The sequence below is a fragment of the Stenotrophomonas sp. GL_111 genome (genome assembly GCF_057835245.1).
In genome coordinates, this window is sequence record NZ_CM174421.1 from 3,715,003 (window position 1) to 3,827,723 (window position 112,721).

Below are 112,721 nucleotides of genomic sequence, written 5' to 3' on the forward strand. Positions count from 1 at the left end.
ACCGCCGGCACCCCGATCAACAGCGCTGCCATCAGCACCACGCGCGGCCGCGGCGGCAGCGATTGCCGCTGCAGGTACCAGGCCATCATCATCGGCAGGCTCAGCTTGAGCAGCTCGGAAGGCTGCAGGTAGAACACGCCCAGGTTCAACCAGCGCTGCCCGTATTTGCCGGTGCCGATCACATACACCGCCAGCAGCGGCAGCAGCGACACCGCGTAGATCCAGGGCGACCAGGCGCGCAGCTGCAGCACCGGCAATCGCGACAGTCCCCACATCGCGCCGAGCCCGGCGGCATAGCGCACGGCCTGCGCCTGCACCGGCCCGTCTACGCTGTGCAGCACTGCCAGGCTGGCCAGCATCAACAGCGACAACGCCACCAGCAGCGGCAGGTCCAGCGTGCGCAGGAAGAAGTGGAAGACGGCGCGTGCGCGCTGCAGTAGATCGACCATGCGGACGACTCCTGTGGATTACGCGACGCACAGCAGACGGCGACACGACGGGCGGAAGGCAAGCGCAGGACCGTAGCACGCACCACCGCCGCGGACCTGAGCCTACCCCTACCGGGCGGGTATCGACGGTGCGCCGATACGCCGCTTTTTCTCAGCCGTAGCCACCATGCACGGGTTGATGCGTGCGCGCGGCCATCACCAGGCCGAACCCGGCCAGCAGGGACACCGCCGAGGTGCCGCCGTAACTGATCAGCGGCATCGGCACGCCCACCACCGGCAGCAGGCCGGAGATCATCCCGCCGTTGACCAGCACGTAGACGAAGAACGCCAGGCCGGTGGCGCCGGCCAGCAGGCGCGAATAGGAGTCACGCGACTGCGAGGCGATCCACAGGCAACGTCCGATCACCACCAGGTACAACGCCAGCACCACGGCCACGCCGATCCAGCCGAATTCCTCGCTGAGCACCGAGAACGCAAAGTCGGTGGTCTGCTCGGGAATGAAGTTCAGATGCGACTGCGAGCCCTGACCCCAGCCCTTGCCATCGAACCCGCCCGAGCCGATCGCGATCTTGGACTGGATGATGTTCCAGCCCGCGCCGAGCGCGTCCATTTCCGGGTCCAGGAACATCATGATGCGGTCCTTCTGGTACGGCCGCAGCAACCAGATCCAGGCCACCGGTGCGGCCGCGGCCACGCCGCCCACCGCCACGCCCACCCACCACCACGGCAGGCCGGCCAGCAGCAGCACGAACGCGCCGCTGGCGGCAATCAGCACACCGGTGCCGAAGTCCGGTTGCAGCATCACCAGGCCGGTCGGCACGCCGATGATCACCGCGCTGACCATCACCGTGGAGAAGCGCGGCGGCAGCGGCATGCGGTGCAGGTACCAGGCCACCATCATCGGCAGGCTGACCTTGAGCAGCTCGGCCGGCTGCAGGTAGAACAGTTTCAGATCCAGCCACTGCCGGCCGTACTTGCCGGTGCCGAGCACGAACACGGCCAGCAGCGGAATCATCGAGATCGCATAGATCAGCGGCGTGGCCGAGCGGATGCGCAGGATCGACAGCCGCGAAATGCACCACATCGCGGCCAGGCCCACCGCGAAACGCGCGCCCTGGGCGAACACCAGGCCGTCGCCGCCGGCACTCTTGAGCACCGCCAGGCCGATCAGCATCAGCGCGCCCAGTGCCAGGCACAGCACCCAGTCCAGGGTGCTGCAGAAGCGCACGACCATGTCGGTCGCCCAGCGCAGGAAGTCCTTCATCGGGTGCGCTCCGGGGCGGTCGGCGGGGCGGTCGCGTGGGGGACCGGCGCACCGGGCACGGGGGCCGGCGCGGGTACCGGAGCCGGCACGCCGACCATCACCGGCAGCAATTCCAGCGCCGCCGCGGCGGCGTCACCGGCGGCACGCGCGCCCTGGTCGCCGCCGTCGAAACCGGTGATGCCGATCGCGGTGGTGCCGCGCTCGCTGTCCAGCGGTTCCAGCCCATCGGGCATCTTGCCCAGCAGCCAGGCATCGAACAGCTTGCGCGCGATCGGCGCCGCCGCCGAGCCGCCGTAGCCACCGCCTTCGACCGCGATCGCCAGTGCGATCACCGGGTTCTCGGCCGGCGCGAAACCGACGAACAGCGAGCGGTGGCGCAGGTGCATCGGCAGGCTCTTGGGGTTCACCGCAGCGGTACCGCGGCGGCTGATCACCTGCGCGGTGCCGGTCTTGCCGGCAATCGTGTACGGCGCGCCGGCGGCGGCGCGTGCACCGCTGCCACCGGGCCGCATGGTGCCCATCATGCCCTCGCGCACCGCCTGCAGATTGCCCGGGTTGGGGCTGATCGGCTTGCTCGGACCAGGCGCCACCGCGGTCCAGTCGGCATCGAAACCGGCGCGCTCCTGCATCACCAGGTGCGGGGTGCGCAGCTGGCCATCGCCGATGCCGCCCACGCCATGCACCAGCTGCAGCGGGGTGACCTTCCAGTCGCCCTGGCCGATGCTGACGTTGACGGTGTCGCCGGGATACCAGCGTTCCTTGCGCGATTTGTACTTGTGCTGCGGTGAGGGCAGGATGCCGCCGATCTCGCCGGTCAAGTCGATGCCGGTGGGGGCGCCGAAGCCGTAGCCGCCCATGTACTGGTCAAAGCGCTCGATGCCCATGTCCAGCGCCAGCTTGTAGTAGTACGTGTTGACCGACTGGGTGATCGACTTGCGCAGGTCGGTCCAGCCGTGGCCGCCACGGTTGGCATCGCCCCAGCCACGCGAGGTGCCCGGCAGGTAGAACATGCCGGTGGAGAGGATCTTGTCCTCGGGCTTGCGGGTACCGCTGTCCAGCCCGGCCAGGCCGATCAGCGGCTTGATCGTCGAGCCCGGGGCCACGCCGCCCAGCACCAGCCGGTTGAACTGTGGCCGCGAGGGGTTGTCGTTGAGCGCCTTGAAGTCGGCGTGCGAGATACCGTTGACGAACAGGTTGGGGTCGTAGGACGGCAGGCTGACCATGGCCAGCACCTCGCCGGTACGCGGGTCCATCGCCACCGCCGCGCCCTCGAACTCGCCGAACGCGGCGACCATGGCGCGCTGCAGGTCCGCATCGATGGACAGGCGCAGATCGCTGCCGGACTGCGCGGCCACCCGGCCGATGGTGCGGATCGCGCGGCCCTGCACGTTGGTCTCGACCTGCTCGTAACCGACCTTGCCGCGCAGCTGCTGCTCGTAATAGCGCTCCAACCCGGACTTGCCGATATGGGTCAGCGCGGCATTGCCTTCGCCGAGCATCTCCAGGTCCTTGTCATCCACCCGGCCGACGTAGCCGATGATGTGCGCGAACAGATCGCCATACGGGTAGCGGCGGGTCAGATACGGCTCCAGCTCCACGCCCGGATAGCGCCAGCGGTCGACCGCGAAACGCGCCATCTCTTCATCGCTGACGCGCAGCTTCAGGGTCACCGGCAGGAAGTTGCGGCGGGCCTTGCGCGACTTGTTGAAGGTCTCGATGTCTTCCGGGCTCAGGTCCAGGATCTTCGCCAGCCCGGCCAGGGTAGCGTCCATGTCCTTGACCTTGTCCGGGGTGATGTCCAGCCGGAACGCAGGCACGTTCTCGGCCAGCAGGCGCCCGTTGCGGTCGTAGATCATGCCGCGCCCGGGCACGACCGGGCGCGGTTTGATCCGGTTGGCTTCCGAGCGGGTGGCGTAGACGTCGTGGTCGAGCACCTGCAGCTTGAAGTACCAGCCGCCCAGGCCGATCAGGCAGACCAGCACGCCCAGGAAGCCGAGCGCGGCACGGCGCCGGAACTGCTCGGCTTCGGCGTGTGGATTCTTGGCCGGGCGGCGCATGTGCATGTCAGCGACCGCGACGCCCGAAGCGGACCGCGTCGAGCAGCACGAACACCAGCGGCCACAGCCCCATGCCCAGCAGCGGTGCCCACCAGTACGACCACGGCAGGGTCGGTTCGCCCACCACGATGTGCACCACGGCGCTGACGATGCGGTCGTTGAACAACAGTCCGCCGATCGCCAGCATCTGCTGGGACATCGGGAAGAAGCGGATGCGCGCACGGAAGCGCTGCAGGATGAAGGTCAGCATGACCAGCCGCAGCGACTGCTCGCCGAGCACGCCGCCGTACAGCAGGTCGGCGACCAGGCCGCTGCAGAAGGCGATGCCCAGCCCGACCCGGTCCGGCGCTTCGATCACCCAGTAGGCCAGCACCAGCGCCAGCCAGTACGGGCGCAGCGGCTGCAGCAGCAGCGGCAACGGCAGCAGGCCGAGCAGCAAGGCCAGCACCACGCTGACCGGCAGCACCCACGGTTTGTCACGCAGGCGGCTCATCGTTGTTCCTCCGGAGGCACCGCGCCGGTTTCAGGGGCGGCGACGGCCGGCACCGCCGCGGCGGTCGGGGATGGCTGGGGTTGCCGGCCAGCGGCCGGTACTACCGTCGGTGCCGGTGGGGATGGCTGGGGTTGCCGGCCAGCGGCCGGCACTACCGGGATCTCGGTTGGGGTCGCGGGGCCGCCGGCCTCGTCCTGCAGGCGCAGGTTCGGCGGGATCCGGATCGCCGCGCCCGGCTTCAGCAGGAGTACGTCGCGGCCGCGGTCGAGCTGCGCGGCCGGCTTCAACTCGCCGACCAGGAAGGCATGGGTGTCATCGGGGCGCAGCGCGGTGATCTTGCCAACCGGGAAACCGGCCGGGAAACGCCCGCCCAGGCCCGAGGTGACGATCTCATCGCCCACTTCCACCCCCGCGCTGAGCGGAATGTCGCGCAGCTCCAGGGTGTCGCCGCGGCCATACACGATCAGCCGCACGCCGTTGCGCGCCACGGTGACCGGCACCGCGTGGTCCGGATCGGTCAGCAGCAGCACGGTGGCATTGCTGCCGGTGGTGGCGATCACCTGGCCCATCAGGCCGCCGGCATCGATCACCGCCTGGCCCATGTGCACCCCGTCGCGGCTGCCCGCGGCCAGCACCAGACGCTGCCGGATCGGGTCCAGATCGATATCCAGGATCGGGGCCAGCTGCACGTCCAGGCCACTGCGTTCGGCCACGTTGAGCAGCTCGCGCAGCTGGGCGTTGTCCAGTGCGGCGGTCTGCAGGCGGGTCAGGCGCGCGTTGGCGATCAGCAGCTGGTTGCGCAGCTGGCGGTTCTCATCGACCAGCTGGCCGTGGCTGGCCGCGTTGTCCTTGACCTGGCTGCCGAGCTTGCCCGGCAACCCCGCCAGGGCCCACACCGGCTGCACCAGCACGTTGGCCTGCGCGCGCAGGCGCGACAGCCAGCCGGCCTGGTCGTCGAGCACGATCAGGGTGATGGCCAGGGCCAGGTAGGCGAGCAGCCGCAGTGGGCTGGCAGCGTCACCCTGGCGGGAGGCTACGGGAGGACCGGCGTAAGGCGGCACGACAGGCTTCGACTGAAAGGGGTGGGACGGAAAGCGGCACGGATGGCGCCTTCGGCGGGCAACCGCGCAGCGGGGATGCGACAACGCCCCGGCGATGCGATGTGGCGCGTGCAGGGCACGCTGTCCTCATCACGCCGCAGGGGCGCGTCCACGGCACGCGGCCGGTACGACTTACTCCGGCGCAAAGAACTCGTTGCCGTGCATGTCCACCAGCTCCAGCGCGCGACCACCACCACGGGCCACACAGGTCAGCGGATCGTCGGCCACCTGCACGTGCAGGCCGGTTTCTTCGGAGATCAGGCGATCCATGTCGCGCAGCAGCGCGCCACCGCCGGTCAGCACGATACCGCGCTCGGCGACGTCGGCGCACAGTTCCGGCGGGGTCTGCTCCAGCGCCAGCTTGACCGCGCTGACGATGCCCGACAGCGGCTCGTGCAGGGCTTCCAGCACCTCGTTGGAGTTGATCTTGATCATCTTCGGCACGCCCTCGGCGAGGTTGCGCCCGGAGATTTCCATCTCGATCACCTGGGCCTGCGGGTAGGCACAGCCCAGCTCCACCTTGATCCGCTCGGCGGTGGCTTCACCGATCAGCATGCCGTGGTTGCGACGCACGTAGTTGGTGATCGACTCGTCGAAGCGGTCGCCGCCGATCCGGACCGAGGCCGAATAGACGATGCCGTTCAGCGAGATCACCGCCACTTCGGTGGTGCCGCCGCCGATGTCGATGACCATCGAACCGCGCGCCTCGGTCACCGGCATGCCGGCGCCGATCGCGGCGGCCATGGGCTCTTCGATCAGGAACACGTCACGCGCACCGGCCTCCTCGGCCGATTCCTTGATGGCGCGGCGCTCGACCTGGGTCGAGCCGGCCGGCACGCAGACCAGCACGCGCGGGCTCGGGCGCAGGAAACGCGACTTGTGGACCTTCTTGATGAAGTGCTTGAGCATCGCCTCGGTGTAGGTGAAGTCGGCGATGACGCCGTCCTTCATCGGGCGGATGGTGGTGATATGGCCCGGGGTACGGCCCAGCATCTGCTTGGCCTCGGCGCCTACGGCAGCCACGGAACGGGTACCACCGATGGCACGGTCCTGGCGCACGGCCACGACCGACGGCTCGTTCAGCACGATGCCCTGACCGCGCACGTAGATGAGGGTGTTGGCCGTGCCCAGGTCGATGGACAGGTCATTGGAGAACATGCCACGCAGTTTCTTGAACATCTGGGTGTTGATCCTGAGGGGTGTCGCGCCCAACGCGGGATGGCGAAAAAATGGGCAGAATTCGAGACCGACAAGCCTAGCAATCCCCCTGTGCGCGAGCAAGGACAAATCTGGCCGAAAGCCAGCCTTCACGGCCATTCAGGCGCAATCGGTCCACCCGGGTTCTGGCCCAAACCGCCCTCACCCGTTAACCTTTGCGCCGCAGGGCGCTCACGGGCGCCGTTTCGTTGCCCGCCCGACGGGCCTCAAACTCCTTTCCGCATAGGCCTTAATCGATGTCCGCTTTGATCTGTGGTTCTCTTGCCTTCGACACCATCATGGTGTTCCCGGACCAGTTCAAGAATCACATCCTGCCGGACAAGGTGCACATCCTGAACGTGTCGTTCCTGGTGCCGCGCATGCGTCGTGAATTCGGCGGTTGCGCGGGCAACATCGCCTACAACCTGCACCTGCTGGGCGGCGCGCCGATCCCGATGGGCACGGTGGGTTCGGATTTCGGCCCGTACCGCGAGTATTTCCAGGGCCTGGGCATCGACCTGACCCGGGTCAAGGTGATCGATGAGCTGTTCACGCCACAGGCCTTCATCACCACCGACCACGACAACAACCAGATCACCGCCTTCCACCCGGGCGCGATGATGCGGTCCTACGAGAACCACGTGAAGGACGTGCCGGGCGTGACCCTGGGCCTGGTCGGCCCGGACGGGCGCGAGGGCATGATCCAGAACGCCCAGGAGTTCTTCGACGCCGGCGTTCCGTTCATCTTCGACCCGGGCCAGGCCATGCCGCTGTTCAACGGCCCGGAGCTGCGCACCTTCATCGAGCAGGCCGACTACGTGGTCGTGAACGACTACGAGTCCAACCTGCTGCAGGAGCGCACCGGCTGGGACGAGAAGGCGATCGTGAGCCGGGTCAAGGCCTACATCACCACCCGCGGCCCCAAGGGCGCGGTGATCCACACCCCGGAAAAGACCTTTGACATCCCGCCGGCGCACGAGCGCCGCGTGGTCGACCCGACCGGCTGCGGCGACGCGTTCCGCGCCGGCCTGATCTACGGCATCGAGAAGGGCTACGACTGGCTGACCATCGGCCGCATGGGCAACCTGATGGGCGCGCTGAAGGTCGAGCACCCGGGCACCCAGAACCAGCGCTTCACCTTTGATGAGTTCAATGAGCAGTTCAAGCAGCAATTCGGTTACGCGCTGAGCGTTTGATCGCGTTGCGATCAAACGCTGCCCACGATTGGCCATGGCCAATCGTGGGGCCCAGTTGCATGCCACCTTATCCCCGCGCCGTCGGCGCGCCCCCTTGAACATCAAGGGGGCTTTTCACCCGTCGGGATCACGGTGCTGTTGGGATCACGGGTAGTGCCGGCCGCTGGCCGGGAACCACGGCAACCACGGCAGCCGCAACCCTGGGCGGCCCGCCTGGTTCAGGGCTTGGGCTTCTCCGGCAAGCGGTAGAGCTCTTTTTCGTAGGCCAGCGTGCCCCACATGGCGTGGGCATGCGCGCGCCGCGCCAGTTCCGGGCGCAACGGCTGCGGCTGCAGCTGATCGGTGGCCGGGTCGTAGCGGAAGCCCTGCGCCGGCTTGTCCGGCTGCAGGATGGCGACATCGTTGCCTTCCATCCAGGCCAGATTGCGGTCGTACTGCATCAGCGCACGCCCCGGCTGCAGCCGGCGCGCGTCGGTCAGGTCCTGCCCGACCAGGGGCGTGGGATCGGCAATGCCCAGCAGCGACAACAGCGTCGGCGGCAGGTCGATCTGGCTGACGATGCGGGCATCCCGGCGCGGCGTGATACCGCCCCCGAGGATCAGCCCGGGGATATGGAAGTTGCCGATGGGCACCATGTTTTTGCCGAACACCCGCGAATCGTGGTCGGCCACCACCAGAAACACGGTGTCCTCCCAGTACGGTGACGCCATCGCCTTGCGGAAGAACTCGCCCAGCGCGTAGTCGGCGTACTTGGCGGCATTGTCGCGGGTCTGCTTGGGCTGCTCGTACAGGTCGATGCGACCGTCCGGGAACTCGAACGGATCGTGGTTGCTGGAGGTGAACACCAGGCCGAAGAACGGCGTGTCCTGCGCCTTCAACTGGCGGAACTGCTGGTCGGCCCTGTCGAACAGATCTTCGTCCGAGGCGCCCCAGGAACCGACGAATTTCGGCTTGCGGTAGTCCTTGCGGTCCACGATGCGGGTGAAGCCATTGGCGAGGAAAAACTCGCGCATGTTGTCGAAGTGGCTTTCACCGCCGTAGTAGAAGCCGGTGTCGTAGCCATGCCGGCCCAGCACGTCGGCCAGGGTAAAGAACCGCTGGCGGCTGGCGGGCAGCTTGACCACCGATTCGGCCGGGGTCGGCGGGAACCCGGTCAGTACCGCCTCGATCCCGCGCACCGAACGCGTGCCGGTCGCGTACAGGCGCTCGAATGCCCACCCCTGCTCGCTCAAACGGTCGTAGTTCGGCGACAGCGGCCGCCCGCCGAGGCTGCCGATGAACTGCGCACCCAGGCTTTCTTCCAGCACGATCACCAGGTTGCGCGGCTTGCCCTGATACAGCGGCGGGCGCAGCGCCAGGCTCGGCAACGCGTCGGAGACATACGCCGATGCCGGCAGGCCACTGGTGGCGCGCAGCGTGCTGACCACCTCGGCCAACGGCAGGTCGCCATAGACCCGCGCGGTCTCGCTGCGGGTGGCCAGTTGGCGCGCGGCAAAGCCGACGGTGTACAGCGAATTCAGCGGCAACGCGTTGATGGTCGGGTCGGTCGAAAACGCCACCATCGCCGGATTCAACGGCCGATGCCCGAGGCTGGAACGCACGCCCAGGGCGGCCAGCAGCAGCACCACAAACGCCAACGGCAGCCGCCACAGCCAGCCCGCCTCGACCACGGTCGTCAGGCCGCTGCCCACCCAGCGACGCGAGCCGCGCAGCAACGCCCAGAACAGCACGATCACCGCCGCCACTTCGATCACCACGGCCAGCAGATGCCCGCGCAGCAGCGTCATCCCGACCTCTTTGGGATAGATCAGATATTCCAGGAACAAGCGGTTCGGGCGCAGGCCGTACTCGGCCATGAAGCTTGGCGTGGCCAGTTCCATGAACACCAACAGCACGCTCGCCGCGATCAGCCACCCCCGCAACAGCTGCCGCCACGCGCGGCCCCAGCGGCCCTCCAGCGGCAACAGCAGTGCCAGCACCGCGGGGATGCCGTAGAGCAGGCACAGGGTGGACACGTCGACCCGCACGCCCTGCGCGAACACCGTGGCCCAGCCGTCGGCCGCACTGACCCGTGCGGCATGCCACAGCGCCAGCCCCAGCCGCGACAACGACAGGGCGAGCAGGCCAAACAGGAAGAAGGCGGCAATCGGACACAGACGCCGGTACAGCGACACCCCTACAGCTCGGAGCATGGAAGAAATCCAGAAATGGGACAGCCAAGATCCACTACCCATCCCTGGCAGCGGGCCACACCAGACAACGTGTTACCCGGCACAACCGCCAGCGCGGCGGATACACCGCCGGTTCCGAACAATACAGGGATTTGTGCCGGCGCTGATGCCTCAGCGCCGGTAGTGCTCCAGCACCGCGGCACAATCGGCCAGGTGCCAGCAGGCCATGCCCGGCCACGGGTTGTCCGGGGCGTTGACCAGCAGCGTGCGGGTGCCCGCCGCGCGGCCGCATTCGAGGTCGAAGCGGTAATCGCCGACCATCACCACCTGCGCCGGGTCCACCCGCCAGCGGTGGACGAAATGCAGCAACCCGGCCGGCGAGGGCTTCGGCTCGGCTTCGTCGCGGCCGATGATGTCGTGCTCGGCAAACACATCGCCCAGCCCGATCGCCTCCAGGGTGACCTGGGCCAGGCGGTGCACGTTGCGGGTCAGGATGCCCAGCTTGCAGCCGGCACCGTGCAGCGCGCGTACCAGCGCCACCGCGCCCGTTGCAGGCCGGGAGTCAGCGGCCAGCGCGCGTTCGTGGGCCAGCAGCCAGGCGTGCTTGGCGGTGGCTTCTGCTGCAGGCAGCCCGGCCAGGTGGGTGAGGATGTCGTCCTGCACCGGGATCGCCAGTTCGCGCTTGATCCGCTCGAAATCATGCGCCGCCACGGTCAGGGTGCCGTCCATGTCGAACACCCAGTGGCGGATCGCCGACAGCGGCAGGGCCACCGCCGACTGGCCGGCCATGGTCACTCCCACCACTTGGGCATGCGGCTGGCGTCCACGCCGCCGGTCTCGAACACCGCCGTGCGGGTGCCGCCGGCCTTGACCGGGAACTCGATACTGATCACCTTGGCCTTGCGCGCCAGTTTCCACAGCGCCTTCTGGTCGGTGATGAACATCGCGATGGCTTCGTCGGTATCCGGACGCCAGGCGGCCATCGCGATCGGCTTGCCGTCGTCAACGGTGACCTTGACCTGGCACTTCGGGCAGCGGAAATCGCCTGCCTGCAGCACCAGGTAGGCATGCCGCTTCCACTCGGGGTGGTCGCGGAAGACCAGCTGCACCGGCTTGGCGCCGCTGCCGTCCACGTCCACGCGCTCCTTGCTGTAGATCTGCGCGGACACCTGCATGCCCTTGCTGCCCACCGGAATCTGGTTGTACTGCCACAGCCCCTGCATACGGCGCAGTTCGCGCGCGGTGTCGGCCTTGGTTTTGACCTCGGCGTAGCCCGGTTCGATCCGTGCGGCCACGTCGGTGCCCTTGTACTGGTCCAGCAGCGAGCCGCCATGGATACGCGCGCGCTCCCAGTCCTGCGCGGCCACGGCCATGTCGTACTGCTTGGCCACGCCTTCGGCCTTCTGCTCCAGCTGCGCCTTGGCCGCCGCTGCCGCCTCTTCCTGCGCCTTGCGCTCGGCCTCGGGGTTGCTGCAGGCAGCCAGCGCGAGGGCGCAGGCGGCCACCAGGATCAGTCGTTTCATTGCGTGCTCCGTGTCTTGGGAAATACGCCGGTGGCGTTACCGGTCTACTTTATCGTCTGCTGCGGTGAAGAGCAGCCGGGCATGGCCCGGCTCTACCTGGGGACCAGGAATGTGGGTAGTGCCGAGCCATGCTCGGCAACCACGCGTCGCGCGGAACAGGCCCGGCACCCGCGCAAAAGAAAACGGCGGGTTTCCCCGCCGTTTTCGTTCCACACAGCATCGGCGGTTACTTGCCGGCGCTTGCCTTGTCCAGCATGTCCTGCACCGAGGCGGTGGTGATCGGGTGGTAGCCGGGCTTGGCCTTCTCGAAGGCAGCCTTGGCCAGCACCAGGCCTTCCGGGGTCTTCACCAGTTCGGCGTAGATCGGCAGGATCAGCTTGCGACGGCCGACGCGCTCGATGAACTCCGCCGCCGCTGCATTGGCGTCGGTGTAGCCGCTGCGGATCGCCAGCGGGTACCAGCGCATCGCGATCTCGCCATTGGCGGTGCCGGTGAAGTGGTAGGCCTTGTCCAGCGCAGCCAGCTTGTCCAGCGGCAGGGTCTTGCCCAGGCCGTCGATGAAGTGCACCCATTCCTGGGTGACCCATTCGCCGGTGATCTGCGAATTGGGCAGTTTGTCGCTGCCCTGCCAGGCGATACGCGCGGTATCGACGATGGAGAAGTTGCGCGAACGGGCCTTGGCCGCGAAGGCCGGAATGCCCGGCTCGTCCAGCCATGCCTTCAGCTCGGCATCGGTGACCGCCGTGGGGTTCTTCGGCAGCAGATTCTTCTTCAGGTACGCCACGAACTGGTCGGTGTTCGCGCTCTGGAAGGCATGGTCATCGAACCAGCCGCGCAGGAACGGATCGAAAGTCTCCCGGCCGAAACGCTGTTCCAGGAACTGCAGGAACCACGCGCCCTTGACGTAGGCGACCTGGCTCAGGGCATCGTCGGGGTCACGCTCGGTCAGCGGCGGCAGCGCCAGGGCCTGGTCGGCCGGGCTCTTGTCCTTGATCTCGGCGAGCAGATCGTTCTGGTCGATCTCACGCTCCATCTCGGCCATTTCCTGGCCATACAGCGCCTCGGTGATGCGGCCCTGCACGTAGGTGGTGAAGCCCTCGTTGAGCCAGATGTCCTTCCAGCTGGCGTTGGTCACCAGGTTGCCCGACCAGCTGTGCGCCAGTTCGTGGGCGACTAGCGAGACCAGCGACTTGTCACCGACGATCACGGTCGGGGTGGCGAAGGTCAGGCGCGGGTTTTCCATGCCACCGAACGGGAACGACGGCGGCAGCACCAGCATGTCGTAGCGGCCCCAGCGGTACTCGCCGTACAGCTTCTCGGCGGCGCCGATCATCTTCTCGGTGTCTTCGAATTCCTTGGTCGCCTTGCCGACCATGGTCGGTTCGGCCCAGACGCCGGAGCGGCCGGAGATCGGCTCGAACACCAGGTCGCCGGCGGCGATCGCCAGCAGGTAGGACGGAATCGGCTGCGGCATCTTGAAGGTGTAGTCACCGTCACGTGCGGCCTTGGGATCGTTGTCGGCGCTCATCAGCACCATCACGTCCGGGCGCGAAACCACGTGCGCGCTGTAGGTGAAACGCACGCTCGGGGTGTCCTGCAGCGGCACCCAGGAACGGGCGTGGATGGCCTGCGACTGGCTGAACATGAAGGGCAGCTTCTTGCCCTCCGTCATCGACGGCTCCAGCCACTGCAGGCCCGAGGCGGTCGGTGCGGTGTGGTAGGTGATCTGCACCTTGGCCGGCTGCTGCGGGGCATCGATGCTCAGCTTGCTGCCAAACACCTTGTCCACCGGAGCCAGCACGAACGGCAGCGGCGAGGCCTTGCCATCGGCGCCGATCGCCTCGACCTTCTCCACGCTCAGCTCGCGGGTGTCGAGCACCAGCTGCTTGGCCGCCTTGTCCTTCCACTCCAGGGTGTACAGGGCGGTGCCGCCGATCTGCTTGCTGTCGAAATCCAGCTTCAGATCCAGCGCCAGGTCCTTGATGACCACCTTGTCCGGCTCGGCGTAGGAGCTTTCGTCATGGCTGCGGCTGTCGGCTTTCATGGCGGTGCTGGCCGGTGCGGTAGCGGTGGGCGCGGCGGCCGGGGCCGCAGGTTCTTTGGAGCAGCCGGCAGCCAGCGCCACGGCCAGGGGAATCAACAACAACGAAGATCGCATGAGCGGGACCGATCAGGGTGAAACGACCAGTTTACCCCCTGTCCGGACCCGGCGTAGCGGCACTGCAACATGCCGCGCATTCAGTCGTTCCGGCGCGGCCGGTTCAGATCTTGTACCCGGAGTGGATCGACACGATCCCGCCGGTCAGGTTCTTGTAGTGGCACCGCGCGAAGCCGGCCTCGGTCATCATCGCCTTCAACGGCTCCTGCGCCGGATGCTTGCGGATGCTCTCGGCCAGGTACTGGTAGCTGTCCCCGTCACGGGCGAACAGCTGGCCCAGCTTGGGCAGGATCTTGAACGAGTGGAAATCGTAGATCGGCTTGAACCAGTCCGCGGTGACCTCGGAGAACTCCAGCACGCGCGCCTGGCCGCCCACCTTGAGCACGCGGTACATCTCGCGCAGGCCGGCATCCTTGTCGGTGACGTTGCGCAGGCCGAAGGCGATCGTGACCAGGTCGAAGCTGGCGTCCGGGAACGGCAGCGCCTCGGCGTTGCACTGCACGTACTCCAGGCCCGAGACCAGGCCACGGTTCATCAGGCGGTCGCGGCCGACCGAGAGCATGCCGGCGTTGATGTCGCCCAGCACCACTTCACCGTCCGGACCGACCCGCTCCTTGATCAGCGCGGCGATATCGCCGGTGCCGCCGGCCAGGTCGAGGACGCGGTCACCCGGCTTCACCTGCGCGGTGGCCACGTAGTAGCGCTTCCACGCCCGGTGGATGCCCAGGCTCATCAGGTCGTTCATCAGGTCGTAGCTGCGCGCGACCGAGGTGAACACTTCGCCCACCAGCTTCTGCTTGTCCTTGGCGGCGACATCGCGGAAGCCGAAATGGGTGGTGCCACTCTTGTAGGGGGATTCGCTCATGGGGCGATTATCGCAGCATCGGCGCCGCTGCGGCAGGCCAGGACTGCGACCGGGCGACGCAGCCGGCCCGCGCCGACGGGTGCCGGCGCCGCGGGCGGCCACTATCATGGCGGTCCAGACGTCCACGGAATGCCCATGATCACCACCCCCGACTACGCCGCCCTGCTTGAAACCGCCATCGCCGAAGCCCGCCAGGGCCTGGCCGAGGGCGGCATCCCGATCGGCGCGGCGCTGTACCACAACGATGGCCGCCTGCTCGGCTGCGGCCACAACCGCCGGGTGCAGGAAGGCGACCCGTCCGTGCATGGCGAAACCGATGCGTTCCGCAAGGCCGGCCGCCAGCGCCGCTACCAGGACACCATCATGGTCACCACCCTGGCCCCGTGCTGGTACTGCAGCGGGCTGGTCCGCCAGTTCAACATCGGCACCGTGGTGGTGGGCGAGTCGGTGACGTTCCAGGGCGGCATTGAATGGCTGCGCGAGAACGGCGTGAAGGTGATCGACATGCAGAGCCAGGCCTGCATCGACCTGCTCGGCGGCTTCATCTCGGCCCACCCCGAGGTCTGGAACGAAGACATCGGCGAGTAAGCCACCCTGCGCGGCGCGTTTGCATCATCAAACGCGGCGCACCCGACGCAGCGCCGCGGCATGCGCGCGCTGCGTTCTGAACGCTTCAGTTGCAGACAGCAATGTGAAAGCGTTGTGCTGTCGACGTCTACGCCCGTTAAAGGGCATGGATCACGCGTGGTACTGCACCCCACGCACACGCGGCGCTAACAACGGCGTGCACGCATCTGCCTATGGTTGATGCACAGGGGCCAACAACGTCGAGGTGACGTCATGCACGGCCAGACACGCCGCACCATCGTCGATCCCGCACTGGAAAATGCCTGGAAACAGCTGCAGGCGCAGTACGCGGAATTCCACAACGCCGCACCGTTCTGGAGCGCCTACCAGACCCTGCAGGATGAACTCACACAGGCCCATCCCCACCGGCGCATTGCGCTGTGCAACCAGCTCGCACAACTGGCCGAACGCCTCGGCGTGGTCGAGCACGCGCAGTTGTTGAACGTGCCGCGACCTGAACCCGTCAGGCACGCCCGCCACACCGGCTCTACGCTGCCATGACACTGCATGCACCGCACTTTAAGCACGCTGCGCACATCCCCTCCCCTCATATCGAAGCAACCATGCCTTCCGCCCCGATTTCCATCCCTGCCGTGATCGACGTTGATGCCGAGATCAGCCATTGGCGGCAGCGCCACGCCGAGGGCAATCTCGGACAGGGTTCGTTCGGCCATTACGTGCCGTGGATCAAGTTCGCCTGCGATTCGCTGATCACCCAGCCGCGTGCCAGCGACGAGCAGCGCGATGAGCTGTTCCAGACCCACTACGCGCTGCAGATCATGCCGCGCTTGAGCGAAGAGCAGGCGCGTGTTTTCGTCGACCAGTGCTGGGAACACGTCTACCTGGCCGGCCACCAGGACCAGGCCTCGCGGCCGCGGCTGGTCGCGCACGTCTGAGCGTGTGGCGCGCTGCACGGCGCGTACACGGGGCCGCGCCAATGATGCCTGCCACCCTGGCCATCATTGCCCTGCCCCATGAAGATTCGACGCCTGTTCAACCTGGTCGCCAAGAAGGCGTCCTATGCCGCTGGTACGCCCTGGACGTTCCTGGCCGCGGTGGCCATCGTGATCGTCTGGGGCCTGAGCGGCCCGGTGTTCAAGTTCAACGACACCTGGCAGCTGGTGATCAACACCGGCACCACGATCATCACCTTCCTGATGGTGTTCCTGATCCAGCACAGCCAGAACGCGGACACGGCTGCGATCCAGATCAAGCTCGATGAGCTGATCCGGGTCACCGCCGAGGCCAGCAACGAACTGCTGGACCTGGAAGAGCTGGACGAAGAACGCCTGGAGGAAATCCGCCGCGAATACGAGCGCATGGCGCGCGAGGCCGGTGATGCGCTGGAGCGCGCCCGCGCCTGCCACGGTGACGGAAGCGCCCCGGGCACATGACGTGCCCGAGGCGGTATCGGGATCCGGGCACAGCGTCGCCGCCGCGCCCACGCGTGATCACCCGCGCTCGTGCCAACCGCCGCCCAGCACCTTGTACAGCGCGACCTGGTTGGACTGCTGGGCCAGCTGGGTGCTGACCAGCGACTTGCGCGCGGTATAGGCGGTGCGACGCGCGTCGAGCAGGGTCAGGAAGCTGTCCAGGCCGGCATCGTAGCGGGCCTGCGACAACGTCTGCGCCTGTTCGGCCGCGGCCACCAGTGCCTGCTGCGAGGCCAGCTGTGCATCCAGGCTGTCGTTGAGCGCCAGTGCATCGGCGGACTCGCGGAAGCCGGACTGGATCGCCTTTTCGTACCTGGCCAGCGCGATGTCACGGTCGGCGGTGGCCATGCCCAGGTTCGCGCGCAGCTTGCCGCCCTGGAAGATCGGCAGGTTGAGCTTCGGCACGAAGCTCCACACACGGGTGCCGCTGTCGAACAGGTTCGACAGTTCCGACGACGCCGATCCCACGCTGCCGGTCAGGCTGATCGAGGGGAAGAACGCCGCACGCGCCGCGCCGATGTTGGCATTGGCCGACAACAGCACATGCTCGGCGGCCATCACGTCCGGGCGCCGCAGCAGCACATCGCCCGGCACGCCGCCCGGCAGCGGCCGCAGCGCGGCCACGTCGGTGACTTCGGCAGCCGGCAGCAGCGCCGCATCCACCGGGCCACCGGCCAACAACACCAGCGCGTTGCGGTCCTGTGCAACCTGCCCGGCGAAGCGCGCCGCATCGGTGCGCGCGGTTTCCACCAGGGTGCGGGTCTGGCTCAGTTCCAGCGAGGAGGCGCCGCCGAGCTGTTGGCGGGCCTCGGTCAGGCGCAGCGAGTCCTCATAGGTCGCCAGCGTGGCCTGCGCGATCCGCAGCTGCTCCTGGTCCGCGCCCAGCGTCAGCCAGGCATTGGCCACTTCGGCCACCAGGCTCAACTGCGCGCTGCGCCGGTTGGCGGCCTCGGCAAAGTACTGCTGCAGCGCGGCCTGGCTGAGGTTGCGCACGCGTCCGAACAGGTCCAGCTCGAACTCGACCACGCCCAGATTCGCACTGAACTGCTCGGTCACCGGCGCATCGCCACCGCTGCGGGTCATCTGACCCTGCGCGGCAATCGATGGCACGCGGTCGGCGCGCTGGATGCGGTACTGCGCACGGGCGCGTTCAACATTGAGCACGGCCACGCGCAGGTCGCGGTTGTTCTCCAGCGACTGTTCGATCACCGACTGCAGGCGCGGGTCGGTGAAGAAATCGCGCCAGCCGATGTCCGCCACCTCCACGGTGGCGGCATCGGTGCGGGCGGTGGTCGCCGGCCACTGCGCCGGGATCGCCGGGGCGACCTCGGTGCTGCGCGGCACCAGCGTGGCACAGCCGGACAGGGCCAGGCTGATGGCCAGCGCGAGGCTGGCGGTCAAGGGCTTATGCATCGGAGCCTCCGGCGTTCTTGCCGTACTTCTTGCGATTGAACACGCGTTGCACCACCACGAAGAACAGCGGGATGAAGAACAACCCGAGCAACGTGCCCACCACCATGCCGCCGAGCACGCCGGTACCAATCGCACGCTGCGCACCGGAACCGGCGCCGGAGGCGATGGCCAGCGGCAACACACCCAGGCCGAACGCCAGCGAGGTCATGATGATCGGACGCAGGCGGTCGCGGACGGCATGCATGGTGGCCTCGATCAGGCCCACGCCCTTCTCCAGGTTTTCCTTGGCGAACTCCACGATCAGGATCGCGTTCTTGCTGGTCAGACCCACCGTGGTCAGCATCGCCACCTGGAAGTAGATGTCGCGCTCCATGCCCCGCATGGTGTTGGCCAGCACCGCGCCGAGGATGCCCAACGGGGCCACCAGCAGCACCGAGGTCGGCACGCTCCAGCTTTCATACAGCGCAGCAAGGCACAGGAACACGATCAGCAGCGACAGCGTGTACAGCAGCGGCGTCTGCGAACCGGCCTGGCGTTCCTGGTAGGACAGCGCGGTCCATTCGATCTCGTAGCCGGGCGGCAGATCCTTGGCCAGGCGTTCGATTTCAATCATGGCGTCGCCCGAGGCCACGCCCGGGGCGGGCTCACCCTGGATTTCCATCGCCGACACGCCGTTGTAGCGCTCCAGGCGCGGCGAGCCGTAGTCCCAATGCTTGGAGGCAAAGGCACTGAACGGCACCATCTCGCCCTTGGCGTTCTTCACCGACCAGACATTGAAATCGTCCGGGTTCATGCGGAAGTCGGCGTCGGACTGCACGTACACGCGCTTGACGCGGCCACGGTCGATGAAGTCATCGATGTAGCTGCTGCCCCACGCGGTGGCCAGGGTGTTGTTGATCGAGGCGACCGACAGACCCAGCGCGTTGGCCTTTTCCACGTCCACGTCGATGCGCAGCTGCGGGGTATCTTCCTGCCCGTTGGGACGCACATTGGCCAGCAGCTTGCTCTGCCCGGCGCCGCCGAGCAGCTGGTTGCGCGCATTGAGCAGGGCGTCGTGGCCCTGGCCGCTGTTGTCCTTCAGGAAGAAGGTGAAGCCCGAACCGATGCCCAGCTCCGGCATGGCCGGCGGCGGGAAGGCGAAGATGAAGGCGTCCTTGATCTGGCCCAGGGCCCCCATCGCACGGCCGGTGATCGGGCCCACGCCCTGGTCGGCGCTACGCTCCTTCCAGTCCTTGAGCTTGATGAAGGCCATACCGGCGTTCTGGCCCATACCGGCAAAGCTGAAGCCCTGCACCGCGAACACCGATTCGACCGCTTCGGTTTCATTGTTGAGGAAGTGGTCTTCCAGCTTGCCCATCGCTTCGAGCGTGCGCTCCTGGGTAGCGCCGACCGGGGTCTGCACCAGCGCCATCAGGATGCCCTGGTCTTCATTGGGCAGGAACGAACTGGGCAGGCGCATGAACAGCAGGCCCATCACCACCGCCAATGCGGCGAAGATCGACATGAAACGCCACGGCCGGGCCAGGATGCCCTTGACGCCGCGCTGGTAGGTTTCGCTGGAACGGTCGAAGCCACGGTTGAAACCGTTGAAGAAACGGCCCGACCAGCCCTTGTGCGCCACGTGGTGCTCGCCCTTCTTGAGCGGCTTGAGCATGGTGGCGCACAGCGCCGGGGTCAGCACGATGGCGACCAGCACCGACAAGGCCATCGCCGAGACGATCGTCGCCGAGAACTGCCGGTAGATCACGCCGGTGGAGCCGCTCATGAAGGCCATCGGCACGAACACCGCCGACAGCACCAGGCCGATACCCACCAGCGCACCGGTGATCTGCCCCATCGACTTGCGGGTGGCTTCCAGTGGCGAGAGCCCTTCCTCGGACATGATGCGTTCGACATTCTCCACCACCACGATGGCGTCATCCACCAGCAGGCCGATCGCCAGCACCATGGCGAACATGGTGAGCATGTTGATCGAGAAGCCCAGCGCGGCCAGGATGCCGAAGGTGCCCAGCAGCACCACCGGTACCGCGATCGTGGGGATCAAGGTGGCGCGGAAGTTCTGCAGGAACAGGTACATCACCACGAACACCAGCACGATCGCTTCGATCAGCGTCTTGATCACGCCCTTGATCGAGACCTGCACGAACGGGGTGGTGTCATACGGCACCACCGATTCCAGCCCGGCCGGGAAGTTCGGCTTCATTTCGTCCAGCGCCGCGCGTACGCCGTTGGCGGTGGCCAGCGCGTTGGCGCCGGTGGCCAGGGTGATGGCGATACCCGTGGAGGGCTTGCCGTTGTAGCGGGTGACGAAGTCGTAGCTTTCCGCACCCAGCTCCACGCGGGCGACATCGCCCAGGCGCAGCTCGCTGCCGTCGGTGCCACCGCGGACGAGGATGTTGCGGAACTGTTCCGGGGTCTGCAGGCGGCTCTGCGCGTTGATGGTGGCGTTGAGCTGCTGGCCCTTGATCGACGGCGCACCGCCGAGCTGGCCGATGGCGACCTGCGCGTTCTGCGCGGTCACCGCCGCGGTCACTTCATCCACCGACAGCTTGTAGGTGTGCAGCTTGTTGGGGTCCAGCCAGATGCGCATGGCGTACTTGCCACCGAACACCTGGATGTTGCCCACGCCCGGCACGCGGCTCAGCGTGTCCACGACATTGGAGCCGACGAAGTCGGAGATGTCGTTGGCATCCATGCTGTTGTTGTTGGAGACAAAGCCGATCACCTGCAGGAAGCCGCTGCTCGACTTGGCCACGTTGATGCCCTGGCGCTGCACTTCCTGCGGCAGCAGCGGGGTGGCCAGCTGCAGCTTGTTCTGCACCTGCACCTGGGCGATGTCCGGATTGGTCCCGCTCTCGAAGGTGAGGGTGATGGTGGCCTGGCCATTGGCCGAGCTGTTGGAGGAGAAATAGATCAGGCCATCGATGCCCTTCATGTTCTGCTCGATGATCTGGGTCACCGAGTCCTCCACCACCTTGGCCGACGCACCCGGGTAGGTGGCGCTGATTTCGACCGCGGGCGGTGCCACTTCCGGGTACATCGAGACGGGGAGCTTCACCACGGCCAGCGCACCGGCAAGCATGATGATGATCGCGATCACCCACGCAAAGATGGGGCGATCAATGAAATAACGAGCCATTGGATTCTCCGCTTACTGCTTGTCGGCCGGGGCCGCCGGCGCGGCCGGCTTGGCCGGCGCGGCGCCCATCTCGGTGGCCTGCACGGGCATGCCCGGCTGGATCTTCTGCAGGCCTTCGACGATGACCTTGTCGCCGGCCTTCAAGCCGTCCTCGACCAGCCACTTGTTGCCGACCGCACGACTGACCTTGACCGGGCGCACTTCCACCTTGTTGTCCTTGCCGACCACCATGGCGCTGGTATCGCCCTTGGGATCGCGCGCGATGCCCTGCATCGGCACCAGGATGCCGTTCTCGCGCACGCCGCTGCCGACCTGCGCGCGCACGTACATGCCGGGCATCAGGATCTGGTCGGGGTTGTCGACCTTGACCCGCAGCGCGTAGCTGCCGGTGGTGGGATCGACGCTGACTTCGGAGAACTCCAGCGTGCCCTTGTGGCTGAACTCGGTGCCGTCGTCGAGCAGGATGGTGACCGGCAGGGTCTGGTTGTCCTGCAGGCGGCCGGCGGCCAGCTCGCGGCGCATCTGCAGCAGTTCGCTGGCCGACTGGGTCAGATCGACATAGATCGGGTTGAGCTGCTGCACGGTGGCCAGCGCATCGGCCTGGCCGGCACTGACCAGCGCGCCCTGGGTGACCGAGGACTTGCCGATACGGCCACTGATCGGGGCGGTGATGCGGGCATAGCCGAGGGTGACGTTGGCGGCATCCAGCGCGGCCTTGGCAGCACCGACATCGGCGTCGGCCTGCTTCTGCGCGGCCACCGCGTTCTCCAGGTCCTGCTTGCTGACCGCGTCGACCTTGGCCAGTTCGGTGATGCGCCTGGCGCTCAGGCGCGCGGCGTTGGCGGTGGCTTCGGCGCGGGCCAACTGGGCGCGGGCGCTGTTGGCCTGGGCGCGGTAGCTGGCGTCGTCGAGCTGATACAGCGGCTGCCCGGCGGTGACCAGGCCACCTTCGGTGAACACGCGCTTGGCGACGATGCCACTGACCTGCGGGCGCACTTCGGCGACCAGGAAGGCATTGGTGCGGCCGGGCAGTTCGCGGGTCAGGCCCACCTGCTCGGCCTTCAGGGTGGCCACGGTGACCTGGCCGGGCCCGCCCTGCGGACCCTCCTGCTCACCACCGCCACAGGCGGACACAGTCAGGGCAATCGCCAGGGACAGCGCGAGGAGACGGTACGGGGTTCGGGACATGGTGGGAGGGCTCGCAGCAGACAAAGAAGGGGCGTCCGCCCGGGTGTTTCTCGCTGAAAGTGCGAGAAAAACACGCAAAAGGACGACAAAAGACAGCAAAACAGAGGCCAAGAGGCAAACCGCGCGCAGCGGCGGCCCACCCCCAGGATCCGTGGGGCGCAAATATACATACATGCATGTTTGTTTGTAAAGCGGTACAATTCAGGTCGGTTTCATCCAGCAACTGCACAACGCAATGGCCAGAAAGACCAAAGAAGAGGCGCAGGCCACCCGCGAGGGCATCCTCGACGCGGCCCAGGCCTGTTTCCATGAATTCGGGGTTGCCGGCACCAGCCTGGCGATGATCGGCGCCCGTGCCGGCTATACCCGCGGGGCGGTGTACTGGCATTTCAAGAACAAGACCGAAGTGCTCACGGCGATGATCGAGCGCGAGCGCGTGCCGTTCATCGAGCGGCTGCGCCGGGCCACGTCCTCCAAGCGCACCACCCCGGTACTGGACCTGCGCTCGGCACTGCTGGTATCGCTGCAGGAGCTGGCCGAGGACGAAGGGCTGCGCAAACTGATGGAAATCATGCTGCGCAACGACCTGTCGGCCGAGAGCCAGGCCATGCAGAAGCTGCAGCGCGAAGCCTCGCGCGAGGAGCTGGCGATCATCGCCGGGGCCTTCCAGCGCGCGCGCGAACTGGGCCAGCTGCGCGACAACGTGGATGTGGATACGGTGTCGCGGATCGTCAGCACCAGCCTGACCGGCGTGCTGTACAGCTCGATGCTGGAGCCGGACCTGTTCGACCTCACGCGCGACAGCGCCGAAACCCTGGATGCCATCTTCAGCGCGTTCGTGCTGCCTGGTGTATTCACCCCGGGCGCGGCGCCGACGGCATTGCCGACGGACGACGAGGTTTAAGCGCGCGGTGCGGCCTCTGCGCCGCTGCGCCGGGTAGAGCCATGCCATGCATGGCTGCTCTTCGTTCCGAAATCATGAACCCCTGACGCAGGTCTTGGTTCCGGCATTGCGCGTGGTGCGGCATCTGCGCGGCTGCGCCGCGATAGCCACGCATGGCGTGGCTCTACCTGTGTGCGTATGGCGACACAACAAAAAAAGGCGGCAGCACCTGCGTGCCACCGCCTTCCTACCACCCGATCGTTGCCGCGCGTTACAGGATGTAACGGCTCAAATCCGGATCCTTCACCAGCTCGCCCAGGTGCGCATCTACGTACGCCTGGTCGATGCTGATCGTTTCACCATCACGGTCCGGTGCCTCGTAGCTGAGGGTATCCAGCAACCGCTCCAGCACCGTGTGCAGACGACGCGCACCAATGTTCTCCTGGCGCTCGTTGACCTGGAAGGCGATCTCCGCCAGACGGTCCACGGCGTCGTCGGTGAACTTCATCGACACGCCCTCCGTCTGCAGCAACGCCTCGTACTGCTTGGTCAGCGCCGCCTTCGGCTCGGTCAGGATCCGCACGAAATCATTCTTGCTCAGCGCCCCCAGCTCCACCCGGATCGGGAAGCGACCCTGCAGCTCTGGAATCAGGTCGCTGGGCTTGGCCAGATGGAACGCGCCGGAAGCAATGAACAGAATATGGTCGGTCTTGATCGTGCCGTACTTGGTCGACACGTTCGAGCCTTCCACCAACGGCAGCAGATCACGCTGTACGCCTTCGCGCGACACATCGCCGCCGCCTACGTTGTCACCGCGCTTGGCCACCTTGTCGATCTCGTCGATGAACACGATGCCATGCTGTTCGCAGGCCTCGATCGCCGCGGTGCGGATATCTTCCTCGTTGACCAGCTTGCCGGCTTCTTCTTCCACCAGCAGCGGACGTGCCGCCTTGATCGTCAGCGTGCGCTTGTGCGCCTTCGCGCCGCCGCCGAGGTTGGCGAACATCGACTTCAGCTGCTGGCCCATTTCTTCCATGCCCGGCGGGGTCATGATGTCCATGCTGACGTTGGCGGTCAGGTCCAGCTCGATCTCACGCTCGTCCAGCTCGCCGTTGCGCAGCATGCGGCGGAACTTGATCCGGGTTTCATTGTCCTGCGACGACGGCTCGTTGCGTGCGGCCTCCGGATCGAAACCGATGCCGCCGCTGCGGCGCGGCAACAGCGCATCCAGGATGCGGTCTTCGGCGCGTTCCTCGGCCTGGTTGCGCACGCGCACCTTGGCCTGCTCGCGGTACAGCTTCACCGCCGTATCGGCCAGGTCACGGATGATCTGTTCCACGTCCTTGCCGACGTAGCCGACCTCGGTGAACCGGGTCGCTTCAACCTTCACGAACGGTGCGTTGGCCAGCGTGGCCAGACGGCGCGCGATCTCGGTCTTGCCGACACCGGTCGGGCCGATCATCAGGATGTTCTTGGGCATCACTTCGTTGCGCAGCTCGGCCGGCAGCTGCATGCGCCGCCAGCGGTTGCGCAACGCGATCGCCACCGCGCGCTTGGCGTCATGCTGGCCGACGATGTGGCGGTCCAGCTCCTGCACGATCTCGCGCGGGGTCATGGTGGCGGAGGAGACTTCGATCTTGTGCGGCATGGGTGTGCTCACGAGTGAATGTGGTGTGTCGCGGTTGCCGGCCAGCGGCCGGCACTACGCCATGTTTCAGGTTGCAAAGCCCCCTGAACCCGGTAGTGCCGGCCGTTGGCCGGCAACCACGCATCTGCGTCAGGGTTCATGGGGTTGCCGGCCAGCGGCCGGCACTACAGAGCTGTAGCGCCGTGCGCTACAGCTCTTCAACCACCACGTTGCGATTGGTATAGATGCAGATGTCGCCGGCGATGTTGATCGACTCCATGGCGATGGTGCGAGCGTCCAGTTCGGTGTGTGCCATCAGCGCGCGCGCTGCCGACAACGCATACGAACCACCGGAGCCGATCGCGATGATGCCGTCCTCCGGCTCGATCACATCGCCGGTCCCGCTGATGATCAGCGAGGTGTCCTTGTCGGCTACCGCAAGCAGCGCCTCGAGCTTGCCCAGGCGGCGCTCGGTGCGCCAATCCTTGGCCAGCTCCACCGCGGCGCGCTGCAGCTGGCCGTGCTTTTCGAGTTTGGCTTCAAACAGTTCGAACAGGGTGAAGGCGTCGGCGGCGGCACCGGCAAAACCGGCCAGCACCTGGCCCTCACGGCCCAACCGGCGCACCTTGCGGGCATTGCCCTTCATCACCGTGTGGCCGAGCGTGACCTGGCCATCGCCGGCAACGGCGACATGCCCGTTGCGCCGCACCGAGATGATGGTGGTGGCGTGGAATACGTTGGGATTCTGACTGGGGTCCATGGAGCCTCCGGGGTGACAAGAACTGAGGTGGGGTCGTTGCCGAAGGCTTCAACCCACCCCGCCCTGCGGCCGGGTGACGCAGCGGATCGATTCAGCTTTCGTTGCTGCTCTTGCGCCGTTTGGCGCGCGGGTGCGCGGCGTCGTAGACCTTGGCCAGGTGCTGAAAATCCAGGTGGGTGTAGATCTGGGTGGTGGCGATATCGGCATGGCCGAGCAGTTCCTGCACGCCGCGCAGGTCCCCGGAAGATTCCAGGATGTGGCTGGCGAAACTGTGCCGCAGCATGTGCGGGTGCACATGTTTGAACAGGCCCTGGCGCTGGGCCAGCTGACGGATGCGGATCTGGATCGCCCGCTGGGTGATCGGGCCACCCTTGCGCCCGGGAAACACCGGCTGCGCGTCGCCGCCGCCACTCTCGGCACGCCAGCCCAGCAGCGCGGTGCGCGCATGCGAGCCGAACGGCACGCGGCGCTCGCGGTTGCCCTTGCCCAGTACGTTGACCAGGCCGGTAGCGAAATCCAGGTCGCGCCAGATCAGCGCGCACAGCTCGCTCAAACGCAGCCCGGAGGAATAGAACAGTTCCAGCAGCGCGCGATCGCGCAGCCCCAGCGGCGCGTCGGTGGGCAGCTCCACCAGCTGCACCGCTTCGTCGGCATCAAGGACCTGCGGCAGCTTGCGCGGTGCCTTGGGCGCCTTCAATCCCGCAGCGGGGCTCGTCGCGATGCGCTGGTGCTTGAGCAACCAGGCGTAGAAACTGCGGCAGGCCGACAGGCGCCGCTGCAGCGATGTCGGCGAGAGCCCGCGACGGTGCTCGGCGGCGATGAACTGGCGCAGCTGATCGCTGGCCAACGCATCCAGCGCGATGCCCTGCGGCTCGGCCCAGGCGGTGAGTGCGTCGAGGTCGCGGCGGTACGCATCCAGGGTGTGCACCGACATCCGGCGCTCCACCTGCAGGTAGGCGAGAAATTCCTGTACGGCGCTCATGGCATCAACGGTGGTGCCCGGCTCAGGCGGCGCCGAAGCGCTTCAATGCCACCACCAACGACTCGCCCATCATGCGCAGGAACAACGTGCCCATGCCCGGATAGAAACGGTTGCCGTCGTGGCTGCCCACCGCGATCAGGCCCACGCCGGGCAGCGGCAGCAAGGCGCTGGACTGCACCTGCTCGACCTGCTCGGCATACAGCACGGTGTTCTTTTCCGGCTGCAGGCGCCCACAGATCGGCTCGCCATCCTTGAGACAGTCGCGGAACGAGGCCAGCTGCGGGCTGCCCTCTTCGATCACCTGCAGCCACGGCGCCTGCTCCAGCCCCGCCACCGGGTGAAGCATCACCAGGCGCACCAGGTCACCGGCGAAATCTTCCTCGAGCGAGGCGGCCATCGCGCGCAGCGTATCGGCGGCGTTGTCCTGCTTCATCAATGCCAGGGTCAGCTGATGCGTGCGCACGGCCAGGCGCTCGTTGACCTGCGCATTGGTGGCCAGATCACCCAGCCGCCGCGACAGTTCGCGGTTCTTGTCGCGCAGCACTTCCAGCTGGTAGCTGGCCAGCGATGCGGTCGGGCCGTCATCGCGCGGCACCACCAGCGTCAGCGCCAGGTCGGGAAACTGTTTGAGGAAGCCCGGATGCCGACGCAGCCAGGCGGCCACTTCATGCGCACCGATCTTTTCAGCGGTTTCGTTCATGCGTTCCACTCCCCTTCAAAGACGAAGGCTGCCGGGCCGGACATCACCACCTGGGCATCGTCGGCTGGCCAGCGCAGGCGCAGCGTACCGCCGGGCAGGGCCAGCGTGGCGTCGCGTTCAAGACGGCCGCGCTGCATCATCACCACCGCCGCCGCACAGGCCCCACTACCGCAGGCCAGGGTCTCGCCGACGCCGCGTTCAAACACGCGCAGGCGCGCATGGGTCGGGTCGATCACCTGCACGAAGCCGACATTGACCGACTGCGGGAAGGTGGCGTGCTGCTGCAGCAGGCTACCCAGCCGCTCGACCGGGGCCGCATCGATCAGGCCGACTTCGATCACCGCGTGCGGGTTGCCCATCGACACCGCGCCAAAGCGCACCGTGTCGCCCTGCAGCGGCAGCAGGTATTCCGCGCGGGCGCGGGCGAAGCCGAGCAGCGGCACCTGGTCCGGCTCGAACCGCGGTACGCCCATCGCGACGGCGTATTCGTCCGTGCCAAGGCGTTCGATGGCATGCGTGGCCAGCGGGCTGTCGATGCTGAAGGTATCGCCCTGCGCGGCGCCATCGCGGACCAGCCAGGCGGCCACGCAGCGCGCGCCGTTGCCGCACTGCTCGGACTGCGAACCATCGGCGTTCCAGATCCGGTAGGCGGCGATGGAACCTTCCGCGCGCGGCGGCTCGATGGTCAGGATCTGGTCACAGCCGACGCCGGTGTGGCGATCGGCAAGCTGGGCGGCCAACGCCGCAGTGGGCGGCGGCGAGCCGTCGCGCAGGTCCAGCACCACGAAGTCATTGCCGGCGCCGTGCATCTTGCTGAAGCGCAGCGCCGGGGAAGCGGCCTTATTCATTCCCGTCATTGGCCTTCAACGGGTCGACCGGATCGGGCACCACCGGCGGATCGTTGGTGGCATCGGTCGCGGCGGGCGTAGCGGTGGCGTCGGCCGCCGGTTCGACCACTTCTTCGACCGGCACCGGCTTCTGCGGCAGCACCAGCGGGCCCTTGTTGCCACAGGCCGCGAGGAAAAGCAGCGAGGCCGCTGCCAACGGAATCAGGATTCGGTTGCGATGGGGGATGCTCATATCCCGAGTATAGCCGTGGCGCGCGTAAGCGCATGCGCGCTGACTCAGGGGGCTCGTTACCCCATCATTCAGGGAGTTTCTTTCGGTGGCAGCGGCCGGCTCCACAGCCACATCGCCACCACGGCCATGCAGCCGATCGACAGCCATTTCACCCAGGCGATGGGGACGCACCACAGCATGATCCCGGCGCACACGGCCATGGTCGCGGTGGCCATCCCTTTGGCGTAGCGACTGACCGCACCGTGCGCCTGCCAGTTGCTGATCGCCGGGCCGAAGCGCGGGTGCTGCAGCAGCCAGCTGTGCAGCCGCTCGGAGCCGCGCGAAGCGGCCCAGGCCGAAATCAGGATGAACACCGTGGTGGGCAGGCCCGGCACGAAGATGCCGACGATGCCGGTACCCAGGCTGGCATAGGCCAGCAACCACCACGCCCAGCGGAAACGCACCGTCGCCCGCCCGGCCGGGGCATCGGTGACGTCGGGGCGTTCGGGCAGGGTCATGCCGTCAGCATAGCGAGCCCGGGCAGTCGCCGCGATGGCAACCGCCCGGCCCGCCCGGCCTCATTTCACCGCGGGCGTCACGCCAAGCTGGTCGAGCACGAAGGCATAGGCTTCGGCCAGCTCGTGGTAGCGCTGGAAGCGCCCGGACTTGCCGCCGTGGCCGGCCTCCATGTTGGTGCGGAACACCAGCGGATGGGTGCCGGTATTGTCATCGCGCAGCTTGGCCACCCACTTGGCGGGTTCCCAGTACTGCACCTGCGAATCCCACAGGCCGGTCCCGACGAACAGGGCCGGATAGGCCTGCTTTTTCACGTTGTCATAGGGCGAGTAGCTGAGCATGTAGTCGTAGTACTCGCGCTGCTCCGGGTTGCCCCACTCGTCATATTCATTGGTGGTCAGCGGGATGCTGGCGTCGAGCATGGTGGTGACCACGTCCACGAACGGCACCTGGGCAACCATCACCCGGTAATCCTGCGGCGCCTGGTTGGCCACCGCGCCCATCAGCAACCCGCCGGCGCTGCCACCGGAGGCAGCGACGCGATCCTTGGACGCATAGCCCAGGCGAACCAGTTCGCGGGTGACATCGACAAAGTCGTTGAAGGTGTTCTGCTTCTTCAGCAGCTTGCCGTCTTCATACCAGGCGCGGCCCATTTCCTCGCCACCGCGGATATGCGCGATGGCGTAGACCATGCCGCGATCCAGCAGGCTGACCACGGTGGAACTGAAGCCCGGGTCCATCGACATGCCGTAGCTGCCGTAGGCGTACTGGTAGAGCGCGGCGCTGCCGTCCTTCTTGAACCCGTTGCGGTAGACCAGCGAGACCGGCACCTTGACGCCATCGCGTGCGGTCACCCAGACCCGCTCGGTGGTGTACTGCGACGGGTCATAGCCCAGCACCGGCTGCTGCTTGAGCTGGCGACGCTCACCGGTGACGGTGTTCAGTTCGTAGGTGGTGGTGGGCGTGGTCAGCGAGGTGTAGCCGTAGCGCAGCCACGGGGTGTCATGCTCGGGATTGGCCGACAGGCCCATCGAGTACGCCGGTTCATCGGCCTTGACGTAGTCCTGGCGGCCGTCGGCGAACAGCAGGCGGATGCGCTCCAGGCCGTTGGACCGCTCGGCGATGGCGCTGAAGCCGTCGAACAGCTCCACCCCTTCGATCAGCACCGCGTCATCGTGCGCGACCCAGTCGGTCCACTGGCTGCGGGCGTGGGCATCGCTGGGCGCGGTGACGATCTTGAAGTTCTTCGCGCCGGCATCATTGGTGCGGATCACCCAGCGACCGTTGAAGTGGTCCGCGTCGTATTCCACGTCGCGCGCACGCGCTGCCAGCACCGTGAAGGCCTGCGGGTCGGCGGCCGGTGCATAGCGCGTTTCCGAGCTGACGGTGCTGTGCAGTTCGATGGTCAGGAAGCGGTCGTCGCGGGTCCGGCCGACGCCCATGTAGAAGCTGTCGTCCTTCTCTTCGTAGACCAGCACGTCGCTGCTGGCCGGGGTGCCCAGCACGTGCTTCTTCACGCGCACGGTGAGCAGGGTTTCGGGGTCGTTCTCGACGTAGAACAGGGTGCGGTTGTCATCGGCCCAGACCACGTTCGGCGATACGTTCTCGACGCGGTCCGGCAGCACCTCACCGGTGCGCAGGTCCTTGAAGCGGATCACGTACTGGCGGCGGCCGACATCGTCTTCGGCCCAGGCCAGCAGCTGGTTGTCCGGGCTGACATCGGCATCGCCGACGTCGAAGTAGTTCTTGCCTGCGGCCATCTGGTTGATGTCCAGCAGGATTTCTTCGGGCGCCTCCATGCTGCCCTTGCGGCGCGCCTGGATGGGGTAGTCCTTGCCGGTTTCAAAGCGGGTGTAATACCAGTAGCCGCGCTCGCGCGCCGGCACGCTGGCATCGTCCTGCTTGATCCGCGCGACGATCTCCTTGTACAGGCTGTCCTCGAGCGGCTTGAGCGGCGCCATCACCTGGTCGGTATAGGCGTTTTCCGCATTCAGGTAGGCCAGCATCTTCGCGTCTTCGCGCTTGTCATCACGCAGCCAGTAGTAGTCGTCGCTGCGGGTGGCGCCGAACGGGGCCTTCACGACATGCGGATGCTTCTCGGCGTCGGGCGGGGTCAGCGCGGGGGCGGCATGCAGGGAAGAGGTCATCAGGCTGGCAACCAATAAACAGAGGGCGGGTTTCACGAGATAAGGCTCCTGGCGGGGGAATGCAATGGCGTCCGTGTTCAGCCCAGTCTGCGGCGGGGATCCAGGTGGCAGCAAGCCTGCCGTTGGTCACTGCGCCTATCATGCGATGGATGAGCCCCCCTACCCCCACGGCCGGCTACAGCCGCCGCAGCCAGGAAATCGAACCCTTCCATGTGATGTCGCTGCTGGCCCGCGCGCAGGCGCTGGAACAGGCCGGCCACGACGTCATCCACCTGGAGATCGGCGAGCCGGACTTCACCACCGCCGCGCCGATCGTGCGCGCCGGCCAGGCCGCGCTGGCCGCCGGCCACACCCGCTACACCGCCGCACGCGGGCTGCCGGCGCTGCGCGAGGCGATCGCCGGTTTCTACCAGCAGCGCTACCAGCTGCAGATCGACCCGGAGCGGATCGTGGTCACCCCCGGCGGTTCCGGCGCGCTGCTGCTGGCCAGCAGCCTGCTGGTGGACCCGGGCAAGCACTGGCTGCTGGCCGACCCGGGCTATCCGTGCAACCGGCATTTCCTGCGCCTGGTCGAGGGCGCCGCGCAACTGGTGCCGGTCGGCCCGCAGACGGCTTATCAGCTCACGCCGGAACACGTGGCGCAGCGCTGGAACGGGGACAGCGTCGGCGCGCTGGTCGCCTCGCCGGCCAACCCCACCGGCACCGTGCTGTCGGCCGCGCAGCTGGCGGCGCTGTCGCAGTCGTTGAAAGCACGCGGCGGGCACCTGGTGGTGGATGAGATCTACCACGGCCTCACCTATGGGCTGGACGCGGCCAGCGTGCTGGAGGTGGATGACGAGGCGTTCGTGTTGAACAGCTTCTCCAAGTACTTCGGCATGACCGGCTGGCGGCTGGGCTGGCTGGTGGCGCCACCGCAGGCGGTCCCCGACCTGGAGAAGCTGGCCCAGAACCTGTACATCAGCGCCTCCAGCATCGCCCAGCACGCCGCGCTGGCCTGCTTCGAACCGGACACCCTGGCCATCTTCGAGCAGCGCCGCGCGGCCTTCCGCGAACGCCGCGACTACCTGTTGCCCGCGCTGCGGGCGCTGGGCTTCCGGATCGAGGTGGAGCCGCAGGGCGCGTTCTACCTGTATGCCGATGTCAGCGACTTCACCGACGACGCGCAGGCGTTCTGCGCACACTTCCTGGAAACCGAGCACGTGGCGTTCACCCCGGGCCTGGACTTCGGCCACTACCGGGCCCACCAGCATGTGCGCCTGGCCTACACGCAGGACGTGCCACGGCTGGAAGAGGCGGTGGCGCGGATCACGCGGGGCCTGGCGCGTTGGGCGCGGTGAACCGGTAGCGCCCACGGGTCGGTACGGGCACAAAAAAACGCCGCGCATTGCTGCGCGGCGTCCAAAAGGGGTAGGGCCAACTTGACGCCCCACCACCCGGAGGTGGGTCCGGAGGCGCTGCCTGCGGTGGTCCCCTATCCATAGCACGTTGCCCGGCCGCCGTGGCGATCGGGCAACGTCGGCCCTTACTTGGCCAGCTGCTCCCAGAGGAAGCTGTAGGCCAATGCCGACATGTGCGCGGCCTGGGCGTTGTTCGCCGCCCCGCCGTGGCCACCCTCGATGTTCTCGTAGTAGGTGACGTCCTTGCCGGCCTCGATCATCTTGGCCGCCATCTTGCGCGCATGGCCCGGGTGGACGCGGTCATCGCGGGTGGAGGTGGTGAACAGCACCGGCGGATAGGTCTTCTTCGCGTCGAACAGGTGGTACGGCGAGAAGGTCTTGATGTAGTCCCAATCGGCCGTATCCGGGTTGCCGTACTCGGCCATCCACGAGGCACCCGCCAGCAGGTGGCTGTAGCGCTTCATGTCCAGCAGCGGCACCTGCACCACCACCGCCCCGAACAGCTCCGGGTACTGGGTGAGCATGTTGCCAGTGAGCAGGCCACCGTTGCTGCCGCCCTGCACGCCCAGGTGCCTGGCCGAGGTGATCTTGCGGCTGACCAGGTCGCGGGCGACCGCGGCCATGTCCTCGTAGGCCTTGTGGCGGTTCTGCTTCAGCGCGGCCTGGTGCCAGCGCGGGCCGTACTCGCCACCACCGCGGATGTTGGCCACCACGTACACGCCGCCCTTCTCCAGCCAGGCGCGGCCCATGCCACCGGAGTAGCTCGGGGTCAGCGAGATCTCGAAGCCGCCGTAGCCATACAGCAGGGTCGGGTTGGAACCGTCCAGCTTCATGTCCTTAGCGTGCACCACGAAGTACGGCACGCGGGTGCCGTCCTTGCTGGTGGCGAAGTGCTGCTCGATCACCTTGCCCTCGGCGTTGAAGAACGCCGGCATGGTCTTGAGCACTTCCGGCTGCTTGCCGATCTCGGCCAGGGCCAGGGTGGTCGGGGTGAGGTAGTCGGTGACGGTCATCCACACCGCATCGCTGTCGTCGGCGTCGACTGCGCCCACGGCAACGGTGCCGAACGACGGTGCGCCGGTGAAGTCGCTCTTCTTCCAGCCACTGGCGCTCGGGGTCAGTACGCTCAGGCGGCTCTTGACGTCGTCGAGCACGTTGAGCACCAGGTGGCTGCGGGTCCAGCTGGTCCCGGCCAGCGAGGTGGTCTCGGTCGGGGCGAACAGCACCTCGAAATCACGCTTGCCGGCGATGAAGTCGTCCAGCTGGGTGACCAGCAGCGAGCCGGCGGTGTAGGTCTTGCCGCCCACGGTCCACGGCTCACGCAGTTCCAGGGTCAGCCACTGCTTGTGCAGGCCCTTCTCGGCGGAGTTCGGGGCGTCGATCTTGGTCAGTTTGCCGTCGTCGCCACGCAGGTAGATTTCATTGTTGTAGAAGGCCAGCGTGCGGCTGACCAGGTTGCGCTCGTAGCCGGGCGTGTCGTCGTGCATGGCCGCGATGTACATGTCATCCGGCTTGCCTTCGTACACCACGCTGGCCGAGGACATCGGCGTGCCACGCTTCCACAGCTTGGCCACGCGCGGGTAGCCGGAGGTGGTCATGCTGCCGCTGCCGAAATCGGTGTAGACGAACACGGTGTCGCGGTCGATCCAGTTCAGCCCGCCCTTGGACTCCGGACGGAAGAAGCCGTCCTTGATCCAGCTCTTGCTGGCCAGGTCGAACTCACGGGTGACGTCGGCATCGGCACCGCCGCGCGACAGCGCGATCAGGCAGCGCGAATAGTCCGGGCGCAGGCAGTCGGCGCCGTGCCAGACCCAGTTCTCGCCTTCGGCCTTGTTCAACGCGTCCAGGTCGAGCACGGTTTCCCACTTCGGCGCGGCCTTGCGGTACTCGGCCAGGGTGGTACGGCGCCACAGGCCACGCTCGTGCTGCTTGTCCTTCCAGAAGTTGTAGTAGTAGTCACCGATCTTCTGCACGCCGGGGATCTTGGCATCCGAATCGAGCACCTCGCGGATGCTGGCTTCCATCTGTTTGAACGCCGGGGTCTGCGCCAGGCGGCCTTCGGATTTGGCGTTCTGCTGCTTGACCCAGTCGAGCGACTTTTCGCCACTGACGTCTTCCAGCCAGGCGTATTTGTCGTCAGGCGTCTCAGCGGCCATGGCCGTTCCTGCCGCGGCGGCGGACAACAGGCCTGCCATCAGGCAGGCGGAAGCGATTCGGGACATTGCAGCTCCAAGCGTTCATATGCCTTGGGAAGCTATCACACGGGCTGTCCCGCGCTCCCGTGTCGAAGGTCAGGGCGCGCCGGGCGTGGCTGGGCCCGCAGCCGCCGCCGGGCCTGTGGGCCACGCCGACGCCGTACCGGGCGGCGCAGCAGGGCAGCGGGCAGGCGGAACCGGTACAGGCTCCACCAGGCCAGCCATGGCATGCCGACCAGCCACAGCGGCAGCCAGCCCAACCACACGCTGCTGCCCCGCGCGGCCGGCCACACCAGCACCAGTGCCAGCCCGGCCAGGGCCAGTTGGCGAACCCAGCGCAGCACCTGCGGATCGGGGGCGGGCACCGCACGGACGGCGCGGCGTGAAGAGGCGGGACGACGCGAAGACGACAAGGGCATGGCACGACTCCGTGCGAAAGTGATGCGTCACCTTGCCGCGCCGTCATCTCACAGGCTGCGACCTGTGCCGGCGCGATCGACGGCCGGCCGGGGCAACGCCGCCATTGACGTTCTCCGCTGTCCCACCCACCATGCCCGTGCCAGCCACTGGAGCCTTCTGCCGCATGTCTCTGAACCGCCCGCTTCGCGCTGTCCTGTTGGTATCAACGCTGTCGTTGCTGTCCGCCTGTGCCTTCCGCCACGAGGCCAAGCCGACCCCTGCGCCGGTGGCCACGGATGCCGTCGGTGCACCGATCGACCTGCAGCGCTTCATGGGCACCTGGTATGTGATCGGGCGCGTGCCCAATCCGATCGAGCGCGGCCATGTGGCCAGCGTCAACGAATTCAGCCTGCGTGGCGACCAGAAGGTGTCCATCACCTATCGCTACCGCAATGGCTTCTCCGAGCCGCTGCAGCAACTGACCGTGCGTGCCTCGGTGGATCAGGAGAGCGGCAACCACAACTGGCGTACCTGGTTCTACAAGATCGTGCCGACCCACACCCGCGTGCTGGAAGTGGCGCCGGACTACTCGTGGGCGATGCTGGGCTACCCGGGCCGCGAGATGGCCTGGATCTTCGCGCGCAAGCCGGACATGGACAAGGACCTGTACAAGGACCTGGCCACGCGCCTGCGCGACGACTACGGGGTCAACACCGACAAGCTCAAGCGCGTGCCACAGCACCCCGAGCAGGTGGACCGGTTGGGCTATGAGGTTCCGAACGTCCGCTGATGCGCGGACGTTGATGCTCAGGCCGCCTGACGTGGCCGCACGTTGCTTTCGATCTCCTGCCGGGTCGGCAGCGTCTTGAGATCGTATTCGGCCTGCAAGGCCAACCAGGACGCCGGATCCCCACCGAAGTGCCGGGCCAGGCGCGCGGCGGTATCGGCGGTCACGCCGCGGGTTTCATGCACGATCGCGTGCAACCGCGTTGCCGGCACATCCAGCGCGCGGGCCAGCGCATTGATGCTCAACTGCAGGGGCAGCAGGAACTCCTCACGCAGGATCTCACCCGGATGCACGGCCCGCAGTTTGTTGGTTGGACGGCTCATGTGCGTGGCACCTCAGTGGTAATCAACGATCTCGACGTGGCAGGGACCCGCGGCGGTCCAGGCAAAGCACAGCCGCCATTGCGCGTTGATGCGGATGCTGTACTGCCCTCGCCGATTGCCACCCAATGCCTCAAGCCGATTGCCTGGCGGGCTGCGCAGGAACGCCAACGTCTGCGCTGCATCCAGCATCTGCAACTTGCGCTCAGCCACGGCTTGAACGGCACGGAAGTGCCTGGGACAGCGGCCATCGAACAGGGCGGAGGTATGGCGGCAACGGAAGGACTGGATCATTCCGCACAGCGTATTACGTCAAGCGGAATATAGCACAGACGCCGGTCACGCTCTGCACGCCTGCCTGCCGGGCGATGCCTGGCGTACCGACCAACGGTCGGTACCTACCGGTTATTTGCGGCTGTAGTGCGCCACCAGCCGGTCGCCGAGCATCTGCAGCAGCTGCACCAGTACCAGCAGCAGGACCACGGTGACCAGGGCCACGTCGGTGTGCGAGCGCTGGTAGCCATCGCGGAAGGCCAGGTCGCCCAGGCCACCGGAGCCGATCGCACCGCCCATCGCGGTGAACCCGATCAGGGCGATGACAGTAACCGTGGCACCGGCGATCAGGCCCGGGCGGGCTTCGGGCAGCAGCACCTTGGTGACCAGCTGCCAGGTGGTGGCACCCATCGACTGGGTGGCCTCGATCACGCCACGGTCGACTTCGCGCAGCGCCGTTTCCACCAGCCGCGCATAGAACGGTGCCGCGCCGATCACCAGCGGCACGATCGCGCCGCGCACGCCCAGCGAGGTGCCCATCATCCACAAGGTGACCGGGATCAGCACGATCATCAGAATGATGAAAGGTACCGAGCGCAGCAGGTTGACCAGCAGCGCCAGCGCGCCGTACAGCACCGGCTTGCGATGCAGCTGCGGCGAGCCGGTGAGGAACAGCAGCACGCCGAGCGGCAGGCCGATGGCCAGCGTCAGCGGCAACGAGCCGCCGAGCATCAGCAGGGTGTCCAGCGTGGCCTGGCCGATATCGGCCCACTTGCCCGCGTCGAGATGGCGGAAAAAGCCGCCGGCGGTAGCCAGGATCATCGACGCAGCTCCTCAAGGTGGACACCGGCGGCGACGAAACCGGCCTGCGCGGCCTGCACGTCACCGCCGACCAGCGACACGGTCAGCTGGCCGTACGGGGTGTCCTTGATCCGGTCGATGCGGCCGGACAGGATGTTGTAGTCCACGCCGGTTTCGCGCGCGATGCGCCCCAGCAGCGGTTCGTAGGTGTCGGCACCGAGGAAGGTCAGGCGCACGATGCGCCCGGCAACGGCCTCGAAATCCTTGTGCAGCTCGCCCTCGTCGACCTGCTCGGACTCGCTCACAAACCGGCGCGTGGTCGGGTGCTGCGGGTGCAGGAACACCTCGGTGACCGGCCCGGTCTCGACCAGATGGCCGGCATCGAGCACCGCGACGCGGTCGCAGACGCGGCGGATGACGTCCATTTCATGGGTGATCAGCACGATGGTCAGGCCCAGCTCGCGGTTGATCTTGCCGAGCAGCTTGAGCACCGAGGCCGTGGTCTGCGGGTCCAGCGCGCTGGTGGCCTCATCGCACAGCAGGATCTGCGGGCGCGTGGCCAGCGCACGGGCGATGCCGACGCGCTGCTTCTGGCCGCCGGACAGCTGTGCGGGGTACTTGTTGGCGTGCGCCTCCAGGCCCACGGTATGCAGCAGTTCGTCCACCCGCGCGTCGATCTCCGCGCGCGCGATACCGGCCAGTTCCAGCGGGAAGGCGACATTGGCCGCCACCGTCCGTGCGGACAGCAGGTTGAAGTGCTGGAAGATCATGCCGATCCGCCGGCGCAGCGTGCGCAGGCCGTCGGCGTCCAAGGCGGTGACGTCCTCACCACTGATCAACAACCGCCCGCCGGTGGGCTCCTCGAGCCGGTTGATCAACCGGATCAGGGTCGATTTGCCCGCGCCGGAATGGCCGATGATGCCGAATACCTCGCCGGCCTCGATGGTCAGGTCCAGCGGCTGCAGCGCGGCAATCGCGCGGCCGCCGACGGCATAGGATTTGTGCAGGCGCTGGAACTCGATCACTTCGCGGTCAACCGGGGCATCGACGGGAGGGGGCGTGCAGCCTACCAGCGCGGGACGGCCCTCGCCCGCGTGGCGTCGCGGAATCATATTCCGTTTGGTTATCAAACACCGTGATCGGGCCCGGATGGCGGCCCGACGGGGCTCAGGGGTGGTCCAGCGGCGACGGCGGCTGGACCTGGCGGACCCGCTCGCGGTGCAGCAGGTACAGGCCCGAGGCGACGATGATGGCCGCGCCCAGCCAGGTCACCTGGTCGGGCAGCGCGCCCCAGAACAGCAGGTCCCAGCCGATCACCCAGACCAGCCCGGTGTACTCCAGCGGGGCGATCAGCGAGGCCTCGCCCAGCTGGAAGGCCCGGGTCAGGGCCACCTGCCCGCCCGCCCCGGCCAGGCCCATGCCGGCAATCAGCGCGGCGTGGCTGGCCTGCAGCGGCTGCCAGTCCGGAATGGCCAGCAGCCCGGCACCCACCGCCATGATCACCAGGAACCAGACCACCATCGACTGCGGGGTATCGGTGCGGGTGAGCATGCTGACCGTGATCGCGGCCACCGCGTAGGCGGTGGCGGCCAGCAGCACCATCAGCCCGGGCACGGAGATGAAGCCGCCCACGCCCGGGCGCAGCACCACCAGCACCCCGACCAGGCCGATCCCGATGGCGATCCAACGGCGCGGGCCGACGTGCTCGCCCAGCAGCGGCACCGACAAGGCGGCGATCAGCAGCGGGGCGACGAAGTAGATGGTGTAGGCGGTGGACAGCGGCAAGGTGCGCAGCGCGAACACGAAGCAGCCGATCATCGCCATGCCCAGCACGCCGCGCAGCAGGTGCAGGCCCCAGCGCTTGGGCACCAGCGAGCGCGGCCCGGCGGTGGCCAGCACCCAGACCAGCACGAACGGCAGCGAGGCCGCGCCGCGCAGGAAGGTGACCTGCAGCGTGGGATAGCTGGCCGAAAGCTGCTTCATCCCCGCATCCATCAGCGAGAAGCAGGCCACTGCCATCAGCATCCAGGCGACGGCACGGGAGGGGGAGCGTTGCAGATTCATCCGCCCATTATCGCCGTGATGACCCGGCCGTCCATGCCGGGTTGGTTAGAATGGCACTTTCACCCGCTGGAGTTCCCCCATGCCCTCTTTTGACGTCGTATCCGAAGTCAACACCCACGAACTGACCAACGCGGTCGACCAGGCCAACCGCGAACTGTCCACCCGCTTCGACTTCAAGGGCGTGGAGGCCAAGTTCGTCCTGGAAGACAGCGTGATCAGCCAGTCGGCACCGAGCGATTTCCAGCTGCAGCAGATGACCGACATCCTGCGTGCGCGCCTGATCGCACGCAACATCGATGTGCGCTGCCTGGAGTTCGGTGATATCGAAACCAACCTGGCCGGCGCGCGCCAGAAGGTTACCGTCAAGCAGGGCATCGAACAGAAGATCGCCAAGCAGATCGCCGCCAAGCTCAAGGAAGGCAAGCTCAAGGTCGACAGCCAGATCAATGGCGACAAGCTGCGCGTCAACGGCAAGAAGCGCGATGACCTGCAGGACGCGATCGCCGTGTTGAAGGCCAGCAACTTCGAGTTGCCGCTGCAGTTCGACAACTTCCGCGATTGATCGGCGCCGCGGCCGGGTAGTGCCGGCCGCTGGCCGGCAACCCCCGTACCGCTACCCGCGCAGGTGCTTGTACAACGTCGTCCGAGAGATACCCAACTGCCGCGCGGCCGCGGCGACATTGCCGTCGTTGGCGGCCACCGCCGCGTGCATGGCACGGGTGCCTTGATCGCGCAATGAAGGCGCGGCAGGTTCGGGCAGCGCCCTCACCCCGCTGCTCGACCGCGCACGCACCGGCGCACGCAGATACCGCACCTGCACGGCACTGTCCTGCGTGATCCGTACCCGGAATGCCGGGCCGGCCTGCAGCAAGCGCCGACGCTGCGTCGCACTGGCCGCAGCAAACAGTTCCTCCACCCGCAGCACCGGCAATGGCCCCCGTCGCGGCAGCCCCAGCAGGCGGCGCGCAACGCGGTTGGCCGCACGTACCCGGCCCTCCTCGTCGATGGCCAGCAGGCCCTGCAACGGCGAATCCAACCAGCGCGCGTCGTGCTGCACGGCCAGCAGGTGGCAGGACCGCTCCTCGAACAGCAGCCGGTTCTCGGTGGACAGTGCGGCCTGGCGGAAATAGCCGTGCAGCAGTTCGGCATCGCGCTCACCGATACCGGTGATGTCCAACGCGCCCAACACCTCGCCCTCCAGCCCATGCAGCGGCACGCTCAGGCAGAACACGGTGGCGAAGCGGTCCAGATAGTGTTCGTTGCCACGCACCAGCGCCGGTGCGTCCTCGGCCAGGCTGCAGGCCGGGGCGGTGGTGCCGATGTCGATCTCGCGCAGGCGACGCCCCACCTGGATGGGACGCAGCAGCGGCTGGTCAGCCAGCCCATGCTCGCGCTGGGCCACGATCATGCCGTCTGCGTTGACGCAGAACAGCGTCCACTGGCGCCCACCGAACGCGGACCAGAGCTGGTCCAGCTCTTCGCGCACGCACCGTGCCAGGCGCCGGTCGGCCGGATCTTCCAGGCGCTGCCGGTGCAGGCTCAGCGGCGGATAGTTCGGCGCCTGTCGCGGCTGTACGCCCGCCAGCCGCGAGCGTTCCCAGGAGCGCAGTACCGAGGGGGCGAGCAGGCTGTCGGCCAACCCGGCGCCTTCGGCGAAACGCTGGCGCGCCGCGGCCAAAACCTGCTGCTGTTCCAGATGCATCCCGGCCATCGGTCCACCTCCAACACGGACCGACAGCCTACACCCGGGATGCTGACTGACGGGGCCGTCGCGGGCGCATGCCGCCGCGACGGATTGTTTCATTGGCCGATGCGCAGGATCGGCTTGAGGGTGACGCCGCGGGTACTGTCTTCGGCGGCCTGGTTGATCTGTTCCAGGGGATAGAACTTCACCAGCCTGTCGAACGGGAAGCGGCCCTGCTGGTACAGCTGCACCAGTTGCGGAATGAACACCTTGGGCACGCTGTCGCCCTCGACGATGCCGCGGATGCTGCGCCCGCCAAGCAACAGGTTGTTGACATCGAACTCGGCCTTGGTGCCCAGCTTCGGTGCACCGACCACACCGATCACGCCCAGCCCACCCAGCGCCTCGATACCCTGCGCCAGCACCTCCGGACGCCCGGTGGATTCAAGCGCGAAGCTGACACCGCCACCGGTGATCGCACGTACCGCCTCGACGACGTCCACGTCACGGCTGTTGATCACATGGGTGGCGCCCAGCTCGGTGGCCAGTTCCAGCCGCGAGGCCACCACATCGATGGCGATGATGGTGGTGGCACCGGCCACGCGCGCGGCCATCACCGCGCTGAGGCCCACCGCACCGGCGCCGAAGCTGGCGAAGCTGCTGCCGGCGGTGACCTTGAGCGAATTGATCACCGCCCCGGCGCCGGTCTGGATGCCACAGCCGAGCGGGCCGAGCAGTTCCAGCGGGGCATCGTCGGGCACCTTGATCGCATTGTTCTCGCGGCTCAGCGCGTAGCTGGCGAACGAGGACTGGGCGAAGAAGTGATCGTGCAGCGGGTTGCCGTCCGGGTCCTGGATCGCGGTGGAGCCGTCCAGTGCGCCGCCACCGAAGTTCAGCCCGAAGAAGTCCCGGCAGTAGCCGCTGTGGCCACCGCTGCAGGGATTGCAGTGGCCGCAGGCACCGTAGGTGAGCACGACGTGGTCGCCCACCTTGAGGTCTTTCACCCCGGGCCCGATCGCTTCGATCACGCCGGCACCCTCATGGCCCAGCACCGCCGGCAGCGGCACCGGGTAGTACTGGTCGCGCACGATCAGGTCGGTATGGCACAGCCCGGTGGCGATCACCCGCACCAATACCTCGTCTTCGCGCGGCCCACGGATGCGCGCCTGCTCGATGGTGAAGGGCTGTTCCTTTTCGCGTACCACCGCCACGGTGATGTCACGCAGTTCTGCCATTGCTGTCATCTCGGTGTCCTCGTTCAGATCGGGTAGGCGGGCGCTTCGCCCTTGACGGTCAGCCACTGCCACTGGGTGAACTCATCGATGTTGGAGGGCCCGCCGATGCTGGTGCCGTTGCCGGACGCACCGACGCCGCCGAACGGATTGATCACCTCATCGTTCACGGTCTGGTCGTTGATGTGCAGCAGGCCGGTGCGCAGCTGTTCGCCGAGTTTCAGCGCGCGGCCGACGTTGCTCGATACGATCGCCATCGACAGCCCGTACTCGCTGTCATTGGCCAGCGCGACGGCCTCCTCGTCGGTATCGAAGGCCACCACCACCGCAACCGGGGCGAAGATCTCTTCATGGAAGGCCGGGTTGTTGCGGTCGACGCCGCTGAGCACGGTCGGCGCGAAGAACAGGCCCTCGTAACTGCCGCCGGCATCCAGCGAGGCACCGGCTGCCTGCGCGGCGGCCACCACGCGTGCGGCGTGGTCGCGCTGCTGGGCGTTGATCAGCGGACCGATCGCAACGTCGGCAGTGGCCGGGTCACCGACCTTCAGCGATTTCGCCTTGGCGATCAGTTTTTCCAGGAAACGCGCATGGATGCTTCGCTGCACCAGCACCCGGCCGGTGGCCATGCAGATCTGGCCCTGGTGCAGGTACACGCCCCAGGCGGTGTTGGCGATGGCCAGGTCGATATCGGCATCGTCGAGCACGATCAGCGAGTTCTTGCCGCCCAGTTCCAGCGAGACCTTCTTCAGGTGCTTGCCGGCCGCTTCACCGACCTTGCGCCCGGCGGCGGTGGAACCGGTGAACTGGATCATGGCGATGTTGGGATCGCTGGTCAGCGCCGCACCGGCCGCACCGTCACCGGGCAGCACGTGCAGCACCCCGTCCGGCAGCCCGGCCAGCTCGAACAGGCGGGCAATCACGAAGCCACCGCACACGGCGGTGCGCGGGTCGGGCTTGAGCACCACCGCATTGCCCAGCGCCAGCGCCGGGGCGACTGCGCGCATGGCCAGGTACAGCGGGAAATTGAACGGGGCGATTACCCCGACCACCCCCAACGGGCGGCGCCGCGCCAGGTTCAGGCGGCCCGGTTCGGAGGGCAGCACTTCACCGATGCTGCGCGAGGGCAGCGCCGCCGCTTCATGCAGCGCCTTGGTGTTCACCTTGGCTTCGAAACCGGCCTTGAGCCGGGTCGAGCCGCTCTCGCGGACCAGCCATTCCACGATCTCATCGTTGTACTGCTCGGCCAGCTGCGCGGCACGCCGCAGCACCTGCGCACGGGTTTCGTAGGGTGCGCTGGCCCACTCGCGCTGTGCCTGCGCGGCGCGCGCGGCGCCGGCGGCGATGCCGGCCGGGTCGGTCATCGCGATCTGGCCCAGGGTGTTGCCGGTGGCCGGTTCGATCACGTCCTGCGTGCCTGCGCCGGTCTGCCACTGGCCATCGAACAGTTTGCCGGACCACAGTGCGGTCGGCAGGAATGCGGGGGTTGCACTCATCTTGAACTCCTATGGACGAAACACGGCCCGGGAAGCGGCGGCGTTCAACGCCTGCCCACGCCACAAAGCCTGCGCCCGCATTGGATACCTGCGCCTGCACAGTGGCTATTGGCCACCGGTTGCGATCGCGCAAGCCCTTGCCGGACAAGGCATTTCCAGCATGCCCGATGTCCAGTTAATGGACAGTGGCGGCGTTGCACACCCCGCAACAGGCCCCCCCCGTACAATTGCCTGCCCAGCCCGCGACAACGCCCGCCATGACCGATTCCACCTTCTTCGACAGCAACGCCCCGGACGGCACCGACTTCATCGCCGAAACCCGTACCTGGCTGGAGCAGATCGTGATCGGGTTGAACCTGTGCCCGTTCGCCAAGGCGGTGTACGTCAAGGACCAGGTGCGCTTCGTGCTCAGCGATGCGACCACGCCCGAAGCACTGGTCGAGGAGCTGGCCGAGGAGCTGGTGCTGCTGCGCGATACCCCGGCCGAGCAGATCGACACCACGCTGATCGTGCACCCGCACGTGCTCACCGATTTCCTGGAGTACAACGATTTCCTCGACAACGCCGATGCCGCGATCGAGGCGCTGGACCTGCAGGGCATCCTGCAGGTGGCCAGTTTCCATCCGCAGTACCAGTTCGCCGGGGTGGCCGCCGATGACGTCAGCAACTACACCAACCGTGCGCCCTACCCGACCCTGCACCTGCTGCGCGAAGACAGCGTCGAGCGCGCGGTGGCTGCATTCCCGGACCCGGACGTGATCGTGGAGCGCAACATCGACACCCTGGACAAGCTGGGCGTGGAGGGCTGGACCCGCCTGCTGGGGCGCAAGGACACCCCGCGGTGCCACTGACCCCGGCCATCACCGAATGGGCAGTGCAACCGCTGCGTGATCGCGTGGTGGTGGTCACCGGCGGTGCGCAGGGCGTCGGCCGCGGTATCGCGCAGGCGGTGCTGGGTGCGGGCGGCAGCGTGGTGATCGCCGACCTCGATGCCGACGCCGGCAAGGCCTGCCTGCGCGAATGGGCGTTGCCCGAACGCGCCGCCTTCCAGCGCGCCGACGTGGCCAGCGAACGCAGTGTGCAGGCGCTGGTCAAGGCGACGCTGAAGCGCTTCGGTCGCATCGATGGGCTGGTCAACAATGCCGGTATCGCCAGCGCGCACGGCACGCCGCTGGCGCAGATGACGCTGGCCGAATGGCAGCGGCGCCTGTCCAGCCTGCACGGTGCATTCCTGTGCAGCAAACACGCACTACCCGCCCTGCGCGCACACGGCGGTGCCATCGTCAACATCGCCTCCACCCGCGCCGGGCAGTCCCAGGCCGACAGTGAAGCCTATGCCGCCGCCAAGGGCGGGCTGCTGGCGTTCACCCACGCACTGGCGATCAGCGAAGGGCCGCAGGTGCGGGTCAACAGCATCAGCCCTGGCTGGATCACCACCGATGCCTGGCAGGCGCCTGCGCGACGTCGCGCGCCCAAACTCTCGCGCCGCGACCACACCCAGCACCCGGTCGGCCGCGTGGGCCAGCCCGAAGACATCGGTGCGTTGGCGGTGTTCCTGCTGTCGGCGCTGTCCGGCTTCATCACCGGCCAGGAGCATGTGGTGGATGGCGGCATGACCCGGAAGATGATCTACACCGATTAGGTGGGTGCCGACCGTTGGTCGGCACACCTTCAGTTACCCGGCCATGCCGCTATGCCGCAGCAGCGCGTCCACGTTCGGCGCGCGCCCACGGAACGCGGCGAAGTTCTCCGCCGCACTGCGGCTGCCACCACGCGACAGCACTTCATCGCGGAAGCGTCGGCCGGTCTCGGCCACCTCCCCGGGGGCTTCCTCAAAGGCCGCATACGCATCGGCGCTGAGCACTTCGGCCCACTTGTAGCTGTAGTAGCCGGCCGCGTAACCGCCGGCAAAGATGTGGCTGAACTGGTGCGGGAGGCGGTTCCACTGCGGCGGCCGGTTGACCGCCACTTCATCGCGCACGCGTTCGAGCAGCTGCAGCACGTTGTCCTGCACCGGGTCGAAGCTGCTGTGCAGCTGCATGTCGAACAGGGCGAATTCCAGCTGGCGCACGGTGAACATGCCACTCTGGAAATTGCGCGCGGCCAGCATCCGCTCGAACAGCGCCTGGGGCAACGGCTCGCCCGTGTCCACGTGCGCGGTCATGGTCTGTACGCGCTCCCATTCCCAGCAGAAGTTCTCCATGAACTGGCTGGGCAGCTCCACCGCATCCCACTCCACGCCGTTGATGCCGGCCACGCCGAGCTCGCCGATGCGGGTCAGCAGCTGGTGCAGGCCATGGCCCATTTCATGGAACAAGGTGGTCACTTCGTTGTGGCTGAACGTCGCCGGGCGGCCATCGGCGCCCTTGCCGAAATTGCAGACCAAGTACACCAGCGGGGTCTGCACGCCGGCCGCGGTGTCACGGCGGTTGCGGCAGTCATCCATCCAGGCACCGCCGCGCTTGCCTTCGCGCGCACACAGATCCAGGTAGAACTGGCCGACCAGCTGGCCCTGCGCATCCACCAGGCGGAAGAAGCGGACGTCCGGGTGCCATACCGGCGCGCTGTCCGGCTGCACCTGCAGGCCATACAGGCTGTGGATGACGCTAAACAAGCCGTCCAGCACCTTCGGTTCGGTGAAATACTGCTTCACTTCCTGCTCGGAGTAGCTGTATCGCGCCTGCTTGAGCTGTTCGCTGGCGTAGGCCAGGTCCCAGGCCTCCAGCGCCGGCAGGCCCAGTTCATCCGCCGCGAAGGCGTCCAGTTCAGCGCGGTCGCGCTGGGCATAGGGTTTGGCGCGTGCGGCGAGATCGCGCAGGAAATCCAGCACCTGCGGCGCGTCGTCGGCCATCTTGGTGGCAATCGAGTATTCGGCGTAGTTGGCAAAGCCCAGCAGCGTGGCCAGCTCGCTGCGCAGCGCCAGGATGCGGTCGATGTTGGCGCTGTTGTCCAGCGCGGCATCGCCGAACTCCGAGGCGCGCATTGCATTGGCACGGTACAACGCCTCGCGCAGCGGGCGATGCGCGGCGTAGGTCTGCACCGGCAGATAGCACGGCATCTGCAGGGTCAGCTTCCAGCCCGGCAGCCCGTCCTTTTCCGCGGCCGAGCGCGCGGCGGCAATGACATCGTCGGGCAGCCCGGCAAGCTCTGCGCGGTCCTGGACCTGCAGCGACCAGGCATCGGTGGCATCGAGCACGTTCTGCGAGAACGTCGCCGACAGCGTCGAGAGTTCTTCGCGGATCGCGCTGTAGCGCGCCTTGCCCGCGTCATCCAGCTCGGCACCGCCAAGGCGGAAATCACGCAGCGCGTTGTCCAGCACCTTGCGCCGTGCCGCGTCGTATTGCGCGGCCTCGGCGCTGGCGGCCAGCGCGCGGTATTGCTCGAACAAGGCCAGGTTCTGGCCCAGCGCGCTGCCGAAGCGGGTCACCTTGGGCAGGTTGGCGTTGTAGGCCTCACGCAGCGCCGGCGTGTTCACCACGCCCTGCAGGTGGCCGACCTGGCCCCAGGCCCGCCACAGGCGTTCGGTGGCGTCATCCAGCGGCACCACGAAGCTGGTCCAGCTGACCGGGCTGACGGTCTCGGCGGCCTTCACCGCCGCTTCGGCTTCGGCCAGCAGGGTGTCGATGGCCGGGCCGATGTGCTCGGGCACGATCGCATCGAAGCGCGGCAGGGCGGAAAAGTCGAGCAGGGGGTTGGTGGGGGTCACGGGCATCTCCAGACAACGGGCCGCAGCGGCGGCGATCCCCCACGATATGGCATTGGCCCGGCCCGCACACAAGGCCCCATCCGCCCGGATGCCACATGTTCACGCGCGCCTGACGCGGTGCCGCCGAGGCTGGAGGCCCGCCCGCAGGCCAGCGGTCATGGACGATGCCACCCACCCCCTGCCCGCCTTTGCCCTGATCGGTACCGCCCACCCGGCCGAGCTGGACTGGATCGCGGCACTGGGCGAGCCCGACGAGCAGCCGCGCCATCGGAGTGCGCTGCAACAGCTGGTCGGACCCCAGCGCGGGCAGCTGCACGACGACCAGCTCTGGTACCCGTATGAAGTGATCGAGCGTGGCGCGGCGCGCTGCGAAGCCGGGCATGAGCGCGAATTCGTACTGTGCACCTTGCTGTTGCTGCTTGCCGTCCACGCCGGGCGTCGCCTCGGCGTGGACCTGGCCGTGCAGTTCGACGACCTGGCCGCCACCTACGAAACCCTGCCGCCGGTGCTGCGCGACACCGTGCTGGATGCCTACCAGGCCGTCACCGCCTGAGCGGTGTGCCTGCTTGCGGCGTTGAAATCAGTACAGCGTTTCCAGCGATACACAGGGCAGCGCGGGCAAGCCCTGCCCGGCCACGGCCGCGGCGATCAGCGCATCGGACTGCGCCACGTCGATGCCCTGGCGCGGGTACCAGTCCGGGTTGTAGTAGCTGTGCGCATAGCGCTCGCCGCTGTCGCACAGAATGGTCACGATCGAACCGGTGCGGCCGGCCTGGCGCATCAGCTCGGCGGCCTGCAGCACGCCGATGAAGTTGGTGCCGGTGGAACCGCCGACGCGACGCCCCAGCTGGCGGCTGACATGGCGCATCGCCGCCAGGCTGAGTGCATCGGGCACCTTGACCATCGCATCAACGCTGGTCGGGATGAAACTCGATTCCACCCGCGGCCGGCCGATGCCTTCCACCCGCGAACCGCCGCTGCAGGTGAGCTCGCGCCACGGCTGCCCGGCCAGCGCCGCGCAGTAGCCGTCGTAGAACACCGACACTTCCGGGTCCGCACACAGGATGCGGGTGTCGTGGCGGCGATAGCTGACATAGCGACCCAGCGTGGCTGCGGTGCCGCCGGTTCCCGGGCTGCACACGATCCACTCCGGCACCGGATGCGGCTCTTCGGCCATCTGCTTGAAGATCGACTCGGCGATGTTGTTATTGGCGCGCCAGTCGGTGGCCCGCTCGGCATAAGTGAACTGGTCCATGAAGTGGCCGCCGGTTTCACGGGCCAGTGCTTCGGAATCGCAGTTCAGGTCGCAGGCGCGCTCGACCAGGTGACAGCGGCCGCCATGGAACTCGATCGCGGCGATCTTCTCCGGCGAGGTGGTGGCCGGCATCACCGCGATGAACGGCAGCCCCAGCAGTCGTGCGAAATAGGCCTCGGATACCGCGGTGGAGCCGCTGGACGCCTCGATCACCGGGCGCCCCTCGCGCAGCCAGCCGTTGGTCAGCGCGTACAGGAACAGCGAGCGCGCCAGGCGGTGCTTGAGGCTGCCGGTGGGATGGCTGGACTCGTCCTTGAAGTACAGGTCGATGCCGGCATGCCCGGGCAGATCCATCGGGATCAGGTGGGTATCGGCCGAACGGTTGAAATCGGCTTCGATCTTGCGGATGGCGGCGGCCACCCATTCACGTTGGGACATGGATGAACACTTGAAGGAAGGCTGAGCGGATTCTACTGCGTCTGCCCGGCGGGCACCGGCGCGGCCATGTTCCGCGCGGGGCAATGCTATGGTGTGGGCCGATCCCGGACCCACACCCGCCACGATTTTGCGCCGCATTCTGCTGCCCCTGCTGTTGTGCCTGACCCTGATCGCCAGTGCGGTCGGGTCGGCGTGGGCCACCACGGCGATGGCGATGCCGGCACACGTGGCCATCGGCAGTGCCGAACCGCGCGGCTGTGATGACGTGGTTCCGGGCCTGCACGCCGACCGCGACAGCGGGCATCCCGCGCCCAGCGCCGGGTGCGGCGATGGCAAGCACTGCGAGTGCCCCCAGCACGGCACCGCCGTGACCCCGGCGCTGCTGCCGTTGCTGGCCGGTGTTGCCCGGATCGATGCAGCACTGCCGGCGCAGGCCGCGGTGGCCAGCACGGTGCCGGATCGTCTGATCCGCCCCCCCATCGCCTGAGCCCACGCCGGCGACGCACCACCCGACGGCGCTGCGTACGTAAACGCTGCACGCCGCGATGTCAGCCACTGCCCCTGCCCGGATCCGATCCCGCCCCGCGCCTGATCGTTCCGGACGGCATGCCGTCGTCCGCGCGCCTGCAGCCCTGCGCCGCCCAACGTCTTCCCATTCATTTCCAAGGATTTCCATGCGCCTCTACACCGTACTGGCCGTTACCACCCTGCTTGCCTGCGCGCCCACCGTGATGGCGCAGCACACGCACGCCGCACACGATCCGCATGCCGGCCACAACGCACCGGCTGCTGCAGTAGCGCCGGCAAGCAAGCACGCAGCCGCGTTCAAGCAGCTCGACAAGAACGGCGATGGCTTCATCGTGCGCAGCGAGCTGCCCAGCACGCACCCGCTGCTGCCGCACTTCGCCATGAGTGATCGCAACCGCGACGGCAAGCTCGATGCGAAGGAATTCGATGCCGGCATGAGCATGCTGTGACCCTACTGTCCGCGCACGGCACACACGGCCGTGCGCGGCATTCTGCAAGGAACCCCGCTTCATGAAACGCTTTATGAGAATCACTGTTTCCGCCGCATGGCTGCTCAGCACCACCCTGCTGGTCAGTGCCTGCAATGCCGCTGACGGCGCCAGCGTGGCCGCCACTCCGTCACCGCCTGCAACGCCTGCGACACCTGCGACGACATCCCTGCCCCTGGTCACGGTGTACAAGAGCCCGGATTGCGGCTGCTGCGGCGTCTGGGTCGAGCACGTCCGCAAGGCCGGCTTCCCGGTGCGCGTGAACGATACCGACGACATGGCTGCGATCAAGCAGCGCCTCGGCATCCCTGCCGAGATGCAGTCCTGCCATACCGCCGAGGTCGACGGTTACGTGGTCGAAGGGCATGTGCCGGTCGCCGATATCCAGCGTCTGCTGGCTGAACGCCCGCAGGGACGTGGTCTGGTGCTGCCCGGCATGCCGATCGGCTCGCCCGGCATGGAATCGCCGGATGGCTACACCCAACCCTTCACGGTGGGCCTGCTGGAAGCAGGGGGTGAGGTTCGCGGGTTCTCCGAACACCCCTGATACCCACCGCCCTGCCGGCACACCGCCGGCAGGGCGTGGCCATTCAGATCTTGAAGTCGTCGTAGGCGATGCGCGCCTCGTCCACGCCCAACCGCTGCAACAGCTGGCGTGTCGCCGCCAACATCGCCGGCGGGCCGCACAGATAGAACTCACACGCAGCCAGATCCGGATGCTGCTGCAACAGGCGTGCGTGCATCACCTCGTGCACATGGCCACCGACCTCGCCCGCCGCAGTCCCCGCGCCACCGGCCGGGTCCGACCACACCGGGTGCCAGCTGAAGTTCGGGTGGCGCTGCGCCAGCGCCTGCATCTGCGGGTCGTACGGACAGTCGCGCGCGTTCCTGGCGCCATACCAGTAGTGGATACGCTCCTGCCCGCCTTCGCCCAGGCGCTGGTGGATCATTGCGCGCAACGGGGCCATGCCCGCACCAGCGCCCACGAAGACCTTCTCACGCTGCACCCCGCTCAGCGCGAAGTCGCCGAACGGCCCGCTGAAGCGCACGCGATCGCCTTCGCGCAGGGTGTAGAGATAGGTCGACCCCTTGCCGGGGGGATGCCGCTTCTGTTCGTGCCAGCCGGGACTGAAGCGCGCCAGCAACTGCAGGCGCCCCTGCGCATCGTTCACCGGCAGCGACAGCGAGTACGAACGACGCACCGCGCTGCGGTTCTGCAGTTTCGCCGGCAACGCCAGCGCATCCCAATCCTGCCGATGCGCATCGGGATGCCACAGGGTGCTGCGTGCCAGCTCGTACGCGGGGACATGCAGCTGCAGGTAGCAGCCGGGCTGGAACTGCGCATCGGCCGGATGATCCGGACGCAGGTGGATCTCACGCAGGAAGGGGGTCACCGCCTCCACCTTCTCCACCGTCGCGGTGTACTCGGTCCACAGGCTGGCACCACCGGCCACTTCGATCTCCAGATCCTCATCCACCGACACATTGCAGGCCAGGCGGCATCCCACCTTGACCTTGGCCGCCGGCAGATGCGCGCGATCCGCCGCCGTGGCCTGTGCTGCAGTACCGCGCACGCGTACCTCGCACAACCCACAGCTCTGGCCACCCCCGCAGTTGGACGGCAGCTGGATGCCCTCGCGCGACAGCGCCAGATACACGCTGTCCCCGCTGGCGGCAGCTACCGTACGCAGCAGCGCACCGCCCGGGGCAAACACCGCCACCTGGCGCCGACGCCGCCAGCGCCGCGGAATGAACTCACGCAGATGGAAGCTTGCCACCAGCAACCAGATGCCGGTCAGCGACAGCCACAGTCCACCGATGCCCATACCCACCACGATCGGATTGTTGAAATTGGCGCGGTGGGTGTAATCCATGATGTGCAGCATCCAGAACACATCGAACAGGCGCCAGGTGGCGTTGCGATGCTCCAGTACCTCACCGCTCTGCGCCGAGACGTACACCGTCGTATCGACGTCATCAGCGAAGTCCACCCGCCAGACCGGATCAGGATGGGCGCGTGTTTCCAGCGTGCTGTCCAGATGCACCGGCGTGGCCGCCAATCCGGTCCCGCGATACGACGCCTGCGCCAGGCGTAGTGCCCAACGTGGGTCGATCTCGATGCGCCGGCCGGTATAGGCATCGATCACCTCGCTGCCTTCGGGCGACAGCAGTCGATATACCGGCCGCTCCAGCAACCAGCCGGTATCCAGCGTGGCCGCCGGGTTGCGGGCCGCGCGCAGGGCGTCGCCCGGTGCCAACGTCGCCGCGGGCCATGCGGGTGCGGCGGGCGCAGGGGCGCGCTGCGCGCTGCCCTTGATTTTCTGCGGGTCCAGCAGGCTCATCATCAGGCCACTGCCCAGCCAGAGCAGGAACTGCAGGCCGACGATCAACCCCACCCATTTGTGCAGCCTGCGCATCCACGGGGTCATGACGACCTCCGCGTGCGGAAGCTGTAGAACAGCAGCCAGGCGCCACTCAGCGCGAACCCAAGGCCCGCGATCGCGGCAACCCGCAGCAGGAGATTGTTGACGTCGGTGCGGTTCTCGTAATCCATGATGTGGAACATCCACAGGAAATCGAACCAGCGCCACAGGCTGTGTCGGCGGGCCAGCAGATCGCCGCTGTCCGGCGACAGGTACAGCGTGGTGTCGCCGCGGTCGGCGAAACGCACCGCCCACATCGGCACCGGCCGGGTCTTTACTTCCGACGGGGCCTGGGTAATCCATTCCACCGCGCTGACCTTGCCATCGCCCTGGTACAGCGACTGGGCCAGCGCAATGGCCTGGTCGCGGTCCAACGGCGGCAGCCGGTCACCACTGCGGGCATCCACCCGGAAGCTGCCGGTGCTGTCGCGCACCAGGAACATCTCGCGTCCCAGCACCTGCTTGAGCTGGAACGCGCGCAGCGCCGGGTAGCGCGCCACCAGCTCGGCAGGGCCAACACGCGCGCCCTCCCGTTGCAGTACCTCGCCATGCGCATGGGCCAGATGGTCGCCGTGGATCACCTCCAGCGGCACCACCGTCATGTACACGCCGCTGAGCATCCACAGCAACGCCTGCACGCCTACGATCAGACCGATCCATTTGTGGGCACGCCGTGCCCAGAATGCGGGTTTCATTGTCTTCATCCTCTCTCGGGAATGCCGTCCCGCCGGCGGACCGGCGGGACGCACTCAATCACCAGCGATAGCCGATGCGCGCATACCAGCGACGACCCAGCAGGTCATAGGTCATCGTGTCGGTGTTGGCATCGGTATAGCTCTGGATGAAGGGGGCCCGTTTGTTGAAGACGTTGTCCAGGCCCAGCGTCAGGTCAAGCGCCTTGGTCGCGGCGTACTTGGCCTGCAGGTTGTGATACACCACGCTCGGTGCGTGATCGCCGATGGCGCCACGCGCGGCGTTGATGTCGTCGGCCCGGCCGATGTACTGCGCCGACCAGCTTCCCGACCACGCATCGCGGGCGACATTCAACGCGCCCAGCGCGCGCCACTTGGCATAGCTGCCACGACCCCCGGTGATCTTTCCTGCGTACTCGATCACCGCCGCCCCGGCATACGGACGCACGTCGTAGCGATGCAGGTAGGACGCATCGGCACTGACGCTGGCCGTCAGGCCGGCTACGCTGAACTCATACAGCGCGCCGAGATCGACGCCGGATGCGCGTTCGTCGGCCGCGTTGACCGGTTGCGAGGACAGGAAATCGACCTCGCCGGTGCGCGGATTGCGGGTGAAGTTGCTGGCATCGCAGAACGGATGCGCCAGGCCGGGCGTGTTGTAGCAGATCGCCAGTTTGGTCGATCCGGCAACGCGCTGGATCGCGTTCTTGATGCGGATGTTGTAGTAGTCCGCGGTCAGGGTCAGCCCGGTCAGGAACTGCGGCGTCCACACCACGCCGGCGGTGATCGAGGTTGCATCTTCCGGGCTCAGCTGCGCGTTGCCGCCGGACGTGGTCAGGATGGTGTTGCCCGGCTGCACGTAGTTGGCCGGCACGCCCGCCGCCTGGCAGTTGCCCCGCACCACCGAATCGCCCGGCAGGCTGCTCCACCTGCTGCACGGATCGGTGGTGGTCAGATTGCCCTCGGCGATGCCACCGAACAGTTCGGGAATATTCGGAATGCGGAACGCGGTGGCATAGGTACCACGCACCTTCAAGGCATGATTGACCTGCCAGTCCAGGCCGACCTTGTAGTTCACATCGCGTCCGAACAGATCGTAATCCGACAGACGCGCCGCCAGGTTGAGGTACAGCGAATCAGCGATCACGCTGTCCTGCAGCAGGGGCACCGCCAGCTCCACATAGGCTTCCTTGGCGGTGTACTCGCCGGAGATCGGATCCTGCTGGTTGGTGTTGCCGATACCCAGCGCCGTCAGCACATCCGGATTGCGCCAGCCGCGCTCCTTGCGTACTTCCACACCGGTGGCAAAGCCCACCCAGCCGGCGGGCAGCTCGAAGATCTGGCCACTGAGGCTGGCGGTGAAGCTCTTCTGCTCGTTGCCGCCGGTATCGCGCGAGGTGTAGAGGATGTAGTCCAGTACTTCGCGGGACAGGTTGCCGTAGCCCAGGTAGTTGCCGCAGGGAATCGCCGCGCCCGGCAACGGGCTGCAGATCGCGCGGTTCAAGGTCTGGTCGACGCGATCCAGGTTGGCGATGTTGTCCGACCCATCCGTGCCGGTGTTGCGGCCCATGTTGAAGGCCGCCGACCAGTCCCAGCCCACGCCGAACTGCCCCTGCAGCCCGACGACGGCGCGGTAGGTGTTGGTCTCCTGCGAGAAATGCCGCACACCGGCCTCTTCCAGGCGCCGGCGCTGCAGCAGCAGGGCCTGGCCGGTCGGGTTGGTCGGGTGATCGGCGGCGATGTTGATCGGGCGATACACGCCCAGCGCACCGGACGTGGCCAGCTGATCGGACTGGCGATTGGTGTACATCAGCTCGGTGAACATACGCACGTTGTCGCTGAGCTGGCTGTCGCCGAACACGCTCAGGCTCAGCCGCTTGATCGGGTTGACTGCATTGAGCGAGGGGTTGCCGTTGTAGTTGTGCTTGGCCGCGTTGTAGGTCTCGAACGGGGGATCACCGGGCTGCTGGCTGAAATTGATCCGCGAACCATCGGCCAGCAACGCGCGGCCGCCCACGGTGGCCGAGCTGCCCGAGCAGACCAGCTTGCCGCCGGATTCAATCAGCCCGCACGGCGCGCGCGAGGCCATGTTGACGCTGCCGCCTTCGGCATAGTTGATACCGGCCATCAGCGTGCCACGCTCGCCGGTCACTCCCCAGACCAGGTCCACGGCGGTGTCATCGCCATCGCCGCGGGTGGTTTCGCCGTAGCGCACCGACGCCTGCACGCCGTCGAAACCCTTGCGGGTGATGATGTTGACCACGCCGGCCACGGCATCCGCGCCGTAGATGGCCGAGGCCCCGTCCTTCAATACTTCAACCCGCTCGATCAGCGCCACCGGAATGACATTGAGGTCGACCGAGCTGTTGGCACCGGTACCGCCGTTGACGATACGGCGGCCGTTGAGCAGCACCAGCGTGCGGTTGATGCCCAGGCCACGCAGGTTGACCTGGGTGGTGCCATAGCCATTTTCCGCCCAGTAGGCGTTGCTCTGGCTGCCGGCGAAACCGGCCGACGCCGGCAGGCGCTGCAGCAGGGTTTCCACCGAGGTGGCACCGGAGCGCTGGATCGTTTCGGCGTCGATCACGCTGACCGGGCCGACGCCCGACAGCTGCGCGCGCTTGATGTGGCTGCCGGTCACCTGGACGGTATCCAGCGTGCGTGCACCGGTATCGCTGGAGGGGTTCTGCTGGGCATGCAGCACCGGGGTGACACCGGCACACAGCAGCGTGCCGATGGCCAGGGCCAGGGCATTGGACTTCACGTACATGTTCTCTCTCCCGCTTGGGGTCTTGTCATTTGGCAAGATCCGCGGGCCGGGTCGGCCACGGCGGATCACATCAGGCGTCCAATCGACGCCGGAACGACAAGATCAGGCGATGGGAGGTCGGAAGACCCGCGAGAGCTTCCGCGGTGGTACCTGCAGCGGCGGGAACAGGGTATCCATCGCAATCGGCGCGTGCCGACTGGCATACAGCGTGGTCCCCGAGGGCGGATAGAAGGTCAGCACGCAGACGCAGTCACACGCGGCGCGGTCGGTGCAGGTACCGTCGCCGCTGTCCGGGGCATTGGCGTGGCCACCATGAGCAGCAGGTGCCGGCTGGGTGCCCTGCGCGGGCGGATCGCAGGCTTCCTGGGCGAAGCCACCCTGGTCCGTGGCCAGCGCTGCGCTGGTCGCCATCGCATGCAGGGCCATGCGCGTGCTCGCCCATGCGCCGAGCACGCCATCGGCGCCCAGCAGGCAGATCAGCAGCAGTGGCAACAGCAGGCGGTACGACATGGCGCGCTCAACAGCCTCTCGTGATTTGTATATACAAATATTGAATAGCGCGTCGGAGGGACCGCCGTCAACTCCCGCCACATCACCGGGAGGTCCCGACGCGCGTGCTTTCGGTCGTTGCCGGGCGTAAACCCCCGTGCCCACGGCATCCGTGCGCTGCATCCCTGCAGAAGTAAATCTGTCGCGGCGCGTCCCCAGCGCCTCGTTCACCCTGCACTGCAGCATCGTCAGCGCGCAGGTCCACGCTCGCCTCCACAATGCATGGTTTCGCAGGAATTCGCACGTGATTTCACGGGTGCGTATCGACCTCGCCCACTCGTTTCACCTGCAACTTTTCAGGCGCCCTGCTCATCGGAGCATCCGCACGTCACCTGCGATCCGTAAACTTGTTGGCACGGATTGAATCGCCCGTCTTTACACCGCAACAGGACCCCCCACATGAGCTTCCCCACTGCACTTGACCACCCCGGCGTCGCCGCCCAGGTGCCCGCCGAAACCGCCGGCTTCGTCTTCAACCACACCATGCTCCGCGTCAAGGACATCGCCGCCTCGCTGGGCTTCTATACCGGCGTGCTCGGCTTCCGCCTGATCGATCAGCGCGACTTCCCCGAGGCCGAATTCAGCCTGTACTTCCTGGCCCTGCTGCCGCCCGGCACGCAGATCCCCGAGGGCGACGACGCCCGCCGCGTGTGGATGGCCGGCATCCCCGGCGTGCTGGAACTCACCCACAATCACGGCAGCGAAAAGCAGGCCAGCGCGGTGTACCACAACGGCAACAGCGACCCGCGTGGCTTCGGCCACATCTGCATCTCGGTGCCGGACATCCAGGCCGCCTGCGCGCGCTTCGATGACCTGCAGGTGCCCTACCAGAAGCGCCTGGAAGACGGCCGCATGAAGCACCTGGCCTTCATCAAGGACCCGGATGGCTACTGGGTGGAGATCATCTCCAACACCCCGATCGCCTGACCGCGAACGCGCGGATGCACGGGTACCGGCCGTGGGCCGGTGCCCGCCATGCAGGCGCGTCGGCACGGTGGTATATCTGCGCACCGGACAACCCAACGGAGTGCACATGGAAACCATGGAACTGCATCGCGGCCGCCTGATCGACCACCTGCAACTGGTCGTCAAGGATCTCGCCGCCAGCCGCCGTTTCTACCAGGCGGTGCTGGACACCCTCGGCATCCCGATTGCCGGTGAAGGCGAGAACTACTTCTGGGCGGACGAACTGTTCGTCTCCAGCGCCGACAGCGAGGCGGCAGCAGGCAAGCTCACCGGCCGCCACCATCTGGCCTTCCAGGCACGCGACCGCGCCACCGTGGAGGCCTTCCACACGGCCGCACTGGCCAGCGGCGGCACCGACAACGGTGCGCCGGGCGAGCGCCCCTATCACCCGGGTTACTACGCCGCCTTCGCGATCGACCCCGATGGCAACAACATCGAAGTGGTGTACCACGGGCCGGCGAGCTACAGCGCCGATTCGGTGAAGGTGACGTTCTAACGGACGCCCCGCGCTGCGGCGGGCCGGCATGCCATCGCCGCATCCGCTGTCAGCACAGCATGATCAGATAGCCCGCCATCGCGGCAGCGGCCATCCATAGGCACGCCATCAGCATCAGCCCGACCAGCGCGCAGAGCAGGCGCCAGTGCAGCCGCGCACCCCGGCTACGGGTGAATAGCCACCAGGCCAGGCAGGGCCCGCCGATGAAGCCGGCGCCGAGCAGCACGATACCCAGCCAGCCGATCCATTCCGGTTTGTGGCCCGCTTCGAGCGGGCATTGGGTGGTCGCATAGGCAACCGGCACCAGCAGATACAGCAGCGCCGGCAGGAGCCGGCGCAACCAGGTACCGACCCGCGGCCGGTACCGTCGGCGCACACTGTGCGCCGCCGTACAGTCAACGCTCGGCGTCAATGCGCCGCCATGTAGATGTCCTGCAGCACGGCCTTCTCCAGCTCGAGTTCGCTGAGCAGGTTCTTCACGATATCGCCCAGGCTCAGGATGCCGACCAGCCTGGCATCTTCGGTGACCATCAGATGGCGGTGACGCGAGTACGTCATCAGCGCCATGGCCTGCTTGAGCGTCGCATCCGGGGCGATGCCTTCCAGGCCTGCCGAAGACAAACTGGAAATCACCCGCCGACCTGCCTGGGGGCCATCCTCGGCCAGGCTGCGCACGATGTCCTTCTCCGAAATGATCCGGACCGGCGCATCGTCCTTCATCACCACCAGGGCAGCGATCTTGTGCGCGCTCATCTTGTGCGCGGCAGCACCGATCGTGTCTTCCACATCGATGGTGACAATTGCTTCTTTCTTGGTTTGCAGCAGTTCGCGGACGTTCATTCTTGTTTCCTGTTACAGGCTACTGAAGTCGAAAGATGCCGCACTTCGCCGGTCCGTGTTGTGCATCAACAGGCGAAATGCTTGATCGCGAACGAGGTCATCTGCAGCCCTTCGGCGGCGGCCTCGATCAACGCGATTCTACGACTGCCCCCGGACGATAACGTCGGCATTTTTGGGACGGTTCGTCGTAGAACCGGCTGACAACCCCGAGAATGGCACCGCGAGTAAAACCGTCGCTGAATGCCGGCGTCCAGGACCGCTAAAGTTCCGTTACCGACGGCCGGTGGAGCCACCCCATGGGTGGCTGCGCGTTGCACCGTACGCAAGAGCAGCCACCCATGGGGTGGCTCTACCTTTGGGTGGTCGCTTTACTCTACCGTCACGCTCTTGGCCAGGTTACGCGGCTTGTCCACGTCGGTGCCGCGCGCCAGGGCGGTGTGATATGCCAGCAGCTGCACCGGGATGGTGTGCACCACCGGGCTGAGCACGCCGGAATGACGCGGGGTGCGGATCACGTGCACGCCTTCGGACTCGACGAAGTTGCTGTCCTGGTCGGCGAACACGAACAGTTCGCCGCCACGCGCACGCACTTCCTGCATGTTCGATTTCACCTTCTCCAGCAGGCTGTCGTTCGGCGCGATCACCACCACCGGCATGTCCTCATCCACCAGCGCCAGCGGCCCGTGCTTGAGCTCACCGGCCGGGTAGGCTTCGGCGTGGATGTAGGTGATCTCCTTCAGCTTGAGCGCACCTTCCAGCGCGATCGGGTAGTGCAGGCCGCGGCCGAGGAACAGCGCGCTGCTCTTGCGTGCGAAGCGCTCGGCCCAGGCGGCGATCTGCGGCTCCATGTTCAGCGCGTGCTGCACGCTGCCGGGCAGGAAACGCAGCTGCTCCAGGTAGTCCGCTTCCTGCGCCGCATCGATGCGGCCGTGCAGCTTGCCCAGCACCACAGTCAACTGGAACAGCGCGGCCAGCTGGGTGGTGAAGGCCTTGGTCGAGGCCACGCCGATCTCGGCGCCGGCGCGGGTGTAGCAGACCAGTTCGCTGGCGCGCGGAATCGCGCTTTCCGGCACGTTGCAGATCGACAGCGTGTGCAGGTGGCCCAGTGATTTGGCGTACTTCAGCGCCTCCATCGTGTCCAGGGTTTCGCCGGACTGGGAGATGGTGACGATCAGGTGTTTGGGGTTGGCATACGCGGCGCGGTAGCGGTACTCGCTGGCGATCTCCACGCTGCACGGCAGCCCGGCGATGCCTTCGATCCAGTACCGCGCGGTCAGCCCGGCGTAATAGCTGGTGCCGCAGGCGATGATCTGCACGCCTTCGATGCCCGACAACACCGCTTCGGCATTCTTGCCGAACAGTTCGGCCGGGAAACCACCGGCGTCGATCGCCGCTTCGATGGTGTCACCCAGCGCGCGCGGCTGCTCGTGGATTTCCTTCTGCATGAAGTGGCGGTACGGGCCCAGCTCCAGCGAAGCCAGCGACACATCGGACAGGTGGATATCACGCACGACCGGCTGGTTGTGCTCGTCGAACACCTGCACGCCGTCGCGGCGGATGTCGGCGGTATCGCCTTCTTCCAGGAAGATCACCTTGCGCGTGGCCGAGAGGATCGCCGAGACGTCAGAGGCCACGAAGTTCTCACCCTCGCCCAGGCCGACCAGCAGCGGGCAACCCATCCGCGCGCACACGAAGTGCTCGGGCTCGGCGCGGCTCATCACCGCCAGCGCGTAGGCGCCGGTGAGTTCCTTGACCGTGCGCTGCAGCGCCGACAGCAGGCTGTCGCCTTCCTTGAGGTGGTGGTGCATCAGATGCGCGATCACTTCGGTGTCGGTCTGCGACTCGAAGACATAGCCCAGCGCGCGCAGCTTCTCGCGCTGTTCTTCATGGTTCTCGATGATGCCGTTGTGGACCAGCGCCACGCCGTGGCTGATGTGCGGGTGCGCATTGGCCTCGGTCACGCCGCCGTGGGTGGCCCAGCGGGTATGCCCGATACCGAGCATCGAATCGAAGCCTTCGCTGGCGGCGGCCTTTTCCATCTCGGCCACGCGCCCGGTGCGGCGTACCCGGCGCAGGTCCGGCTGGGTCTGGCGCTGGTCGAGCACGGCGATGCCGGAGGAGTCGTAGCCGCGGTATTCCAGCCGCTTCAGCCCTTCGATGAGTACCGGTACCACATCGCGATCCGCGATCGCCCCCACAATGCCGCACATAGATTCTGATCCCAGGTATCGAGGCCCGCATTCTAGCGTGGCCCCTGTGTCCGGCATGCCGCTGTCCGCTTAACGAAAGTGTCCGGCGCACTGTCCGCGGACACCCGGACATGCCGGGACAAATCGCAACCCATTGATTTTGAATGGCTAAAACTTGGCACGGAGCCTGCTTACTTCTTCGCAACCCAACCGCGAACGAGCCCGATGATCCGCGACACTTCCGCCCAGGACCAGACACTCTCCGTTGCCAGCACCGCCGCGCCGTGGAAGCGCTGGCTGTGGCCGGCGGTCGCCGCGCTGGTGGTGCTGCTGGCAATCGGCTTCGCCGCCCGCGCCTGGCTCGGTGCCAGCCGCTCCTTCGACAGCGCCCGGGTCCGCATCGCCGAGGTCAAGCGCGGCGACATGGTCCGCGACATCGCCGCCGACGGCCGCGTGATCGCCGCCAACAGCCCGGTGCTGTACGCCATTTCCGCCGGTACGGTGACCCTGAAGGTGGTCGCCGGCGACGTGGTCAAGCAGGGCCAGGAGCTGGCGGTCATCGACAGCCCGGAACTGCGCAGCAAGCTGGCCCAGGAACAGGCCACCCTGGCCGGCCTGGAAGCCGAAGCCGGCCGCGCCGGGCTGGATGCCACCCTGGCCCGCGCCACCGCACAGAAGGACACCGACCAGGCCACCATCGACCGCCAGGCTGCCGTGCGCGACCTGGAGCGCTACCAGCGCGGCTTCGATGGCGGCGCGGTGCCGCAGGTGGATGTGGCCAAGGCCACCGACACCGTCAAGAAGTCCGAACTGCAGCTGGCGCATGCGCGCAAGGACGCCACCCTGAAGGCCCAGGGCGCCGACCTGGATGCGCGCAACAAGCGCCTGCTGGCCGACCGTCAGCGCGCCGTGGTGACCGAAGTGGAGCGCCAGGTCGATGCCCTGACCCTGCGCGCGCCGTTCGACGGCCAGGTGGGCCAGGTCCAGGCTACCCAGCACACGAATGTGGTCGCCAACGCGCCGATCCTGGGTGTGGTTGACCTGTCGCGCTTCGAGATCGAAATCAAGGTGCCGGAGAGCTTCGCCCGCGAGCTGTCGCTGGGCATCCCGGCGCAGCTGACCAGCGGCAACGGCCAGCCGTTCCCGGGCGAGATTTCGGCCGTGTCCCCGGAAGTGGTCGCCGGTGAAGTCACCGCGCGTATCCGCTTTGCCGACAAGCAGCCGCAGGGCCTGCGCCAGAGCCAGCGGATGCAGGCGCGCGTACTGCTCGATACCCGCCGCAATGTGATCAAGGTTGAACGCGGTCCGTTCGTCGAACAGGGCAACGGCCAGGCCTACGTCATGGACGGTAGCACCGCGGTGCGCCGCCCGGTCAAGCTCGGCGTCAGCAGCCTGGGCGAAGTGGAAATCCTTTCTGGCCTGCAACCCGGCGATCGCGTCGTGGTCTCGGGCAGCGATCTGTTCGGCGATGCCGATCACGTCTCCATCAACTAATTCAACTTCAACGAACCGCAAAGGAAATCAGTCATGCTCGAGATGCGCTCGGTTGCCAAAGTATTCCGTACCGAACAGGTGGAAACCCATGCCCTGCGGTCGTTGGACCTGCATGTTCGTGAGGGGGAGTTCGTCGCCGTCACCGGTCCGTCCGGTTCGGGCAAGACCACCTTCCTCAACATCGCCGGCCTGCTGGAAACCTTCACCAGCGGCACCTACATGCTCGACGGCCAGGACGTGAGCAAGCTCGGCGACGATGCACGCAGCCGCCTGCGCAACCAGAAAATCGGCTTCATCTTCCAGGGCTTCAACCTGATCTCCGACCTGAACCTGTTCGACAACGTCGACGTGCCGCTGCGTTACCGCGGCATGCCGGCCGCCGAGCGCCGCCAGCGCATCGAGAAGGCACTGGGCCAGGTCGGCCTGGGCTCGCGGATGAAGCACTACCCCTCCGAACTGTCCGGCGGCCAGCAGCAGCGTGCGGCCATCGCCCGTGCACTGGCCGGCAGCCCGCGCCTGCTGCTGGCCGATGAACCGACCGGCAACCTGGACAGCCAGATGGCCCGTGGGGTGATGGAACTGCTGGAGGAAATCAACGCCGCCGGCACCACCATCGTCATGGTCACCCATGACCCGGAACTGGCCGCCCGCGCGCAGCGCAACGTGCACATCGTCGATGGCCAGGCCACCGACCTGCTGCGCGAACCGGCGCTGAGCACCCCGCGTGCCGCGATCGCCACCGTCAACGACTGAGGCCACCATGCTCGCCTACTACTTCCGTCTGGCCCTGCGCAGCTTCCGGCGCAACAAGGTGCTGACCGCGCTGATGGTGATCGCCATCGCGCTGGGCATCGGCGCATCGATGACCACCCTGACCGTGTTCCACGTGTTGTCCGGCGACCCGATTCCGCAGAAGAGCAACCGCATTTTCAGCGTGCAGCTGGATCCGCAGCCGATGCTGGGTTACCAGCCCGGTGAAGAGCCGGCCGACCAGCTGACCCGTTTCGATGCCGAAGCGCTGCTGCGCGAGAAGCATGCCAAGCGGCAGGCCATGATGACCGGCGGCGGCGTCACCATCGAGCCGGAGAGCCGCACGTTGCGCTCCTTCGATACGGAGGCACGCTACACCGCGGCGGACTTCTTCCCGATGTTCGATACGCCCTTCCTGTACGGCCAAGGCTGGAAGTCGAGCGATGACGAGGCGCATGGCCGGGTCACGGTGATCTCGCGCACGCTCAACCAGAAGCTGTTCGACGGTGGCAACAGCGTGGGCAAGGCCGTGCGCATGGATGGCCATTCCTTCACCGTGGTCGGCGTGCTCGATGCCTGGAACCCGAACCCGCACTTCTATGACCTGGAGACCGGCAAGTACGGCGACAGCGAGGACGTGTTCGTTCCCTTCTCCACCGCGATGGACCTGAAATTCGGCCGCAGCGGCAACATGGATTGCTTCGGTCGCAGCAATGAAACCGACCCGGTCTCGCTCAACGCCAAGTGCACCTGGATCCAGTACTGGGTGGAGCTGGACAACCCCGGCCAGGCGTCCGACTACCGCGCTTATCTGGACAACTACTCCACGCAGCAGCGCGCGGCGGGCCGCTTCGAACGCCCCAACAACATCCGCCTGCGCAACGTCATGGAGTGGCTGGACTACAAGCAGGTGGTGCCCGGTGACGTGCGCCTGCAGCTGTGGCTGGCCATGGGCTTCCTGCTGGTCTGCCTGATCAACACCGTGGGCCTGCTGCTGGCCAAGTTCCTGCGCCGCAGTGGCGAGATCGGCGTGCGCCGTGCACTCGGTGCCAGCCGCGCGCAGATCTTCCTGCAGTCGCTGGTCGAAGCCGGCACGGTCGGCCTGGCCGGCGGTGTGCTGGGCCTCGGTCTGGCGATGCTGGGGCTGTATGCGGTGCGTCAGCAGCCGGTGGACTACGCCAAGCTGGCCACGCTGGACGCACAGATGCTGCTGGTGACCTTCGCACTGACCATGCTCGCCAGCCTGTTGGCCGGGTTCCTGCCGGCGCTGCGCGCCATGCAGGTCGCCCCCGCCATCCAACTCAAATCGCAGTAAGGATCCGGAGCACATCATGGATATCCGCCCCATCCTCACCACCCTGCGCCGGCACAAGACCGCCGCGGCACTGATCGTGCTGGAGATCGCGCTGACCTGCGCGATCGTCTGCAACGCGCTGTTCCTGATCGGCCAGCGCATCGAGAAAATCAGCCAACCCAGCGGCATCGCCGAAAGCGAACTGATCGAAGTCCGTCTCGGCGGCATCGGCAAGCAGGTCAACGTACCTGCGCGAACCCGCGAGGACCTGGCCGCCCTGCGCAGCATCCCCGGCGTCAAGAATGCGGTGACGCTCAACCAGCTGCCGTTCCGCAACGGGTCCTGGAACACCAGCCTGTCCTTGACCCCCGACCAGGAACGGCCGACCCTCAACGCCTCGCAGTACTTCTCCAGTGAAGGCACGTTGGACACCCTGGGCCTGTCACTGGTTGCAGGACGTGACTTCGAGGCCGACGAACATCGCGACCTGCAGGACGCCATGGCCGATGAGAAGGTCGTCGACAAGGGCTCCTCGGTGATCCTGACCCAGGCTGCCGCCGAGAAGATGTTCCCGGGCGCAGAGGCAGTGGGCAAGACCGTGTACTCCGGGCGCATGCCAATGCGCGTGGTCGGCGTGGTCAAGGAGCTGGCGCGTCCCACCAACCGCAACGCCGACACCCGCTACTCGTTGCTGTTGCCGCTGCGCGTGGGCTATGACGATGGCTTCTACGTGATCCGCGTCACCGACCCTGCGCGTCGCGATGAAGTGATCAAGGCCGCCGTCACCGCACTGGAACGGGTGGATCCGAGCCGCCTGGTCCGGGCCAAACTCACCTATCAGGAGCAGCGCGAGAAGTACTTCGCCAACGACCGTGCGATGGTCGGCCTGCTGATCACCGTGTGCGTGGCGCTGCTGGTGGTGACCGCCCTGGGCATCGTCGGCCTGGCCAGCTTCTGGGTGCAGCAGCGGACCAAGCAGATCGGTATCCGACGTGCGCTGGGCGCCACCCGCGGGCAGATCCTGCGCTACTTCCAGACCGAGAACTTCCTGCTGGCCACGGTTGGTATCGTGCTGGGCATGCTGATGGCCTACACCATCAACCTGTACCTGATGAACAACTACGAGCTGCCGCGCATGCCGATCTTCTACCTGCCCGTCGGTGCGGTACTGCTGTGGCTGCTGGGTCAGATCGCCGTGTTCGGCCCGGCCCACCGCGCCGCGGCGGTGCCACCGGCCGTCGCGACCCGGAGCGCCTGAGGTGCGTCCGCTGCGTGCCCCGGCCCCGCCCGCAGCGCCACCGCCGCCCCGGCGTTGACGTGCCGCCGGCGGGCACCCTGCCCGCCGGCCCGGCGCTCCGGTACTCTTGACCCTTCCCTTGCCTCTTTCGCTGCCGCATGCCTTCGATTCTGATCATTGACGACAACGCCAGCGTCGGGACCGCACTGGAAGTGCTGTTCTCGCTGCACGACATCGACGCGCTGCACGCGCTGTCGCCCGATGCCGGGCTGGCGATGCTGGAACAGCAGCCGGTGGACCTGGTCATCCAGGACATGAACTTCACCGAGGACACCACCTCCGGTGAGGAGGGCGAAGCCCTGTTCCAGCAGATCCGCAGCCGTCACCCGGACCTGCCGGTGATCCTGCTCACTGCCTGGACCCAGCTCAGCAGCGCGGTGGACCTGGTCAAGGCCGGCGCCGCCGACTACCTGGCCAAACCCTGGGATGACCGCAAGCTGCTGACCACGGTCAACAACCTGCTGGAACTGTCTGAAACCCGGCGCGAGCTGGACCGTCGCCGCGACCGTGAGCAGCGCAACCGCAACGCACTGGAAGCACGCTACGACCTGCGTGGCGCGGTGGTGGCCGACCCGGCCAGCGAACGTGTGGTCAGCCTGGCCTGCCAGGTCGCACGCTCGGAACTGCCGGTACTGATCACCGGCCCCAACGGCGCGGGCAAGGAAAAGATCGCCGAGATCATCCAGGCCAACTCGCTGGTGGCCAAGGGCGCGTTCGTCGCGCTCAACTGCGGTGCGATTCCTTCCGAACTGATCGAAGCCGAACTGTTCGGCAGCGAGGCCGGTGCCTACACCGGCGCGAACAAGGCCCGTGAGGGCAAGTTCGACGCCGCCGATGGCGGCACCCTGTTCCTCGATGAAATCGGCAACCTGTCGCTGGGCGGGCAGATGAAACTGCTGCGCGTGCTGGAAACCGGACGCTTCGAGCGGCTGGGTTCCAATCGCGAACGCCAGGTCAAAGTCCGCGTCATCAGCGCCACCAACGCCGACCTGCCCGCGATGATCCGCGACGGCACCTTCCGCGAAGACCTTTACTACCGTCTCAACACCGTCGAGCTTGCACTGCCGCCGTTGGCCGAGCGGCCCGGCGACATCCTGCCGCTGGCCGAGCGCTTCCTGGTGGCCGGCAAGCCGCTGACCGCAGCCGCCGCCAGTGCGTTGCAACGCCATCCCTGGCCGGGCAACGTGCGCGAACTGCGCAACGTCATCCAGCGCGCCGAGCTGCTGGCCAGTGGCCCGCGCATCGATGTCGGCGACCTCAACCTGCCGCGCGCACCGGCGCCGCGCGCGGCCTCGCCCGGCGTGGATCCGGATCGCCAGCGGATCGAAGCGACGCTGGTACGCAACCACGGCATCATCGCCCAGGCCGCCGCCGAGCTCGGACTGAGCCGGCAGGCGCTGTATCGGCGCATGGACCGCTACGGCATCCCCCGCGAATGAAGCGGGGCTCCTTCACCACCCGCCTGTTCCTGCGCCTGCTGCCGGTGCTGGCGCTGGCTGCCGCGTTGCCGTGGCTGCTGGCGTACTGGCTGGACCATGGCTGGGTGATCACCGGCATTTCCACGGTCACGCTGCTGGCATTGATGTGGTGGAGCCTGCGCCGTGCCACCGAACCGGTGCGCTCGCTGCTGCGGGCGTTGTCGGGCACCACCAGCAGCTACCGCGACGGCGAGTACAACTTCGGCGTGTACTGGCCCGGCAACGATGAGCTGGGCGATCTGGTGCAGGCCCATCGCGAGCTCGGCGACGTGCTGCGCGAGCAGCGCCAGGGCCTGGTCCAGCGCGAGCTGCTGCTCGATACGATGGTGCAGAACACGCCGGTGTCGATGTTGCTGCTGGCCAATGGCGGCGATGGCATCCAGCGCGTGGTGTTCTCCAACCTGGCCGCGCGCAAGCTGCTGCACAACGGCTGGAAGCTGGAAGGCCAGCGCATGCAGGACGTGCTGGAAACGATGCCGCAGGAGTTGCGCGATGCGATCACGCGCGGTGGCGACAGCCTGTTTGCGATCCGCGAGGAGGATGTCGATGAAGAAGGCGAAGACGAGCAGGTGTATCACCTGTCGCGGCGCAACTTCCATCTCAACGGCCGGCCGCACGATCTGCTGCTGATCCGCCTGCTGACGGCCGAGTTGCGCCGCCAGGAAGTGCAGACCTGGAAGAAGGTGATCCGGGTGATCAGCCATGAGTTGAACAACTCGCTGGCACCGATCGCCTCGTTGGCGCACTCCGGGGGCGAGCTGGTCCGGCGTGGTAAGACCGAACGGCTCGAAGAAGTGTTCGCCACCATCGAAGACCGTGCCCGCCATCTGGAAGGCTTCATCCGCGGCTACGCGCGCTTCGCCAAGCTGCCGCAGCCGCAGCTGCAGAACGTGCAGTGGCTGCAGTTCCTGACCAGCCTGCAGCACCAGATTCCGTTCCGCATGGCCGATATCCCCGACGACCTGCACAGCCGCGTGGACATCGCCCAGCTCGGCCAGGCGCTGCTCAACCTGCTGAAGAACGCACACGAGGCCTGCGGCGAAGCCGAGCCGCCCACCGACGATGTCGAACTGCGCCTGACCCGGTTGCCGCAGTGGCTGCGGCTGGAAATCCTGGACCGCGGCAAGGGCATGAACGAGCAGGTGCTGCAGAACGCGCTGATGCCGTTCTATTCCACCAAGCGCAACGGCACCGGACTGGGGCTGGCGTTGACCCGCGAGATCGTCGAAGCACACGGCGGGCGGATTTCACTGCAGAACCGCCGCGAAGGCGGGCTCTGCGTGGCGATATTCCTGCCCGCCACCCCTGCGTAATGCCGGCCGACGGCCGGCATTACAGGGGTCAGGTCTTCTTGACCGGCCGCTTCCAGCCATCGATGGTTTCCTGGCGCACCCGCGCCAGGGTCAGCTTGCCATCGGGCGCGTTGCGGGTGATCACCGAACCGGCGGCGATGGTGGCGCCTTCGCCGATCACCACCGGGGCCACCAGCGAACTGTTGGAACCGATGAAGGCGTGGTCGCCGATGGTGGTCTGCGACTTGTTCACCCCGTCGTAGTTGCAGGTGATGGTGCCGGCACCGATGTTGACCTTGCTGCCGATCACCGCATCGCCCAGATAGGTGAGGTGGTTGGCCTTGCTGCCCGCACCGAGCGTGACCTTCTTGGTTTCCACGAAGTTGCCCACGTGCGCGCCCTCGCCCAGCAGCGTGCCCGGGCGCAGCCGCGCGAACGGACCAATGTCGGCCGCGCCTTCGCTGACCACGCCGTCCAGGTCGCAATGCGGCTTCACCACCGTGCCGGCGCCGAGGGTGACGTCCTTCAAGCGGGTGAACGCGCCGATGCTGACCCCGTCGCCGAGCACCACCCGGCCTTCCAGGATCACGTTGACGTCGATCTGCACATCGCGGCCCACACTGACCGTGCCACGGATGTCCAGCCGGCTCGGATCCAGCACGCGTGCGCCCTGTGCGCACAGCGCACGCACCTCGCGCAGCTGCCAGGCCCGCTCCAGCTGGGACAGCTGCCACGGATCGTTGGCGCCCTCGGCTTCCTGTGCGTCCTCGACGAAGGCCATGTCGGCCGGCGTGTAATCGTGGGCGGCTGCGGCGAACACGTCGGTCAGGTAGTACTCGCCCTGCGCGTTGGCGTTGGACAGCTGCGACAACCAGCGCCGCAGCGCGGTGGATTCGGCGGTGATGATGCCGGTGTTGATGGTGCGGATGGCCAGCTGTTCGTCATTGGCATCCTTCTGCTCGACGATCGCCGCGACCCGGCCCTCGGCATTGCGCACGATGCGGCCATAGCCGGTCGGATTGGCCACTTCGGCCACCAGCACGGCCAGGCGGGCCTGCTGCGCCAGCAGGTGGCGCAACGTGTCGGCACGGATCAGCGGCACATCGCCGTACAGCACCAGCACCGTGGCCGCATCGGGCACCTGCGGCATCGCCTGCTGCACCGCATGCCCGGTGCCCAGCTGCTGCGCCTGTTCGGCCCAAAGCAGGTCGGGCTGGTCGGCAAAGGCCTCACGCACGGCTTCGCCGCCATGCCCGTAGACCACATGGATGGCTGCGGGCTGCAACTGGCGCGCGGCGTCGATGACATGGGCCAGCATCGGGCGCCCGGCGATCGGCTGCAGCACCTTGGGCAGGGCCGACTTCATGCGCTTGCCAGCGCCGGCGGCGAGGAGGATGACGTGCAGGGCTTGGGTCATGGGGCAGCGTGTGTGGGCGGTAGTGGCTGCGATTCTAGAACGCAGACAGTTAACATGCTGCGTTTCCGCACCGGTATCGCCTTCCCGTGAGCCTGATCCGCCAAGGCAGCCGCTTCATCCTCATCGGCCTGGTCCAGCTTGTCGTGGACTGGGCGGTGTTCGTCGGTGCCACCGCGCTGGGCATGCCGACCGTGCCGGCCAACGTGCTGGGCCGCGTGTGCGGCATGCTGCTGGGGTTCTGGCTCAACGGCCGCTATACGTTTGCCGCAGACGGCACCCAACGGCTCGGCTGGGCGCGTTTCGCGCGGTTCCTCGCCCTGTGGCTGCTGTTGACCGCAGTGAGTACGCTGCTGGTCACCCTGGCGGCGCAGCAGTTGGGCCTGGCCTATGCCTGGCTGGCCAAACCGATCGTTGAAGGCGGCCTGGCCGCCGTGTCGTTCCTGCTGATGCGGCGCTTCGTCTACCGCTGAGCGGCCCGTGTGGAAACCGGGCACCGAAGCGGTGCCCGGCCGGAATCAACTTACTCGCACTTCAGGGCGCTGGCGACCTGGGCGAACTGGTCGTTGGCCGACTTGCAGCCCGCTTCAAGCGCGGTCTTGTCCTGCATGGTGGCCCACTGGGCCTTGGCCTGGTCCACGCCCTGCTGGAAGGCAGCGGCCGTCTGCGGGTTGGACTTGTCGAAGCAGGCCTTGGCGCGGGTCAGGTAGGCTTCGCAGCTCTGCGGCAGGCCCGCCATGCCGGCATCAGCAGCCGGGGCAGCGGTGGTCGGTGCCGCGGTGTCCGGTGCAGCAGCGGCCGGCGCGGCCGCTTCCGGAGCGGGGGTAGCAGGTGCAGCCGCGTCGTCCTTCTTGCCACACGCGACCAGGCCGGTGAGGGCCACAGCGAGAATCAGTGCATTCTTGAACATGGTCTTTCCTTGATTGAACGGTCAGGTTTCAGATGCCTGCATGACAATTTCCGGCCGCGCACGTCCGGGTGCATGTCTTGGGCAGGTGCACTTCTAGCATCAATGCCTCGCAGAGTCATCATGGGGCTGATCAGGGCCGCGCGTCGTGCTCGCAGAAACCCACCGTTGCCCGCACCAGTGCAATACGATTTGCCTCCTGCACCTGCGCCCCCGGCGCGGTCTGCCGGGCGATGGCCTGTGCCAAGCGGCGCGGGCAGTCCGGGGCGGCACGCACATCATCCACGCGCGCCCAGTGCGCCAGCAGCTGCTGGTCAAGGGTATCGATGCGTTCGCGGATCGCCTCCAGCGATGGGGCCGGCGGTGGCGGCGTGCCCAGCGCGAAGCGGTGCACGTCCAGATGCTGCAGCAGCTTGTTGGCCTCGATCAGCTGGCGGTAGCCGGCTACCACGCGGTCCGGATCCAGCCCCATCTGCACCGCGCGTGCGCGCTTGTCCTCCAGCACCGCCGCCTCGCGCTGCGGGTCTTCGATCGGGCGTCCGGCCGGATACTTGAAGGCCGCCACGTCGTGGGCGATCGCGTTGCGCGCGGCCACCCGCCCAATCCAGTCGTCCAGGCTGTCCAACGGCGCGCGGGCGGACACGTTGGCGCACAGCAGCAGGCTGCAGGCCATCGCGATGGCCGTGGAGATACGTGCAGGAATCATCATCAGGACTCGGCCATGGGGTAGCGTTGATTCTGCCTGCCGCACCTGTACGCCGGTGCAGGGTCGATCACAGTCCCGACCATCGCCGCGCAGCGTGGCCCAGATACGACAACGCCGGCACAAGGCCGGCGCGGTCGAACAAACTTCAGGCGTGCTGCTCAGTGCTTGAGGGTCTTGCGCAGACGTTCCAGCGCCTGCAGCTGGACCACGGCTTCAGCCAGCTTCTGCTGTGCCTCGGCCACGTCCATCGCTTCGCCACGGTTGGCCAGCATGCGCTCGGCTTCTTCCTTGGCCTTGCGCACCGACGCTTCGTCGATGTCCTGGGCACGGATCGCGGTGTCGGCCAGCACGGTCACGACCTGCGGCTGCACCTCGAGGATGCCGCCGGAGATGGCGAAATCCAGCTGCTCGCCATTCGGCGTGGTCACCACCACCTTGCCCGGCTTCAGGCGGGTGATCAGCGGGGCATGCTTGGGCGCAATGCCCAGCTCGCCCAGCTCACCGGTGGCCACGACCAGGGTTGCTTCACCCCGGAAGATTTCCTGCTCGGCGCTGACGATGTCGCAACGAATGGTGCTCATGTAACTCTCTTCGCTAGGGGGCGGGTGTTACCCACCGCAGGGATTCCGCAGCGGTGGGCCTGCGCCCACCCCGTGTCACGGTCGGGACGGGCGTGTGCCCGTCCCTGCCGCATCAGGCCTTCTCGGCCATCTTCTTGGCTTTCTCAACCGCTTCTTCGATGCTGCCGACCATGTAGAACGCCTGCTCCGGCAGGTGGTCGTACTCGCCATCGACGATGGCCTTGAAGCCACGGATGGTGTCCTTCAGCGACACGTATTTGCCCGGCGAACCGGTGAACACTTCGGCCACGTGGAACGGCTGGCTGAAGAAGCGCTCGATCTTGCGGGCGCGGGTCACGGCCTGCTTGTCTTCTTCGGACAGTTCGTCCATGCCCAGGATGGCGATGATGTCCTTCAGTTCCTTGTACTTCTGCAAGGTCTGCTGGACGCGCTGGGCGGTGTCGTAATGCTCGTGGCCGATGACCAGCGGGTCCATCTGGCGGCTGGTGGAATCCAGCGGATCCACGGCCGGATAGATACCCAGCGAGGCGATCGAACGCGACAGGGTCACGGTCGAATCCAAGTGGGCGAACGTGGTGGCCGGCGACGGATCGGTCAAGTCATCGGCGGGCACGTAGACGGCCTGGATCGAGGTGATCGAGCCATTCTTGGTCGAGGTGATGCGCTCCTGCAGGACGCCCATTTCCTCGGCCAGGGTCGGCTGATAGCCCACGGCCGACGGCATACGGCCCAGCAGCGCGGACACTTCGGTGCCGGCCAGGGTGTAGCGGTAGATGTTGTCGACGAACAGCAGCACGTCCTTGCCCTTGCCGTTTTCGTCCTTCTCGTCGCGGAAGTATTCGGCCATGGTCAGGCCGGTCAGCGCGACGCGCAGGCGGTTGCCCGGCGGCTCGTTCATCTGGCCGTACACCATCGCGACCTTGTCCAGGACGTTGGAGTCCTTCATCTCGTGGTAGAAGTCGTTGCCCTCACGGGTACGCTCACCCACGCCGGCGAACACGGACAGACCGCTGTGCGCCTTGGCGATGTTGTTGATCAGTTCCATCATGTTGACGGTCTTGCCGACGCCGGCGCCGCCGAACAGGCCGACCTTGCCGCCCTTGGCGAACGGGCACATCAGGTCGATGACCTTGATGCCGGTTTCCAGCAGCTCGGTGGCCGGGGACTGGTCTTCGTACGACGGCGCTTCGCGGTGGATTTCCCAGCTGTCGCTGGCGGTCACCGGACCGGCTTCGTCGATCGGACGACCCAGCACGTCCATGATGCGGCCCAGCGTGCCCGCGCCGACCGGCACCGAGATGGCGCGTTCGGTGTTGGTGGCAACCAGGTTGCGCTTCAGGCCGTCGGTGGAGCCCAGCGCGATGCAGCGGACCACGCCGTCACCCAGCTGCTGCTGCACTTCCAGCGTGATTTCGGTGTTGTCCACCTTCAGCGCGTGGTACACCCTCGGCACCGACTCGCGGGGGAATTCGACGTCGACGACGGCGCCGATGATCTGAACGATCTTGCCCTGACTCATTGCTGCAATCCTCTAATGTGTGCTTTGACTGTGCGCGTCAGACTGCTGCCGCGCCGCCGACGATTTCGGAGATTTCCTGGGTGATCGCTGCCTGCCGGGCCTTGTTGTAGACCAGCTGCAGGGTTCCGATCAGCTTGTTCGCGTTGTCACTGGCCGACTTCATCGCGACCATGCGGGCTGCATGCTCGGACGCGACGTTTTCCAGCACGGCCTGGTACACCAGCGACTCGACGTACCGCGTCATCACGTGCTCAAGCACGGTCGCAGCGTCGGGTTCGTACAGGTAGTCCCAGTCGTGGTGCGCAATCTGCTTCTCAGCGGCCGGCAACGGCAGCAGCTGGTCGAAGCTGGCCTTCTGCGTCATCGTGTTGATGAAGCGGTTGTAGACCAGATACACGCGGTCGACCTTGCCTTCGGTGAACGCATCGAGCATCACCTTGATCACACCGATCAGCTGTTCCAGGTGCGGTACGTCGCCCATGTGGGTGACGCTGCCGACCATGTTGACCTTGATGCGGCGGAAGAAGGTGGACGCCTTCTGGCCCACGGTGACCACATCGATCTCGGCACCCTTGTCCTGGTACTGGCGGACTTCGCCCAGCATCTTGCGGAACAGGTTGTTGTTCAGGCCGCCGGCCAGGCCGCGGTCCGAGGAGATCACGATGTAACCGACCCGCTTGACCTCGTCGCGCTGGACCAGGAACGGATGCTGGTAATCGGTGCTGGCCTGGGCCAGGTGACCGATCACCTGCTTCATCGCCTGCGCATACGGACGCGACGTCTTCATCCGCTCCTGCGCCTTGCGGATCTTGGAGGCCGAGACCATTTCGAGCGCACGCGTCACCTTGCGGGTGTTCTGCACGCTCTTGATCTTGGTTTTGATTTCGCGTCCGCTTGCCATCTCTTATTCCCGTGGCGCGGGGGGATTCCCCGCGTTTGACGTAGAGCGGAGCCAGGCTCCGCTGCTTTCAGTCGAGCCGAGCAGTGCTCGGCTCTACAGGACCGGTATTACCAGCTGCCGGTGGTCTTGAACTCGGAGATGCCCTGCTTGAAGGCCGCTTCGATGTCGTTGTCCCAACCGCCGGTGGCGTTGATCTTGCTGATCAGCTCGCCCTGGGTGTTGGCGAAGTGGGCGTGCAGGCCCTCTTCCAGCGCCAGCAGCTTGTTGACCGGCACGTCGTCGAGGTAACCCTCGTTGACGGCGTAGATGGTCAGCGCCTGGTTGGCGATCGACATCGGGGCGTACTGCTTCTGCTTCATCAGCTCGGTGACGCGCTGACCGCGCTCAAGCTGCTTGCGGGTGGCTTCGTCCAGGTCCGAGGCGAACTGCGCGAACGCAGCCAGCTCACGGTACTGGGCCAGCGAGATACGGATGCCGCCAGACAGCTTCTTGATGATCTTGGTCTGGGCTGCACCACCGACGCGCGACACCGAGATACCGGCGTTCACGGCCGGGCGGATGCCCGAGTTGAACAGATCGGTTTCCAGGAAGATCTGGCCGTCGGTGATCGAGATCACGTTGGTCGGCACGAATGCCGAGACGTCACCGGCCTGGGTTTCGATGATCGGCAGCGCGGTCAGCGAGCCGGTCTTGCCCGTGACGGCACCGTTGGTGAACTTCTCCACATACGCTTCGGACACGCGGGCAGCGCGTTCGAGCAGGCGGGAGTGCAGGTAGAACACGTCACCCGGGTAGGCTTCACGGCCCGGCGGGCGCTTGAGCAGCAGCGAGATCTGGCGGTAGGCCACGGCCTGCTTGGACAGATCGTCGTACACGATCAGCGCGTCTTCGCCGCGGTCCATGAAGTACTCACCCATGGTGCAGCCCGAGTAGGCGCTGATGTACTGCATCGCGGCCGATTCGGACGCGGTGGCAGCCACCACCACGGTGTGCGCCATGGCGCCGTTCTCTTCCAGCTTGCGCACGATGTTGGCCACGGTCGAGGCCTTCTGGCCGATCGCGACGTACACGCACTTGATGCCGGTGTTCTTCTGGTTGATCACCGCATCGATGGCCAGGGCGGTCTTGCCGGTCTGGCGGTCACCGATGAGCAGCTCGCGCTGGCCGCGGCCGATCGGGATCATGGAATCGACCGACTTGTAACCGGTCTGCACCGGCTGGTCGACCGACTTGCGCCAGATCACGCCCGGCGCCACGCGCTCCACCGGCGCGGTGGCCTGTGCAGCGATCGGGCCCTTGCCGTCGATCGGCTCGCCGAGCGCGTTGACCACGCGGCCGAGCATTTCCGGACCGACCGGCACTTCCAGGATGCGGCCGGTGGTCTTGGCGACATCGCCTTCGCGCAGGTGCTCATAGCCACCCAGGACCACGGCGCCGACCGAGTCGCGCTCCAGGTTCAGGGCCAGGGCGAAGGTGTTGTTCGGCAGTTCGATCATTTCGCCCTGCATCACGTCGGCCAGACCGAAGATGCGCACGATGCCGTCGGACACGCTGGTCACGGTGCCTTCGTTGCGCGATTCCGCGGCCAGCTTGACCTTCTCGATGCGGTTCTTGATCAGTTCGCTGATTTCGGAGGGGTTGAGCGTGGTTGCCATCGTCAAGTCCTAGTGCCGGCGATCACGCCGGACGTTAAATGAATTCAGTTAGCGAGCGCGGTCTGCAGGCGCGACAGCTTGCCCTTGAGCGAGCCATCGATGACCACGTCGCCGGCGTCGATGACGGCACCGCCGATCAACGAAGCATCGACTGCGGTCGAGACGTCCACTTCACGGCCGAAGCGCTTGCGCAGCGCGGCCTTGATGGCGTCCAGCTCGGCAGCGGACAGTTCCGTGGCCGAGGTCACGGTGGCCTTGACCACGTGTTCGGCTTCCGCGCGCAGCTGGTCGTACATGCCGGCGATTTCCGGCAGCAGCGGCAGACGGTGCGCTTCGGCCAGTACGGCCAGGAAGCGCCCGAAGGTCTCGCTGCTCGATTCCGGGGCCAGCAACGCGACGGCATCGCCGCGGTCCAGTTCCGGATTCGACAGCAAGGCCGCCACGCGCGGGTCGGCGGCTACGTGGGCGGAGAACGCAAGCGCGTCCGACCACGGCGCGAACGTGCCTTCGTCGCGCGCGGTCGCGAACGCGGCGCGGGCATACGGGCGTGCAAGCGTGAGGGCCTGGCTCATCGATCAGATCTCCGAGGCCAGCTCGTCGAGCAGCGCCTTGTGGGCGTTGGCGTCGATTTCGCGCTTGAGCAGCTTTTCGGCACCGCTTACGGCCAGCGCGGACACCTGCTTGCGCAGATCCTCACGGGCACGGTTGGCGGCAGCTTCGATCTCGGCGTAGGCCAGATCTTTCTGGCGGTTCGCTTCAACGATGGCTTCGTTCTTGGCGGCGTCAACGATCTGGTTGGCGCGTGCATGGGCCTGGTCAATGATTTCGTTGGCCTTGCTGCGCGCGTCCTTCAGAGCTTCGTTGACCTTATCCTGCGCCTGGGCCAGATCCTTCTGGCTGCGGTCGGCAGCGGCGAGGCCTTCAGCGATCTTCTGCTGGCGCTCTTCGATGGCATTCATCAGCGGCGGCCAGATCTTGGTCGCGATGATCCAGATCAGACCGGCAAACGCCAGTGCCTGGGCAACGAGGGTAAAACCGATTTCCATGGGGTTCGCTCAATCTGGGGTGACGGGGTGGACGCGCCGCGGTGGCGGCGCACCCGATCCTTCATCCGCGATCAGGCGCTCAAGGCGCCTGATCGTTCGCTTACAGCTGGATCAGCCGGCAACCAGCTTGGCCTGGTCCAGCAGGGCCTGCGACAGCGGGTTGGCGAAGGCCAGCAGCAGGCCGACGGCGACCGAGATGATGAACGCGGCGTCGATCAGGCCGGCGGTGATGAACATGCGGACCTGCAGAACCGGGATCAGTTCCGGCTGGCGGGCAGCCGATTCCAGGAACTTACCAGCCATGATGGCCAGGCCCAGGCCAGCGCCCAGCGCGGCCAGGCCGATCATGATGCCGACGGCAAGGGCGGTGGAGCTCTGAATCTGCGCGAAGTTGGTCAGGACGGCGAAGTACATGGTTATCTCCAGGAACTTAAGTTGCTAAGGGTAATGAAACGGATGAAGGGTGAAGCGAAAACTTAGTGAGCGTCTTCCGACAGGCTCAGGTACACGATGGTCAGCATCATGAAGATGAAGGCCTGCAGCGGAATCACCAGCAGATGGAACAGCATCCAGCCCAGGCCGAACGCACCACCAGCGATGGCACCGGCGATACCTGCGCCGCCCAGCACCCAGATCAGCAGGAAGACGATTTCGCCGCCGAACATGTTGCCGAACAGTCGCATCGCCAGCGAGATCGGCTTGCTGAGCCACTCGACGATGTTGAGGATCAGGTTGAACGGCATCATCCACTTGCCGAACGGTGCGGTCAGGAATTCCTTGGTGAAACCACCCAGGCCCTTGGCACGCAACGCGAAGAACAGCATCAGGAAGAACACGCTGATCGACATGCCCAGGGTGGCATTGACGTCGGCGGTGGGGACCGGCTTCCAGTACGGGACGCCCAGCAATTCGAGCGGCAGCGCGATGAAGTCGGCCGGGATCATCTTGATGAGGTTCATCAGGAGGATCCAGAAGAAGATCGTGATCGCGATCGGGGTCACCAGCTTGCTGGTGCCGTGGTAGGTGTCCTTGGCCTGGCGGTCAACGAACTCCAGGCAGATCTCGACGAACGCCTGCCACTTGCCTGGAACGCCGGCGGTGGCCTTGCGGGTCGCCATCCAGAAGCCAAACACCATCAACAAACCCATCAGGACCGAAGTCACAATGGTGTCGACGTGAATTGCCCAGAAACCACCTTCCTGCATATGGAACGTCAGGTTGTGCAGGTGATGTTGGATGTAGGAGGTGGGTGTCAGCGCCTCGCCTGCCATGTGTCCGGAACCTTGAGTTAAATAAATTGGATCAGCGCCTGGCCAGAGCCAGGACCTGGAACATCAGCCCGACGGCGATTCCGGCCAACAGCGCCAGTGCAGGCAGCTTGAAGACCACGAAACCCACCATCAGGACGCCGAAAACGAGCACCCACTTCGCCACCACCGCCAGGATCAGGCGGGCCATCGCCGAACCGGCCGCCAGCACCCCACCCCCCAGCGCCATCCGTGCCGCCACCCAGCCCCCTGCCGATACCGCTACGCCGGAGGCCAGCGCGCCCAGCGCGTACTTCTGATCCACCAGCAGCAGGAAAGCCAAAGCCAGGACAGCCACTGCGGCGAGCGGGTAAACCGCTGCGCGCAGCATCAGTCGCCGACCCGAATCAACGGAGTTCAGCACACGTATGTCCTGCATGGTCGTAAGTAGGAAAGGCCGAGGCTGCAAGCAAACGCCTCGTCGAGCCGCCAAATTATAGCAACGGGACAATTTGTGAGACAACCGCTCCCTGTTCATCCCGGAAGGGCCCGCGTTGCTGCATCGCGAAAAATCCGGCGTTTCACCCATGGTCCAATCCCGCCCTGTCAGGGGTTTGGCCTGCTGCGACGCAACATATTGAACTTTGGTCGCGTCGCCCGGTCACACCCATCGACCTGCTGATTCGATCCTCGTCGACGCCCCTGATGCAGGTCTGCAGCCCCAAGTGGCCCCGAGCTCTCTCCGGGGCCACTTTTTTGAGGGCGCTGGCCATGGCCTGGCGACACCGGGCGCCAAACGCGTATTGCAGGGCGTTGCAGCCACCTGGCGTGACCGACGGCACACTTCGGCAGATGAACGGTACACACTGCGTCCACCATACGTTCACGAATGGTGGACGACGCGCTGGGCAGAGTGATTGCACATCACTGAATCACTGCAAGGACCCCTAACGATGCGCCTGATGCTTCCGCTGCTCGCCCTGCCACTGGCCATGGCCGCCCTCACCCATTCGGGCACCGCCAGCGCTGCCGAGGGCGATGATCGCTTCGCGCTGCGCCTGGGCGCGATGAACATCGACTCGGACAACACGATCCGCGGCAACACCAATGTGGCCGGCCAGGACGTGGGGTTCTCCGAGGACTTCAAGCTGGGGGGCAAGGAGTGGGAGCCGCGCATCGACGGCATGTTCCGCATCAGCGACCGCCAGCGGCTGTTGTTCAACTACTTCAAGTACGACAAGGACCGCCGCGAGACGCTGGGTGACGGGGTGTCGTTCGGCGATGTGTCGGTGCCGGCCGGCAGCTTCATCAAGGGCGAGCTGAAGTATCAGGTGGCGAGCCTGGTGTACGACTACTCGGTGGTGGATACCGGGACGTTCGACCTGGGCCTGCAGATCGGTGCGGAGTACGCGAAGGTGAGCACGAAGGCGTATGCGGACGTGGGCGATCTGTACCAGGGGCGCTTCCTGGACGAGAAGACCGATGGCGTGGCACCGGTGGTGGGCGCACGCATGAGCTTCACGCCGTCGGAGAAGTGGATGATCACGCTGCAGGGCCAGTACCTCAACACGCGCTGGGGCAACTTCGATGACTACAAGGGCGACCTGAGCCGCGCCAATGCGATCGTGGATTACAAGCTGACCAACAACTTCGGCCTGTTCGCCGGCTACGACTGGTTCAAGCTGGATGCGGACAAGTCGGGCAGCGATGGCACGATCGGTTTGAAGCAGGAATTCAAGGGCCCGGTGGCCGGTATCAGTGTCACGTTCTAAGCGGTTCTTGCTGCTGCAATACCTCTCTCCGAGCGCGGCAACAGGGTTTCCCTGTTGTCGCGTTTTTTGTTTTTCCGGGGGAGGCGGCGAGTCAAATTCAAGTTCAAATTCAGCGCTTCAGTTGCTATAGGTTGGAGGGCACCGGGGTAGGCCCTATCGGGACACGCCGTGAACCCATCCATGGGGGCTTGTCCACGACATCCATGTCGTGGACAGTCCCGATAGGGCCTACCCCGGTACCCTCCCGATGGATGGCCATCTGTGCGGTTGGGTCGACAATTCGTTCTCCGCGCTTCTTCGGTAGAGCCAAGCCATGCTTGGCGCAGCCGAGCATGGCTCGGCGCTACCGGGGGCGAACAAAAAACCCGGCTTTCGCCGGGTTTTTCGTAGTAGACCAACGTGCCGCTTACTTCTTCTTCGGCATGTACAGATCGGTGATCGTGCCGTCGTAGATTTCCGCGGCCATGGCCACCGATTCGCTCAGCGTCGGGTGCGCGTGGATGGTGTGGCCGATGTCTTCGGCCTCGGCACCCATCTCGATCGCCAGGCCGATTTCGGCCAGCAGATCGCCGGCGTGTACACCTACGATCGCGCCACCGATGATGCGGTGGGTGTCTTCATCGAAGATCAGCTTGGTGAAGCCCTCGGTGCGACCGATACCGATCGCACGGCCACTGGCCGCCCACGGGAACTTGGCCACGCCCACCTTCAGACCCTTGGCCTTGGCCTCGGTCTCGGTCACGCCCACCCAGGCGATTTCCGGGTTGGTGTAGGCCACGGACGGAATCACCCGTGCCACCCACTCCTTCTTCTCGCCCGAGGCCACTTCGGCTGCCAGCTTGCCTTCGTGCGTGGCCTTGTGCGCCAGCATCGGGTTGCCCACGATGTCGCCGATCGCAAAGATGTGAGGCACGTTGGTGCGCATCTGCCGGTCCACCGGAATGAAGCCACGCTCGGTGACCTGCACGCCCGCCTTCCCGGCAGCGATCTTGTTGCCGTTCGGCGAGCGGCCCACAGCCACCAGCACGCGGTCGAAGGCGCTCGCCTCCAGGCCCGGCTTCTCGCCTTCCACCGCGGCCTCGAAGGACACCGTGATACCGGCCTTGTCGGCCTTCACATCGGTCGCCTTGGTCTTCAGGTGCACCACGACGCCCTGCTTCTTCAGGCGGTCCGCCAGCGGCTTGACCAGGTCCTTGTCGGCGCCCGGCATCAGCTGGTCCATGAACTCCACCACGGTCACCTTGCTGCCCAGCGCGGCATACACCGTGGCCATTTCCAGCCCGATGATGCCGCCGCCCACGACCAGCAGCGAGCCGGGAATATCAGCCAGCTCCAGCGCGTCGGTCGAATCCATCACACGCTTGTCGTCCCACGGGAAGTTCGGCAGCTTCACCGCCTGCGAACCGGCGGCGATGATGCACTGCTCGAAGCGCAGCAGCTGGGTCTTGCCGTCGTCGCCGACGATCTCCAGCTCATTGGCCGACACGAACGTCGCCACGCCCTGCACCGTGCGCACCTTGCGCTGCTTGGCCATGCCGGCCAGGCCCTTGGTCAGCTGGGTGACCACCTTTTCCTTGTAGCCGCGCAGCTTGTCCAGCGTGATTGTCGGTTCACCGAACTCCACGCCGAAATCGCCTGCATGGGCCACTTCATCGATCACTGCCGCGGCATGCAGCAGCGCCTTGGACGGAATGCAGCCCACGTTGAGGCAGACGCCGCCGAGGCTGGCGTAGCGCTCGATCAGCACCGTGTCCACGCCCAGGTCGGCCGAACGGAACGCGGCGGTGTAGCCGCCCGGGCCGGCGCCCAGCACCACCATCCTGCATTCGATGTCGGCCGGCTTGCCGGACGACAGGGCCGGCTGCGGCGCGGTCGGTTCGGCCGGGGCGCGGTGCGACGGGGTCACCGGCGGCTTGCTGGCCTCGGCCTCGGCCTTGGGGGCTTCAGCCTTGGCCGGCGCTGCCGGTGCAGCGGCCTCGCCTTCGGCTTCCAGCAGTACCACCACGGCACCCTCGGACAGCGAATCGCCAAGCTTGACCTTGATTTCCTTGACCACGCCGGCCGCCGAAGACGGCACTTCCAGCGTTGCCTTGTCCGATTCCAGCGTGACCAGGCCCTGGTCCTTCTTCACCGTGTCACCCACGGCGACCAGCACTTCGATCACCGGGACATCGCTGTAATCGCCGATGTCGGGCACCTTGATTTCAATTGTGGCCATTCGTGTTCTCCTGGTTGCTCAGCCGGCCTTGCCGCCGAGCAGTTGCTGCAGTTCGTCGAGCGACTCGTCCAGATCCTTCCAGCGACGGTCGAGCTTCTTTTCCTTGGTGTCGCTGGCTTCGATCAGCAGCGCCACCTGTTTCATCATCAGCTTGCCGGCGCCGCAGTCCGGGCGGCTGCCGCTGTAGCGCTGGCCATCCACCTGGAACGACAGCACTTCACCGTCGAGTACCGGGGCCTTGCGGTCAGCCGGTACCGCCGCGCCCAGCGCGGCCTGCCAGCTGCGCAGCAGGCGCTGTGCCAACGGTGCCGGGATGCTCACCTGGTACTGGTCCGGCGTCTGCTCCACGCGCAGTTCCACACCGCCCTGGCGGGCGCTGTTGTTCCAGTTGTGGACCCGCTTGTCGGCGCGGCTGTAGCGCAGCGTCCATTCCTGTTCCTGGGTGCCGGGCAGCAGGGCCACACCGGTCTCGACCCCGCTCTTGGGCAGGGTCACCAGCGACAGCGCCGGCTGCGCCTTGCCTTCGAACAGGGTTTCCACCGCCTGGCCGTAGTTGCCCACCGCCGGTGGCCAGCCGCGGCCCAGGTCGGGTGCGCATTCGGCCGCACCCGCCTGTGCTGCCGGCAGCGCCAACAGGGCCAGCACCCATGCCAGGCCTTGCCTCACAGGAGCACGCGCCGCATGTCGGCCAGCACCTGGGACAAGTAGGTGGTGAAGCGGGCGGCCAGCGCACCGTCGATGACGCGGTGGTCGTAGCTCAGCGACAGCGGCAGCATCAGCTTCGGTGCGAATTCCTTGCCGTTCCAGACCGGCTGGATCGAGGACTTGGACACGCCCAGGATGGCCACTTCCGGTGCATTCACGATCGGGGTGAACGCGGTGCCACCGATGCCGCCCAGCGAGCTGATCGAGAAGCAGCCGCCGCTCATCTCGGCCGGGCCGAGCTTGCCGTCGCGCGCCTTCTTGGCCAGTTCGCCACTTTCCTGCGCGATCTGCACCACACCCTTCTTGTCGACATCGCGGATCACCGGAACCACCAGGCCGTTCGGGGTGTCGGCGGCGAAACCGATGTTGAAGTACTTCTTCAGGGTCAGGTTCTCGCCGCTGGCATCCAGCGAGGCGTTGAACTCGGGGAACTTCTTCAGCGCCGCGGCGCTGGCCTTGACCAGGAAGGCGAGCATGGTCAGCTTGATGCCGGCCTTCTCGTTTTCCTTGTTCAGTGCCACGCGCAGGGCTTCCAGTTCGGTGATGTCGGCCTGCTCGAACTGGGTGACGTGCGGAATCATCGCCCAGTTGCGGGCCAGGTTGGCACCGGAAATCTTCTTGATCCGCGACAGCGGCTGGACCTCGACTTCACCGAACTTGCTGAAGTCCACCTTCGGCCACGGCAGCAGGTTCAGGCCACCGCCGGCGGCGGCAACCCCGCCACCTGCGGCAGCACCGCCGGTCAGCGCGGCCTTGACGAACTTCTGCACGTCGCCCTTGGTGATGCGGCCACCCTTTTCGGTGCCGCTCAGCTGGTTCAGGTCAACGCCCAGCTCGCGGGCGAACACGCGCACCGCCGGGCTGGCATACGGCACCTTCTGCGGCAGCACGCTGTCGGCATTGAACTGCACCGGCGGGCTGCTCGGCGCGCCGGCCGACGGGGCCGCAGCGGCCGGGGCCGGCTGGGTCGGCTTGGCGGCGGCCTGCTCGATCTCACGGGCGGCCAGCTTGTCCGGCTGTGCCGGGGCGGCGGCTTCGACCTTGGCCGGCGCCGGGGCGGCGGCGGCAACCGGGGCAGCAGCGGCCGGCGCGGCGGCCTCTTCGCTCACTTCGATCAGCGCCACGACCTTGCCCTCGGACAGGTTGTCGCCGATCTTGACCTTGATCTCCTTGACCACGCCAGCCACCGAGGACGGCACTTCCATCGTGGCCTTGTCCGACTCGAGCGTGACCAGGCCCTGGTCCTTCTTGACGGTGTCTCCAACGGCGACCAGCACCTCGATTACCGGGATATCGCTGTAGTCACCGATATCGGGGACAAGTGCTTCCTTGATTTCGGCCATGGGGATAACTCCGGCAATCTGGTGTAGGGAATCGCCTATTGTGGGGGCAGGAGGCGTCAGCGCCAACCGGCTTGGCCAATTTTCGCCGCCGCTGTCCCGGGACACGCTGTTGCAGCCACCTGCCTTTGCCGGATTCTGCTTGGATCAGTGCGAAGCAGAACTTTCCAGTCGGTACCGTACTGTCCGCGCCGCAGCGACGCTCAGCCGCGCAGCGCGTCGGCCAGCGGCTGCCACGCCGCCTGCAGCCGTGGCAACGGCCAGGCCGCATTGGCCGGGCTGGTGGACGGCAACGACCACACCGGCAGCGGCGCGGCCAAATGCGGGGCGATGGCGCGCTGGAAGGCCTGGTACGCGGTACCGCCGTTGCAGGCCACCGCACGCAGCGCCGGCAACGTGGCGATCAGTGCGGGCAACGCATTGGGCACTTCACTGCCGCGCACGATCGCCGTATCCAGGCTGCCGCGGCGCTGGCACTGCCCAATCACATCCCACAGCCCGACCCCGACGCCCTGCAATGCCGCCAGCCGCGCTGCATACGGCAGGCCCGCATCGATGCCGGTCAGTGCCGCCATCAACGGCCAGAACCGATTGCGCGGATGCGCGTAGTACTGCGCGGCCTGCAGCGATGCCACGCCCGGCATTGAACCCAGCACCAGCACCCGACAGTGCGCATCCACCTGCGCAGGGAAGCCGATACACCGCGTTGTTTCCATCACATCTCCTACAGATGCATGAATATCTTCGTTGACATGATCATCCGTTTTTCAGCCTTTTTCAGCTGTTCGCTGAACGGAACAAACTAAATTTTAACGCGCGTCGGATTCGATTCATGTTGGGGGGATTACGTTTGCCTCGCCCTGCAACACCGGGCAAAGAACAAAAAAAATTCTGAGGAGATTCCCCCATGCGCTCCATCCGCACCCTGACTCTGGCTACCCTGACCGCCCTGGCTTTCGCCCCGGCTGCTTTCGCCCAGGACACCACCACCACCGATACCGCTTCGGGCAAGCATTTTGCCGTGGTTGGCGGCATCTCGCTGCTGCAGCCCAAGAACGATCCGCTCGACGGCGTGCGCAAGGTGGACGGCGGCCCGGCCCCGACCCTGAGCCTGAGCTACTACATCAACGACAACTGGGCCGTGGAACTGTGGGGCGCGGCTGACAAGTTCGACCACCGCGTGCGCGGCACCGACGGTGGCCGTCTGGGCAGCGTCGAGCAGCAGCCGATCGCGCTGAGCGGCCAGTACCACTTCGGCCAGGCCGACAATGTGTTCCGTCCGTTCGTGGGCGCCGGCTACTACGAGTCCAACTTCAGCAATGAAGACCTCAGCAGCGATGCTGGCCACGTGGGCCTGAAGACCGCCAAGGGCGCGATGGGCACCGTGGGTGTGGACATGAACATCAACAGCACCTGGTTCGCCCGCGCCGATGCACGCTACATGCATTCGCGTCCGGAGCTGACCGTCAACGGTGACAAGACCGGCGACAAGGCCAAGCTGGATCCGTGGACTGTCGGCTTCGGTATCGGCGCCCGCTTCTAAGCACCACGCCTCACGCAACAACGTGTCATGCAACGGGCCCCTCGCGGGCCCGTTGTCGTTTCCGGCACGGCCTGCGGCGGCTTTCATTCGGCCTTGTCCTGCCTGCATCGATACTGCAGGCCACGGAAACCGGGGAGCCAGGATGGAACAGCAGGTGGATGTGCTGGTGGTGGGCGGCGGCATCAACGGTGCCGGCATCGCCCGCGACGCTGCCGGGCGCGGCTGGTCGGTGTGCCTGTGCGAGCAGCACGACCTGGCCGGGCATACCTCCAGCGCCAGCACCAAGCTGATCCATGGCGGGTTGCGCTACCTGCAGTACGGCGAATTCGCGCTGGTGCGCAAGGCGCTGCACGAACGCAGCGTGCTGCAGCGGCTGGCCCCGCACCTGATCACCCCGACCCGCTTCGTGCTGCCGCATGCCGCCCACCTGCGCCCGGGCTGGATGCTGCGCGCCGGGCTGTGGCTGTATGACCATCTGGGCGATGCCCATCAGATATTCCCGCGCTCGCAGCGGCTGGACCTGCGTCGCGACCCGAGCGGTGCGTTGCTGCAGCCCGGTTTTCGCACCGCCTACAGCTACTCCGATGCCCGCGTGGACGATGCACGGCTGGTGCTGCTCAACGCGCTGGATGCACACGAGCGCGGTGCGGACATCCGCGTGCGCACGCGCTGCGAGCAACTGATCCGTCACCGCGATCACTGGTGGGCCGTGCTGCAGGGCGAAGATGGCCGCGTGCAGCGGCTGCGCGCCCGCGCGGTGGTGAACGCCAGCGGGCCGTGGGCCGGCAACGTGCTGCAGCGCGCGGGACTGGATGCGCCGATCGGCCTGCGCCTGGTCCAGGGCAGCCATGTGGTGGTGCCGCGCCTGTTCGCCCATGACAGCGCGTACCTGCTGCAGCAGCCGGACCAGCGCATCGTGTTCGTGATTCCGTTCGAGCAGGACTTCACCCTGATCGGCACCACCGACGTGGACTTCGATGATGACCCGGCCCGCGTGCGCGTCGCCGCGGCCGAGATCGAGTACCTGTGCACGGCGGTCAACCGCTGGCTGCGCACGCCGGTGCGTCCGGCCGACGTGGTCTGGCAGTACAGCGGAGTGCGCCCGTTGCTGGCCGACCACCACCAGGAGGCGGCCAAGGTGACCCGCGACTACCGCCTGCAGCTGGACCAGGAGCAGGCGCCGATGCTCAGCGTGCTGGGCGGCAAGCTGACCACCTACCGCGTGCTGGCCGAGGAAGCGGTGGATCAGCTCGGTGCGGTGCTGGGCCGCGACGCACCGGCCTGGACCGCGACCGGGCCGGCGCTGCCGGGCGGTGAGATCGGCGATGCGCACGCGGTGCAGACGCTGCTGCAGACGCGCTACCCGCGACAGCCACCGGCGCTGCTGGCCGCGCTGTCCCGCCGCTATGGCATGCGCGCGCTCAAACTGCTCGGTGCCGCCGCCACGCCGGTGCAGCTGGGCATCGATTTCGGTGCCGGGCTGTACCAGCGCGAGGTCGACTACCTGGTCGCACACGAATGGGTGCGCACCCTTGACGATCTGCTGTGGCGGCGCACCCACCTGGGGCTGCACCTGGATGCGGCGCAGCGCGAGGCACTGGGGCAGTACCTGCTGCCGCGTGTGGCGGCGATGGCGTAGGCTGGGGCGGCGGCGCGCGAGCACCGCCCCGATTCGTTCCACGGAGCAAGGCATGGACACGCAGTACGTGCTCGCCATCGACCAGGGCACCACCAGTTCGCGCGCGATGCTGTTCGATCGCCGGGGGCACGTCGCCGGCGTGGCCCAGCGCGAGTTCAGCCAGATTTTCCCGCAGCCGGGCTGGGTCGAACACGACCCGCGCGAGATCCTCACCAGCGTCTATACCACCTTGACCGAACTGCTCAATCGCGAGCAGATCGATCCACGCCGGATCGCCGCGATCGGCATCACCAACCAGCGCGAAACCACGGTGGTGTGGGACAAGGCCAGCGGCCAGCCGATCCACAACGCGATTGTCTGGCAATCCCGGCAGAGCCACCCGATCTGCGAGCGCCTGAAGGAACAGGGCCACGAAGCGTTGGTGCGCGAGCGCACCGGGCTGTTGATCGACGCCTATTTCTCCGCGACCAAGATCCGCTGGATCCTCGACCATGTGGAAGGCGCGCAGGCGCGGGCCGAACGTGGCGAGCTGCTGTTCGGCACCATCGACAGCTGGCTGATCTGGAACCTCACCGGGGGCGCGGCGCATGTCACCGACTACAGCAACGCCGCGCGCACGCTGCTGTTCAACATCCACACCCTGCAATGGGACGAGGACCTGCTGGCACTGCTCGACATTCCGCGCGCCATGCTGCCCGAGGTGCGCAGCAGCAGCGAGGTGTACGGCCACACCCGCACCCAGTTTTTCTTCGACCAGCAGATTCCGATTGCCGGCATCGCCGGCGACCAGCAGGCCGCCTTGTTCGGGCAGGCCTGCTTCACCCCGGGCATGGCCAAGAACACCTATGGCACCGGCTGTTTCATGCTGATGAACACCGGCAGCAAGGCGGTGACCTCGCACAACGGCCTGCTCACCACCATCGCCTGGGGCGTCGATGGCCAGGTGGAGTACGCGCTGGAGGGGTCGATCTTCATCGCCGGTTCGGTGGTGCAGTGGCTGCGCGACGGATTACGCATGTTCGGCAAATCCAGCGACTGCCAGGCCTATGCCGAGCGGGTGCCCGACAGCGGCGGGGTGTACCTGGTGCCGGCCTTCGTTGGACTCGGCGCGCCCTACTGGCGCAGCGACGTGCGCGGGGCCATGTTCGGCCTGACCCGCGGCACCAGCAAGGAACACTTCATCCGTGCCGCGGTGGAATCGATGGCCTACCAGACCCGCGACGTGCTGGCGGCGATGCAGGCCGATGCCGGGATCGAACTGAAGGAGCTGCGCGCCGATGGCGGGGCGATCGCCAACGACTTCATGGCGCAGTTCCAGAGCGACATCCTCGGCGTGCCGGTGCTGCGCCCGCAGGTGGCCGAAACCACGGCGCTGGGCGCGGCCTACCTGGCCGGGTTGGCCACCGGATTCTGGTCCAGCCGCGACGAGATCGCCGCGCAGTGGGCGGTGGACCGGCGCTTCGCACCGCAGATGCCGGTGGACCAGCGCGAGGCGCTGTACGCCGGGTGGTTGCAGGCGGTACAGGCCACGATGGGGTTCCGGGTGGGGTGACGGGCGTACCGACCAACGGTCGGTACCCACTCCGTCAGCGCCGGGCCATGCCCGGCTATTGTCAGGTCAGAACGCCGGCAGCACCGCGCCCTTGTACTTCTCGGCGATGAAGGCCTTCACTTCCGGGCCGGTCAGGGCCTTGGCCAGCTTCTGCACGCGGGCATCGTCCTTGTTGTCCGGGCGTGCGACCAGGAAGTTCACGTACGGCGAATCCTTGCTTTCAATCGCCAGTGCGTCCTGGGTCGGGTTCAAGCCGGCATCGAGCGCGTAGTTGGTGTTGATCAGGGCCAGATCGACCTGGTCGAGCACGCGCGGCAGCATCGCCGAGTCCAGCTCGCGGAACTTCAGCTGCTTCGGGTTGGCGATGATGTCGCGCTGGGTGGCCAGCGCATTGGTCGGATCCTTGAGCGTGATCACCCCGGCCTTGTGCAGCAGGATCAGCGCGCGGCTGTTGTTGCTGGGGTCGTTGGGAATCACCACGTCGGCACCGACGGGCAGCGCATCCAGCGACTTGAAGCGGCGCGAGTAGGCGCCGAACGGCTCGATGTGCACGCCGATGACCTTGACCAGGTCGGTCTTGCGGTCGCGGTTGTAGGCGTCCAGGTAAGGCTCGGTCTGGAAGTAGTTCACGTCCACCTGCTTCTGCACCAGCTGATCGTTGGGCTGCACGTAGTCGTTGAACACGCGCACCTCCAGCTCCAGGCCTTCTTTCTGCAGGATCGGCTTGACCACGGCCAGGATCTCGGCATGCGGCACCGCGGTGGCGGCCACCACCAGTTTCTGGGTATCGGCGTTGGGCTTGCCGCAGGCGGCCAGGGCCAGCGAGGCCGCGATCAGCGGGAGCAACAGGTACTTCTTCATGGGGGACGATATCCGGGAGCAGCGATAGCGCCCAACCATACCGCACGCCCCGGTCCTTGCGGTATCCGGGGCATATGACCGGCGGTGATGAGCGCTGCCGGCAACCGCCCGGTGCGGCTTACTCGTAGTTGCTCAGGGCCAGTTCCAGCAGGGTCTTGGCCTGCTCGCGCAGCACCGCCGGCTCGATGATTTCCGCATCCGAGCCGTAGTGCAGCACGTCCATCAGCAGCTCGCGCGAGACGCTGTAGGGCACTTTCAGCTCGTAGCGGCCATCGGCCAGGAAGCGCCCCTGCTGCTTGGAGTGCCAGTGTTCGTCGGCGACCCAGCGTGCGGCCTTGGCACTGAACACGATCGTGGCCCAGCCCTTCGGGGCGCCGGAGAAGATGCCGTAGCTGGCGCCCAGCTGTTCGTCCAGCTCGCCCTCATCCACATCGCGCGCGACGGTGTCCACCACGCGTGCCTTGTAGATGCGGTCCACCGCGAAGCTGCGCAGGCCTTCGCGGCCATGGTCCCAGGCGTCCAGGTACCAGTTGTCGCGGTAGTGGGTCATGCGCTGCGGCGACACGGTGCGCTTGGTCGCCTCGTCCGTGGAACGGGCGCGGTACTCGAACGCCAGCTGCTTGCGCTCCAGCACCGCCGAGGCCACCGCGCGGAAGCTGGCTTCGTCGAACTTGCGGCCGCGGTGCGGAATCACCCGGACCCGGTCCACCGGCCAGGTCGAGACCCCGGCCTGGGCCGCGAGCAGGCCTTCGATGCGCTGCTGCAGCGGGGCCAGCACCGAGGACAGCACCCCGCCACCGGTCCGCGCCAGCAGGTGCTGGGAGGCCAGCAACGCATGCAGCTCTTCGGAGCTGAGCCACAGCCCGGGCAGTTCGAAACGGTCGCTTTCGTCGTCCTGGTAGCGGAACCCGGCCTCGCCGTCGCCTTCCACCGGTGCCATCAGCGCATCGCGCAGGAAGGCCAGGTCGCGGTAGACGGTGGCGCGGGAACACTCCAGTTTTTCCTGCAGGGTCGCCACCGTCACCGGATAGCGCGCGGACTTCAGCAGACGATGCAGGGCGTTGATGCGTTCATATCGGTCCATGCCCCGATTATGTCCGAGTCGTCGCCGTTGTGGCGGCTTGAGCCGCAACTTCGGCTATCGTGAAGGCCCCCACGCTCTACTGCCGCCTGTCATGCGCCTGCTGCCTGCCGCCCTCCTCGTGTCCCTGCTGCTGTCCGCCTGCGGGCCGGCGCCCGATCCTGCCACGACCGCCCAGGACCCGGCCGCGGCGAGCGTGCCTGAGGTCGTCGACCCGGTCCAGGCGGTGCTCGGCGCCAGCCAGCGCTTCGGCCAGCTGCGCAGCTTCCACGCCACCCTGCACATGCAGGGCCAGCGCAGCGTGGACGCACAGATGGACTTCGTTGCGCCGGACCGTTACCGGCTGCAGACCGAAGCCGGTGTGCAGACCATCATCGGTGACACCTTCTTCCTGCAGCGCGAAGGCGAGGTACAACAGGTCCCGGTGCCGCCGGGGCTGCTGGCGCAGTGGCGCAACCCGCTGCCGGCCGACCTCACCCCGGCCCAGCTGCAGGTGCAGGACCTCGGGGCCGAGCGTGCCGCCGGCCAGGCCGCACACAAATACCGCGTGCAACATGCCAGTGCCGGGCCGGACGGGCTGCTGTACTGGATCAATGCACAGGGCCTGCCGGTGCAGATCCAGCGCCAGGGCCAAAGCAACGGCCAGGCCTTCCGGATCACCGTGGCCTACTCGCGTTTCAACGATTCGACCCTGCAGGTCGCGCTTCCCTGAACAGGGATCGAGCCCGAACGTCTGCTAAAGCGCGGGGCGATGGCGGGAAATCCGCCTGAACGCATCAAGTATCATTCACGGCCTCTATCCCCATAGCCGATCACGGAGAACCGTTGATGTCCCTGCGCGTCTCGTTGCTTGTTCCCCTGCTGTTGTGCGCCCCGGTGGCCTACGCACAGGACACCACCGACCCGGCCGCGATGACCTCACCGTGGAGCGGCAGCGGCGGTGAATTCGGTTTCGCTTCGGCGCGCGGCAACAGCAACACCGAAAGTGCCAACGGTCGCCTGCGCCTGCGCTACACCGATGACGACTGGGTGCACAGCATGGACCTGTTCGGCCTGCGTTCGCGTTCGGAATACACCGAAACCAGCGACGACGGCACCGTCACCAAGCGCACCAATACCACCGCCAACCGCTATACCGGCAGTGCCGGCAGCGCGCTGCAGCTGGGCGAGCACCGCCAGCTGACTGCCACGGTGCGTTACGAGCGCGACGATTTCGCCACCTATGACCGCCAGAGCTCGTTCGGCCTGGGTTACGGCACCCGGCTGGTGGAAGGCGACCGCTTCTACATGGACGCGCAGATCGGCCCCGGTGTGCGCCGCACCCACAACACCGAGAACGATGAAACCCGCACCGGCCTGATCGGTCGCGGCCTGTTCGACGTGAAGTACTCGCTGACCCCCAACACCGACCTGATCAATACGCTGCTGGTCGAATCGGGCTCGTACAACACCTTCGGCCAGAACGATTTCGGCGTGTCGGTAAGCATGAACGAGCACCTGGCGCTGAAGGCCGGCTGGCAGGCGCGTTACAACAGCGATGTCGCCGAAGACAAGCGCAAGACCGACACGCTGACCACGATGAACGTGGTCTACAAGTTCAAGTAAGCGGCACGCCGGGGTGCCGGCCGCTGGCCGGCAACCCCGTCAGCTCATACCGCGAGCAGCTCGCCTGCCCCGCCCTCGAGCAGGCCGCGTGCGACCTGCTTGCCGAGCGTGTCCGGATCATGGCCCGGGCCGCGCGCTTCGGCGCGCACGATACGGCCATCGGCCACGCCGCCGACCAGGCCCTGCAGGAACAGGTCATCGCCCTCCCACTGGGCGAAGCCGGCCACCGGTACGTGGCAGCTGCCGTGCAGTGCACGGTTCATCGCGCGCTCGGCCTCCACGCAGGCACGGGTGCGCGCATCATCGAGCGCGGCGAACAACGCCATCACCTGCGCATCCTCGCCATTGCATTCCACCGTCACCGCGCCCTGCGCCGGGGCGGGCAACCACTGCGGGGCGTTGAGCCGCGCCACGATGCGCCCGCCCAGGCCCAGCCGCTCCAGCCCGGCCACGGCCAGCACGATGGCGTCGTAGCCACCGTTGTCGAGCTTGGCCAGGCGGGTGTTGACGTTGCCACGCAGGTCGAGCAGCGCCAGGTCCGGGCGCAGCGCGCGCAGCTGGGCTTGGCGGCGCAGCGACGAGGTGCCCACGCGCGCACCGAGCGGCAGTGCGTCCAGCGAGGCGTACAGATTGGAGATGAAGCCATCCGCTGGGTCATGCCGGGTCAACATCGCCGGCAGCGCGAACGGCGCGTCCAGTTCCATCGGCACATCCTTGAGCGAATGCACGGCGCAGTCGGCCTCGCCGCGCAGCATCGCCAGCTCCAGCTCTTTCAGGAACAGGCCCTTGCCGCCGATCGCGGCCAGCGAGCGGTCCAGGACTTCGTCGCCGCGGGTGCTCATCGGCACCAGCACCACTTCCAGCCCCGGGTGGACCTCGCGCAGGCGGTCGGCGACATGTTCGCTCTGCCACAGGGCGAGCGGGCTCTTTCGGGTGGCGATGCGCAGGGTCTTCATGCGGACATTATCCGCGCATGGGAGCGTATCGACCAACGGTCGATACCCACCACATTCGGTCGGCACCCACCGCGAGGGGTCGGCCGCCACCGGGGCGGGCTACAGGTGTTTGAGGTCCTGCTTGAGGCTGGCCACGCAGCGGCGGCTGACTTCCAGTGGTGCGACACCATGTCGCAGTACCGCCTGGACCTGGCCGGCGCTGTTGCGGCGCAGTTCGACCAGTTCATGGCGGGCGACCAGGCAGTTGCGGTGGATACGCACGAAGCGGCTGGCGAATTCCTCTTCCAGCGACTTCAGCGATTCCTCGATGAGGTCTTCGCCGCGCGCGTGGTGGACCACCACGTACTTTTCTTCGGCCTGCAGGTAGTGGATGTCGTCGATGGGGATCAGGCGCAGGCTGCCACGCAGGCGGGCACACAGGAGGGTGCGGGCCTGCTGGCTGGGCGCGCTGGGCTGGCCGTTGCGCCCGGCCATGAAGGTCCGCGCCCGTTCCAGCGCCGCGGCCAGGCGCTCGGGACGCACCGGCTTCATCAGGTAGTCGATCGCGGCGGCTTCGAAGGCCGACAGCGCGTGCGCATCGTAGGCGGTGCAGAACACCACCGCCGGGCGCGGATCGAAGGTGGCCAGGTGGCGCGCCGCTTCCAGCCCATCCAGCCCGGGCATGGCGATGTCGAGCAGGACCAGGTCCGGCTGCAGCTCGGCGCAGGCATGCAGCGCCTGTTCGCCGTTCTCCGCTTCGGCGACGACCTCGATCCCGGGTTGTTCGGCCAACAGGCTGCGCAGGCGCTCGCGGGCCAGCGGTTCGTCGTCGGCGATCACCACTTTCAAGGCTGCTTCCTCACTGGACCGGCACGCTGATGTCGCAGGCATAGTAGCCCTCGCTCCATGCTCCCGTCATCCGCGCCCCCGGCCCGAATCGCCAGGCCAGCCGGTGCGCGATGCTGCGCTGGGCGTGCCCGGCGCCGTGCGACAACGGCAGGCTGCGCGCGTCGGGGTCCGGTGCAGGGTTGCGCACGCGGATGTGCAGCTGCGGGCCTTCGCAGGCCAGCGTGATCACGATGCAGCCACCGCCGGGCAATCGCGAGATGCCATGCAGCACGGCATTTTCCACCAGCGGCTGCAGCACCAGTCGCGGCATCGCCAGCGTCCACGGCAAGGGTTCTTGGCGCTGCCACTGCACCTGCAGGCGCTCGCCCAGGCGCAGCGATTCGATCGACAGGTAACGTTCGGCCAGTTCGCATTCGGCCTGCAGGGTGGAATCGCCCTCGCCCGCCCCGAGTGCGGCACGGAACAGATCGGACAGGTCCAGCACCGCGCGTTCGGCCACCACCGGGTCGCGTCGGACCAGGCTGGCGATCAGGTTCATGCTGTTGAACAGGAAGTGCGGGCGGATCCGCGCCTGCAGCGCGTCGGCCTGCGCGCGGGCATTGGCCATCACCTGCGCGCTCCAACGATCGCTCACATAGAAGTACCGCAGTGCCAGCGCCACGATCAGCGCGGTCATGGTGGCGCTGCCCAGGGTGAAGCGCCAGAAGCCCACCTGTTGCGCGAAGCCATCGGCATCGAGCACGCCGTACAGCGCATGCACGATACCGGCGCACACGGCGGCAATCAGTGCCGTCATCGCCACCGCCAGGGTACTGCCGAGCAGTTCGGGCAGGCGCGACAGCGTGGCGCGGGCCACGCACAGGCACACCGTCACCGCCAGCGCCAGCCACAACGCGAAGCCGCTGGCGGACAGGAAATCGGAAAGGCTCCAATGGCGGCTGCCATCCGGCGCCAGCCCCACCACCACCACCACCAGCTCGGCAAGACCGAGCATCGCCGCCAACCGTGGCAGGCGGCACAGCTCGGGCAGCCAGGGCTGCTGGCGGGGATCGCTCATCCGGCCGTGGCGAAGCGTGCGTCGAGCCAGTCACCCAGCGCGTCGAGCTCTTCGGCGCAGACCTGGTGCGCCATCGGATAGACATGCCACGCCAGCGGCAGGCCCAGCGCCTTGAGTGTGTCGGCGCTGTGCTCGGCGATCTGCAGCGGAATCACCGGGTCGTGCGCGCCATGCGCCATGAACACCGGCGGCGTGATGGCATCGGCCACGCGCCCGGCGGCGGCCGCCTGCGGATCCGGCAGGTAAGTGGACAGCGCGATCACGCCGGCCAGCGGCCGGGTACGGCGCAGCAACGCACTGAGGATCACCGCGCCGCCCTGCGAGAAGCCGGCCAGGAAGATCCGTTCCGGCGCGATGCCGCGGGCGATTTCGTTCTCGATCAACGCATCCAGCATCGCCACCGATGCGTCCACGCCGGCCAGATCGGCGCGCGAGCGGAAGTCCATGCTGACGATGTCGTACCAGGCGCGCATCGGCACGCCGTTGTTGATGGTGATCGGCTGTACCGGCGCATGCGGGAACACGAAGCGAATCGCCGGCCAGTGCGGACGCAGCAGCTCGGGCACGATCGGTGCGAAGTCATGCCCATCGGCGCCCAGGCCATGCAGCCACAGCACCGACCACTGCGGGTCGGCGCCGGTTTCATTCACTACGGTATCGAGCATGGTGCGACTCCAGAACATTCAAGCCGCATTATGCCGCGCCCTCATCCAAACGGGCGCAACCGCCTAGCCCAGCTTGCGCTCCGCGGCCGCCCGGCGCAGCTGCGCGGCGCGTACCAGCACCGGCGGCGGGGCCAGTTCTTCGGGAATATCCATCAAGCCCCAGCGGTGCAGCAGGTCGCCGGCACGGCGGCCGGAGGTGAGCGCCACCACCGGGATCGCCAGCACCATGCCGATCACCACCGGGGCCATCCATGCCGCCAGCGAGGGCGACACGGCATAGGCGAGCACACCCATGAACAGCCCGAACACGCTCAGCCCGCCATAGCCGCGGATCAGCGCCGGCCAGGAAATGCCGCCGTCGTCGCGCTGCTGCGCATCCCAGCCCGAATCCTTGCCGGCCAGCACTTCGGCGACGCCGCGCGACTGCACGTACATCACCACCGGCGCCATCAGCGCGGCCAGCACGGTTTCCAGCAGCATCGACAGCAGCGCGCGGATGCCACCGCCGCAGCCGCGCCGTTCCACCGGATCCAGCAGCATCGCGATGTAGCCCAGCACCTTGGGGGTGAGCAGCACCACCATGGTGATGGCGAACATGCGGATCACCTTTTCCTCGTCCTGGTGGCGCCAGTACACGCCCGGCGACAGGTGCAGCATCTCGTTGAAGTCGATGCCGCCCTGGAACAGCGGGATCGCGATGCCGATCAGCATCAGCATCGCCCACATCGGCGCGGTGAAGTAGTGGCCGATGCCGATCATCATGTGCATGCGGCTGACCCAATGCAGGCCCTTGGAGGCCACCACCTTGGCGTGCTGCAGGTTGCCCTGGCACCAGCGACGGTCGCGCACGAGCATGTCGGTCAGGGTCGGCGGGCCTTCTTCATAGCTGCCTTTCAGGTACGGCACCATGTGTGTGGCCCAGCCGCCGCGGCGCATCAGCGCGGCCTCGACGAAATCGTGGCTGAGTACGTGCCCGCCGAACGGCTGCCGGCCTGGCAGCGCAGGCAGGCCGGCGTTGTCGGCGAAGGCCTCGGTGCGGATGATCGCGTTGTGGCCCCAGTAGTTGCTCTCCGCACCATGCCACCAGGCCACGCCGCGGCCGATCACCGGGCCGTACACACGCCCACCGAACTGCTGCATGCGGGCGAACAGGGTGCGACCGCCGATCACCGCCGGCAGGGTCTGGATCAGGCCCACGTCGGGGTTGTGTTCCATACCCGCAACCAGGCGCACGATGGTGTCGCCGGTCATCAGGCTGTCGGCATCCAGGATCAGCATCTGCGGGTAGCCACCGCCGAAACGGCGCACCCAGTCGGCGATGTTGCCGGCCTTGCGCCCGCTGTTGTCACCACGGCGACGATAGAAGATGTGGCCATGGCCACCGACCGCATCGCACAGGGCGGTGTAGGCCTGTTCCTCGGCCGCGCCGATATCCTCGCGCCGGGTATCGCTGAGCACGTAGAAATCGAACTGGGCCAGCTGCCCGGTTTCAGCCACCGATTCGTAGATGGCCTGCAGGCCGGCCAGCAACCGGTGCGGGTCTTCGTTGTAGGTGGGCATTAACAGCGCGGTGCGCGTGTGCACGACCGGCAGCGGTTGGTCCGGATCGATGCCGAGCTTGTAGCCACGGTCGAACACCGCGGTGAGGAACCCGGCCACCGCGCCGGCGAAGGACAGCGCGATCCAGGCGAACAACGCCACGAACAGCACCAGCAGGCAGGCCTCCAGCACCGTAATGCCGTTCACCGCCAGCACCTTCCACATCATCGTGCTGGCGGCGATGGTCATCGCCGCGGTGCCACCGAGGATGTAGAAACGGCGCAGCGGCATCCAGCGCGGCGCGGTGCGCTGGCGCGGGACCTGCAGGCGGCCTTCGCGGAAGGATTGCTCGGGCATCGGCATCGGCACTTCGGCCGGCAGCGTCGCCCGCCCGGCATCCAGTGTCGTGTTGAGGGTCTGCACGCTCATCGGCAACCACCTTGTGCACGCAATGCGTGCCCGGCGGCCGTCCCCAGTGTTGCCTGCGCGGGGCCGTGGCCGGCACGCAGCTGATGTCTGTCACTACCGGAACCCACGAACTCTCCAACGGATCTTGAGACGAAAAATGCGGCTCAGTCTATGGGGCGAAATGTAAGCCGGGTGCGAAGGGGGCTTTCGCGGATTTCTCCCCATTCAGCAAAATCGCCGCCCGCGCCCCCCGCCGCCACTGCGACCGATCGTCGCAGCCCTTACGCAGCGGGCTTTTGCCCATTCATGTTGTAAACGGTTATCATTTCGTTAGCCAGGCAGGCATGCGGTTCCCGCACCACCCACCCAGACGCGCCGGTCATCGCCGTGCGCAGTCCGCTTCACCGGTCGGGTTGTCTGCTTCGTCGTGTCGTCATCGCGAGTCGCTTCCCGGTCGGGGTTTCCCTCCCCTCCATGGAAGATCCTATGTCTCCCCTTCTGCATTCGCGCGCGCGGCTGGTTCGCGCCCCCCTGACCCTGGCCCTGCTGCTGGCCCTGCCCTCGCTCGCCCTGGCCGAGGCGGCTGACACACCCGCTGCCAAGGAACTGGACACCGTCGTGGTGACCGCGTCGGGCAACCAGCAGTGGCTCAAGGACGCGCCGGCCAGCATCAGCGTGATTTCGCGCGAAGACATCGAGCGCCAGCCCGTGCACGACCTGGGCACCCTGCTCAGCCGCATCCCCGGCGTCACCGGCGGGCTCAGCGCGTCCGGCGAGCAGTCCAAGATCAAGCTGCGCGGCATGCCGTCCAACTACACGCTGATTCTGGTGGACGGCAAGCGCGTGGGCAGTTCGGCCTCCACCAACTACCGTCCCGACCTCGGCCGCCAGGATCTGAACTGGATCTCCCCCGACCAGATCGAGCGCATCGAAGTGGTGCGCGGGCCGATGTCCTCGCTGTACGGTTCGGATGCGATGGGCGGGGTGATCAACATCATCACCCGCCGCATCGGCGACACCTGGGGCGGCAGCGCCACCCACAACTACACCTCACCGCAGGACAGCAAGCGCGGCGATACCCAGCAGATCGGCACCACCTTCTCCGGCCCGCTCAGCGACAACATCGGCATGCGCCTCGGTGCCAACTACACCCACCGCGATTCGGACCGCAGCAACGGCGGCGTCTACGGCAATGCCTATGCCGGCGAGAAGGACCGCAACTTCGACGCCCTGCTGGACTGGAAACTGAGCGAGGTGCAGAGCCTGCAGCTCGAAGCCGGCTACGGTGTGCAGCAGGCATTTGCCAACGCCACGCTCGAAGACGAAGGCGAACCCGCCTGGGGCGCCAGCGAGCTCAAGCGCACCAGCCTGTCACTGAGCCACACCGGCAACTGGTCATTCGGCACCTCCAAGGTCACCGGCTACTGGACGCAGTTCAAGAACGACATTGGCCCGACCGGCCGCTCCGAGGCCAAGGACGCGATCGTCGAAGGCAGCCTGAGCACGCCGTTCACGCTGTGGGTGGACCACCAGCTCAGCGTGGGCGGGCAGTGGAAGCGCCAGCAGCTGACCAACACCGACACCATCGGCCAGGCGCCGATCGACTACGCCGGCAACCCGGTGCTCGGTTCCAGCCTGGAAGTGGATACCTGGGCGATCTTCGTCGAGGACGAACTGAAGCTGCATGAAAAGCTGGCCCTGACCGTGGGTGCACGCCTGGACCACCACGAGCAGTTCGGCAGCCATGTCAGCCCGCGTGCGTACCTGGTCTACCACCCGAGCGAACGCTGGACCCTGCGTGGCGGCATCTCCAAGGGCTTCCGTGCGCCGAGCCTGACCGAGAACGCGGCCTCGGCGGCGACCGAGTCCGGTGGCCGCGGCTGCGGTTCACTGCGCCCGTTGGGTTACATCACCGGCAGCTGCTACATGGCCGGCAACCCGGACCTGGACCCGGAGACCAGCACCAACCGCGAAATCGGCTTCGCCTTCGACAACGGCACGGTCGATACCGGGCTGACCTATTTCCACACCGACTTCCGCAACAAGATCGAGTACGAACCGCTGGGCCGGTTCAACGGCATCTGGTGGACGCGCATGGAGAATGTCGAGCGTGCCCGCACCAGCGGCATGGAAGGCAACTTCAACCTCACCCTGGGCGAACACTGGCGCTGGCGCACCGCGGCGACCTGGATGAAGGAAGCCAAGAACCTCACCACCGGCGAGAACCTGATCGACACCCCGGAGTTCTCCGGCTATTCCTCGGTGGACTGGACGCCGATCGACGCGTTCTCGGCCACGGTCTCCGCGCAGTACACCGGCAAGCAGACCGGCGTGGCCAGCACCTTCATCAAGGCCTACACCTTGTTTGACCTGACCACGGCCTGGCACGTCAATCCAGCGCTTACCCTGCGTGCAGGCGTGAGCAACCTGGCCGACAAGAAGCTGTATGCCGAAGGCGCCACCGACTATTTCGTGGCCGGCCGCAGTTACTTCCTGGGCATGACCGCCCGCTTCTAAGCGGGGCATGGACGGCGCGCGGGGCCTGCCCACGCGCCTGACGGCTTACACCGCGATGGCGCCGACCACCACGTCGGCGTCAACCGATGGGCGCGACAATGCGCGCGACCCGGCCTGCAAGAACTGCAGCTGGGCCAACAGATGCTGCGCCTGGGTGGCCTGCGGGCACGGCGCGATGCACGGGCCGGCTTCGACGCGATCCGGCGTAGTCACAACACTCGACATGGTCTGCTTTCTCGTTGACGTCCAATACGCCGCGGGGCTCCTAGCCGCGCGGAATGCGCACCCTATATCAATTCGAAGGCAAATGTGTGACGGGCCTTGCGAAGTGACAAAAAGCCAGCGCAACGCGACGGGAAACTGGCAGTCATTGAGACGTGGCGGCTATCATGTAACCGTTTACACACAAACTCTACGGACATGGATTCCACAACAACCTCCTCCCTCAGCCCGAAGTGGCAGTTCCGCTTCAACTTCTTCAACCAGCACGGCGCCCCGAATACCCCGGCCTTCAAGGCGGCGTACAAGGCCCTGCCGTTCGGCGACAAGTTGAAGGTCAACTTCAACTTCTTCGCGCTGTTCTTCGGCCCGATCTACATGTTCATCCTGGGCATGTGGCGCAAGGCACTGACCATCATCGGCATCACCGTCGTGCTGATGATCGTGCTCGCCTTCCTGCCCGATGCCATCGGCCGCGGCATCGGCATTGCCTGGCAGCTGCTGATCGCGCTGACCACCAACTACAACTACTACCGCGAGAAGACCCAGGGCGACACCAGCTGGAACCCCTTCGCCGGTATGCGCTGGTAAGTCCCGCGTTCTGTGCTGCAAAAAGGCCCGGTCATTGATCGGGCTTTTTTTTGTTCTTCTCCCTTTGGAGGGGCGCATCACGCCCAGGTCAACAGCTTCGGATTCGTTCCGGATGTGAGGCGAGCGTTGGGGCCCGCGCCACCCCAGCCTGCACCGCAGGGCCTGCCACGGAAAAATGCCCCGTGGGCTTTTCCGCAAATGGGAGAAGGAACTTTTGTCGGCACCATGAGCAAGAGCAGCCACGCATGGCGTGGCTCTACCTGTGCCCTCACTGCGCCTTGCCCCCGCTGCCCGCACGCTGCCGGTGAACCGTCCACGGAATCCGCGCATGCCCACCAGCACCTCCAACAACGACCGCATAGAAAAAGCCGCCCGCTGGCTCGGCCGGCAGACCCATGACCTGGATGCCGTCGCGCGGCGCGTGATCGGGCGCCAGGCCGTCATCGACGACCCCAACCAGCGCCTGGCCGAACAGTCCACCTTCGGCGAACGCCTCGCCGACCAGGTCGCCCGCTTCGGCGGCTCCTGGAACTTCATCCTCCTGTTCGGCGCCGCCCTGCTGATCTGGGTCGTGCTCAACAGCGAAATCCTCGGCGCCACCGCGTTCGACCCCTATCCCTACATCTTCCTCAACCTCATGCTCTCCATGCTCGCCGCCCTGCAGGCCCCGGTCATCATGATGAGCCAGAACCGGCAGTCCGCGAAGGACCGCCAGATGGCCAGCTACGACTATGAAGTGAACCTCAAGGCCGAACTGGAGATCATGTCGCTGCACGAGAAAGTGGACACCGTCAGCCACGACACCCTGCTGCGCATCCTTGAACAACAGCAGCGGCAGATCGACCTGCTCACCGAACTGGTGGCCGGGCAGCGCCGCGCGCCTGACCCGCAGGAATAGGACACGCACTGCAGCACCCGCCCATCACCCCAGATGCAGCGTGCCGTGCCACAGCCCCCACAACGCCGTCAGCGCCACCACCAGCACCGCCACCGCGATCACCCGTTCCACCGGGCTGAATACCGCCTGCCCATGCTGGCGCTTGGCGATGGCGAACATCGCCATGCCCGGCGCATACAGCAGCGCCGACAACAGCACCTGCGATACCCCGCCTGCGTACACCAGCCACAGCGCATACAACGTGGCCACTGCCGCCACCAGCAGGTCGCGTGGTCGTTGTGGTGCGCCGGGCGCGTAGCCTTCGCCGCGCCAGGCGATCAGCACCCCGTAGCCGGCCGAGAACAGATACGGCACCAGGCTCATCGACGCACCCAGCAGCACGAGTGTGGTGTAGGTGCTGGCACTGAACAGCGTGATCACCAGGAACAGCTGGATCAGCCCGTTGGTCAGCCACAGCGCGTTGGCCGGTACATCGTTGGCGTTCTGCCGCGCCAGGAAGGCGGGCATCGTGCCGTCACCGGCCGCGGCATGCAGCACCTCGGCGCACAGCAGCACCCAGGCCAGCAGCGCGCCCATCACCGACACGATCATGCCGATGATGATCAAGGTGGCGCCCCACGGGCCAACGATGGCCTCCAGTACGAACGCCATCGACGGATTGCGCGCATGGGCAAGTTCGCTCTGGTGCAGCACCCCCATCGACAGCAGGTTGACCAGCATCAGCAGCGCCAACACGCACAGGAAACCGATCACGGTGGCACGGCCCACGTCGGCCCGCTTGCCGGCGCGCCGCGAATAGATGCTGGCGCCTTCAATGCCGATGAACACCCATACGGTGATCAGCATCATCCCGCGCAACTGCTCGCCGAAGCTGCCCAGCTCCAGCGTGCCCCAGAATTCACCGGTGAAGATGTCCGCCTTGAAACCCACTGCAGCGATGATCAGGAACACCACGATCGGCACGATCTTGGCCACCGTCACCACCGCATTGACCAGCGCCGCCTCGCGGATGCCGCGCAGGATCATCGCGTGCATGCCCCACAGCAGCACCGAAGCGCAGGCCACCGCCTGCCAGGTGTTGCCTTCGCCGAAGGCCGGCACGAAGTAGCCCAGCCCGCTGAAGATCAGCACGAAGTAGCTGACGTTGCCCAGCAGCGAGCACACCCAGTAGCCCCACGCCGAGGAAAACCCGATGTAGTCGCCGAACCCGGCCTTGGCGTAGGCGTAGATGCCCGCATCCAGCTCGGGCTTGCGGTTGGCCAGGTTCTGGAACACGAAGGCCAGCATCAGCATGCCCAGCCCGCTGATCGCCCAACCAATCAGCGCCACGCCGGGGCTGGCGCTGCGCGCGATGTTCTGCGGCAGCGAGAAGATGCCCGCCCCGATCATCGACCCCACCACCAGGGCGGTCAATGCAGCCAGGCCAAGGCGGTCGGAGCGTGCGGTCATGCCGTCACCGGGAACACGAGATGCAGGGGATTAGCTCTTTTCAGCGGTGAATTGCCGGTGAAACGACCCCCATCGTACCTGCTTCAGAACGTCTGCCAGTCGTCACCCGCCAAGGCCGTTGCCGGTTCACGCAACGTGCTGCGTGCCGCCACCGGTGTCCGTGGCACCGGGTTGCCACGCGGGCTGGCCGATGCGGCCTTGCCCGGCCCGGCACTGGTACGGAAGCTGGCCACGGCCGTACCCAGGTGCTGGGCCTGCTCTTCCATCGCCCGCGCCGCCGCGGTGGCTTCTTCCACCAGCGCGGCATTCTGCTGGGTGGTTTCATCCATCTGGGTGATGGTCTGGTTGACCTGTTCGATACCGGCCGACTGTTCCTTCGACGCCGCGGAGATCTCGGCCATGATGTCGTTGACCCGGCGCACGCCGGTGACGATCTCTTCCATGGTGCGGCCTGCGGTGTGGACCAGCGCCGAGCCGGCGTTGACCTGGCCGACCGAGTCATCGATCAGCGTCTTGATTTCCTTGGCCGCACCGGCCGAGCGCTGTGCCAGCGCGCGCACTTCCGAGGCGACCACGGCGAAGCCGCGGCCCTGCTCACCGGCCCGCGCCGCTTCCACGGCCGCATTCAGGGCCAGGATGTTGGTCTGGAAGGCGATGCCATCGATCACCGAGATGATCTCGGCGATGCGCTTGGACGAGGCCTCGATGCCGGCCATGGTGGTGACCACCTGGCTGACCACCTGCCCGCCCTGCGAGGCCACCTCGGCCGCGCCGGCGGCGAGCTGGTTGGCCTGCACCGCGTGATCGGCATTCTGGCGCACGGTGGAGGTCAACTCTTCCATCGAAGCGGCGGTTTCTTCCAGGCTGGCCGCCTGCTGCTCGGTGCGCCGCGACAGGTCGCTGTTGCCCGAGGCGATCTCGCCGGCCGCCAGATTGATGCTGGCGGTGGCCTGCTGGATGCGTCCGACGATGTCGGTCAGCTGGGTCACCGTGGTATCGGCATCGTCACGCATGCGCGCGAACACACCGTGGAATTCACCGTGCATGCGCGCGGTGAGGTCGCCGGCGGCGATCGCACGCAGCAACGCGGAGATCTGCTGCAGGTTGTCGTCGCTGACCTGCATCATGGTGTTGAGGTTCTCCACCATCGCGCGGAAGTCGTGGTCGAAGCGCACCACATCCCCGCGCTGGCTGAAATCGCCCAGCGCCGCCGCGCCGGCCAGGTCGCGGATCTGGGTGTTGATCGCACGCAGGTTGGCCTTGGTGGTATCCATCGCCGCGGTGAACGCGGACTGTTCGCCGGGCAGGCGGTCCATGTCCTGGGACAGGTCGCCGACCGCATAGCGCTGCATCACTTCAACCAGGCGCCGGGTGACGGCGATGTTGGCCCCCACCAGCTGGTTGCTGTCTTCCACCATGCGACCGTAGGCGCCCGGGAACGCCGCCGCGTCCATGCGGTAGCTCAGTTCACCTGCGTCGTGGCGCTGCGCCATGTCCGACTGCGCCGCCATCACCGCCTGCAGCTGGCCGCGCATGCGCTGCATCGCCTCCAGCAGGCGGCCCACTTCGTCGTTGCGCGATGGCGGCAGCGGTGTGTCCAGGCGGCCTTCGGCCACCTCCACCGACAATTGCACCGCATCGGCCAGCGGGCGGATCGCCTGCCGGCGCAGCAGCACGTAGACGCTGGCACTGAGCACCAGCGCCGCGCCCAGGCCCACTGCCAGGATGATCCACAGCAGCTCGCGTGCCTGCGCGATGATCAGGGCATGCGGCACCACCACGCCCAGTGCGAAGCGCTCCTGGCTGTTGCCGATGCGCAGCGGCACGTAGGCCTTCACCTTGCCGGCCGCATCCACGTTGAAGTCTTCATACGGCTTGTCCGCGCCGACCGCCGCCAGGATCGCGCGGGTGGCCGCATCGTCGCGGCGTTTGCCGATCTCCTGCGGATCCTGCGCGGCCAGCACGATGCCACCCGGCGAGATCAGTTCGACCCGGCCCTCGCCCATCGGGCGCAGCTCGGCCAGCCGCTGCTGCAACGCGGCCAGGCCGAAATCCACGGTGACCGCGCCCAGGAACGCGCCCTGGTCCAGCACCGGCGTGGACAGCGTGGTCATCAGCACCGGCTTGCCGGCGATTTCATAGCGGTACGGTTCGGCCACGGTCTGCCGCTTCAACGCACGCGGGCGCAGGTACCAGTCACCATCGCCGGGCACGTCGTAGCCCTTGAGCACGTCCTGCACCGGCGCGCCGTCCTGCCAGGACCAGTAGCTCATGAAGCGGCCGGTGGCATCGTGCGCAGCGGCATCGACAAACGCCGCGTCCTTGCCATCGAAGGCCTGCGGCTCCCACAGCGTGCCCATGCCGACCCACTCCGGGTGGCTGTGCAGCTGCTGCTGCAGCACCTGTGCGGCGGTCTCGCGCGACAACGTGCCGGCGGCATGCTGCACCACCAGGCTGTCGGCCAGCGCCTGGCTGGTGGCGAAGGCACTGGCCAGCTCGGCACCCACCCGGCGCGCCTCGGCGTCGGCCTGGCTCTGCATGGTGCGGCGCGAGGACTCGACCAGCGCCTGGCTGGCCTCGTGGTAGCTGATGGCGGCGGTGACACCGAAGCAGAGCATGGCGATCAAGGCGGTACCCAGCATCAGCCGATGGGCGATGCTGCCGGGACGCTTGGCGGCAGAAGAGCGGGACGCAGGCATGGGGGCGGTTCCGGAAAAAGTACGGGTCAGCGGACGCGGTCAGGCGCCACTACGGCAACACGCACTCCATTGCGGTACAGGGCTGGATAACGGCCTTGGCGCGGCGATGTTGAGGACAGATTCCTGACCGGGTTCAGCGTAGGCCGCGCTACTGCGGCCAGCGGATCCGGAATACCGAGCCGCCCGTGGGCTGCCGATGACCGCTCAACTCGCCCCCGTGCGCGCGCGCGATTGCCCGTACCACCGGCAACCCGAGCCCGGTGCCGCGCGGGCGGGTGCTGCCCAGGATCCCGCCGCGCTCGAACGGCTCGAACAGCCGCTGTACCTGCGCTTCATCGATGCCCGGCCCGGCATCACGGACCTCGATCTGGCAGTAGTCGGGGAAGCACGCCGCCTGCACCAGCACCGGCCCGGGGTCGGCGTGCACACGGACGTTCTCCAGCAGCGCATACAACGCCTGGCGCATACGGACGCGGTCGCAGTGCACCAGTGCCGGTGATGCCTGCACCTGCAGCTGGAACCCCGCCGCCGCCAACCCTTCGCCCAGTGCCTCGGCCACGCCATCGACGAGTTCGGCCAGCGGCAGGTGCTCACAATGCAGGCGCAGGTTGTGGCTGTCCTGCAGGCTGAGCAGGCGCAGGTCTTCCACCAGCCGGTTCAGTCCTTCCACCTGCGCCAGCAGGCTGGTCAGGCAGGCGGCATCGGGCTGGTACACGCCATCGGCCAGACCATGCAGCTTGCCGCGCAGGATGGTCAGCGGGGTGCGCAGTTCGTGGGCGATCGCCGCGTTCCAGAACGCGCGATCGGCCTCGGCCGACTCCAGCCGGCGCGCCGTGCCATTGAAGTCGGCAACCAGCAGCGTCGCTTCGCCCATCGAACGGTCCGCCACCACCGCGCGCGCCTTGAAGTTGCCCTGGGCCAGTTCACGCAGCCCCACCGCCACCGAGTTCAACGGCACCAGCAGGCGCCGCGACAACCGCATCGCCACCAGCGCGGTGAAGCCAGCCGAGCCAAGCACGGTTACCACCACCCAGCCCCATTCCAGCCGCGACGGCATCATGTTGTCGGAGATCAGGTCGGGGTAGTAGTCACCAGTGATCCCATAGAACAGCAGCGACCACACGATCGCCCCGGAGGTGACCACCATGGTGGTCAGCGCCAGCGAAGCCACGATGATCGTACGCAGGCTGAAGGCGACCATCAGCGCACGTCGCCGTAGCGGTAACCGACCCCACGCACGCCTTCCAGTACGCCACACAACCCCAGCGCTTCGAGCTTGCGGCGCAGGTTGCTGACATGGCTGTCGATGGTGCGCTCCAGCGCCTGGGCGTCGGTCGAGCAGGCATCCAGGAGCTCGGCGCGGCTGTAGACCCGGTTCGGCCGCGCCGCCAGGTGACGCAGCAGGCGGAACTCGGTGAGCGTCAGTACCAGCAGGTGCGCACCGTCGGCGCAGAGCACCTGCGCGCTGTGCGCATCGTCGCTGATCCGCAGCCGACCCAGGCTCAGGCCGCGCTCCTGCGCCGCTACGCTGCGGCTGCCGGCACGACGCAGCAGGGCGGCGACCCGCGCCACCACCTCGGCCGGATTGAACGGCTTGACCACGTAGTCGTCCGCCCCCAGGCCCAGCCCGGCCAGCTTGTGGCCGTCGCCATCCATCGCCGTCAACACGATCACCGGCACCTGCGTGTCACGGCGCAGGTCGGCCAGGAAGGCCCAGCCGTCCATCACCGGCATGTTGATGTCCAGGATCACCACGTCCGGGTCAAAAGCGGCAGAGCGGTCCAACGCGTCACTGCCGTGCAGCGCGTGGCAGCACACCATCCCGGCGCGCTCCAGGTACCGGCGCAGGATCTCAGCGATCTCTGCCTCGTCCTCGACGATCATCGCGCGTCGTCCCACCAGGTACGGGTTCGTGGCAGTGCCGTGGAGGACAGTCATGGGTCGGGCCCAGTGGAAGTGCGCCGATGATAGCGAGCGCCGACCACGCCCACTTGAACGCCAGCCTGCCGGCCCATTCGTCTCCACGCGATCTCCATCATTGCTCGACACAGCCTCGACCGGGCCTGCCCAACCTGCGCGGCCACGGCAGACCGCCGGCCACCACCCTGGTGTGCCAGTACAGGCGGCGCCCAGCGCGAAAACGGAGAACGGCGTGGCAGGATTGACGGGAAAGTGGCAGCCGCAGGCCGGCCTGGACGAGGTGGCCCTGCGCGATGGCCTGGCCGGGCTGACACAGGCCATCGCGCACCGCGGTGCACGCAGTGCGTACTGTCTTGATGCCAGTGCCGGTGTCGGTATCGGCATCGTCGGTGACGCGCTGCGGCTGCAGGCGTCGATCGAGTGGACCTTCGACCGCCGCTACCTGGTCGCCGTGGCCGGCACCATCGACGCGGTGGAGCAGATCAACACGCAGGTGCTGCCCTTCGAGAAGTTCCTGCTCGCGGTGCAGGAATTCGGTGTCCTGCGCGCCCTGCAGCTGAGCAGCGGTACCTTCTGCGCAGCGATCTGGGATGCACGGCTGGGCCGGCTGTCCCTGGTGCGAGACCGCATGGGCCAGGCCGATCTGTACTATCGGCTGGACCGGCGAGGCCTGTGCTTCGCCTCCGAACTCAAGGCGCTGGTGCGCGCATCGCCGGTGCCACCGGAGGTGCATCGTGGCGCCGTCGTGCAACTGCTGCGCTACGGCTATGTGCCGGCACCGTTGAGCATCTACGAAGGCATCCACAAGCTGCCGGCCGGATCGCTGCTGAGCCTGGGTGCCAGTGCGTTGCACGCGCCCAGCGGGCCACCGCCGGTGCAGACCTACTGGAGCCTGCACGACACGGCCAGCCGTGGCATGGCCACCCGCCACGGCGGCGATCTTGCCCATTCCATGGACCGCATCGAGCGCGGCCTGGCGCGCGCCATCGCGCGGCGCGCTCCGGCCGGCACCAGTACGTTCCTGTCCGGCGGCATCGACTCCAGCCTGGTCGCCTCGGTGCTGCAACGGCAGAGCCTGGCGCCGATCCACACGGTCTCGATCGGCTTCGAGGACGAGGACCACGATGAGCTCGCGTGGGCAGTGCGGGTGGCTCGCCACATCGGCGCGAACAACACCGCGGTGCGCCTCAGCGACAGCGTCGCGGCGTCCATCGTGCAACGGCTGCCGGGCATCTTCTGCGAGCCCTACGCGGATTCCTCGCAGGTGCCCTCCCTGCTGGCCGCCGAGCTGGCCCGGCAACACAGCACCCACGTGCTCACCGGCGACGGCGGCGATGAACTGTTCTTCGGCCATGCCGCCTACCAGCGTGCGCTGCGCAATGCACGTCTCGGTGCACGGATGCCCGGCTTTGTCAGCCAGCTTGCACGCCGTGCCTGCACCGGTTCACTGGAACGCGCCCGGCTCGGCGGCGTACCGGCGCTGCTGGCCGAACTGCGCAACCGCAGCCTGGCCGACAGCTACCTGTCGCGGGTGTCGCGTTGGCGCGATCCGGCTGCGGCGGTGATCGGGGGCGTCGAACCCACCTCGCTGTTCAGCACGCCCGCCGCGCAGCTGTGCAGTGGCCATCCCGGTGAGCAACTGCTGTTCCTGGACCTGTCGATGGAGCTGCCGGAGGGGTTGATGACCAAGGTCGATCGCAGCTGCATGGCCCTCGGCCTGCAGGCGCACAGCCCGTTCCTGGACCCGGCGATGGTGCAGTTGGCGTGGGAAACCCCGTTCGAGCACAAGGCCAGCGCCGGCGAACTCAAGCACGTGCTCAAGTGTCTGCTTGAGCGGCACCTGCCGGCCGAGCTGGTCCATCGCCCGAAGAAAGGGTTTGGTGCGCCGGTCTCGCGTTGGCTGCGGGGCCCGATGCGCGAGTGGGCCGAAGACCTGCTCGATCCGGCACGACTGCGCGCGCGTGGCATCTTCCACGAGCCGGTGATCACCGCGCTGTGGCGGCAGTTCATCGCCGGCGAACGCAAGTACCACACGCACCTGTGGCCGGTGCTGATGTTCCAGGCCTGGGATGCGCATTGGAATGCACCGATGCCTGCCCCCACGCCGTTGGCGACAGCCCGATGACACGACGGAATGCGGCGGCGAATTTGCTTGGGTTGGCATAGCCCATTGCCAGTGCAACCTCGGTGACCGCGTGTCCGGCCGCCAGCAGTTTCTTTGCCGCCTGCATCCGGCGTTGGGTCAGGTAGGCATACGGTGTCACGCCCGTAGCCTGGCGGAAACCGCGGCTGAAGCGGCTGCTGTCCTGCCCCGCTTCCTGCGCCATGCGGGCCACGTTGATGTCCTCGCCCAGGCGACTGTCGATGAAGTCGCGCACCCGTGCCAGGCGTGCCGCCGAAAGCGGCTGGGTTGCTGGCGGGGCAGCCACCGGGTGATCGCCTATCTGCTTCAGGCGTTGCAGAATGATCGCCACGCCATGATCGAAGAACGCGGCCGACCCGGCATGGGCATCGGCGCAATGCCACAGTGCCGCCAGCACCGTGGCGACCACCGGATCGCGCTGCAGGTCCGACGCTGCCGTATGCAGGTCCTGCAGCCGCATGGGGGCCACACTGCGTTCCAGGTACCGCGCGTCGATCACCAGCCCAAGCAGCTCCAGCGCCGGGCTGCGGTACTCACCGTCGCACCCGGGCAGCACCACGTTGAACTGTCCCGGCAACCACGGCCGTTCGATACGGCCCAGTGCGGTGCGCTGGAGCATCGGCCCCCCGCCCGCAGTCAGCAACCCGATGCGCACGCCGCCACCGTCCCCCATGCGGCCTTCGCTGGCAGCAAACCCATGCCGGACCAGCAGTACCGAGCCATCGGCATTGCCGACGCAGGCATCCAGCGCGCCGTGGTTCTCAGCAGCCAGGCGTGCAGCCAGCGAGTCGGACGGGGGCATCGCAGGGATCTCCGGTTTTGGAGCCGTGGGCACAGGATTGGAGTGGTGGCATCCATTTGTTACACAATAACATACAGGAATCATTCTCGATAAGGTGGCGCCCGTCGCCACCGCCAAGGGGTTCTGTGTGAAACACGCTGTACTCGCCGTCGCCGTGGTCGCCACGCTGCAACTGTTGTCGGCCATGCCGGCCCGCGCCCAGGACGCGCCCACACCCAGGGCGACCGAACTGGATGGCATCGTCGTCACCGGCAGCAAGCGCGATACGCCCTACCTGCGCAGCGACATCTCGGTCACCGTGCTCGACCGCGAGGCGCTGAAGGACGCCGGGGTCACCGAGTTCCGCGATCTCGACAAGCTCGCGCCCAACGTGAAGTTCAACGTGATGGGCCAGCTCAGCGACATGTTCATTTCGATCCGTGGCATCGAATCCAATCCGTTCCTGGTCAACCGCGCGTCGGTCTACATCGATGGCATCCCGTTCCGCGAGCTGAGCAATGCCGTGCTCAACCACGTCGAGTCGGTGGAGATCCTGCGCGGCCCACAAGGCACCTTGTACGGCGCCAACAGCGAGTCGGGCCTGGTGCTGGTGCGCACGCGCGCGCCGTCAGCCACCACCGAAGGCGAGGTCAACCTGCGCGCCACCACCTTCGGCAACGGCTCGGGCCGCAGCCTGGACGGCTTCCTCGGCGGCGCACTGGGCAACAGCCAGCGCCTGTTCGGCTCACTGGCGTTCATGACCTCCGATGAAGACAGCCACCTGAAGAATCTCACCCCCTTCAATGGCATCAAGGGCAAGGTCCAGGAAACCTACGTGCAGGGCAAGCTGCGCTGGGAGCCCACCGATTACCTGTCGGTGAACGCGATCGCCTATCACCTCGGCACGCGGGCACCGGGCATGTTCGAGTACGAGTACCTGCCGCTGGATGTCGGGTTGTACAACCGCACCTACGCGGACCTGTACAACGGCGGCCGCCGTGCCGGAGATTTCACCTACCTCAACGATGCGCCCAAGCGCACCAGCAAGACCGAGAACGTGCTCGGCGCCAGCGCGCAGTGGCAGCTGGCACATGGCACCCTGGACGCGGCGGTGTCGTATCGCGAACAGCGCGACACGTCTGGCGGCTACGACTTCGACATGACCGCCACCCCGGCGCTGGCCGGACGCATCCATGACCAGCAGCGCAACTGGAACGGCGAG

At 66.8% G+C, this 112,721-nt stretch carries 105 protein-coding genes (2 of these 105 only partly in view); 35 read left to right on the forward strand and 70 right to left on the reverse strand.

Annotated features, from left to right (window positions below; all coding sequences use genetic code 11):
- From rodA (AC3IPM_RS16490) to AC3IPM_RS16515, 6 genes are all read right to left on the reverse strand, one after another.
- Positions 1-449: the start of a rod shape-determining protein RodA gene (gene rodA / locus AC3IPM_RS16490; RefSeq protein WP_489301279.1), read on the reverse strand. 652 nt of this gene lie to the left of the window's left edge; only the first 449 of its 1,101 coding nucleotides appear in the window; its start codon is at positions 447-449; its stop codon lies off the left edge, out of view.
- A gap of 151 nt (positions 450-600) precedes the next feature.
- On the reverse strand, positions 601-1,713 hold the full coding sequence (gene rodA / locus AC3IPM_RS16495; protein WP_489301281.1) for a rod shape-determining protein RodA: 1,113 nt from the start codon (positions 1,711-1,713) through the stop codon (positions 601-603).
- Complete coding sequence (gene mrdA / locus AC3IPM_RS16500) at positions 1,710-3,776, reverse strand: penicillin-binding protein 2 (RefSeq protein ID WP_489301283.1); 2,067 nt, start codon at positions 3,774-3,776, stop codon at positions 1,710-1,712. Before mrdA ends, rodA (AC3IPM_RS16495) begins: the two co-directional genes overlap by 4 nt.
- Position 3,777: 1 nt before the next feature.
- Positions 3,778-4,263 carry a rod shape-determining protein MreD gene (gene mreD, locus AC3IPM_RS16505; protein WP_489301285.1) on the reverse strand — a complete coding sequence of 162 codons (486 nt, stop codon included), beginning with the start codon at positions 4,261-4,263 and terminating at the stop codon, positions 3,778-3,780.
- Positions 4,260-5,324 carry a rod shape-determining protein MreC gene (gene mreC / locus AC3IPM_RS16510; protein ID WP_489301287.1) on the reverse strand — a complete coding sequence of 355 codons (1,065 nt, stop codon included), beginning with the start codon at positions 5,322-5,324 and terminating at the stop codon, positions 4,260-4,262. The genes mreD and mreC overlap by 4 nt, the downstream gene beginning before the upstream one ends.
- Positions 5,325-5,495: 171 nt before the next feature.
- Positions 5,496-6,542, reverse strand: coding sequence for a rod shape-determining protein (locus tag AC3IPM_RS16515; RefSeq protein ID WP_489292380.1), 1,047 nt, complete (start codon positions 6,540-6,542; stop codon positions 5,496-5,498).
- A 275-nt stretch (positions 6,543-6,817) separates the two neighbouring features.
- Here AC3IPM_RS16515 and AC3IPM_RS16520 point away from each other — a divergent pair, with 275 nt between their 5' ends.
- Positions 6,818-7,756 (forward strand): carbohydrate kinase family protein, encoded by a 939-nt coding sequence (locus AC3IPM_RS16520; protein WP_489301289.1) that lies wholly within the window; start codon positions 6,818-6,820, stop codon positions 7,754-7,756.
- Between the two features lie 218 nt (positions 7,757-7,974).
- Here AC3IPM_RS16520 and AC3IPM_RS16525 read toward each other — a convergent pair whose 3' ends face one another.
- The 5 genes from AC3IPM_RS16525 to ubiE form a co-directional block, all read right to left on the reverse strand.
- Positions 7,975-9,948 carry an LTA synthase family protein gene (locus AC3IPM_RS16525; protein WP_489301291.1) on the reverse strand — a complete coding sequence of 658 codons (1,974 nt, stop codon included), beginning with the start codon at positions 9,946-9,948 and terminating at the stop codon, positions 7,975-7,977.
- A 150-nt stretch (positions 9,949-10,098) separates the two neighbouring features.
- The gene (locus AC3IPM_RS16530) at positions 10,099-10,716 is read right to left on the reverse strand and encodes an HAD family hydrolase (protein ID WP_489301293.1); all 618 of its coding nucleotides are present in this window, start codon (positions 10,714-10,716) and stop codon (positions 10,099-10,101) included.
- A gap of 2 nt (positions 10,717-10,718) precedes the next feature.
- On the reverse strand, positions 10,719-11,450 hold the full coding sequence (locus tag AC3IPM_RS16535) for a hypothetical protein (RefSeq protein ID WP_489301295.1): 732 nt from the start codon (positions 11,448-11,450) through the stop codon (positions 10,719-10,721).
- A 226-nt stretch (positions 11,451-11,676) separates the two neighbouring features.
- Complete coding sequence (locus tag AC3IPM_RS16540; protein WP_489301297.1) at positions 11,677-13,608, reverse strand: M1 family metallopeptidase; 1,932 nt, start codon at positions 13,606-13,608, stop codon at positions 11,677-11,679.
- 103 nt (positions 13,609-13,711) lie between these two features.
- The gene (gene ubiE, locus AC3IPM_RS16545; protein ID WP_489301299.1) at positions 13,712-14,473 is read right to left on the reverse strand and encodes a bifunctional demethylmenaquinone methyltransferase/2-methoxy-6-polyprenyl-1,4-benzoquinol methylase UbiE; all 762 of its coding nucleotides are present in this window, start codon (positions 14,471-14,473) and stop codon (positions 13,712-13,714) included.
- 135 nt (positions 14,474-14,608) lie between these two features.
- On the opposite strand from ubiE, the gene AC3IPM_RS16550 reads away from it, so the two are divergent.
- The 4 genes from AC3IPM_RS16550 (at position 14,609) to AC3IPM_RS16565 (ending at position 16,494) form a co-directional block, all read left to right on the forward strand.
- Entirely contained in the window at positions 14,609-15,061 is a 453-nt protein-coding gene (locus tag AC3IPM_RS16550) for a nucleoside deaminase (RefSeq protein WP_019186053.1), read from the forward strand.
- Positions 15,062-15,313: 252 nt separating this feature from the next.
- Positions 15,314-15,601 carry a hypothetical protein gene (locus AC3IPM_RS16555; protein WP_489301301.1) on the forward strand — a complete coding sequence of 96 codons (288 nt, stop codon included), beginning with the start codon at positions 15,314-15,316 and terminating at the stop codon, positions 15,599-15,601.
- A gap of 62 nt (positions 15,602-15,663) precedes the next feature.
- Positions 15,664-15,996, forward strand: coding sequence for a hypothetical protein (locus AC3IPM_RS16560; protein WP_489301303.1), 333 nt, complete (start codon positions 15,664-15,666; stop codon positions 15,994-15,996).
- 78 nt (positions 15,997-16,074) lie between these two features.
- On the forward strand, positions 16,075-16,494 hold the full coding sequence (locus AC3IPM_RS16565; protein WP_489301305.1) for a low affinity iron permease family protein: 420 nt from the start codon (positions 16,075-16,077) through the stop codon (positions 16,492-16,494).
- Between the two features lie 57 nt (positions 16,495-16,551).
- Here AC3IPM_RS16565 and AC3IPM_RS16570 read toward each other — a convergent pair whose 3' ends face one another.
- From AC3IPM_RS16570 to smeD, 3 genes are read right to left on the reverse strand one after another with little or no spacing between them, the layout of a single operon-like run.
- A complete protein-coding gene (locus AC3IPM_RS16570) occupies positions 16,552-17,946 on the reverse strand; it encodes an efflux transporter outer membrane subunit (RefSeq protein ID WP_489301307.1) in 1,395 nt (464 codons plus the stop codon).
- On the reverse strand, positions 17,939-21,085 hold the full coding sequence (gene smeE / locus AC3IPM_RS16575) for a multidrug efflux RND transporter permease subunit SmeE (protein ID WP_489301309.1): 3,147 nt from the start codon (positions 21,083-21,085) through the stop codon (positions 17,939-17,941). Before smeE ends, AC3IPM_RS16570 begins: the two co-directional genes overlap by 8 nt.
- Positions 21,086-21,097: 12 nt before the next feature.
- Complete coding sequence (gene smeD, locus AC3IPM_RS16580; protein WP_489301311.1) at positions 21,098-22,273, reverse strand: multidrug efflux RND transporter periplasmic adaptor subunit SmeD; 1,176 nt, start codon at positions 22,271-22,273, stop codon at positions 21,098-21,100.
- A 235-nt stretch (positions 22,274-22,508) separates the two neighbouring features.
- On the opposite strand from smeD, the gene AC3IPM_RS16585 reads away from it, so the two are divergent.
- Positions 22,509-23,177 (forward strand): TetR family transcriptional regulator, encoded by a 669-nt coding sequence (locus AC3IPM_RS16585; RefSeq protein ID WP_489301313.1) that lies wholly within the window; start codon positions 22,509-22,511, stop codon positions 23,175-23,177.
- A 250-nt stretch (positions 23,178-23,427) separates the two neighbouring features.
- Here the strand turns inward: AC3IPM_RS16585 and hslU are convergent, their stop codons facing one another.
- From hslU to AC3IPM_RS16625, 8 genes are all read right to left on the reverse strand, one after another.
- Entirely contained in the window at positions 23,428-24,804 is a 1,377-nt protein-coding gene (gene hslU, locus AC3IPM_RS16590) for an ATP-dependent protease ATPase subunit HslU (RefSeq protein ID WP_489301315.1), read from the reverse strand.
- 187 nt (positions 24,805-24,991) lie between these two features.
- Entirely contained in the window at positions 24,992-25,543 is a 552-nt protein-coding gene (hslV, locus tag AC3IPM_RS16595; protein WP_489301317.1) for an ATP-dependent protease subunit HslV, read from the reverse strand.
- Between the two features lie 91 nt (positions 25,544-25,634).
- Positions 25,635-26,525: a tyrosine recombinase XerC gene (xerC, locus tag AC3IPM_RS16600; protein ID WP_489301319.1), complete on the reverse strand. Its 891-nt coding sequence runs from the start codon at positions 26,523-26,525 to the stop codon at positions 25,635-25,637.
- A 22-nt stretch (positions 26,526-26,547) separates the two neighbouring features.
- Positions 26,548-27,225 (reverse strand): DUF484 family protein, encoded by a 678-nt coding sequence (locus AC3IPM_RS16605; protein WP_489301321.1) that lies wholly within the window; start codon positions 27,223-27,225, stop codon positions 26,548-26,550.
- On the reverse strand, positions 27,222-28,073 hold the full coding sequence (dapF, locus tag AC3IPM_RS16610; RefSeq protein ID WP_489301322.1) for a diaminopimelate epimerase: 852 nt from the start codon (positions 28,071-28,073) through the stop codon (positions 27,222-27,224). The genes AC3IPM_RS16605 and dapF overlap by 4 nt, the downstream gene beginning before the upstream one ends.
- On the reverse strand, positions 28,066-28,305 hold the full coding sequence (gene lptM, locus AC3IPM_RS16615) for an LPS translocon maturation chaperone LptM (protein WP_489301324.1): 240 nt from the start codon (positions 28,303-28,305) through the stop codon (positions 28,066-28,068). Before lptM ends, dapF begins: the two co-directional genes overlap by 8 nt.
- A 68-nt stretch (positions 28,306-28,373) precedes the next feature.
- On the reverse strand, positions 28,374-28,802 hold the full coding sequence (locus tag AC3IPM_RS16620; RefSeq protein WP_489301326.1) for a YbaN family protein: 429 nt from the start codon (positions 28,800-28,802) through the stop codon (positions 28,374-28,376).
- Positions 28,803-28,862: 60 nt separating this feature from the next.
- Complete coding sequence (locus AC3IPM_RS16625; RefSeq protein WP_489301328.1) at positions 28,863-30,983, reverse strand: S9 family peptidase; 2,121 nt, start codon at positions 30,981-30,983, stop codon at positions 28,863-28,865.
- Between the two features lie 113 nt (positions 30,984-31,096).
- On the opposite strand from AC3IPM_RS16625, the gene AC3IPM_RS16630 reads away from it, so the two are divergent.
- The gene (locus tag AC3IPM_RS16630) at positions 31,097-32,284 is read left to right on the forward strand and encodes a pyridoxal phosphate-dependent aminotransferase (RefSeq protein ID WP_489301330.1); all 1,188 of its coding nucleotides are present in this window, start codon (positions 31,097-31,099) and stop codon (positions 32,282-32,284) included.
- Between the two features lie 185 nt (positions 32,285-32,469).
- On the opposite strand, the gene AC3IPM_RS16635 is transcribed toward AC3IPM_RS16630, so the two are convergent.
- Positions 32,470-34,566 (reverse strand): prolyl oligopeptidase family serine peptidase, encoded by a 2,097-nt coding sequence (locus tag AC3IPM_RS16635; protein WP_489301331.1) that lies wholly within the window; start codon positions 34,564-34,566, stop codon positions 32,470-32,472.
- Between the two features lie 35 nt (positions 34,567-34,601).
- A complete protein-coding gene (locus AC3IPM_RS16640) occupies positions 34,602-34,958 on the reverse strand; it encodes a hypothetical protein (protein WP_489301333.1) in 357 nt (118 codons plus the stop codon).
- Positions 34,959-35,122: 164 nt separating this feature from the next.
- On the opposite strand from AC3IPM_RS16640, the gene AC3IPM_RS16645 reads away from it, so the two are divergent.
- Entirely contained in the window at positions 35,123-35,728 is a 606-nt protein-coding gene (locus tag AC3IPM_RS16645; RefSeq protein WP_489301335.1) for a lipocalin family protein, read from the forward strand.
- Positions 35,729-35,745: 17 nt separating this feature from the next.
- Here AC3IPM_RS16645 and AC3IPM_RS16650 read toward each other — a convergent pair whose 3' ends face one another.
- The 5 genes from AC3IPM_RS16650 to AC3IPM_RS16670 form a co-directional block, all read right to left on the reverse strand.
- On the reverse strand, positions 35,746-36,048 hold the full coding sequence (locus tag AC3IPM_RS16650) for a HigA family addiction module antitoxin (protein ID WP_489301337.1): 303 nt from the start codon (positions 36,046-36,048) through the stop codon (positions 35,746-35,748).
- Between the two features lie 12 nt (positions 36,049-36,060).
- A complete protein-coding gene (locus tag AC3IPM_RS16655) occupies positions 36,061-36,339 on the reverse strand; it encodes a type II toxin-antitoxin system RelE/ParE family toxin (protein ID WP_489301339.1) in 279 nt (92 codons plus the stop codon).
- A gap of 111 nt (positions 36,340-36,450) precedes the next feature.
- The gene (locus AC3IPM_RS16660) at positions 36,451-37,140 is read right to left on the reverse strand and encodes a methionine ABC transporter permease (RefSeq protein ID WP_489301341.1); all 690 of its coding nucleotides are present in this window, start codon (positions 37,138-37,140) and stop codon (positions 36,451-36,453) included.
- A complete protein-coding gene (locus AC3IPM_RS16665; protein WP_489304187.1) occupies positions 37,137-38,144 on the reverse strand; it encodes a methionine ABC transporter ATP-binding protein in 1,008 nt (335 codons plus the stop codon). Before AC3IPM_RS16665 ends, AC3IPM_RS16660 begins: the two co-directional genes overlap by 4 nt.
- Positions 38,145-38,286: 142 nt before the next feature.
- Positions 38,287-39,183, reverse strand: a complete 897-nt coding sequence (locus AC3IPM_RS16670) for a DMT family transporter (RefSeq protein ID WP_489301343.1) — start codon at positions 39,181-39,183, stop codon at positions 38,287-38,289.
- A 79-nt stretch (positions 39,184-39,262) separates the two neighbouring features.
- Between AC3IPM_RS16670 and AC3IPM_RS16675 the strand changes: the two genes are divergently transcribed.
- Positions 39,263-39,745, forward strand: a complete 483-nt coding sequence (locus AC3IPM_RS16675) for a YajQ family cyclic di-GMP-binding protein (RefSeq protein ID WP_489301345.1) — start codon at positions 39,263-39,265, stop codon at positions 39,743-39,745.
- Positions 39,746-39,796: 51 nt separating this feature from the next.
- On the opposite strand, the gene AC3IPM_RS16680 is transcribed toward AC3IPM_RS16675, so the two are convergent.
- The 3 genes from AC3IPM_RS16680 to AC3IPM_RS16690 form a co-directional block, all read right to left on the reverse strand.
- On the reverse strand, positions 39,797-40,894 hold the full coding sequence (locus tag AC3IPM_RS16680) for a helix-turn-helix domain-containing protein (RefSeq protein WP_489301347.1): 1,098 nt from the start codon (positions 40,892-40,894) through the stop codon (positions 39,797-39,799).
- A gap of 89 nt (positions 40,895-40,983) precedes the next feature.
- Positions 40,984-42,111 carry an NAD(P)-dependent alcohol dehydrogenase gene (locus AC3IPM_RS16685; RefSeq protein ID WP_489301349.1) on the reverse strand — a complete coding sequence of 376 codons (1,128 nt, stop codon included), beginning with the start codon at positions 42,109-42,111 and terminating at the stop codon, positions 40,984-40,986.
- A gap of 14 nt (positions 42,112-42,125) precedes the next feature.
- Positions 42,126-43,592: a benzaldehyde dehydrogenase gene (locus AC3IPM_RS16690; protein WP_489301350.1), complete on the reverse strand. Its 1,467-nt coding sequence runs from the start codon at positions 43,590-43,592 to the stop codon at positions 42,126-42,128.
- A 257-nt stretch (positions 43,593-43,849) separates the two neighbouring features.
- Between AC3IPM_RS16690 and AC3IPM_RS16695 the strand changes: the two genes are divergently transcribed.
- Both AC3IPM_RS16695 and AC3IPM_RS16700 read left to right on the forward strand, forming a co-directional pair.
- Positions 43,850-44,443: a DUF1415 domain-containing protein gene (locus tag AC3IPM_RS16695; RefSeq protein ID WP_489301352.1), complete on the forward strand. Its 594-nt coding sequence runs from the start codon at positions 43,850-43,852 to the stop codon at positions 44,441-44,443.
- Positions 44,434-45,234, forward strand: a complete 801-nt coding sequence (locus tag AC3IPM_RS16700; RefSeq protein WP_489301354.1) for an SDR family oxidoreductase — start codon at positions 44,434-44,436, stop codon at positions 45,232-45,234. The genes AC3IPM_RS16695 and AC3IPM_RS16700 overlap by 10 nt, the downstream gene beginning before the upstream one ends.
- A 33-nt stretch (positions 45,235-45,267) precedes the next feature.
- Here the strand turns inward: AC3IPM_RS16700 and AC3IPM_RS16705 are convergent, their stop codons facing one another.
- On the reverse strand, positions 45,268-47,304 hold the full coding sequence (locus AC3IPM_RS16705; RefSeq protein WP_489301356.1) for a M3 family metallopeptidase: 2,037 nt from the start codon (positions 47,302-47,304) through the stop codon (positions 45,268-45,270).
- Positions 47,305-47,455: 151 nt separating this feature from the next.
- On the opposite strand from AC3IPM_RS16705, the gene AC3IPM_RS16710 reads away from it, so the two are divergent.
- Positions 47,456-47,851, forward strand: a complete 396-nt coding sequence (locus AC3IPM_RS16710; RefSeq protein WP_489301358.1) for a hypothetical protein — start codon at positions 47,456-47,458, stop codon at positions 47,849-47,851.
- A gap of 27 nt (positions 47,852-47,878) precedes the next feature.
- Here the strand turns inward: AC3IPM_RS16710 and AC3IPM_RS16715 are convergent, their stop codons facing one another.
- A complete protein-coding gene (locus AC3IPM_RS16715; protein WP_489301360.1) occupies positions 47,879-48,991 on the reverse strand; it encodes a PLP-dependent cysteine synthase family protein in 1,113 nt (370 codons plus the stop codon).
- A gap of 127 nt (positions 48,992-49,118) precedes the next feature.
- Between AC3IPM_RS16715 and AC3IPM_RS16720 the strand changes: the two genes are divergently transcribed.
- The 3 genes from AC3IPM_RS16720 (at position 49,119) to AC3IPM_RS16730 (ending at position 50,554) form a co-directional block, all read left to right on the forward strand.
- A complete protein-coding gene (locus AC3IPM_RS16720) occupies positions 49,119-49,478 on the forward strand; it encodes a CopL family metal-binding regulatory protein (RefSeq protein WP_489301362.1) in 360 nt (119 codons plus the stop codon).
- Positions 49,479-49,665: 187 nt separating this feature from the next.
- Positions 49,666-49,968, forward strand: a complete 303-nt coding sequence (locus AC3IPM_RS16725) for an EF-hand domain-containing protein (RefSeq protein ID WP_489301364.1) — start codon at positions 49,666-49,668, stop codon at positions 49,966-49,968.
- A gap of 73 nt (positions 49,969-50,041) precedes the next feature.
- A complete protein-coding gene (locus AC3IPM_RS16730) occupies positions 50,042-50,554 on the forward strand; it encodes a DUF411 domain-containing protein (RefSeq protein WP_489304189.1) in 513 nt (170 codons plus the stop codon).
- Positions 50,555-50,597: 43 nt separating this feature from the next.
- Here AC3IPM_RS16730 and AC3IPM_RS16735 read toward each other — a convergent pair whose 3' ends face one another.
- The 4 genes from AC3IPM_RS16735 to AC3IPM_RS16750 form a co-directional block, all read right to left on the reverse strand.
- Positions 50,598-52,436 (reverse strand): PepSY domain-containing protein, encoded by a 1,839-nt coding sequence (locus AC3IPM_RS16735; protein WP_489301366.1) that lies wholly within the window; start codon positions 52,434-52,436, stop codon positions 50,598-50,600.
- On the reverse strand, positions 52,433-53,125 hold the full coding sequence (locus tag AC3IPM_RS16740; RefSeq protein WP_489301368.1) for a PepSY domain-containing protein: 693 nt from the start codon (positions 53,123-53,125) through the stop codon (positions 52,433-52,435). The genes AC3IPM_RS16735 and AC3IPM_RS16740 overlap by 4 nt, the downstream gene beginning before the upstream one ends.
- A gap of 58 nt (positions 53,126-53,183) precedes the next feature.
- On the reverse strand, positions 53,184-55,892 hold the full coding sequence (locus AC3IPM_RS16745; protein ID WP_489301370.1) for a TonB-dependent receptor: 2,709 nt from the start codon (positions 55,890-55,892) through the stop codon (positions 53,184-53,186).
- 102 nt (positions 55,893-55,994) lie between these two features.
- Positions 55,995-56,402: a CopL family metal-binding regulatory protein gene (locus AC3IPM_RS16750; protein WP_489301372.1), complete on the reverse strand. Its 408-nt coding sequence runs from the start codon at positions 56,400-56,402 to the stop codon at positions 55,995-55,997.
- Positions 56,403-56,840: 438 nt separating this feature from the next.
- Between AC3IPM_RS16750 and gloA the strand changes: the two genes are divergently transcribed.
- Both gloA and AC3IPM_RS16760 read left to right on the forward strand, forming a co-directional pair.
- Complete coding sequence (gloA, locus tag AC3IPM_RS16755; RefSeq protein WP_489301374.1) at positions 56,841-57,368, forward strand: lactoylglutathione lyase; 528 nt, start codon at positions 56,841-56,843, stop codon at positions 57,366-57,368.
- Between the two features lie 106 nt (positions 57,369-57,474).
- Entirely contained in the window at positions 57,475-57,903 is a 429-nt protein-coding gene (locus AC3IPM_RS16760) for a VOC family protein (protein WP_489301376.1), read from the forward strand.
- A gap of 49 nt (positions 57,904-57,952) precedes the next feature.
- Here the strand turns inward: AC3IPM_RS16760 and AC3IPM_RS16765 are convergent, their stop codons facing one another.
- From AC3IPM_RS16765 to glmS, 3 genes are all read right to left on the reverse strand, one after another.
- Positions 57,953-58,243, reverse strand: a complete 291-nt coding sequence (locus tag AC3IPM_RS16765) for a hypothetical protein (RefSeq protein ID WP_489301377.1) — start codon at positions 58,241-58,243, stop codon at positions 57,953-57,955.
- A gap of 68 nt (positions 58,244-58,311) precedes the next feature.
- Positions 58,312-58,743 (reverse strand): CBS domain-containing protein, encoded by a 432-nt coding sequence (locus tag AC3IPM_RS16770; RefSeq protein WP_489301378.1) that lies wholly within the window; start codon positions 58,741-58,743, stop codon positions 58,312-58,314.
- Between the two features lie 368 nt (positions 58,744-59,111).
- Entirely contained in the window at positions 59,112-60,953 is a 1,842-nt protein-coding gene (gene glmS, locus AC3IPM_RS16775) for a glutamine--fructose-6-phosphate transaminase (isomerizing) (protein WP_489301379.1), read from the reverse strand.
- A gap of 204 nt (positions 60,954-61,157) precedes the next feature.
- Between glmS and AC3IPM_RS16780 the strand changes: the two genes are divergently transcribed.
- The 6 genes from AC3IPM_RS16780 to AC3IPM_RS16805 all read left to right on the forward strand — a co-directional run bounded on the left by AC3IPM_RS16780 (position 61,158) and on the right by AC3IPM_RS16805 (position 68,558).
- The gene (locus AC3IPM_RS16780) at positions 61,158-62,426 is read left to right on the forward strand and encodes an efflux RND transporter periplasmic adaptor subunit (RefSeq protein ID WP_489301380.1); all 1,269 of its coding nucleotides are present in this window, start codon (positions 61,158-61,160) and stop codon (positions 62,424-62,426) included.
- A gap of 33 nt (positions 62,427-62,459) precedes the next feature.
- Complete coding sequence (locus AC3IPM_RS16785; protein ID WP_489301381.1) at positions 62,460-63,179, forward strand: ABC transporter ATP-binding protein; 720 nt, start codon at positions 62,460-62,462, stop codon at positions 63,177-63,179.
- Positions 63,180-63,186: 7 nt separating this feature from the next.
- The gene (locus tag AC3IPM_RS16790; protein WP_489301382.1) at positions 63,187-64,491 is read left to right on the forward strand and encodes an ABC transporter permease; all 1,305 of its coding nucleotides are present in this window, start codon (positions 63,187-63,189) and stop codon (positions 64,489-64,491) included.
- A 16-nt stretch (positions 64,492-64,507) separates the two neighbouring features.
- Positions 64,508-65,728: an ABC transporter permease gene (locus AC3IPM_RS16795; RefSeq protein WP_489301383.1), complete on the forward strand. Its 1,221-nt coding sequence runs from the start codon at positions 64,508-64,510 to the stop codon at positions 65,726-65,728.
- A gap of 137 nt (positions 65,729-65,865) precedes the next feature.
- Entirely contained in the window at positions 65,866-67,206 is a 1,341-nt protein-coding gene (locus AC3IPM_RS16800; protein ID WP_489301384.1) for a sigma-54-dependent transcriptional regulator, read from the forward strand.
- Positions 67,203-68,558, forward strand: a complete 1,356-nt coding sequence (locus AC3IPM_RS16805) for a sensor histidine kinase (protein ID WP_489301385.1) — start codon at positions 67,203-67,205, stop codon at positions 68,556-68,558. Before AC3IPM_RS16800 ends, AC3IPM_RS16805 begins: the two co-directional genes overlap by 4 nt.
- 28 nt (positions 68,559-68,586) lie before the next feature.
- On the opposite strand, the gene glmU is transcribed toward AC3IPM_RS16805, so the two are convergent.
- The gene (gene glmU, locus AC3IPM_RS16810) at positions 68,587-69,954 is read right to left on the reverse strand and encodes a bifunctional UDP-N-acetylglucosamine diphosphorylase/glucosamine-1-phosphate N-acetyltransferase GlmU (protein WP_489301386.1); all 1,368 of its coding nucleotides are present in this window, start codon (positions 69,952-69,954) and stop codon (positions 68,587-68,589) included.
- An 86-nt stretch (positions 69,955-70,040) separates the two neighbouring features.
- On the opposite strand from glmU, the gene AC3IPM_RS16815 reads away from it, so the two are divergent.
- Positions 70,041-70,424 (forward strand): GtrA family protein, encoded by a 384-nt coding sequence (locus AC3IPM_RS16815; RefSeq protein WP_489301387.1) that lies wholly within the window; start codon positions 70,041-70,043, stop codon positions 70,422-70,424.
- A gap of 50 nt (positions 70,425-70,474) precedes the next feature.
- Here AC3IPM_RS16815 and AC3IPM_RS16820 read toward each other — a convergent pair whose 3' ends face one another.
- The 11 genes from AC3IPM_RS16820 to AC3IPM_RS16870 form a co-directional block, all read right to left on the reverse strand.
- On the reverse strand, positions 70,475-70,861 hold the full coding sequence (locus AC3IPM_RS16820; RefSeq protein ID WP_489301388.1) for a hypothetical protein: 387 nt from the start codon (positions 70,859-70,861) through the stop codon (positions 70,475-70,477).
- Positions 70,862-70,991: 130 nt separating this feature from the next.
- A complete protein-coding gene (locus AC3IPM_RS16825; RefSeq protein ID WP_489301389.1) occupies positions 70,992-71,567 on the reverse strand; it encodes a chorismate mutase in 576 nt (191 codons plus the stop codon).
- Between the two features lie 155 nt (positions 71,568-71,722).
- Complete coding sequence (locus AC3IPM_RS16830; RefSeq protein ID WP_489301390.1) at positions 71,723-72,145, reverse strand: F0F1 ATP synthase subunit epsilon; 423 nt, start codon at positions 72,143-72,145, stop codon at positions 71,723-71,725.
- A 112-nt stretch (positions 72,146-72,257) separates the two neighbouring features.
- The gene (gene atpD / locus AC3IPM_RS16835; RefSeq protein WP_489301391.1) at positions 72,258-73,664 is read right to left on the reverse strand and encodes a F0F1 ATP synthase subunit beta; all 1,407 of its coding nucleotides are present in this window, start codon (positions 73,662-73,664) and stop codon (positions 72,258-72,260) included.
- Between the two features lie 37 nt (positions 73,665-73,701).
- A complete protein-coding gene (atpG, locus tag AC3IPM_RS16840; RefSeq protein WP_489301392.1) occupies positions 73,702-74,565 on the reverse strand; it encodes a F0F1 ATP synthase subunit gamma in 864 nt (287 codons plus the stop codon).
- 107 nt (positions 74,566-74,672) lie between these two features.
- On the reverse strand, positions 74,673-76,220 hold the full coding sequence (gene atpA / locus AC3IPM_RS16845; RefSeq protein ID WP_489301393.1) for a F0F1 ATP synthase subunit alpha: 1,548 nt from the start codon (positions 76,218-76,220) through the stop codon (positions 74,673-74,675).
- 44 nt (positions 76,221-76,264) lie between these two features.
- The gene (locus tag AC3IPM_RS16850) at positions 76,265-76,792 is read right to left on the reverse strand and encodes a F0F1 ATP synthase subunit delta (protein WP_489301394.1); all 528 of its coding nucleotides are present in this window, start codon (positions 76,790-76,792) and stop codon (positions 76,265-76,267) included.
- A gap of 3 nt (positions 76,793-76,795) precedes the next feature.
- Positions 76,796-77,266, reverse strand: a complete 471-nt coding sequence (locus AC3IPM_RS16855) for a F0F1 ATP synthase subunit B (RefSeq protein ID WP_489301395.1) — start codon at positions 77,264-77,266, stop codon at positions 76,796-76,798.
- 111 nt (positions 77,267-77,377) lie between these two features.
- Positions 77,378-77,680, reverse strand: a complete 303-nt coding sequence (gene atpE / locus AC3IPM_RS16860; protein ID WP_489301396.1) for a F0F1 ATP synthase subunit C — start codon at positions 77,678-77,680, stop codon at positions 77,378-77,380.
- Positions 77,681-77,742: 62 nt separating this feature from the next.
- A complete protein-coding gene (gene atpB / locus AC3IPM_RS16865; RefSeq protein WP_489301397.1) occupies positions 77,743-78,537 on the reverse strand; it encodes a F0F1 ATP synthase subunit A in 795 nt (264 codons plus the stop codon).
- A gap of 31 nt (positions 78,538-78,568) precedes the next feature.
- Complete coding sequence (locus tag AC3IPM_RS16870; protein WP_489301398.1) at positions 78,569-78,937, reverse strand: hypothetical protein; 369 nt, start codon at positions 78,935-78,937, stop codon at positions 78,569-78,571.
- Positions 78,938-79,475: 538 nt separating this feature from the next.
- On the opposite strand from AC3IPM_RS16870, the gene AC3IPM_RS16875 reads away from it, so the two are divergent.
- Positions 79,476-80,285, forward strand: coding sequence for a hypothetical protein (locus tag AC3IPM_RS16875; protein WP_489304191.1), 810 nt, complete (start codon positions 79,476-79,478; stop codon positions 80,283-80,285).
- A gap of 406 nt (positions 80,286-80,691) precedes the next feature.
- Here the strand turns inward: AC3IPM_RS16875 and lpdA are convergent, their stop codons facing one another.
- The 4 genes from lpdA to AC3IPM_RS16895 all read right to left on the reverse strand — a co-directional run bounded on the left by lpdA (position 80,692) and on the right by AC3IPM_RS16895 (position 85,264).
- Positions 80,692-82,503 carry a dihydrolipoyl dehydrogenase gene (lpdA, locus tag AC3IPM_RS16880; protein WP_489301399.1) on the reverse strand — a complete coding sequence of 604 codons (1,812 nt, stop codon included), beginning with the start codon at positions 82,501-82,503 and terminating at the stop codon, positions 80,692-80,694.
- Between the two features lie 18 nt (positions 82,504-82,521).
- Positions 82,522-83,169 carry a hypothetical protein gene (locus tag AC3IPM_RS16885; RefSeq protein ID WP_489301400.1) on the reverse strand — a complete coding sequence of 216 codons (648 nt, stop codon included), beginning with the start codon at positions 83,167-83,169 and terminating at the stop codon, positions 82,522-82,524.
- Positions 83,166-84,551, reverse strand: coding sequence for a dihydrolipoyllysine-residue acetyltransferase (gene aceF, locus AC3IPM_RS16890; RefSeq protein WP_489301401.1), 1,386 nt, complete (start codon positions 84,549-84,551; stop codon positions 83,166-83,168). Before aceF ends, AC3IPM_RS16885 begins: the two co-directional genes overlap by 4 nt.
- Positions 84,552-84,751: 200 nt before the next feature.
- Entirely contained in the window at positions 84,752-85,264 is a 513-nt protein-coding gene (locus tag AC3IPM_RS16895) for a DNA-deoxyinosine glycosylase (RefSeq protein WP_489301402.1), read from the reverse strand.
- Between the two features lie 191 nt (positions 85,265-85,455).
- Between AC3IPM_RS16895 and AC3IPM_RS16900 the strand changes: the two genes are divergently transcribed.
- The 3 genes from AC3IPM_RS16900 (at position 85,456) to glpK (ending at position 89,282) form a co-directional block, all read left to right on the forward strand.
- Positions 85,456-86,091: an OmpW/AlkL family protein gene (locus AC3IPM_RS16900; protein ID WP_489301403.1), complete on the forward strand. Its 636-nt coding sequence runs from the start codon at positions 85,456-85,458 to the stop codon at positions 86,089-86,091.
- Between the two features lie 142 nt (positions 86,092-86,233).
- Complete coding sequence (gene glpD / locus AC3IPM_RS16905; RefSeq protein ID WP_489301404.1) at positions 86,234-87,730, forward strand: glycerol-3-phosphate dehydrogenase; 1,497 nt, start codon at positions 86,234-86,236, stop codon at positions 87,728-87,730.
- A 52-nt stretch (positions 87,731-87,782) separates the two neighbouring features.
- On the forward strand, positions 87,783-89,282 hold the full coding sequence (gene glpK, locus AC3IPM_RS16910) for a glycerol kinase GlpK (RefSeq protein ID WP_489301405.1): 1,500 nt from the start codon (positions 87,783-87,785) through the stop codon (positions 89,280-89,282).
- 66 nt (positions 89,283-89,348) lie between these two features.
- On the opposite strand, the gene AC3IPM_RS16915 is transcribed toward glpK, so the two are convergent.
- Complete coding sequence (locus AC3IPM_RS16915) at positions 89,349-90,143, reverse strand: MetQ/NlpA family ABC transporter substrate-binding protein (RefSeq protein WP_489301406.1); 795 nt, start codon at positions 90,141-90,143, stop codon at positions 89,349-89,351.
- A 118-nt stretch (positions 90,144-90,261) separates the two neighbouring features.
- Complete coding sequence (locus AC3IPM_RS16920) at positions 90,262-91,227, reverse strand: helix-turn-helix transcriptional regulator (RefSeq protein ID WP_489301407.1); 966 nt, start codon at positions 91,225-91,227, stop codon at positions 90,262-90,264.
- A 91-nt stretch (positions 91,228-91,318) separates the two neighbouring features.
- Here AC3IPM_RS16920 and AC3IPM_RS16925 point away from each other — a divergent pair, with 91 nt between their 5' ends.
- Positions 91,319-91,936 (forward strand): hypothetical protein, encoded by a 618-nt coding sequence (locus tag AC3IPM_RS16925; protein WP_489301408.1) that lies wholly within the window; start codon positions 91,319-91,321, stop codon positions 91,934-91,936.
- 116 nt (positions 91,937-92,052) lie between these two features.
- Positions 92,053-92,829, forward strand: a complete 777-nt coding sequence (locus AC3IPM_RS16930) for a DUF481 domain-containing protein (protein ID WP_489301409.1) — start codon at positions 92,053-92,055, stop codon at positions 92,827-92,829.
- A gap of 44 nt (positions 92,830-92,873) precedes the next feature.
- Here AC3IPM_RS16930 and hemC read toward each other — a convergent pair whose 3' ends face one another.
- The 5 genes from hemC to mdoH all read right to left on the reverse strand — a co-directional run bounded on the left by hemC (position 92,874) and on the right by mdoH (position 98,303).
- A complete protein-coding gene (hemC, locus tag AC3IPM_RS16935; protein ID WP_489301410.1) occupies positions 92,874-93,785 on the reverse strand; it encodes a hydroxymethylbilane synthase in 912 nt (303 codons plus the stop codon).
- Positions 93,786-93,884: 99 nt separating this feature from the next.
- Entirely contained in the window at positions 93,885-94,655 is a 771-nt protein-coding gene (locus tag AC3IPM_RS16940; protein ID WP_489301411.1) for a LytR/AlgR family response regulator transcription factor, read from the reverse strand.
- Positions 94,624-95,670 (reverse strand): sensor histidine kinase, encoded by a 1,047-nt coding sequence (locus AC3IPM_RS16945; protein WP_489301412.1) that lies wholly within the window; start codon positions 95,668-95,670, stop codon positions 94,624-94,626. Before AC3IPM_RS16945 ends, AC3IPM_RS16940 begins: the two co-directional genes overlap by 32 nt.
- A complete protein-coding gene (locus AC3IPM_RS16950; RefSeq protein ID WP_489301413.1) occupies positions 95,667-96,335 on the reverse strand; it encodes an alpha/beta hydrolase in 669 nt (222 codons plus the stop codon). Before AC3IPM_RS16950 ends, AC3IPM_RS16945 begins: the two co-directional genes overlap by 4 nt.
- A 63-nt stretch (positions 96,336-96,398) precedes the next feature.
- Positions 96,399-98,303: a glucans biosynthesis glucosyltransferase MdoH gene (gene mdoH / locus AC3IPM_RS16955; protein WP_489301414.1), complete on the reverse strand. Its 1,905-nt coding sequence runs from the start codon at positions 98,301-98,303 to the stop codon at positions 96,399-96,401.
- A 465-nt stretch (positions 98,304-98,768) separates the two neighbouring features.
- Here mdoH and AC3IPM_RS16960 point away from each other — a divergent pair, with 465 nt between their 5' ends.
- On the forward strand, positions 98,769-100,799 hold the full coding sequence (locus tag AC3IPM_RS16960) for a TonB-dependent receptor domain-containing protein (protein WP_489301415.1): 2,031 nt from the start codon (positions 98,769-98,771) through the stop codon (positions 100,797-100,799).
- A 45-nt stretch (positions 100,800-100,844) separates the two neighbouring features.
- Here AC3IPM_RS16960 and AC3IPM_RS16965 read toward each other — a convergent pair whose 3' ends face one another.
- Positions 100,845-101,024, reverse strand: coding sequence for a hypothetical protein (locus AC3IPM_RS16965; RefSeq protein WP_489301416.1), 180 nt, complete (start codon positions 101,022-101,024; stop codon positions 100,845-100,847).
- Positions 101,025-101,219: 195 nt separating this feature from the next.
- Here AC3IPM_RS16965 and AC3IPM_RS16970 point away from each other — a divergent pair, with 195 nt between their 5' ends.
- Both AC3IPM_RS16970 and AC3IPM_RS16975 read left to right on the forward strand, forming a co-directional pair.
- On the forward strand, positions 101,220-101,609 hold the full coding sequence (locus AC3IPM_RS16970; protein ID WP_489301417.1) for a DUF2628 domain-containing protein: 390 nt from the start codon (positions 101,220-101,222) through the stop codon (positions 101,607-101,609).
- A gap of 328 nt (positions 101,610-101,937) precedes the next feature.
- A complete protein-coding gene (locus AC3IPM_RS16975) occupies positions 101,938-102,507 on the forward strand; it encodes a DUF1003 domain-containing protein (protein ID WP_489301418.1) in 570 nt (189 codons plus the stop codon).
- A gap of 24 nt (positions 102,508-102,531) precedes the next feature.
- Here the strand turns inward: AC3IPM_RS16975 and arcD are convergent, their stop codons facing one another.
- The 4 genes from arcD to AC3IPM_RS16995 all read right to left on the reverse strand — a co-directional run bounded on the left by arcD (position 102,532) and on the right by AC3IPM_RS16995 (position 108,593).
- Entirely contained in the window at positions 102,532-103,956 is a 1,425-nt protein-coding gene (gene arcD / locus AC3IPM_RS16980) for an arginine-ornithine antiporter (protein WP_489301419.1), read from the reverse strand.
- 83 nt (positions 103,957-104,039) lie between these two features.
- Positions 104,040-106,655: a methyl-accepting chemotaxis protein gene (locus tag AC3IPM_RS16985; RefSeq protein WP_489301420.1), complete on the reverse strand. Its 2,616-nt coding sequence runs from the start codon at positions 106,653-106,655 to the stop codon at positions 104,040-104,042.
- Between the two features lie 148 nt (positions 106,656-106,803).
- Entirely contained in the window at positions 106,804-107,856 is a 1,053-nt protein-coding gene (locus AC3IPM_RS16990) for an ATP-binding protein (protein WP_489301421.1), read from the reverse strand.
- Positions 107,856-108,593, reverse strand: a complete 738-nt coding sequence (locus AC3IPM_RS16995) for a response regulator (protein WP_489301422.1) — start codon at positions 108,591-108,593, stop codon at positions 107,856-107,858. Before AC3IPM_RS16995 ends, AC3IPM_RS16990 begins: the two co-directional genes overlap by 1 nt.
- 214 nt (positions 108,594-108,807) lie before the next feature.
- Here AC3IPM_RS16995 and AC3IPM_RS17000 point away from each other — a divergent pair, with 214 nt between their 5' ends.
- Positions 108,808-110,700: an asparagine synthase gene (locus AC3IPM_RS17000; protein WP_489301423.1), complete on the forward strand. Its 1,893-nt coding sequence runs from the start codon at positions 108,808-108,810 to the stop codon at positions 110,698-110,700.
- Here the strand turns inward: AC3IPM_RS17000 and AC3IPM_RS17005 are convergent.
- The gene (locus tag AC3IPM_RS17005; protein ID WP_489301424.1) at positions 110,582-111,520 is read right to left on the reverse strand and encodes a helix-turn-helix transcriptional regulator; all 939 of its coding nucleotides are present in this window, start codon (positions 111,518-111,520) and stop codon (positions 110,582-110,584) included. The two genes, AC3IPM_RS17000 and AC3IPM_RS17005, sit on opposite strands and share 119 nt — an antisense overlap.
- A 127-nt stretch (positions 111,521-111,647) precedes the next feature.
- Here AC3IPM_RS17005 and AC3IPM_RS17010 point away from each other — a divergent pair, with 127 nt between their 5' ends.
- Positions 111,648-112,721, forward strand: the 5' portion of a protein-coding gene (locus AC3IPM_RS17010; RefSeq protein WP_489301425.1) for a TonB-dependent receptor. It continues 1,128 nt past the right edge of the window; the window shows 1,074 of its 2,202 coding nt (coding positions 1-1,074); it begins with the start codon at positions 111,648-111,650; the stop codon falls past the right edge of the window.

Bases quoted from the DNA above. Each gene is read 5' to 3' on its own strand.
- AC3IPM_RS16685 (WP_489301349.1), bottom strand. From the start codon at position 42,111: ATGACAGCAATGGCAGAACTGCGTGACATCACCGTGGCGGTGGTACGC.
- AC3IPM_RS16915 (WP_489301406.1), bottom strand. From the start codon at position 90,143: ATGAAGAAGTACCTGTTGCTCCCGCTGATCGCGGCCTCGCTGGCCCTG.
- AC3IPM_RS16630 (WP_489301330.1), top strand. From the start codon at position 31,097: ATGAGCCCCCCTACCCCCACGGCCGGCTACAGCCGCCGCAGCCAGGAA.
- ubiE (WP_489301299.1), bottom strand. From the start codon at position 14,473: ATGAGCGAATCCCCCTACAAGAGTGGCACCACCCATTTCGGCTTCCGC.
- AC3IPM_RS16760 (WP_489301376.1), top strand. From the start codon at position 57,475: ATGGAAACCATGGAACTGCATCGCGGCCGCCTGATCGACCACCTGCAA.
- AC3IPM_RS16965 (WP_489301416.1), bottom strand. From the start codon at position 101,024: ATGTCGAGTGTTGTGACTACGCCGGATCGCGTCGAAGCCGGCCCGTGC.
- arcD (WP_489301419.1), bottom strand. From the start codon at position 103,956: ATGACCGCACGCTCCGACCGCCTTGGCCTGGCTGCATTGACCGCCCTG.
- AC3IPM_RS16990 (WP_489301421.1), bottom strand. From the start codon at position 107,856: ATGGTCGCCTTCAGCCTGCGTACGATCATCGTGGCTTCGCTGGCGCTG.
- AC3IPM_RS16680 (WP_489301347.1), bottom strand. From the start codon at position 40,894: ATGGCCGGGATGCATCTGGAACAGCAGCAGGTTTTGGCCGCGGCGCGC.
- AC3IPM_RS16970 (WP_489301417.1), top strand. From the start codon at position 101,220: ATGGATTCCACAACAACCTCCTCCCTCAGCCCGAAGTGGCAGTTCCGC.
- AC3IPM_RS16960 (WP_489301415.1), top strand. From the start codon at position 98,769: ATGTCTCCCCTTCTGCATTCGCGCGCGCGGCTGGTTCGCGCCCCCCTG.
- xerC (WP_489301319.1), bottom strand. From the start codon at position 26,525: ATGAGCGCCGTACAGGAATTTCTCGCCTACCTGCAGGTGGAGCGCCGG.
- AC3IPM_RS16705 (WP_489301356.1), bottom strand. From the start codon at position 47,304: ATGCCCGTGACCCCCACCAACCCCCTGCTCGACTTTTCCGCCCTGCCG.
- AC3IPM_RS16975 (WP_489301418.1), top strand. From the start codon at position 101,938: ATGCCCACCAGCACCTCCAACAACGACCGCATAGAAAAAGCCGCCCGC.
- lptM (WP_489301324.1), bottom strand. From the start codon at position 28,305: ATGAGCATCCCCCATCGCAACCGAATCCTGATTCCGTTGGCAGCGGCC.
- dapF (WP_489301322.1), bottom strand. From the start codon at position 28,073: ATGAATAAGGCCGCTTCCCCGGCGCTGCGCTTCAGCAAGATGCACGGC.
- AC3IPM_RS16660 (WP_489301341.1), bottom strand. From the start codon at position 37,140: ATGATCCTGGCTACCGCCGGCGGCTTTTTCCGCCATCTCGACGCGGGC.
- smeE (WP_489301309.1), bottom strand. From the start codon at position 21,085: ATGGCTCGTTATTTCATTGATCGCCCCATCTTTGCGTGGGTGATCGCG.
- AC3IPM_RS16950 (WP_489301413.1), bottom strand. From the start codon at position 96,335: ATGCTCGATACCGTAGTGAATGAAACCGGCGCCGACCCGCAGTGGTCG.
- AC3IPM_RS16620 (WP_489301326.1), bottom strand. From the start codon at position 28,802: ATGACCCTGCCCGAACGCCCCGACGTCACCGATGCCCCGGCCGGGCGG.
- AC3IPM_RS17005 (WP_489301424.1), bottom strand. From the start codon at position 111,520: ATGCCCCCGTCCGACTCGCTGGCTGCACGCCTGGCTGCTGAGAACCAC.
- AC3IPM_RS16540 (WP_489301297.1), bottom strand. From the start codon at position 13,608: ATGCGATCTTCGTTGTTGTTGATTCCCCTGGCCGTGGCGCTGGCTGCC.
- mdoH (WP_489301414.1), bottom strand. From the start codon at position 98,303: ATGAGCGTGCAGACCCTCAACACGACACTGGATGCCGGGCGGGCGACG.
- gloA (WP_489301374.1), top strand. From the start codon at position 56,841: ATGAGCTTCCCCACTGCACTTGACCACCCCGGCGTCGCCGCCCAGGTG.
- AC3IPM_RS16830 (WP_489301390.1), bottom strand. From the start codon at position 72,145: ATGAGCACCATTCGTTGCGACATCGTCAGCGCCGAGCAGGAAATCTTC.
- rodA (WP_489301281.1), bottom strand. From the start codon at position 1,713: ATGAAGGACTTCCTGCGCTGGGCGACCGACATGGTCGTGCGCTTCTGC.
- AC3IPM_RS16530 (WP_489301293.1), bottom strand. From the start codon at position 10,716: ATGGCCGGCCAGTCGGCGGTGGCCCTGCCGCTGTCGGCGATCCGCCAC.
- aceF (WP_489301401.1), bottom strand. From the start codon at position 84,551: ATGGCCGAAATCAAGGAAGCACTTGTCCCCGATATCGGTGACTACAGC.
- AC3IPM_RS16695 (WP_489301352.1), top strand. From the start codon at position 43,850: ATGACCGATTCCACCTTCTTCGACAGCAACGCCCCGGACGGCACCGAC.
- AC3IPM_RS16525 (WP_489301291.1), bottom strand. From the start codon at position 9,948: ATGCTCCGAGCTGTAGGGGTGTCGCTGTACCGGCGTCTGTGTCCGATT.
- AC3IPM_RS16605 (WP_489301321.1), bottom strand. From the start codon at position 27,225: ATGAACGAAACCGCTGAAAAGATCGGTGCGCATGAAGTGGCCGCCTGG.
- AC3IPM_RS16515 (WP_489292380.1), bottom strand. From the start codon at position 6,542: ATGTTCAAGAAACTGCGTGGCATGTTCTCCAATGACCTGTCCATCGAC.
- atpG (WP_489301392.1), bottom strand. From the start codon at position 74,565: ATGGCAAGCGGACGCGAAATCAAAACCAAGATCAAGAGCGTGCAGAAC.
- AC3IPM_RS16710 (WP_489301358.1), top strand. From the start codon at position 47,456: ATGGACGATGCCACCCACCCCCTGCCCGCCTTTGCCCTGATCGGTACC.
- AC3IPM_RS16690 (WP_489301350.1), bottom strand. From the start codon at position 43,592: ATGAGTGCAACCCCCGCATTCCTGCCGACCGCACTGTGGTCCGGCAAA.
- glmS (WP_489301379.1), bottom strand. From the start codon at position 60,953: ATGTGCGGCATTGTGGGGGCGATCGCGGATCGCGATGTGGTACCGGTA.
- AC3IPM_RS16805 (WP_489301385.1), top strand. From the start codon at position 67,203: ATGAAGCGGGGCTCCTTCACCACCCGCCTGTTCCTGCGCCTGCTGCCG.
- AC3IPM_RS16675 (WP_489301345.1), top strand. From the start codon at position 39,263: ATGCCCTCTTTTGACGTCGTATCCGAAGTCAACACCCACGAACTGACC.
- AC3IPM_RS16555 (WP_489301301.1), top strand. From the start codon at position 15,314: ATGCACGGCCAGACACGCCGCACCATCGTCGATCCCGCACTGGAAAAT.
- AC3IPM_RS16650 (WP_489301337.1), bottom strand. From the start codon at position 36,048: ATGAGCCGTCCAACCAACAAACTGCGGGCCGTGCATCCGGGTGAGATC.
- AC3IPM_RS16670 (WP_489301343.1), bottom strand. From the start codon at position 39,183: ATGAATCTGCAACGCTCCCCCTCCCGTGCCGTCGCCTGGATGCTGATG.
- AC3IPM_RS16645 (WP_489301335.1), top strand. From the start codon at position 35,123: ATGTCTCTGAACCGCCCGCTTCGCGCTGTCCTGTTGGTATCAACGCTG.
- AC3IPM_RS16635 (WP_489301331.1), bottom strand. From the start codon at position 34,566: ATGTCCCGAATCGCTTCCGCCTGCCTGATGGCAGGCCTGTTGTCCGCC.
- AC3IPM_RS16790 (WP_489301382.1), top strand. From the start codon at position 63,187: ATGCTCGCCTACTACTTCCGTCTGGCCCTGCGCAGCTTCCGGCGCAAC.
- AC3IPM_RS16655 (WP_489301339.1), bottom strand. From the start codon at position 36,339: ATGATCCAGTCCTTCCGTTGCCGCCATACCTCCGCCCTGTTCGATGGC.
- AC3IPM_RS16550 (WP_019186053.1), top strand. From the start codon at position 14,609: ATGATCACCACCCCCGACTACGCCGCCCTGCTTGAAACCGCCATCGCC.
- hslU (WP_489301315.1), bottom strand. From the start codon at position 24,804: ATGCCGCACAAGATCGAAGTCTCCTCCGCCACCATGACCCCGCGCGAG.
- lpdA (WP_489301399.1), bottom strand. From the start codon at position 82,503: ATGGCCACAATTGAAATCAAGGTGCCCGACATCGGCGATTACAGCGAT.
- mrdA (WP_489301283.1), bottom strand. From the start codon at position 3,776: ATGCACATGCGCCGCCCGGCCAAGAATCCACACGCCGAAGCCGAGCAG.
- AC3IPM_RS16750 (WP_489301372.1), bottom strand. From the start codon at position 56,402: ATGTCGTACCGCCTGCTGTTGCCACTGCTGCTGATCTGCCTGCTGGGC.
- glpD (WP_489301404.1), top strand. From the start codon at position 86,234: ATGGAACAGCAGGTGGATGTGCTGGTGGTGGGCGGCGGCATCAACGGT.
- AC3IPM_RS16570 (WP_489301307.1), bottom strand. From the start codon at position 17,946: ATGCATAAGCCCTTGACCGCCAGCCTCGCGCTGGCCATCAGCCTGGCC.
- atpB (WP_489301397.1), bottom strand. From the start codon at position 78,537: ATGGCAGGCGAGGCGCTGACACCCACCTCCTACATCCAACATCACCTG.
- AC3IPM_RS16780 (WP_489301380.1), top strand. From the start codon at position 61,158: ATGATCCGCGACACTTCCGCCCAGGACCAGACACTCTCCGTTGCCAGC.
- hslV (WP_489301317.1), bottom strand. From the start codon at position 25,543: ATGGACCCCAGTCAGAATCCCAACGTATTCCACGCCACCACCATCATC.
- AC3IPM_RS16795 (WP_489301383.1), top strand. From the start codon at position 64,508: ATGGATATCCGCCCCATCCTCACCACCCTGCGCCGGCACAAGACCGCC.
- AC3IPM_RS16740 (WP_489301368.1), bottom strand. From the start codon at position 53,125: ATGAAACCCGCATTCTGGGCACGGCGTGCCCACAAATGGATCGGTCTG.
- AC3IPM_RS16945 (WP_489301412.1), bottom strand. From the start codon at position 95,670: ATGAGCGATCCCCGCCAGCAGCCCTGGCTGCCCGAGCTGTGCCGCCTG.
- AC3IPM_RS16985 (WP_489301420.1), bottom strand. From the start codon at position 106,655: ATGCCTGCGTCCCGCTCTTCTGCCGCCAAGCGTCCCGGCAGCATCGCC.
- AC3IPM_RS16940 (WP_489301411.1), bottom strand. From the start codon at position 94,655: ATGCCTGCGACATCAGCGTGCCGGTCCAGTGAGGAAGCAGCCTTGAAA.
- AC3IPM_RS16745 (WP_489301370.1), bottom strand. From the start codon at position 55,892: ATGTACGTGAAGTCCAATGCCCTGGCCCTGGCCATCGGCACGCTGCTG.
- AC3IPM_RS16995 (WP_489301422.1), bottom strand. From the start codon at position 108,593: ATGACTGTCCTCCACGGCACTGCCACGAACCCGTACCTGGTGGGACGA.
- AC3IPM_RS16820 (WP_489301388.1), bottom strand. From the start codon at position 70,861: ATGTTCAAGAATGCACTGATTCTCGCTGTGGCCCTCACCGGCCTGGTC.
- AC3IPM_RS16825 (WP_489301389.1), bottom strand. From the start codon at position 71,567: ATGATGATTCCTGCACGTATCTCCACGGCCATCGCGATGGCCTGCAGC.
- AC3IPM_RS16715 (WP_489301360.1), bottom strand. From the start codon at position 48,991: ATGTCCCAACGTGAATGGGTGGCCGCCGCCATCCGCAAGATCGAAGCC.
- AC3IPM_RS16520 (WP_489301289.1), top strand. From the start codon at position 6,818: ATGTCCGCTTTGATCTGTGGTTCTCTTGCCTTCGACACCATCATGGTG.
- AC3IPM_RS16585 (WP_489301313.1), top strand. From the start codon at position 22,509: ATGGCCAGAAAGACCAAAGAAGAGGCGCAGGCCACCCGCGAGGGCATC.
- AC3IPM_RS16770 (WP_489301378.1), bottom strand. From the start codon at position 58,743: ATGAACGTCCGCGAACTGCTGCAAACCAAGAAAGAAGCAATTGTCACC.
- AC3IPM_RS16930 (WP_489301409.1), top strand. From the start codon at position 92,053: ATGTCCCTGCGCGTCTCGTTGCTTGTTCCCCTGCTGTTGTGCGCCCCG.
- AC3IPM_RS16725 (WP_489301364.1), top strand. From the start codon at position 49,666: ATGCGCCTCTACACCGTACTGGCCGTTACCACCCTGCTTGCCTGCGCG.
- AC3IPM_RS16855 (WP_489301395.1), bottom strand. From the start codon at position 77,266: ATGGAAATCGGTTTTACCCTCGTTGCCCAGGCACTGGCGTTTGCCGGT.
- AC3IPM_RS16785 (WP_489301381.1), top strand. From the start codon at position 62,460: ATGCTCGAGATGCGCTCGGTTGCCAAAGTATTCCGTACCGAACAGGTG.
- atpD (WP_489301391.1), bottom strand. From the start codon at position 73,664: ATGAGTCAGGGCAAGATCGTTCAGATCATCGGCGCCGTCGTCGACGTC.
- glmU (WP_489301386.1), bottom strand. From the start codon at position 69,954: ATGACCCAAGCCCTGCACGTCATCCTCCTCGCCGCCGGCGCTGGCAAG.
- AC3IPM_RS16920 (WP_489301407.1), bottom strand. From the start codon at position 91,227: ATGGACCGATATGAACGCATCAACGCCCTGCATCGTCTGCTGAAGTCC.
- AC3IPM_RS16895 (WP_489301402.1), bottom strand. From the start codon at position 85,264: ATGGAAACAACGCGGTGTATCGGCTTCCCTGCGCAGGTGGATGCGCAC.
- AC3IPM_RS16875 (WP_489304191.1), top strand. From the start codon at position 79,476: ATGCTTCCGCTGCTCGCCCTGCCACTGGCCATGGCCGCCCTCACCCAT.
- mreD (WP_489301285.1), bottom strand. From the start codon at position 4,263: ATGAGCCGCCTGCGTGACAAACCGTGGGTGCTGCCGGTCAGCGTGGTG.
- AC3IPM_RS16535 (WP_489301295.1), bottom strand. From the start codon at position 11,450: ATGAAACGACTGATCCTGGTGGCCGCCTGCGCCCTCGCGCTGGCTGCC.
- smeD (WP_489301311.1), bottom strand. From the start codon at position 22,273: ATGTCCCGAACCCCGTACCGTCTCCTCGCGCTGTCCCTGGCGATTGCC.
- AC3IPM_RS16900 (WP_489301403.1), top strand. From the start codon at position 85,456: ATGCGCTCCATCCGCACCCTGACTCTGGCTACCCTGACCGCCCTGGCT.
- AC3IPM_RS16800 (WP_489301384.1), top strand. From the start codon at position 65,866: ATGCCTTCGATTCTGATCATTGACGACAACGCCAGCGTCGGGACCGCA.
- atpE (WP_489301396.1), bottom strand. From the start codon at position 77,680: ATGTACTTCGCCGTCCTGACCAACTTCGCGCAGATTCAGAGCTCCACC.
- AC3IPM_RS16735 (WP_489301366.1), bottom strand. From the start codon at position 52,436: ATGACCCCGTGGATGCGCAGGCTGCACAAATGGGTGGGGTTGATCGTC.
- AC3IPM_RS16640 (WP_489301333.1), bottom strand. From the start codon at position 34,958: ATGCCCTTGTCGTCTTCGCGTCGTCCCGCCTCTTCACGCCGCGCCGTC.
- hemC (WP_489301410.1), bottom strand. From the start codon at position 93,785: ATGAAGACCCTGCGCATCGCCACCCGAAAGAGCCCGCTCGCCCTGTGG.
- glpK (WP_489301405.1), top strand. From the start codon at position 87,783: ATGGACACGCAGTACGTGCTCGCCATCGACCAGGGCACCACCAGTTCG.
- atpA (WP_489301393.1), bottom strand. From the start codon at position 76,220: ATGGCAACCACGCTCAACCCCTCCGAAATCAGCGAACTGATCAAGAAC.
- AC3IPM_RS16850 (WP_489301394.1), bottom strand. From the start codon at position 76,792: ATGAGCCAGGCCCTCACGCTTGCACGCCCGTATGCCCGCGCCGCGTTC.
- AC3IPM_RS16730 (WP_489304189.1), top strand. From the start codon at position 50,042: ATGAGAATCACTGTTTCCGCCGCATGGCTGCTCAGCACCACCCTGCTG.
- AC3IPM_RS16925 (WP_489301408.1), top strand. From the start codon at position 91,319: ATGCGCCTGCTGCCTGCCGCCCTCCTCGTGTCCCTGCTGCTGTCCGCC.
- AC3IPM_RS16560 (WP_489301303.1), top strand. From the start codon at position 15,664: ATGCCTTCCGCCCCGATTTCCATCCCTGCCGTGATCGACGTTGATGCC.
- AC3IPM_RS16565 (WP_489301305.1), top strand. From the start codon at position 16,075: ATGAAGATTCGACGCCTGTTCAACCTGGTCGCCAAGAAGGCGTCCTAT.